This window comes from Asticcacaulis excentricus CB 48 (assembly GCF_000175215.2).
In the GTDB taxonomy this organism is placed as follows: Bacteria; Pseudomonadota; Alphaproteobacteria; order Caulobacterales; family Caulobacteraceae; genus Asticcacaulis; species Asticcacaulis excentricus.
Map to the genome: position 1 here is coordinate 669,057 of NC_014816.1, position 115,343 is coordinate 784,399.

Annotated in this window: 98 protein-coding genes, 1 tRNA gene and 1 riboswitch (2 of these 100 cut by a window edge); of the genes, 38 read left to right on the forward strand and 61 right to left on the reverse strand. The window is 59.7% G+C overall.

Annotated elements, in window-relative coordinates; genetic code table 11:
* Positions 1-590, forward strand: partial view of a peptide chain release factor 3 gene (locus ASTEX_RS03120; protein WP_013478152.1) — the 3' portion only. 1,015 nt of this gene lie to the left of the window's left edge; only the last 590 of its 1,605 coding nucleotides appear in the window; its start codon lies beyond the left edge, outside the window; the stop codon is at positions 588-590.
* A 42-nt stretch (positions 591-632) separates the two neighbouring features.
* Here the strand turns inward: ASTEX_RS03120 and ASTEX_RS03125 are convergent, their stop codons facing one another.
* Positions 633-1,019 (reverse strand): Tat pathway signal protein, encoded by a 387-nt coding sequence (locus tag ASTEX_RS03125; protein WP_245532524.1) that lies wholly within the window; start codon positions 1,017-1,019, stop codon positions 633-635.
* 173 nt (positions 1,020-1,192) lie between these two features.
* Here ASTEX_RS03125 and ASTEX_RS03130 point away from each other — a divergent pair, with 173 nt between their 5' ends.
* The 5 genes from ASTEX_RS03130 to ASTEX_RS03150 all read left to right on the forward strand — a co-directional run bounded on the left by ASTEX_RS03130 (position 1,193) and on the right by ASTEX_RS03150 (position 7,041).
* Entirely contained in the window at positions 1,193-2,098 is a 906-nt protein-coding gene (locus tag ASTEX_RS03130; RefSeq protein ID WP_013478154.1) for a response regulator, read from the forward strand.
* Entirely contained in the window at positions 2,095-3,276 is a 1,182-nt protein-coding gene (locus ASTEX_RS03135) for a hypothetical protein (protein ID WP_013478155.1), read from the forward strand. The genes ASTEX_RS03130 and ASTEX_RS03135 overlap by 4 nt, the downstream gene beginning before the upstream one ends.
* 110 nt (positions 3,277-3,386) lie before the next feature.
* The gene (locus ASTEX_RS03140) at positions 3,387-4,577 is read left to right on the forward strand and encodes a hypothetical protein (protein WP_049781678.1); all 1,191 of its coding nucleotides are present in this window, start codon (positions 3,387-3,389) and stop codon (positions 4,575-4,577) included.
* 120 nt (positions 4,578-4,697) lie between these two features.
* Positions 4,698-4,889: riboswitch (cobalamin riboswitch) on the forward strand.
* A gap of 101 nt (positions 4,890-4,990) precedes the next feature.
* Positions 4,991-5,995 carry a DUF1852 domain-containing protein gene (locus ASTEX_RS03145; RefSeq protein ID WP_013478157.1) on the forward strand — a complete coding sequence of 335 codons (1,005 nt, stop codon included), beginning with the start codon at positions 4,991-4,993 and terminating at the stop codon, positions 5,993-5,995.
* 17 nt (positions 5,996-6,012) lie between these two features.
* On the forward strand, positions 6,013-7,041 hold the full coding sequence (locus tag ASTEX_RS03150; RefSeq protein WP_013478158.1) for a methionine synthase: 1,029 nt from the start codon (positions 6,013-6,015) through the stop codon (positions 7,039-7,041).
* Here ASTEX_RS03150 and ASTEX_RS03155 read toward each other — a convergent pair.
* The 3 genes from ASTEX_RS03155 to ASTEX_RS03165 form a co-directional block, all read right to left on the reverse strand.
* On the reverse strand, positions 7,038-8,783 hold the full coding sequence (locus tag ASTEX_RS03155; RefSeq protein ID WP_013478159.1) for an SLC13 family permease: 1,746 nt from the start codon (positions 8,781-8,783) through the stop codon (positions 7,038-7,040). The two genes, ASTEX_RS03150 and ASTEX_RS03155, sit on opposite strands and share 4 nt — an antisense overlap.
* A gap of 74 nt (positions 8,784-8,857) precedes the next feature.
* A complete protein-coding gene (gene mobA / locus ASTEX_RS03160) occupies positions 8,858-9,403 on the reverse strand; it encodes a molybdenum cofactor guanylyltransferase (RefSeq protein ID WP_013478160.1) in 546 nt (181 codons plus the stop codon).
* 28 nt (positions 9,404-9,431) lie between these two features.
* Positions 9,432-11,576 (reverse strand): glycoside hydrolase family 43 protein, encoded by a 2,145-nt coding sequence (locus tag ASTEX_RS03165; protein WP_013478161.1) that lies wholly within the window; start codon positions 11,574-11,576, stop codon positions 9,432-9,434.
* A gap of 199 nt (positions 11,577-11,775) precedes the next feature.
* On the opposite strand from ASTEX_RS03165, the gene ASTEX_RS03170 reads away from it, so the two are divergent.
* Genes ASTEX_RS03170 through ASTEX_RS03185 form a run of 4 tightly spaced genes read left to right on the forward strand, consistent with a single transcriptional unit; the run spans position 11,776 to position 17,443 of the window.
* Positions 11,776-12,885, forward strand: a complete 1,110-nt coding sequence (locus ASTEX_RS03170) for an endo-1,4-beta-xylanase (RefSeq protein ID WP_013478162.1) — start codon at positions 11,776-11,778, stop codon at positions 12,883-12,885.
* A 12-nt stretch (positions 12,886-12,897) separates the two neighbouring features.
* Positions 12,898-14,559: a glycoside hydrolase family 43 protein gene (locus ASTEX_RS03175; protein WP_013478163.1), complete on the forward strand. Its 1,662-nt coding sequence runs from the start codon at positions 12,898-12,900 to the stop codon at positions 14,557-14,559.
* Positions 14,556-15,824: an MFS transporter gene (locus ASTEX_RS03180; RefSeq protein WP_013478164.1), complete on the forward strand. Its 1,269-nt coding sequence runs from the start codon at positions 14,556-14,558 to the stop codon at positions 15,822-15,824. The genes ASTEX_RS03175 and ASTEX_RS03180 overlap by 4 nt, the downstream gene beginning before the upstream one ends.
* Positions 15,821-17,443: a glycoside hydrolase family 43 protein gene (locus ASTEX_RS03185; RefSeq protein WP_013478165.1), complete on the forward strand. Its 1,623-nt coding sequence runs from the start codon at positions 15,821-15,823 to the stop codon at positions 17,441-17,443. The genes ASTEX_RS03180 and ASTEX_RS03185 overlap by 4 nt, the downstream gene beginning before the upstream one ends.
* On the opposite strand, the gene ASTEX_RS03190 is transcribed toward ASTEX_RS03185, so the two are convergent.
* The gene (locus ASTEX_RS03190) at positions 17,424-18,401 is read right to left on the reverse strand and encodes an alpha/beta hydrolase family protein (protein WP_013478166.1); all 978 of its coding nucleotides are present in this window, start codon (positions 18,399-18,401) and stop codon (positions 17,424-17,426) included. The genes ASTEX_RS03185 and ASTEX_RS03190 overlap by 20 nt on opposite strands.
* A gap of 161 nt (positions 18,402-18,562) precedes the next feature.
* Here ASTEX_RS03190 and ASTEX_RS03195 point away from each other — a divergent pair, with 161 nt between their 5' ends.
* The gene (locus ASTEX_RS03195) at positions 18,563-19,312 is read left to right on the forward strand and encodes a LytTR family DNA-binding domain-containing protein (protein WP_013478167.1); all 750 of its coding nucleotides are present in this window, start codon (positions 18,563-18,565) and stop codon (positions 19,310-19,312) included.
* Positions 19,313-19,318: 6 nt separating this feature from the next.
* On the opposite strand, the gene ASTEX_RS03200 is transcribed toward ASTEX_RS03195, so the two are convergent.
* The 4 genes from ASTEX_RS03200 to ASTEX_RS03215 are packed head-to-tail and all read right to left on the reverse strand — an operon-like array spanning position 19,319 to position 24,214.
* Positions 19,319-19,627 carry an ArsR/SmtB family transcription factor gene (locus tag ASTEX_RS03200; RefSeq protein WP_013478168.1) on the reverse strand — a complete coding sequence of 103 codons (309 nt, stop codon included), beginning with the start codon at positions 19,625-19,627 and terminating at the stop codon, positions 19,319-19,321.
* Entirely contained in the window at positions 19,624-22,851 is a 3,228-nt protein-coding gene (locus tag ASTEX_RS03205) for an efflux RND transporter permease subunit (RefSeq protein WP_013478169.1), read from the reverse strand. Before ASTEX_RS03205 ends, ASTEX_RS03200 begins: the two co-directional genes overlap by 4 nt.
* Positions 22,848-23,849: an efflux RND transporter periplasmic adaptor subunit gene (locus ASTEX_RS03210; protein WP_041658812.1), complete on the reverse strand. Its 1,002-nt coding sequence runs from the start codon at positions 23,847-23,849 to the stop codon at positions 22,848-22,850. The genes ASTEX_RS03205 and ASTEX_RS03210 overlap by 4 nt, the downstream gene beginning before the upstream one ends.
* A gap of 14 nt (positions 23,850-23,863) precedes the next feature.
* Positions 23,864-24,214, reverse strand: a complete 351-nt coding sequence (locus tag ASTEX_RS03215) for a rhodanese-like domain-containing protein (protein ID WP_013478171.1) — start codon at positions 24,212-24,214, stop codon at positions 23,864-23,866.
* A gap of 139 nt (positions 24,215-24,353) precedes the next feature.
* On the opposite strand from ASTEX_RS03215, the gene ASTEX_RS03220 reads away from it, so the two are divergent.
* The 3 genes from ASTEX_RS03220 to ASTEX_RS03230 are packed head-to-tail and all read left to right on the forward strand — an operon-like array spanning position 24,354 to position 26,208.
* Positions 24,354-25,643, forward strand: coding sequence for an NAD(P)/FAD-dependent oxidoreductase (locus ASTEX_RS03220; protein ID WP_013478172.1), 1,290 nt, complete (start codon positions 24,354-24,356; stop codon positions 25,641-25,643).
* 11 nt (positions 25,644-25,654) lie between these two features.
* Positions 25,655-25,858, forward strand: coding sequence for a YgaP family membrane protein (locus ASTEX_RS03225; protein ID WP_013478173.1), 204 nt, complete (start codon positions 25,655-25,657; stop codon positions 25,856-25,858).
* Entirely contained in the window at positions 25,855-26,208 is a 354-nt protein-coding gene (locus ASTEX_RS03230; RefSeq protein ID WP_013478174.1) for a carboxymuconolactone decarboxylase family protein, read from the forward strand. The genes ASTEX_RS03225 and ASTEX_RS03230 overlap by 4 nt, the downstream gene beginning before the upstream one ends.
* A gap of 73 nt (positions 26,209-26,281) precedes the next feature.
* Here the strand turns inward: ASTEX_RS03230 and ASTEX_RS03235 are convergent, their stop codons facing one another.
* From ASTEX_RS03235 to ASTEX_RS20630, 9 genes are all read right to left on the reverse strand, one after another.
* Positions 26,282-26,959 carry a response regulator gene (locus ASTEX_RS03235; RefSeq protein WP_013478175.1) on the reverse strand — a complete coding sequence of 226 codons (678 nt, stop codon included), beginning with the start codon at positions 26,957-26,959 and terminating at the stop codon, positions 26,282-26,284.
* Positions 26,956-29,616 (reverse strand): sensor histidine kinase, encoded by a 2,661-nt coding sequence (locus ASTEX_RS03240; protein WP_013478176.1) that lies wholly within the window; start codon positions 29,614-29,616, stop codon positions 26,956-26,958. Before ASTEX_RS03240 ends, ASTEX_RS03235 begins: the two co-directional genes overlap by 4 nt.
* A complete protein-coding gene (gene kdpC / locus ASTEX_RS03245) occupies positions 29,613-30,173 on the reverse strand; it encodes a potassium-transporting ATPase subunit KdpC (RefSeq protein ID WP_218918609.1) in 561 nt (186 codons plus the stop codon). Before kdpC ends, ASTEX_RS03240 begins: the two co-directional genes overlap by 4 nt.
* Positions 30,174-30,314: 141 nt before the next feature.
* Complete coding sequence (gene kdpB / locus ASTEX_RS03250) at positions 30,315-32,381, reverse strand: potassium-transporting ATPase subunit KdpB (protein ID WP_013478178.1); 2,067 nt, start codon at positions 32,379-32,381, stop codon at positions 30,315-30,317.
* A gap of 4 nt (positions 32,382-32,385) precedes the next feature.
* Positions 32,386-34,095, reverse strand: coding sequence for a potassium-transporting ATPase subunit KdpA (gene kdpA / locus ASTEX_RS03255; protein ID WP_013478179.1), 1,710 nt, complete (start codon positions 34,093-34,095; stop codon positions 32,386-32,388).
* 15 nt (positions 34,096-34,110) lie between these two features.
* Positions 34,111-34,203 (reverse strand): K(+)-transporting ATPase subunit F, encoded by a 93-nt coding sequence (gene kdpF / locus ASTEX_RS03260; protein ID WP_013478180.1) that lies wholly within the window; start codon positions 34,201-34,203, stop codon positions 34,111-34,113.
* Positions 34,204-34,843: 640 nt separating this feature from the next.
* On the reverse strand, positions 34,844-35,719 hold the full coding sequence (locus ASTEX_RS03275; protein WP_013478182.1) for a nucleotidyl transferase AbiEii/AbiGii toxin family protein: 876 nt from the start codon (positions 35,717-35,719) through the stop codon (positions 34,844-34,846).
* The gene (locus ASTEX_RS03280) at positions 35,712-36,359 is read right to left on the reverse strand and encodes a type IV toxin-antitoxin system AbiEi family antitoxin domain-containing protein (protein WP_049781592.1); all 648 of its coding nucleotides are present in this window, start codon (positions 36,357-36,359) and stop codon (positions 35,712-35,714) included. Before ASTEX_RS03280 ends, ASTEX_RS03275 begins: the two co-directional genes overlap by 8 nt.
* Complete coding sequence (locus tag ASTEX_RS20630; protein WP_041658487.1) at positions 36,349-36,642, reverse strand: hypothetical protein; 294 nt, start codon at positions 36,640-36,642, stop codon at positions 36,349-36,351. The genes ASTEX_RS03280 and ASTEX_RS20630 overlap by 11 nt, the downstream gene beginning before the upstream one ends.
* Positions 36,643-36,830: 188 nt before the next feature.
* On the opposite strand from ASTEX_RS20630, the gene dusA reads away from it, so the two are divergent.
* The gene (gene dusA, locus ASTEX_RS03290; RefSeq protein ID WP_013478184.1) at positions 36,831-37,862 is read left to right on the forward strand and encodes a tRNA dihydrouridine(20/20a) synthase DusA; all 1,032 of its coding nucleotides are present in this window, start codon (positions 36,831-36,833) and stop codon (positions 37,860-37,862) included.
* On the opposite strand, the gene ASTEX_RS03295 is transcribed toward dusA, so the two are convergent.
* The 5 genes from ASTEX_RS03295 to ASTEX_RS20795 form a co-directional block, all read right to left on the reverse strand.
* Positions 37,846-38,373: a TIGR02281 family clan AA aspartic protease gene (locus tag ASTEX_RS03295; protein ID WP_041658825.1), complete on the reverse strand. Its 528-nt coding sequence runs from the start codon at positions 38,371-38,373 to the stop codon at positions 37,846-37,848. The two genes, dusA and ASTEX_RS03295, sit on opposite strands and share 17 nt — an antisense overlap.
* A gap of 576 nt (positions 38,374-38,949) precedes the next feature.
* Positions 38,950-39,324, reverse strand: coding sequence for a hypothetical protein (locus tag ASTEX_RS03300; RefSeq protein ID WP_013478187.1), 375 nt, complete (start codon positions 39,322-39,324; stop codon positions 38,950-38,952).
* Positions 39,325-39,550: 226 nt separating this feature from the next.
* Positions 39,551-39,913, reverse strand: a complete 363-nt coding sequence (locus ASTEX_RS03305) for a hypothetical protein (RefSeq protein ID WP_013478188.1) — start codon at positions 39,911-39,913, stop codon at positions 39,551-39,553.
* Positions 39,914-40,142: 229 nt separating this feature from the next.
* Positions 40,143-41,861, reverse strand: coding sequence for a methyl-accepting chemotaxis protein (locus tag ASTEX_RS03310; protein ID WP_013478189.1), 1,719 nt, complete (start codon positions 41,859-41,861; stop codon positions 40,143-40,145).
* Positions 41,862-42,149: 288 nt separating this feature from the next.
* Complete coding sequence (locus ASTEX_RS20795) at positions 42,150-43,247, reverse strand: cell wall hydrolase (protein WP_065757487.1); 1,098 nt, start codon at positions 43,245-43,247, stop codon at positions 42,150-42,152.
* Positions 43,248-43,898: 651 nt separating this feature from the next.
* Between ASTEX_RS20795 and uvrB the strand changes: the two genes are divergently transcribed.
* The 3 genes from uvrB (at position 43,899) to ASTEX_RS03330 (ending at position 47,431) form a co-directional block, all read left to right on the forward strand.
* Positions 43,899-46,070: an excinuclease ABC subunit UvrB gene (uvrB, locus tag ASTEX_RS03320; RefSeq protein WP_013478191.1), complete on the forward strand. Its 2,172-nt coding sequence runs from the start codon at positions 43,899-43,901 to the stop codon at positions 46,068-46,070.
* A gap of 229 nt (positions 46,071-46,299) precedes the next feature.
* A complete protein-coding gene (locus tag ASTEX_RS20800) occupies positions 46,300-46,704 on the forward strand; it encodes a hypothetical protein (RefSeq protein WP_013478192.1) in 405 nt (134 codons plus the stop codon).
* 109 nt (positions 46,705-46,813) lie between these two features.
* Positions 46,814-47,431, forward strand: a complete 618-nt coding sequence (locus ASTEX_RS03330) for a DUF3617 domain-containing protein (protein ID WP_013478193.1) — start codon at positions 46,814-46,816, stop codon at positions 47,429-47,431.
* Between the two features lies 1 nt (position 47,432).
* Here the strand turns inward: ASTEX_RS03330 and ASTEX_RS03335 are convergent, their stop codons facing one another.
* The 11 genes from ASTEX_RS03335 to ASTEX_RS03390 form a co-directional block, all read right to left on the reverse strand.
* Positions 47,433-47,816 carry a DUF4870 family protein gene (locus ASTEX_RS03335; protein WP_013478194.1) on the reverse strand — a complete coding sequence of 128 codons (384 nt, stop codon included), beginning with the start codon at positions 47,814-47,816 and terminating at the stop codon, positions 47,433-47,435.
* Positions 47,813-48,358, reverse strand: coding sequence for a DinB family protein (locus tag ASTEX_RS03340; RefSeq protein ID WP_013478195.1), 546 nt, complete (start codon positions 48,356-48,358; stop codon positions 47,813-47,815). Before ASTEX_RS03340 ends, ASTEX_RS03335 begins: the two co-directional genes overlap by 4 nt.
* On the reverse strand, positions 48,355-48,708 hold the full coding sequence (gene folB, locus ASTEX_RS03345; protein WP_013478196.1) for a dihydroneopterin aldolase: 354 nt from the start codon (positions 48,706-48,708) through the stop codon (positions 48,355-48,357). Before folB ends, ASTEX_RS03340 begins: the two co-directional genes overlap by 4 nt.
* Entirely contained in the window at positions 48,699-49,256 is a 558-nt protein-coding gene (locus ASTEX_RS03350; RefSeq protein WP_013478197.1) for a 6-pyruvoyl trahydropterin synthase family protein, read from the reverse strand. The genes folB and ASTEX_RS03350 overlap by 10 nt, the downstream gene beginning before the upstream one ends.
* Positions 49,257-49,517: 261 nt before the next feature.
* Entirely contained in the window at positions 49,518-50,504 is a 987-nt protein-coding gene (gene trxB, locus ASTEX_RS03355; protein ID WP_013478198.1) for a thioredoxin-disulfide reductase, read from the reverse strand.
* 83 nt (positions 50,505-50,587) lie between these two features.
* Positions 50,588-51,628 carry a mitochondrial fission ELM1 family protein gene (locus tag ASTEX_RS03360; protein WP_013478199.1) on the reverse strand — a complete coding sequence of 347 codons (1,041 nt, stop codon included), beginning with the start codon at positions 51,626-51,628 and terminating at the stop codon, positions 50,588-50,590.
* A gap of 201 nt (positions 51,629-51,829) precedes the next feature.
* The gene (greA, locus tag ASTEX_RS03365) at positions 51,830-52,303 is read right to left on the reverse strand and encodes a transcription elongation factor GreA (RefSeq protein WP_041658489.1); all 474 of its coding nucleotides are present in this window, start codon (positions 52,301-52,303) and stop codon (positions 51,830-51,832) included.
* Between the two features lie 195 nt (positions 52,304-52,498).
* Positions 52,499-54,673: a DUF6311 domain-containing protein gene (locus tag ASTEX_RS03370; protein WP_013478201.1), complete on the reverse strand. Its 2,175-nt coding sequence runs from the start codon at positions 54,671-54,673 to the stop codon at positions 52,499-52,501.
* A gap of 100 nt (positions 54,674-54,773) precedes the next feature.
* Complete coding sequence (locus tag ASTEX_RS03375) at positions 54,774-56,984, reverse strand: DUF6311 domain-containing protein (RefSeq protein ID WP_013478202.1); 2,211 nt, start codon at positions 56,982-56,984, stop codon at positions 54,774-54,776.
* 210 nt (positions 56,985-57,194) lie between these two features.
* Complete coding sequence (locus ASTEX_RS19760) at positions 57,195-58,205, reverse strand: SRPBCC domain-containing protein (protein WP_013478203.1); 1,011 nt, start codon at positions 58,203-58,205, stop codon at positions 57,195-57,197.
* Positions 58,192-58,509, reverse strand: a complete 318-nt coding sequence (locus ASTEX_RS03390; protein WP_013478204.1) for a metalloregulator ArsR/SmtB family transcription factor — start codon at positions 58,507-58,509, stop codon at positions 58,192-58,194. Before ASTEX_RS03390 ends, ASTEX_RS19760 begins: the two co-directional genes overlap by 14 nt.
* Before the next feature lie 103 nt (positions 58,510-58,612).
* Between ASTEX_RS03390 and ASTEX_RS03395 the strand changes: the two genes are divergently transcribed.
* The 3 genes from ASTEX_RS03395 to phhA all read left to right on the forward strand — a co-directional run bounded on the left by ASTEX_RS03395 (position 58,613) and on the right by phhA (position 60,218).
* Positions 58,613-58,906: a hypothetical protein gene (locus tag ASTEX_RS03395; RefSeq protein WP_013478205.1), complete on the forward strand. Its 294-nt coding sequence runs from the start codon at positions 58,613-58,615 to the stop codon at positions 58,904-58,906.
* 109 nt (positions 58,907-59,015) lie between these two features.
* On the forward strand, positions 59,016-59,348 hold the full coding sequence (locus ASTEX_RS03400; RefSeq protein WP_013478206.1) for a 4a-hydroxytetrahydrobiopterin dehydratase: 333 nt from the start codon (positions 59,016-59,018) through the stop codon (positions 59,346-59,348).
* Positions 59,349-59,351: 3 nt separating this feature from the next.
* The gene (gene phhA, locus ASTEX_RS03405) at positions 59,352-60,218 is read left to right on the forward strand and encodes a phenylalanine 4-monooxygenase (RefSeq protein WP_013478207.1); all 867 of its coding nucleotides are present in this window, start codon (positions 59,352-59,354) and stop codon (positions 60,216-60,218) included.
* A gap of 47 nt (positions 60,219-60,265) precedes the next feature.
* Here phhA and ASTEX_RS03410 read toward each other — a convergent pair whose 3' ends face one another.
* On the reverse strand, positions 60,266-61,912 hold the full coding sequence (locus ASTEX_RS03410) for a M28 family metallopeptidase (RefSeq protein WP_013478208.1): 1,647 nt from the start codon (positions 61,910-61,912) through the stop codon (positions 60,266-60,268).
* Between the two features lie 348 nt (positions 61,913-62,260).
* Between ASTEX_RS03410 and ASTEX_RS03415 the strand changes: the two genes are divergently transcribed.
* Genes ASTEX_RS03415 through ASTEX_RS03425 form a run of 3 tightly spaced genes read left to right on the forward strand, consistent with a single transcriptional unit; the run spans position 62,261 to position 66,954 of the window.
* Complete coding sequence (locus tag ASTEX_RS03415) at positions 62,261-64,561, forward strand: glycosyltransferase family 4 protein (RefSeq protein ID WP_013478209.1); 2,301 nt, start codon at positions 62,261-62,263, stop codon at positions 64,559-64,561.
* 21 nt (positions 64,562-64,582) lie between these two features.
* Positions 64,583-65,881, forward strand: a complete 1,299-nt coding sequence (locus ASTEX_RS03420; RefSeq protein WP_013478210.1) for a glycoside hydrolase family 130 protein — start codon at positions 64,583-64,585, stop codon at positions 65,879-65,881.
* On the forward strand, positions 65,881-66,954 hold the full coding sequence (locus tag ASTEX_RS03425) for a DNA topoisomerase IB (protein WP_013478211.1): 1,074 nt from the start codon (positions 65,881-65,883) through the stop codon (positions 66,952-66,954). The genes ASTEX_RS03420 and ASTEX_RS03425 overlap by 1 nt, the downstream gene beginning before the upstream one ends.
* On the opposite strand, the gene ASTEX_RS03430 is transcribed toward ASTEX_RS03425, so the two are convergent.
* The 6 genes from ASTEX_RS03430 to ASTEX_RS20455 form a co-directional block, all read right to left on the reverse strand.
* The gene (locus ASTEX_RS03430; protein ID WP_013478212.1) at positions 66,951-68,510 is read right to left on the reverse strand and encodes a response regulator; all 1,560 of its coding nucleotides are present in this window, start codon (positions 68,508-68,510) and stop codon (positions 66,951-66,953) included. The two genes, ASTEX_RS03425 and ASTEX_RS03430, sit on opposite strands and share 4 nt — an antisense overlap.
* Positions 68,510-69,079: a chemotaxis protein CheB gene (locus ASTEX_RS03435; protein WP_013478213.1), complete on the reverse strand. Its 570-nt coding sequence runs from the start codon at positions 69,077-69,079 to the stop codon at positions 68,510-68,512. The genes ASTEX_RS03430 and ASTEX_RS03435 overlap by 1 nt, the downstream gene beginning before the upstream one ends.
* Positions 69,076-69,903, reverse strand: coding sequence for a CheR family methyltransferase (locus ASTEX_RS03440; RefSeq protein ID WP_013478214.1), 828 nt, complete (start codon positions 69,901-69,903; stop codon positions 69,076-69,078). Before ASTEX_RS03440 ends, ASTEX_RS03435 begins: the two co-directional genes overlap by 4 nt.
* A 202-nt stretch (positions 69,904-70,105) precedes the next feature.
* Positions 70,106-73,564 (reverse strand): response regulator, encoded by a 3,459-nt coding sequence (locus ASTEX_RS03445; protein WP_013478215.1) that lies wholly within the window; start codon positions 73,562-73,564, stop codon positions 70,106-70,108.
* Between the two features lie 29 nt (positions 73,565-73,593).
* On the reverse strand, positions 73,594-73,965 hold the full coding sequence (locus tag ASTEX_RS03450) for a response regulator (RefSeq protein ID WP_013478216.1): 372 nt from the start codon (positions 73,963-73,965) through the stop codon (positions 73,594-73,596).
* 398 nt (positions 73,966-74,363) lie between these two features.
* The gene (locus tag ASTEX_RS20455) at positions 74,364-74,540 is read right to left on the reverse strand and encodes a hypothetical protein (RefSeq protein ID WP_013478217.1); all 177 of its coding nucleotides are present in this window, start codon (positions 74,538-74,540) and stop codon (positions 74,364-74,366) included.
* A 280-nt stretch (positions 74,541-74,820) separates the two neighbouring features.
* On the opposite strand from ASTEX_RS20455, the gene argS reads away from it, so the two are divergent.
* Positions 74,821-76,860 carry an arginine--tRNA ligase domain-containing protein gene (gene argS, locus ASTEX_RS03455; RefSeq protein WP_013478218.1) on the forward strand — a complete coding sequence of 680 codons (2,040 nt, stop codon included), beginning with the start codon at positions 74,821-74,823 and terminating at the stop codon, positions 76,858-76,860.
* A 53-nt stretch (positions 76,861-76,913) separates the two neighbouring features.
* Here argS and ahpF read toward each other — a convergent pair whose 3' ends face one another.
* Both ahpF and ahpC read right to left on the reverse strand, forming a co-directional pair.
* A complete protein-coding gene (ahpF, locus tag ASTEX_RS03460) occupies positions 76,914-78,503 on the reverse strand; it encodes an alkyl hydroperoxide reductase subunit F (RefSeq protein WP_013478219.1) in 1,590 nt (529 codons plus the stop codon).
* A gap of 188 nt (positions 78,504-78,691) precedes the next feature.
* Complete coding sequence (gene ahpC, locus ASTEX_RS03465) at positions 78,692-79,255, reverse strand: alkyl hydroperoxide reductase subunit C (protein ID WP_013478220.1); 564 nt, start codon at positions 79,253-79,255, stop codon at positions 78,692-78,694.
* Positions 79,256-79,699: 444 nt separating this feature from the next.
* On the opposite strand from ahpC, the gene ASTEX_RS03470 reads away from it, so the two are divergent.
* The 4 genes from ASTEX_RS03470 (at position 79,700) to ASTEX_RS03485 (ending at position 86,152) form a co-directional block, all read left to right on the forward strand.
* Positions 79,700-82,807 carry a TonB-dependent receptor gene (locus ASTEX_RS03470; RefSeq protein ID WP_013478221.1) on the forward strand — a complete coding sequence of 1,036 codons (3,108 nt, stop codon included), beginning with the start codon at positions 79,700-79,702 and terminating at the stop codon, positions 82,805-82,807.
* Between the two features lie 120 nt (positions 82,808-82,927).
* A complete protein-coding gene (locus ASTEX_RS03475; RefSeq protein WP_013478222.1) occupies positions 82,928-83,632 on the forward strand; it encodes a SapC family protein in 705 nt (234 codons plus the stop codon).
* Complete coding sequence (locus tag ASTEX_RS03480; protein ID WP_013478223.1) at positions 83,632-84,666, forward strand: cupin-like domain-containing protein; 1,035 nt, start codon at positions 83,632-83,634, stop codon at positions 84,664-84,666. The genes ASTEX_RS03475 and ASTEX_RS03480 overlap by 1 nt, the downstream gene beginning before the upstream one ends.
* A gap of 10 nt (positions 84,667-84,676) precedes the next feature.
* Complete coding sequence (locus tag ASTEX_RS03485) at positions 84,677-86,152, forward strand: tryptophan halogenase family protein (protein WP_013478224.1); 1,476 nt, start codon at positions 84,677-84,679, stop codon at positions 86,150-86,152.
* Positions 86,153-86,222: 70 nt separating this feature from the next.
* On the opposite strand, the gene ASTEX_RS03490 is transcribed toward ASTEX_RS03485, so the two are convergent.
* Positions 86,223-86,298 (reverse strand) — tRNA-Ala (locus tag ASTEX_RS03490).
* A 124-nt stretch (positions 86,299-86,422) separates the two neighbouring features.
* Here ASTEX_RS03490 and ASTEX_RS03495 point away from each other — a divergent pair.
* Positions 86,423-86,731 (forward strand): YggT family protein, encoded by a 309-nt coding sequence (locus ASTEX_RS03495; RefSeq protein WP_013478225.1) that lies wholly within the window; start codon positions 86,423-86,425, stop codon positions 86,729-86,731.
* Complete coding sequence (locus tag ASTEX_RS03500) at positions 86,732-87,001, forward strand: DUF167 domain-containing protein (RefSeq protein WP_013478226.1); 270 nt, start codon at positions 86,732-86,734, stop codon at positions 86,999-87,001.
* Between the two features lie 75 nt (positions 87,002-87,076).
* Here the strand turns inward: ASTEX_RS03500 and leuB are convergent, their stop codons facing one another.
* The 9 genes from leuB to ASTEX_RS03545 all read right to left on the reverse strand — a co-directional run bounded on the left by leuB (position 87,077) and on the right by ASTEX_RS03545 (position 96,561).
* Positions 87,077-88,138 carry a 3-isopropylmalate dehydrogenase gene (gene leuB, locus ASTEX_RS03505; RefSeq protein ID WP_013478227.1) on the reverse strand — a complete coding sequence of 354 codons (1,062 nt, stop codon included), beginning with the start codon at positions 88,136-88,138 and terminating at the stop codon, positions 87,077-87,079.
* 2 nt (positions 88,139-88,140) lie between these two features.
* Positions 88,141-88,731: a 3-isopropylmalate dehydratase small subunit gene (leuD, locus tag ASTEX_RS03510; RefSeq protein ID WP_013478228.1), complete on the reverse strand. Its 591-nt coding sequence runs from the start codon at positions 88,729-88,731 to the stop codon at positions 88,141-88,143.
* A gap of 50 nt (positions 88,732-88,781) precedes the next feature.
* Positions 88,782-90,197 (reverse strand): 3-isopropylmalate dehydratase large subunit, encoded by a 1,416-nt coding sequence (gene leuC / locus ASTEX_RS03515; RefSeq protein ID WP_013478229.1) that lies wholly within the window; start codon positions 90,195-90,197, stop codon positions 88,782-88,784.
* 118 nt (positions 90,198-90,315) lie between these two features.
* Positions 90,316-91,242 carry a branched-chain amino acid transaminase gene (locus ASTEX_RS03520; protein WP_013478230.1) on the reverse strand — a complete coding sequence of 309 codons (927 nt, stop codon included), beginning with the start codon at positions 91,240-91,242 and terminating at the stop codon, positions 90,316-90,318.
* Positions 91,226-92,809 (reverse strand): 2-isopropylmalate synthase, encoded by a 1,584-nt coding sequence (locus ASTEX_RS03525; RefSeq protein ID WP_013478231.1) that lies wholly within the window; start codon positions 92,807-92,809, stop codon positions 91,226-91,228. Before ASTEX_RS03525 ends, ASTEX_RS03520 begins: the two co-directional genes overlap by 17 nt.
* Positions 92,810-92,817: 8 nt before the next feature.
* Positions 92,818-93,099 (reverse strand): ACT domain-containing protein, encoded by a 282-nt coding sequence (locus ASTEX_RS03530; protein WP_013478232.1) that lies wholly within the window; start codon positions 93,097-93,099, stop codon positions 92,818-92,820.
* Positions 93,077-94,765 carry an acetolactate synthase 2 catalytic subunit gene (gene ilvG, locus ASTEX_RS03535; protein WP_013478233.1) on the reverse strand — a complete coding sequence of 563 codons (1,689 nt, stop codon included), beginning with the start codon at positions 94,763-94,765 and terminating at the stop codon, positions 93,077-93,079. The genes ASTEX_RS03530 and ilvG overlap by 23 nt, the downstream gene beginning before the upstream one ends.
* Positions 94,766-94,960: 195 nt before the next feature.
* On the reverse strand, positions 94,961-95,962 hold the full coding sequence (ilvC, locus tag ASTEX_RS03540) for a ketol-acid reductoisomerase (protein WP_013478234.1): 1,002 nt from the start codon (positions 95,960-95,962) through the stop codon (positions 94,961-94,963).
* 62 nt (positions 95,963-96,024) lie between these two features.
* Positions 96,025-96,561 (reverse strand): IlvD/Edd family dehydratase, encoded by a 537-nt coding sequence (locus ASTEX_RS03545; protein WP_041658494.1) that lies wholly within the window; start codon positions 96,559-96,561, stop codon positions 96,025-96,027.
* A 654-nt stretch (positions 96,562-97,215) separates the two neighbouring features.
* Between ASTEX_RS03545 and ilvD the strand changes: the two genes are divergently transcribed.
* From ilvD to ASTEX_RS03570, 5 genes are all read left to right on the forward strand, one after another.
* The gene (ilvD, locus tag ASTEX_RS03550) at positions 97,216-99,081 is read left to right on the forward strand and encodes a dihydroxy-acid dehydratase (RefSeq protein WP_013478236.1); all 1,866 of its coding nucleotides are present in this window, start codon (positions 97,216-97,218) and stop codon (positions 99,079-99,081) included.
* A gap of 63 nt (positions 99,082-99,144) precedes the next feature.
* On the forward strand, positions 99,145-99,861 hold the full coding sequence (locus tag ASTEX_RS03555; protein ID WP_013478237.1) for a DUF4197 domain-containing protein: 717 nt from the start codon (positions 99,145-99,147) through the stop codon (positions 99,859-99,861).
* 154 nt (positions 99,862-100,015) lie between these two features.
* Positions 100,016-101,509, forward strand: a complete 1,494-nt coding sequence (locus ASTEX_RS03560) for an SEL1-like repeat protein (RefSeq protein ID WP_013478238.1) — start codon at positions 100,016-100,018, stop codon at positions 101,507-101,509.
* A gap of 42 nt (positions 101,510-101,551) precedes the next feature.
* Positions 101,552-101,944 (forward strand): protein-disulfide reductase DsbD N-terminal domain-containing protein, encoded by a 393-nt coding sequence (locus ASTEX_RS03565; protein WP_168148057.1) that lies wholly within the window; start codon positions 101,552-101,554, stop codon positions 101,942-101,944.
* Positions 101,941-102,567, forward strand: coding sequence for a DsbA family protein (locus ASTEX_RS03570; RefSeq protein ID WP_013478240.1), 627 nt, complete (start codon positions 101,941-101,943; stop codon positions 102,565-102,567). The genes ASTEX_RS03565 and ASTEX_RS03570 overlap by 4 nt, the downstream gene beginning before the upstream one ends.
* A 63-nt stretch (positions 102,568-102,630) precedes the next feature.
* On the opposite strand, the gene ASTEX_RS03575 is transcribed toward ASTEX_RS03570, so the two are convergent.
* Both ASTEX_RS03575 and ASTEX_RS03580 read right to left on the reverse strand, forming a co-directional pair.
* The gene (locus ASTEX_RS03575) at positions 102,631-104,304 is read right to left on the reverse strand and encodes a cation acetate symporter (RefSeq protein WP_013478241.1); all 1,674 of its coding nucleotides are present in this window, start codon (positions 104,302-104,304) and stop codon (positions 102,631-102,633) included.
* Entirely contained in the window at positions 104,301-104,615 is a 315-nt protein-coding gene (locus ASTEX_RS03580) for a DUF485 domain-containing protein (protein WP_013478242.1), read from the reverse strand. The genes ASTEX_RS03575 and ASTEX_RS03580 overlap by 4 nt, the downstream gene beginning before the upstream one ends.
* A 230-nt stretch (positions 104,616-104,845) precedes the next feature.
* Here ASTEX_RS03580 and ASTEX_RS03585 point away from each other — a divergent pair, with 230 nt between their 5' ends.
* Together ASTEX_RS03585 and ASTEX_RS03590 are read left to right on the forward strand one after the other, a co-directional pair.
* Positions 104,846-105,733, forward strand: coding sequence for a peptidylprolyl isomerase (locus ASTEX_RS03585; protein ID WP_013478243.1), 888 nt, complete (start codon positions 104,846-104,848; stop codon positions 105,731-105,733).
* Positions 105,734-105,792: 59 nt separating this feature from the next.
* Positions 105,793-106,611: a hypothetical protein gene (locus tag ASTEX_RS03590; RefSeq protein ID WP_013478244.1), complete on the forward strand. Its 819-nt coding sequence runs from the start codon at positions 105,793-105,795 to the stop codon at positions 106,609-106,611.
* Between the two features lie 495 nt (positions 106,612-107,106).
* On the opposite strand, the gene ASTEX_RS03595 is transcribed toward ASTEX_RS03590, so the two are convergent.
* From ASTEX_RS03595 to ASTEX_RS19190, 6 genes are all read right to left on the reverse strand, one after another.
* Entirely contained in the window at positions 107,107-108,507 is a 1,401-nt protein-coding gene (locus ASTEX_RS03595; protein WP_013478245.1) for a radical SAM protein, read from the reverse strand.
* A complete protein-coding gene (locus tag ASTEX_RS03600; protein WP_013478246.1) occupies positions 108,494-109,315 on the reverse strand; it encodes a prolipoprotein diacylglyceryl transferase family protein in 822 nt (273 codons plus the stop codon). The genes ASTEX_RS03595 and ASTEX_RS03600 overlap by 14 nt, the downstream gene beginning before the upstream one ends.
* Before the next feature lie 224 nt (positions 109,316-109,539).
* Complete coding sequence (locus ASTEX_RS03605) at positions 109,540-110,688, reverse strand: VWA domain-containing protein (RefSeq protein ID WP_013478247.1); 1,149 nt, start codon at positions 110,686-110,688, stop codon at positions 109,540-109,542.
* Positions 110,685-112,970 (reverse strand): DUF5682 family protein, encoded by a 2,286-nt coding sequence (locus tag ASTEX_RS03610; RefSeq protein ID WP_041658498.1) that lies wholly within the window; start codon positions 112,968-112,970, stop codon positions 110,685-110,687. The genes ASTEX_RS03605 and ASTEX_RS03610 overlap by 4 nt, the downstream gene beginning before the upstream one ends.
* Position 112,971: 1 nt before the next feature.
* Positions 112,972-114,054, reverse strand: coding sequence for an ATP-binding protein (locus ASTEX_RS03615; protein ID WP_013478249.1), 1,083 nt, complete (start codon positions 114,052-114,054; stop codon positions 112,972-112,974).
* Positions 114,047-115,343: the 3' portion of a DUF5691 domain-containing protein gene (locus ASTEX_RS19190; RefSeq protein ID WP_013478250.1), read on the reverse strand. It continues 116 nt past the right edge of the window; the window shows 1,297 of its 1,413 coding nt (coding positions 117-1,413); the start codon falls outside the window, past its right edge; the stop codon is at positions 114,047-114,049. Before ASTEX_RS19190 ends, ASTEX_RS03615 begins: the two co-directional genes overlap by 8 nt.

Here is a 115,343-nt window from a genome sequence, read left to right on the forward strand (position 1 = left end):
AGAACACGGGCAAGCAACTGAGCGTCAACGCGCCGATCATGTTCTTTGCCTCGGACCGCGAGCTGGCCGAAGATGCCTTTGGCGGTGATGTCATCGGCATCCCCAATCACGGCGTGCTGCGCGTGGGTGACTCTTTGTCGGAAAGTGGCACAGTGCGTTTTCAGGGTCTGCCCAACTTCGCGCCGGAAATCCTTCAGCGCGTGCGCGTCAAGGACCCCCTGAAGGCCAAGCATCTTAAAAAAGCTCTGGAATCGCTGGCCGAAGAGGGGGTGACGCAGTTGTTCCGCCCCTCCATCGGTTCGGACTTTATCGTCGGCGCGGTGGGTCAGCTTCAGTTCGAGGTCATGGCCGACCGGCTGGCCAACGAATACGGGCTGGATGTGATCTTTGAACCCTCGCCCTATGCCGAAGCGCGCTGGTTGGGCGGGGATGCGGCCAAAATTGAGGACTTTGCTGGCAAGCACCGCTCAGCCATGGGCACCGATATTGACGAGTTTCCGGTGTTTCTCGGCAAGTCGGCCTGGGAGATCGGCTATGTCGCCGAACGCTATCCGGACGTGAAGTTCCTGCGCACCAAGGAGCGGGGGTAAACGGCCTATACCTGCCCTGTTTACGGGAAGGAGTAATAGAGTTTACGCCAGAACCACGCTCCCCAGTAGCACCTTGACGCCTTTTTGCTTGATGATGGCGTCGGTGGCCGTTTGGAGCTCACGCGTAAGATAGTCAAGATCGACAACAGACGAGGCCGTCAGCCCCATGGCATAGGCTTGCAGGCGCGCCACATAGGCATCGCGCAGGCGCGGGACTGACTTGCTCAGGGTTTCGGCCAGCTTCTCATTCTTGTTGGTGTCGAGCCCGACCTCAACCGTTAGCGTGCCGTGCTTGCCGCCGCGCGCCTTTGTAAAGACGGTCAGCAGCGGCATTTGCACAAAGTCGGCCCCGCCGCCCTTCTTCTTGGGCGCACTGGCCAGCGTGTGTGAAGCCGAGCCGCCGGCTGCCAGAAGCGTAAAGGCGGACAATTGCCATCTTAAAAGGTCGCGTCTATTCATGAGATGGAGGCTAGCACAACAGGGTTTACAGGCGGTTTCTATTTACGCTTAATTTCAATTAACCAAGTATTTTCAAATGGTTAAATATGGAATTAAGAATTAGGAGCTAGGGTGCCTCCGCGAAGAATTGCGGTACCTCTCTGATGTCTGAAACCTCTGCGCTGTTGCGCCATGTCAATCTGCCGGCCACGACGGTCCTGATTGTCGAAGATAATGACGGGCTGAGGCGGATGATCGTCGAGGTGCTGCGCGCCTCGGGTTTTCAGCAACTGATTCAGGCCCGTGACGCGGAAGAGGCGATCGAGCTTCTGGGGGCCTATAATCCCGAACTAATGATCCTTGACTGGAATATGCCGGGCCTGTCGGGCATTGATCTGACGCTGTTACTACGGCAGGCGGCGGTGAATGAGGACACACGCTTTCCAAATCCGCGTATCCCCGTACTCATGCTGACCGGGCGTCAGCGTTCGCGCGATGTGACCGAAGCGCGTAATGCCGGGGTCGATGAATTTGTCATCAAGCCGTTTTCGACGCGCAGCCTCATGCGTGGGGTCGCGTCCGCCCTGTCCCGTCAGCGCCCATTTATCGTGTCGGCGGGCTATGTCGGCCCATGTCGACGTCGGCGAAAGGATGAGGACTATCGGGGCCTGATGCGCCGCGTCGATGATATAGAGGCCGCTGCTGACCGCCACTCACGCGCCTTGTTTCAGCAGACCCTGTCGGTCGAGCTCGAGGCCCTTCACGCCCTGATGTCAGCGCGGGGCGGGCTGCACAAGGAGACGCTGGATTACCTGATCGAGCGTACCAGCGAAGCCGAAACCCAGGCGGTAAGATATCGCCAGAGGCTGCTGGCCGAAGCTACACGTTCTTTAAAGGAATATGTGTCATATTTCGGAAAGGCGGCCGAACCGGATGTGCTGGACGTGCATCTGGATTCTATCCGCCGGCTGAACGCGCTGCGCAATGAGGATACGGCCGAAGGCCAGACCATCATTCGTCAGCTTGAAGCGCTGGTGAAGAATCGAAAGAGGAAGAAACTGTCGGCATGAGTGCGGTGGCAACCTACCAGCAGACCAAGGGCGCATTTCAGGCGCGTTCGGACAAGGGTAAGCCCGCTTCACGCGATGTGCGCAATCTGGCCAATTTGGGCGATACAGCCTCGACCAGCCGCGTCCTCAATCTGGCAGCGATTGCCCTCGTCATGTCCAGCGAAAAAGACTATGTCGCCAAGCCGTTCTTCCGCGACCGCCAGCTTAATCGCGCCATACTGATCAAGCACACCCTGCGTTCCAACGAACGCGATCTGTTCAGCCGCACACGGCGCACGGCGACCAAGATCGTCATGCCGTTCGACGCCACAGACCTGCGTCTGGGCGGGCGTTCGGTTATGGTCAATCAGGTGGGCTTCGAAGCCTTTTGCCGCACGCAGTTCGGCATTGGGGATGTCAATTCGCATTTGGATGTGCAGGTTCTGCGCCTGCTGGACAACCTCCCGTCGCTCGACCCGTTTCTGGTTCGCGAGCACTTGTCGCGCAATGGTTTCAAGCCCGGCGCCTGTTATCTCAATATCTCCGCCCATGATATTCAGCGCATGATCGGCTTTGCCAATGGCGAGATCGAGCAACTGGTGCGCACCGCGTTCGGTAACATGATGGTCGGCGGAGCCAGCATCAAGCTGGCGGGCAAGATCCTGTCGAATGAGCTTGATCAGGAGTTGTCGCCCCTGCGCCAGACCCTGCGCATGTCGGAAGAAGAGTTCTCCGAAGGGATCTTCTCCTGGCGCGGCTTCCTCTATTTCAAATGGCGTCACGAAGAACTGCAAAACGAGATGCGTCGCGTCATTCAGGGTCTGGGTTCTTATCAGCCCGTCGGCGCGATTGACGATCAGGTGCGTGACTATCTGCGCGAAGTACGTCCGCGGCTGGGCCGCCGTATCGCTAAGGCGGTCAATGAGGTGGCGCGCACCATCGCCATCTATGATCGCGCCTATCACGCGCTGACTCAGGGGCAAAACCCCGGCCCCTTCCGTCAGTTTCTGCTTCAGGGGCCGAAGCTGTTTTTCGAACTGGGCGAAACCATCGGGATACTGGGGCACATCTCGTCCTTCTGGACCTATCGCATGATGTCGAGCTTGGCCGCCCAACGGCTGACCGCGCTGGAATATGCCGACGTGCTGATGGATTTTGACGACAGCCTGATGATTTTAGGACCTGACGACGAGGATTAACCGTCTTCGTTCACACCCTATTGGAACCTGTCTTTTAGGCTCCGGGTTCATTCCCGTCCCCAGGTGTCTAACGGATAGTCATGGTTTCAACGGCCCGCCGAAATTACAAGATGACCCGCGGCCCGGATCAGGCGAACCGCGTCATCCGCGAATACCGCAATCTGGCCAATCTGGGTCAAACGGCCGCCTCAACGCGCGTACTTAACCTGTCGCGGGTCTACCGCCTGCATCACAAAGATGAGGACTATGGGGACAATCCCTTCTTTCAGTCCTCACTTCTCAACCGATGCATCATCCTCAAACACACCCTGCGTCTCAACGAGCGGCACTTTTATCACGGCACCCGTCGCACCGTGACCAAGATCATCTTGCCGTATGATCATTTTGATCTGCGTCTGGGGGCGTCCAGCATCTTCATCAACCAGATTGGTTTCGAGCAACTGGCGCGGGATTATCTGTCGATCAGCGATTTCGACAAGAATCCCGACATAAAAATCCTGCGCCGTCTGGATCAGTTGCCGTCGCTCGACCCGTTTCTCGTGCGTGAAACTCTGGCGCGCAACGGCCATCGTCCGGCGGGTATCTATCTGCGCCTGTCGCCCGCCGATCTGTCGCGAATGATGCAGTTTACTTCCAGCGAAATTGAGCGGCTGGTCAATACGGCGCTGGGCGATCACTATGTCGGGGCCTCGATGAAGCTCGGCAACAAAATCCTCTCCGATCAGCTTGATCGCGAACTGTGGCCGCTGAAAGAGACGTTCCGCATGTCCGATACGGAATTCGCCGAAGGTGTCTTCGCCTGGCGCGGTTTCCTCTATTACAAGTGGCGTTACCTTGAGCTTCAGGACCGCCTGCGCGAGGTCCTCGCCGGGATCGGCACCTATCAGCCCTTCGGCGTCAGCGACGAACGCGTAACGGACTACATCCTCAGCGCCCGGCTGCGTCTGGCACGCGGCATGGCGCGTGCGCTCAATCAGGCCTATGACGTGCTGAAAATCTACGATATGGCCTATGCCGATCTGGTCAGCCACAACAAGCCAGGGCCGTTCAAGCGCTTCCTGCTCAATGGCTCCGGCCTCTTCACCGAACTGGGTGAGATTATCGGTACGCTGGACCATATCGCGGCCTTCTGGAGCTTCCGTATGAACCGCGCCATTCAGTCGGGCAAGCCGATGAAGCCGGTTGAATATGCTGATGTGCTGATGGACTTTGAAAGCGGGCTTAACTACCTGTTCGAGGATCGCCCCAGCTTCAGCGTGACGACCTCGGGGTTTCTGCGCGCCAGTATCCCAGCGGGGTAAACGAGGCTCTGTAAAGGGGCACAAAAGGCGATGGCGAGAGCTTACGCCTTTTAATTTGAGAAGAATATAAGCATATAAAGATATGTTTATATGATTATTGACTCCGTCGCTTTGCCCGTCTAATGTCCGGCTGTCAGCGGTCCGCGCCTCTCATGAGGCGTGGCTAAGAGGGAAGCCGGTCCAAACCCGGTGCTGCCCCCGCAACTGTAGGCGGTGAGTGTCGATCCGAAAGACCATTAGGGTGCGCCCTGAGAAGGTGGCTCGAAACCGTGACCCGCAAGCCAGGAGACCTGCCACTGACCGCATCTGTCATCCCGGGCGGAGGGCCACGGGCATGAGTCCTTTGCCCTGCGGCCTGACGCGGGATCGCGGACCTGTGCCCAAAGCGCTCCCCCACAGTAACGGGGAATACCGTGTCACACTCTTCGCCAGTCGCGCCGCTCTCAGACTTCGATTTTACCCTGCGGCGCCTTCGCTTCAATGAGCACTACACGCCGTCGCAAACCACGCGCCTAACCACCAATTTCGCCAATCTGGCCAGAGGCGATACCCGCCAGCAAAACCTGCGCAACGCTTTGCGCATGATCGATAATCGCTTCAACGCGCTGGCCCATTGGGATAACCCGAACGCTGACCGTTACGCCATCGAACTCGATATCATTTCGGTCGAGATAGACCTGCCGGATCGGGCGACCAATGACCGTTTTCCGTTGCTCGAAATCCTAAACACGACCATTCTTGATCGTCACACCTCCTCAAGCATCGCAGGCATGACGGGCAACAACCTGTCGTCCTTTGTGCGCGACTACGATTTCAGCGTCGTGCTGCCCGCGCACAACCGGGACCGCCCTGACTTCAGCCTGCCGCCCAACTTCGGAGACCTGCACGGCCACCTGTTTCTCAGCTTCGTTCGGTCGCCAACTTATAAGGCGCAGTTTCACAAGCCGCCCGTCATCTGCCTGAGCGTCGCCAACAGTAAGACCTATAGGCGGACGAACACGTACCACCCGATACTGGGCGTTGAATACGAGCAAAACGACGAGTCGCTGACGGATATATATTTCCGGAAAATGGGATTAACGGTGCGCTTCTTCATGCCGCCGGGCAGCGTCGCGCCGCTGGCCTTCTATTTCTTCGGCGACCTGCTCTCTGACTACACGTCTCTGGAACTGATCAGCACGATCAGCACCATGGAGAGCTTTCAGAAGATCTATCGCCCGGAAATCTACAACGCGAATGCGGCCGCCGGTGCGGTCTATCAGCCTAGCCTGCAACACCCCGACTATTCGCTGACCCAGGTGGTCTATGACCGCGAAGAACGCAGCCGTCTGGCCGTCGAACAGGGGCGCTTTGCCGAGGCGCACTTCATCACCCCGTACCGCACCCTGCTTGAGCAGTGGTCCGCACATTACGCTTGACTCGTGAGGTAATTCTGATGGCTTTACTCCTTCCCCCGTCCACCGCCGGCAGTCTGCCGAAACCGTCTTGGCTGGCCGAGCCGCAAACCCTTTGGTCGCCATGGAAACTGCAAGCTGAGGCCCTGAGCGAGGGCAAGCGAGACGCCCTGCGTCTGGCGCTGGATGATCAGATTCAGGCGGGTATTGAAATCGTCAGCGACGGCGAACAGACGCGTCAGCACTTTGTCACTACCTTCATCGAACACCTCGACGGCGTCGATTTCTCAAAGCGCGAAACCGTCCGTATCCGTGACCGTTACGAAGCCAGCGTGCCGACGGTGTTGGGGGCGGTCTCACGCCCCCGACCGGTCTTTGTCGAAGACGCCCGATTCCTGCGTCAGCAGACGAAACAGCCCATCAAATGGGCGTTGCCGGGGCCGATGACCATGGTCGATACCCTGTTTGACGCCCACTACAAGAGCCGCGAAAAACTGGCCTGGGCGTTTGCTGAAATACTCAATCAGGAGGCCAGAGAGCTGGAGGCTGCGGGTGTTGATATTATCCAGTTCGATGAGCCCGCTTTCAATGTCTTCTTCAATGAGGTCAATGACTGGGGCGTGGCGGCGCTCGAAAAGGCTGCCGAGGGCCTAAGGTGTGAGACGGCCGTGCACATCTGCTACGGCTACGGCATCAAAGCCAATGCCGAATGGAAAAAGACGCTGGGGTCGCAGTGGCGGCAGTATGAAGAGGCCTTTCCCAAACTGCAAACCTCCAGCCTCGATATCATTTCGCTGGAATGTCACAATTCGCGCGTGCCGATGGAGCTTATCGAGTTGATACGCGGCAAGAAGGTGATGGTCGGGGCCATTGATGTGGCCAGTTCTGTCATCGAGACGCCTGAAGAGGTGGCCGACACCTTGCGCAAGGCCTTGCAATTTGTCGATGCCGACAAGCTCTATCCCTGCACCAATTGCGGTATGGCCCCTCTGCCGCGCGACGTCGCTACGGGTAAGCTGCGGGCGCTGGGGGCCGGGGCGGCAATCGTGCGCAGGGAGCTTATGGCCTAACCAAAACTCGCGCTGAGGACAAAGGCGGTGGTGGCCACGACCAGCACCGCCAGAAGCGCGCCTGCCCGTGCATAGTCGGTGAAGCGATAGCCGCCCGGTGCCATGACCAGCAAATTGTTCTGATGCCCGATGGGAGTCAGGAAGTCTGACGAGGTGCCGACCAGAACGGCCAGCAGTAGGGCGTCGGGTGACACATGGAGTATTTGCGCCAGCTGAATGGCCAGCGGGCCCATGATCAGCGCCGTGGCGACATTGTTGAGCAGGATGGTCAGGAACAGGGTGAGGCCGCAAACCGCCGCGATGCAGGCGATCAGGGGCGCGCCCTTAAGCCCGCCCGCCAATGCATCAGCGACCATTTTCGCCGCACCTGAGGTTTCAAAGCTCTGCCCCACCGGGATCATGGCCGCCAGCAGGACGATCACGCTCCAGTCGATGGACTTATAGATTTCCGGGGCGGGGATTAGCCGCAGGGCCGCCATGGCCGCCGCCGCTGCGAGAAAGGTCAGAGCGGGGGAGACGTCGAACAGCACGGTCACCGCGATGGCCAGAACGAAGATGCCGACCGTCTGGATCGCCGCGCGGATATTAACGGGGGCGGTGTCGGCACGATCGATTTCCAGCAGGCGTTGTTGCGTGCCAAATCGCGCAATATCAGCGGCCTGACCGCGGATAAATAACTGATCGCCGCCTTGCAGGATGATGCCCCCGAGCGGCTGTTTCAGGCGCGCGGCGCGTGGTCCGCCGGCCGTGACATTCAGCGCGCCGCCGCTGCGGTGAGTGATGGCATCGTAGCGTTCACCGATAATGGGGGAACCGTGCGCCACGACCATGTGTGCTGTCACCTCGTGCTCGGCCGGCAGGGGCGCGGCGGTCTTGACGTCCAGACTGTCAGCCACGTCTCCGGGCATATAACGCGACAGAAGGAGCAGCTTGTCGCCGCGTTTCAGGCGATCCTCTTCCGGCCAGTCAATGATCTTGTCGCGGCGGATGAGGCGCAGTAGGCGCGTGCGGCTGGCGTGCAACTGTTTCGACAGGGCGTGGCGGCTGAGTTCAACGGCATGGGTGAGGGTGAGTTCAAACACCTTCCATGGGGCGGCGTGGCCTTCCATCGTGCCGCGGCGCGGCGGCAGCAGACGCCAGCCGATGACGGCCAGATAGACGATACCGACCACGGCCACAGCGATGCCCACCGGTGCCATGGAGAAGAACCCGAAGCCCTGACCCAGCCGCTCCTCGCGCACCGAGGACAAAATCATATTGGCCGGGGTACCGATCAGGGTGATCATGCCGCCCATGATTGTAGCAAAGGCCAGCGGCATCAGGATGGTTCCGACAGCCTTCTTGTTTTGACGCGCGATCTCCGCCCCCAGCGGCATGACGATGACCAGAGCGGCGATATTGTTCATGAAGGCCGACAACAACGCGCCGACGGACATCAGCATGGCCATTTGCAGGCTGTAGGTCGCCTTGCCGAACATGATGTAGCGCGCCAGTTTACCCGCCACGCCACTCAGTTCCAGCGTGCGACCAACGATCAGAACGGCGGCGACCGCCACCACGGCAGGGTCGCCGAAGCCGCTCAAGGCGTCCTCAGGCTTGACGACGCCAGCGATCAGTCCGGCCAGCAGGGCCAAAACGGCGATCAGGTCGTGGCGCACCCGTTCGGTGACAAACAGCACTAGGGCCCCGGCCAGGATCAGTGCACTGATGAGGGCGGGCGAAACAAAGGGGCTTAAGTCCATTCAGCGGTGGTCCGGTCGAAGGCAGGGTCTCTCTACTGCCCGCAACACTGGTAAAGGCGCGATAGGGAATGTCCTCAGGCGCGGGGCTTAAGGGCCGCGACGTCCTGCGGCGTGTTCAGGTTGCGCAAGTTCAGACCCGGCGGGACCGGGATTTCGACGCAGCCCACCTGCCGTAAGAGGGCGCGCAACGACGGCGCGCGCGCGGCGGTGGTCACACACTGGCGGGCGGCCGTAAGGACCGCCGGGCTCAGGCGCAGGGCAAAGGGCAGGGGCTCCCCTTCAAAATAGGCGCCTACGCCCTTGTGCGCGGCCAGCAGACGCAGGGTATCGGGCGACAGTTCGGGCATATCGACGGGTACACACAAGACCTGCTCCACATCCACGCCGACCTGCATCAGGGCGGCCAACACGCCACCTGCCGGGCCGCTGTCCGCGACCGGATCACCCAGACCGCCGGGCAGGTCGGGACGTCCGCTATAGAGGATATGCGCCGCCCCCGCCGCTGTTAGGGTGTTGGCAGCGACCTCCAGCCACGTCTGGCCGTTGAAAATCAGGCCCGCCTTGTCCACGCCCATGCGCCGTGATTTACCCCCACAAAGCACAATACCGGCAAGGGACATGGGGTCTGACCTCCAAAAGGGTTTCGCGTTACTTTACCTCTTCCCACACCAGCACCGTACCGTCTTTGCGGTCGGGATCAGCACCGGGCCAGTCGGCGGCGTAGGGCTCGCCGGTGCGCACGTCAAGGCCGAGATAACGGTGCGTGCGCAGCGACATTAGCATGAACTGTTTGCGAAGCATGTCCTGCCACTGGAACAGGCTGTCCGGCGTCTCCGTCTTCATCAGCCGCACATCTGACGACAGGCCCAGCCCGACAACGGTCAGAAAGCCACTGCCATCCATGGCCTCCAACGCCACGCGTCCCTGCCCGCGATCGTGGACTCGGAAGCGCACGCCGGGGCTGGCGGCCTCCTTCGAGCCATTGGCGGCGAAGTGCAGCATACCATGCGGATTGGCCCACATCGGCTGATCATTGGCGAAGTTTCGGATGGTCACGATCTTGCCGACCGGGAGGTTCTGCGAGCGGTCTGCCAATGGCTCATCGACGCGGAAATCGTCAAAATCCGCCTGCCCGCCGTTCATCCCTTTTTCGTTGAAGGCAAACAGTGCGAAGCGTACCCCTTGAAAGGTGCGCAACTGGTAGGCGGTGCGCACTTCACCGCCAATCGGCGTGAAGGTCTGGCCATCGGTGGAGTAGCTGAACTGCGACAGTTCGCTGTCGTAATTGCCGCTGACGCGCAACTGCACGCGCGGTCCCGGCAGGGCCGCCTCAATGGTTTTGTGGGTCAGCTGATCATAAAAGCGCAGGCGATAGGCCTTACCGTCGCGCACGACGCCCAGCCAGTAATAGGGAATGTTGAGCAGGCCCAGACCGGCCACGTCGCCGTCTTTCAGCCCTTTGGCATCCAGCGTCGTCGTCGCCGTCGATTCCGGCCCGATCACACGCTGGGTCAGGCTGTTGCGTGCCAGCAGGAAGTGCGGGGCGGGTAGGCTATGTAGGCGCAGATAGCCAAGTCGTTCCGACAACGACCATTTCGTGTCATCCGGCACGTGGTTCCATTGCCAGATCGCTTGGGGCTTCGGCCCGGAGAAGTCGTCATTGCGTGTGTAAGTTGGCGTCGGGGCGACGGTGGCTCCCGTAGCGGGCTTCAGCCATGTGCGCGGGCTGCGCCCCAAGTTGCCGGGCAACCCGAAATAGGGCCAGCCGTCCTGCCACGTGACGGGAGACAGGAAGGTGGTGCGTCCCATCGACTTCACATCCATCATCGAAAAGCCCCACCAGTCGCCATTGGGCAGTTCGACCAGCCCGCCCTGATGCAAAGGGTCGGCCCCGAAGGCATTGCCGCCGGGCGGTGGCGGCGAAACACTTATTTTGTCGCCGGGGGCGGGCAGGCTGCGCCCTATGCCCTGCGTGCGCCATCCGAACTGCGTGCCCATGGTCTCCCGCGCGCTGATCGTTACCGTCTCATAGGGGCCGAAAGGACTGTCAGAGCGTGCCGCTTGCATCCGCCCGACCGGGGCGTAGTTGGCGCTGATGATGTAGTATTTGCCCTTGATCTTATAAATATGGTGGCCTTCGCCCATGGCATTGCCGGCCGGGATAATCACCCGCTCGCTGCCCTCGATCACGCCGCTGAGGTCGGGTTTCAGTTCGACGAGCCGCACCTCGTCATAGCTATAGACGGCGTAAATCTTGCCATCGTCGTCGAACAGCACCGACAGGTCGTGAATTTTGCTGTCTAGTGATTTGTGGGTCCATGGCCCGGCGGGGTTGGTGGCCGTGAACACCTGTATCCCGTAACCGTTGATATTGGAGAAGATGTAGAAGGTGCCGTTGTGATAGCGCAGTGCCGGGGCCCAGATGCCAGCCCCATAGGCGTCCTTACCGCCTTCAAGGCGGTATTCCGGCCCCATTTCGAGACGGTCAAGCGCGTAGCCCAGCAGCCGCCAGTTCACCAAATCTTTCGAATGCAGCACCGGCAGGGCGGGCATGGTGTGCATGGTGGTGCCGGTCATATAGTAGTCGTCACCGACGCGGATAATATCGGGGTCAGAAAACTCATCATTAAACAAAGGGTTGGTGAAGGTTCCATTGCCATTGTCCGGCGTCCAGGTCGTCGCTGGTGTGGCTTTGGGCAGGACCTGAGCGGGCGGGGTCTGCGCCCAGGCAGACAGGCTGAAAAGAGTGAACAGCGCCGTCAGCGCAAGGCCGGGCAGGGGGCGGGCGGGCATGAGCGTTTCCTGTTATATGTGTTTGGGCGCAGTATAATAGTCTGAGTTATCCGGTCAATCGCTCTTAACCGCTCCATTGCGCGGCCTTTTTAAGGGGATGGCAAAAACCCGGACATGACCCAATCCGCCGATTGACAGAGGCGATAAAACCGTGATTTGTTAGCGTTAACATAAAAACAAGCTTCGTGCAGGGATACCAATGCCTACTTCTCTTCCGACACGCCGCCACGTGCTGGCGGGCCTGAGCGCTGCCGCCCTTTCTGCGATGGGTTCCGCCCCTGTTTTCGCCGCCAGCGGAGCTTCGCTGCGGGCACTGGCAGCCGAAAAGGGCATCCTGTTCGGTTCTGCGCTCAGTGCGGGCTCACTGGAGCCAGCCTATCTGGACATATTGAAGGCCGAATGCGGCGTAATCGTTCCGGAGAACGAATTCAAGGTCTATGTCATCGCCTCCCAGCCGGATCGGTATAACTTCGCGCCCGGTGATAAGATTGCCGCCTTTGCGCGCGACAACAGTATGAAGCTGCGCGGGCACACCCTGTTGTGGAACAAGGTCGAGTTCATGCCGAAATGGCTGCTGAATATCGATTTTGGCGCAAACCCGGCGCGCGAGGCCGAACGCTATCTGCGCGACTACATCAAACGCGTTTGCACACAGTATGGCGATCAGGTGTTTTCGTGGGACGTGGTCAACGAAACTATCGACCCTCAAACTGGCGACATCCGCGACACGCCGTTTACAAAGGCGCTGGGATTCGACTGTATCCGCATCGCCTTCGAGGCGGCGCGCGAATATGCCCCCAAGGCGCAGCTGGTCTATAACGACTACATGTCGTGGGAGCGTGGCAACGAGACACATCGCAAGGGGGTGCTCAAGCTGCTGGAAACCCTGAGGGCGAAAAACGTTCCGATCGATGGATTCGGCATCCAGAGCCATATCGGCAATGACGGCCACATCAAGGAAGCGCAGCACGATCAGTGGCGCGCCTTTATCGACGCGGCTGTGGGCATGGATTACAAACTGTTGATTACCGAATTTGATGTCAACGACAAGGACTTGCCAACAGATCCCGCTGTGCGCGACGCCGGCGTGGCTGCGGCAGCGAAGGACTATCTCGACCTGATGTTCTCCTACAAAGAACTGGATCAGTTCCTGTGCTGGGGCATGAGCGATAACCATAGCTGGCTACAGGGCTGGACGCCGCGCACCGACAAGATGCCCCAGCGCCCGACCCCCTATGACGCCAACTACCGCCCCAAGCCCTTGCGTGAGGCCATTGCCGACGCCTTGAAGGCCGCCCCGAAAAGATAGGAGACAGACGATATGCGATATCTGGCTGCTCTCTCCGCCGCCCTGTCAGTGGGCTTGTCCCAGGGTCTGTTCTCACCGGCTGTGGCTGAGCCGGCGCGCTTTGAGCGCTTCACCTATGAGGGCCGCTCTCAGGAGCAGGTCAGGGCGGGGCCGGGCGAATATGTCAACCCCATTTTGTCGGGCTATTATCCCGACCCATCGGTGACGCGCGTTGGCGACAACTATTATCTGGTCAATTCGTCCTTTGCGCACTTTCCGGGCCTGCCCATCTTTCAGTCAAAAGATCTGGTGAACTGGACGCAGATCGCCAATGCGATCAGCCGTCCGGAACAACTCAATTTCGATGGCCTGAAGGTGTCGCGCGGGGTCTTCGCGCCAGATATCTCCTATCATGATGGTCTGTTCTACATCGTCAACACCTGCGTGGATTGCAAAGGCAATTTCGTCATCACGGCCAAGGACCCGAAGGGGCCGTGGTCTGACCCGGTGTGGTTCGATTTCGAAGGCATTGATCCGTCGATCTTCTGGGACACGGACGGCAAGGCCTATATCGTTAACAACGGCGCGCCAAACGAGACGCCACGCTATGACGGCCACCGCGCCATCTGGGTGCAGGAGTTCGATTACAAGGCGCTGAAACTGGTCGGTGAGCGCACGCAGATCGTCAATGGCGGCGTCGATATTTCCAAAAAGCCCATCTGGATCGAAGGGCCGCATATCCTGCGCAAGGACGGTTTTTACTACCTGACAGCGGCCGAAGGCGGCACGGGCGATCAGCATTCGCAGGTGGTGCTGCGTGCCAAAAGCGTGCGAGGGCCGTTTGTCCCCTACGACAAGAACCCGATCCTCAGCCAGCGCACGCTCGACCCGACGCGCAAAAACCCAGTGACCTCCGCCGGTCATGCCAAGCTGGTGCAAACTCAGACGGGTGAATGGTGGGCGACCTTCCTTGCCACGCGGCCCTATGGCCCGGACCTCTATAACATCGGGCGCGAAACCTTCCTTTTGCCCGTGACATGGAAGGACGGATGGCCGGTCATTCTCGAAGACGGAAAGCCCATTCCCTTCACGGGGAAAAAGCCCAATCTGCCGACGCAGCCCGCCCCAACTCAACCGGTCAACGGCGATTTTGGCTTTAGCGAAGAGTTTGACGGCAAGAGCCTGCCTCTGTCGTGGATCGGGGTGCGCACGCCGCGAACACCCGTTTATCGACTGGACAATGGGGCATTGGTGCTCAATTCAGGCGCGGCGCTTGGTGACCTCCAAGGGACGCCCGCCTTTATCGCCCACCGTCAGCAGCATCACGTAGCCACCGTCTCCACCGCGCTGCGCTACCGGCCTGAAAGAGACGGCGCGCGTGCCGGACTCGCGGCTTTGCAAAACGATGACGCCTGGCTGTTTTTCGGTCTGACACGCCTCGACGGCAAGCCGCAGATCGCGCTCTATAGCCGCGAAAATACCAGCGGGGACAAGCTGATCGCCTCGGCCCCGCTGACGGCCGGGGATGTCACCCTGACCCTGCGCTTTGACGGCGGACGCCTGACGGCCGATTATACGGCAGACGGTCAGACCCGCACCTTGATCCGCGACGTCGATATCACCTTCCTTTCGACTCGCAAGGCGGGGGGCTTTGTCGGCACCCTCATCGGGCCCTATGCCTATGAGCCGAAATGATGCTGAAACGGATCGGGCATCTGCGCTGGTGGATCATCGCTTTGGTGATGCTTGGTACCATCATCAACTACCTAACGCGCAGCACGCTGAGCGTCGCCGCCCCCACCCTGACGCAGGAACTGAGCCTGACGCCGCAGCAATACAGCTACATCACCAGTGCCTTCCAGTTGGGCATTATGATGCAGCCGATCGCAGGTTACATACTCGACCTCATCCGTCTGCGTATCGGCTTTGCATTGTTTGCCACGGCGTGGGGAATTATTACCATCGCCCACAGCCTTGCCGGCAACTGGCAGGGTCTGGCTATGCTGCGGGGGCTTCTGGGCTTTGCCGAAGGGGTGGCGCATCCGGGCGGCCTCAAGGTCGTCGCCGAATGGTTTCCTGCCAAGGAACGCGGGCTGGCGGGCGGCATCTACAATATCGGCGCGTCTTTGGGCTCGATGCTGGCCCCGCCGTTGGTGGTGTGGGCCATCCTCTATTACGACTGGCGCGCGGCCTTTGTGATTACCGGCGTTATCGCACTGGTCTGGGTGGTGTTATGGCTGCTCTTTTATCAGTCGCCGGAGAAGCATAAGTCGATTTCCGACGGCGAGCGTAGCTATATCCGCGACGGTCAGGAGCGTCATCTGGAGGCCACGGCGGCTCGCCCGTCACCGCTGAAAATTCTGGTGCAGCGCAATTTTTGGGGCATTGCGCTGCCGCGGTTTCTGGCCGACCCGACTTGGGGGACGCTGACCTTCTGGATGCCGCTTTATCTTTCGACGGCACGTGGTTTTGACCTGAAAGAGATTGCCCTGTTTGCATGGCTGCCCTTTGTCTTTGCCGATATCGGCTGCCTGTTCGGCCCGGCGGTGGTTTTGTGGCTGCAAAAGCGCGGCATTGGCCTGATTGACGCGCGCCGGTGGGTGTTTACGCTCGGCGCGGTCTTGATGACCGGCATCATGTTTGTCGGTTGGGTCAAAAGCCCCTTCGTTGCCATCGGCTTGCTATGTCTGGGGGCCTTCGCGCACCAGACCCTGTCGGTGACGGTGATCACCCTTTCGTCGGACCTGTTCCGCAAGAACGAGGTGGGGACAGTAACCGGCATGGCCGGGACCTTTGCCAATCTCGGGGTGCTGTTGTTCTCGCTGGCCATCGGTGCACTGGTCAGCACAATCGGTTATGAGCCCTTCTTTGTAATGCTGGGTCTGCTTGACCTAATCGCTGCCGTGGTGCTGTGGACGCTGGTCCGCGCACCGAAGGCTGAGCCGGAGCCTGCAACGTGATCCGTAATCCTATCCTGCCGGGCTTCAATCCCGACCCGTCCATCGTGCGCGTAGGTGAGGACTACTACATCGCCACCTCGACATTTGAATGGTATCCGGGCGTTCAGATTCACCATTCGCGCGACCTGATTCACTGGCGGCTGATCACGCGGCCTCTGCGGCGTCCGGCACAACTCGACTTGCGCGGCGTACCCGATAGCTGCGGCGTCTGGGCCCCGTGCCTGACTTACGATAACGGCCTGTTCTACCTCATCTATACCGATGTGAAACGCTATGGCCGCACCACAGTCGGCGGCGCTAGCGGCGCCTCCTTGCGCGACTTCCATAACTACCTGGTGACCTGTCCCACCATCGACGGCGAGTGGTCAGACCCCGTCTATCTCAACAGCAGCGGCTTTGATCCGTCGCTCTTCCACGATGATGACGGGCGCAAATATCTGGTCAACATGCTGTGGGACCACAGGCCGGGCCGCGTGCGATTTGCGGGTATCGTGCTGCAGGAGTATGACCCCTCTGCGCTGCGCCTGATCGGTGAGCGTCAGGTGATTTTCGAAAGCACGTCACTCGGTATGGCCGAAGGCCCGCACCTCTATAAACGCGATGGCTGGTACTACCTGATCACGGCCGAAGGCGGTACGGGCTGGAACCACGCGGTGACGATGGCGCGGTCGCGGGCCCTGACCGGGCCGTATGAGTTGCACCCCGAAACGCATATTCTCTCCAGCCGCTTGCGCCCCGACAGCCCGCTTCAGCGCGCTGGTCATGGCGATCTGGTCGAAGCGCGCGACGGCACGCCGATGCTGGTCTACCTCTGCGGTCGGCCCCTGCCCAATCGCGGGCGCTGCGTGCTGGGACGCGAGACGGCCATACAGCCGATGCGATGGGACGCAGACGGCTGGTTGCGCACGCTGGATGGGCAGGGACTGCCCCTGCTGTTCGCCGAAAGCCCGGAGCCGGTCGGTGCGGGTTTTGAGGCTATCCCGGTGGATTTTAACGGCCCGGCCCTGCCCATAGACTTCCAGTGGCTGCGCTCACCCTATCCCGAAAAATTGTTCAGCCTCAGCGACCGACCCGGTCATCTGCGGCTATTTGGGCGTGAGACCCTGGGCAGCCTGTTCGAGCAGGCGCTGGTGGCGCGCCGTCAGCAGGCGTTCTGCTATTCGGTGGAAACCGTCCTCGATTATCAGCCGCGCCATTATCAGCAGGCGGCCGGGTTGGTCTGCTACTATAACGGCAGCAAGTACCACTATCTGCACGTTACCCACGACGAACAGGTGGGGCGGCACGTGCGGGTGATGTCAGCCCTGCCGGACTCGACGACCAGTGACGCTTTCAGCGCCCTCTATCCCGTCGCCGATGGTCCGATCCATCTGCGCGCCGAGGTCGATAATGAGCGTCTGCGCTTTGCCTTCCGGCGGGCGGCGGACGCCGACTGGACATGGATCGACGGGCATTTCGACGCCAGTATCCTGTCGGATGAAGCCACGGTGCCGGGGGCCCCGAACTTTACCGGGGCCTTTGTCGGCATGGCCTGTCAGGATACATCGGGCGAAGGGCTGCCCGCCGATTTCGCAACGTTCGATTATCGCGAGCGCGACTTTATCGCAGAGATTGGCTGAAAAATCGCACCACCTCGGCATTAAAGGCGTCGTGAAAGGCGGCGCGGTCAAAGCCCGCCCGGCTGCTACAGATTTGTGGGGCCAGATTGACGTCTACGCACGGGGCCAGGAAATCGAAGTGCCCGGCATTGGGGACCGCGTGAAACTCGGGCGTTTGCGGTAGGGCCTGACGCACGGCATCGGCATAGTCGGGTGCGGGCAAAATCTCATCGGCATCAGCGCGCCACAATTGCACGGGGAGGCGCAGGCCCTTCAGGCCTTCAGCAAAGGTGAAACCGAGTGCCGGGGCCGCCACAACCAATGCCTTGATGCGCGTATCTGCGGGCATTGACGGTGCCGCAACGGCGGTTGCCGGGCGCGGATGGCGGGCGATCATCTGACAATCGAAGTAGGCCGGGTGCGCCTGACAATGTGGGATCAGGCGGGCAAAGTTCGGACGCCCACCGGCGGCAGCCAGAACCGTAAAGCCGCCTGCCGAAAAGCCGAAGGCCCCGACGCGCTGGGGGTCGATGACGTCACGCTCCGGCGCTTCGGTCAGCATATAGGTGATAAGCTGGTTCAGCGCCTTCGGGCGGTCTTCGATCTGCGTGGCGCGGCTGGTGTCCTGCCAGTTGTCGCCCGGATGGGTAAGGGCCGCCACGACAAAGCCCGCTTTCGCCAAAGCCACCGCCGTATCGACATGGCCAGAAAAGATGCCGCCGGTGCCGTGCGACATGACGATCAGCGGATGCGTGCCGGGCAGGGGCGCAGCATTGGGCACGACCACGTGGCTGTACAGCCCCAGGCTTTGGCGGGCGGGCGTGCCGGCGGCCGGAAACCACACCCCGACCTCAACCCCCTGAGCGGTGACGGTCTTGCGGAAGCCGACCTGAGGGCTGGCGCTCGGGGCCTCGGCATGAGCGATCGCACCAAAGGCGGCGAACAGACTGAAGAGAGCGAAGAATAGGTGACAGCGCATGAGAAACCTCCGTTTGATCCGTCCGCTCTAACCGATGCGCTAGGCGCGTAAAGCCGTCATTCGCCAGTGGGCAAACGGGTTCGCAGTCCGGCGATTGGGCGCTCTGGCGGTGCATGGCGCAGGCGGCTATAGTGCGCCAAACCACTGTTTACTGAGCCTCTATGCCAACATCGCTTTCCACCCGTTTGATCCGCCTGAGCCGTAATCCCGTCGCGCAGTGGGCCGCCGTGGCCGGTGTCTGCGGGCTGATACTGGGGGTGCTCGGGCCATTCGGCAGCTACCTGAATACGGGTCTGGAAAAACGTATCACTTATTGGGTCGTGTCGATGCTGGTGGGCGCGGCGCTGTTCGGGGGCACCCTGCGGGCGGTCAAGCGTGTCGCCCCCGGTGGCGGAGCAAAAACTCTCAGTCTGCTGGCTGTTGCTCTTGGGCTCGTCAGTGTTTTGCAGGCGTTTCTGACGCGCACCGCGGCCTTCTGGCTTTGGCCGGAGCTGCATCGCTTCGACCTGTCGCCGGTCCAGTGGTATGGTCAGACCCTACTGATCGGCGGGCTAATGTTCCTGACGGTATGGGCGCTTCAGCGTCGCGCGGCCTCGCGCCCCGTTCTCTCTGAGACGGCACCGCCCGCGGCCCTACCCACGGACGTGCTGGCCCTTCAGATGGAAGACCACTATGTGCGCGTTCACACGCCCGCGGGGGCGCAACTGATGCTAATGCCGCTGCATCAGGCGATTGCCCAACTGGAAACCGAAGGGCTGCGGACGCACCGGTCGTGGTGGGTGGCGCGCCACGCTGTCAAAACCATCGAAGGCACGCCGCGCGCCATGCGTTTGCACTTGACCAATGGCCTCACCGCGCCGGTCGCCCGCTCGGCGGTGGTGCACCTGCGTCAGGCCGGTTGGTTGTCATGAAAACCGTTATCGCCTGTATATCTCACACAGAGTGCTGACGATGTTTTGCGCCGCTGGATCGCCTATTGAATAGTAGATGGTCTGTCCATCGCGACGCGTGATCACCAGATTTTCCGCCCGCATCTTAGCCAGATGCTGTGAGGTGCCCGCGATGGGCTGCCCCAGATAGTCGGCCAGATCCGAAACGCTGGCTTCGCCTTCAAACAGCCGGCACAGGATCATCAAGCGATGTTCGCTGGCCAGCAGTTTCAGCATCCGCGTCGCCCGCTGAACGTTCGGCTTCAGGTTTTGCAGGTCGTGCGCGGTGACGGTCATGATTCAGCTCGTTCCGTAAGGTCGTCCTTAAAGACAACATAGATGGCGGGAATAACCAATACGGTCAGAAGCGTCGAGGACAAAAGCCCGAACAGCAGCGAGATGGCCAGCCCCTGAAAGATGGGGTCGAACAGGATAACGCTGGCTCCGATCATAGCCGCCAGCGCGGTCAGCAGGATTGGCTTAAAGCGGGTGGCGCCGGCCTCCAGGAGTACCTCGCGCAAGGGGCGCTTGCGACCGTCAGTGTCGTATTCTGCATGGCGGATGAAATCGACCAGCAGGATTGAGTTACGCACGATAATCCCGGCCAATGCGATAAACCCGATCATCGAGGTGGCAGAAAATGGAGCGCCAAACAGCAGGTGCCCGATGACAATGCCGATCAGCGTCAGGGGCACCGGCGTCAGTATGACCAGCGGCAGGCGGAAGTTTTTGAACTGCGCCACCACAAGAATATAAATGCCCAAAAGTGCCACGCCAAAGGCTGCCCCCATGTCGCGGAACGTCACCCAGGTGATCTCCCACTCGCCGTCCCACAACACGGTTGGGCGGGTTTCGTCTTCGGGTTGACCATTGAGGCGGATCACCGGCTTGGGCAGGTTCCCCCAATCGGCGGCGTTGATGGCGTCATCGACGGCGCCCAGGCCATAGATGGGCGCCTCATACCGCCCGGCCAGTTCGGCCATGATCATGTCGGCATCGCGTCCATCTCGGCGGAAATAGGCGCTCGAGCCCTGTGCGCGTTCAAAGGTCGCGATCTCGTTCAACGCTATCAGTCGTCCGCCAGAGGTGGCGACGGGCATGGACGCAAGGGTTTCGCTGACATAGCGTGCGTGCTGCGGCAAGCGCAGGGCGATCTCCAGCGGTTGGCGGCCTTCGCCGCTGCGTCCGGCCTGCTGCGCATAGCCCAGAACCTGCCCGTTCATCAGCGTATTGACTGACCCGTAGAGTTCACCTTCGGACACACTAAGGCTTTCCAGACGGGCACGATCAGGCACGACATTCAGTGTCGGGCGCGGCAGACCATAGGAATCGTCCACATCGACGATGAAGTCGATCTCTTTAAAGATGGCCTTGACCTTTTCGGCCACGGCGCGACGTGTGGCAGCATCCGGTCCATAGATTTCGGCCAAGAGGGTGGCCATGACCGGCGGTCCCGGCGGCGCTTCGACCACCTTCAATACACCTCCTGCCGGCAGAGCCACTGTTTTCAGCCTTTGGCGCAGGTCGAGCGCAATGGCATGGCTGGCGCGCGAGCGTTCGCCCTTGGGGGCCAGCAACACATTGAGGTCGCCCTGTTCTGGTCGGTTGCGCAGGTAATAGTGGCGCACAAGCCCGTTGAAGTTGAACGGAGTGGCGGTTCCGGCATAGGCGTCGATGGCCTCAACCTCTTTCAAGCCGGCGGCCACCCGCGCGGCCTCGGTCAGCACGCGCTGCGTCATCTCCAGCGACGTGCCTTCGGGCAGGTCTGCAATAACCTGGAGCTCCGATTTATTGTCGAACGGCAGCAGTTTGACCGTCACCACCTTGAAGCCGAACAGGCTCATTGAAATGAGCGTGGCCGCGCCGATGACCAGCAGAAACGCCCAGGCGGTCTTTTGGGTGGCGATGACCTTCGACGCCACACGGCGATAGAGGAGGCCGATAAAGCCTTCGTGGTCGTGTGAATGGCCGTCACTCAGCGTCTTGCGCGCAAAGCGGATCATCAGCCACGGCGCGAGGACCACAGCGACAAAGAACGAAAAGACCATGGCCGCTGAGGCATTGACCGGGATGGGGGCCATGTAGGGACCCATTAGGCCGGAGACAAACAGCATGGGCAGCAGTGCCGCCACCACGGTCAGGGTAGCGACAATGGTCGGGTTACCGACTTCGGCCACCGCTTCGATGGTAGCCTGTGCGCGGCTTCGCCCATCTTTCATACCCCAGTGCCGCGCGATGTTTTCGATCATCACAATCGCATCATCGACCAGAATGCCGATGGAGAAGATCAGGGCGAACAGGCTGACGCGGTTGATGGTGAAGCCCATCAGGTTTGAGGCGAACAGCGTCAAAAGGATGGTGGTCGGGATCACGACGGCGGTGACCGCAGCTTCTCGCCAACCGATGGCAAAGCCAATCAGCACCACGATCGAAGCGGTGGCGAGCCCTAGATGGAACAACAGCTCATTGGCCTTTTCATTGGCCGTTTCGCCGTAGTCGCGCGTAATCGACACCTCAACACCGGACGGGATCAACGAGCCTTTGAGCGCCTCGAGCCGTTTGTGAATGGCCTCAGAGACGATAACCGCATTGGCCCCCTGCCGCTTGGCGATAGCCAATGAGACGGCGGGCGCGGCCTCAATACCCTGAGCCGTCTGGCGATAGCGGGTCACACGCGCTTGATCTTCGCGCGGGGCCTGTACGAGGGTAGTGACGTCACGCACCAGCACCGGCTGGCCGCTGACCGAGGTCACGGTGATCTGACCCACATCGAAGACGCTGTTGAGCGAGCGCCCAGCCTTAAGGTCAAGCGTCTGGCCTTGGTCGCGCACCACGCCGGCTGGCAGGGTCTGGTTGGCCGCCGAAATCGCCTGGGTGAGCGCCGTCAAAGATACCCCGTGCACGCTCATGCGCGCCGGATCCGGCTCGACGCGAATTTCTTCCGGGCGGCCGCCGGTGATGAAGGTCAGGCCGACATTGTCCACCTTGGCCAGTTCGCTGCGCAGTTTGAGTGCCAGTCCGTAGAGCGCCACATCGTCGATGCGCGCTCCGGCGCTGGCGGTGGGCGACAGGGTAATGATCATCGACGGCACGTCATTGATGCCGCGCGTCGAAATGAGCGGTTCGGGAATGCCTTTCGGCATCTTGTCGGCATTGGCGCGCAGCTTTTCATGGATGCGTACCGCGGCGGAGTCGGGGTCGGTTCCTACCTTGAAACGCGCCGTAACCATCACGGCATCATCTTCGATAAAGCTATAGACATGATCGACGCCGTTGATGCTTTTAACGATCGTTTCCAGAGGTCTTGCGATTAGTTCCTTGGCGTCATTGACTTTAAGCCCGGCCGCCGCGACCTGAATATCGACCATGGGAACCGAAATCTGCGGCTCCTCTTCGCGCGGGATGGACATAACCGCCATCAGGCCGACAAACACGGCCACCAGCAGGGCCAGAGGCGTGAGGGGTGAGTTGAGCGTTGCCTGCGTCAGGCGGCCCGACAGTCCTAACTTGGCGTCGTTCATTTCACCGCTCCATAGGGGGCCAGTCTGTCTCCGTCTTTAAGACCGCTGAGGATTTCGACCTGTCCCGCCGACAGGGGCGCGGTCTGCACCGGGATTTCACTGAAGGTGCGGTCGGGCGCGACCAGGCGTACATAGTCGAGACCGTAGCGCGTGGCGACATAGCCAGCCGGCACTTGAATGCCCCGACGTTTACCGAGGCTGAGCGAGGTGATGACGCGCTCACCTACCAGCACCTGATCCAGTCCCGCCGGAGTGACATCGGCAATGACCTGCCCCTTATCGACCGCCGGATAGATCTGGCTGAGCGTGCCCGATGCCGTCAGGCCATTGGCCTCTAGCTCCACGATTTGTCCCACGCTGAGGGCGCGCGCCTGCGGTTCGGGCAGTTGCAGTCGCACGACGCGTGGCCCGGCGGTCACCGTTGCCACCGACTGTCCGGCCATAACCACGGCTCCGGCGGGGACATCGGCCTTCACCACCACGCCAGTGGCCGGGGCGCGAATGACGCCCTGTCCAGCCAGTTCCCCCGCCGCCGCGCGCTGTGCCTGCGCCGCCTTCCAGGCGGATTCCGCCTGCTCCAGCCGGGCCTTTGCATAGATGCCCTTGTCATAGAGCGTCTTGATGCGTTTGTAGTCGGCCTCCGCCTGAAGCGCGGTCGCCGTATAGGCGCTGGCTTCGAAATTCAGCCTCTGGTCCTTGACCACGCCGATGACCTGTCCCTTGCTGACGGTGTCGCCCTCGCGCACATTCAGGGTCATTAGAACTCCGGGAATCCGCGCTACGGCCTCGCCTATATCGCGCGTGGTCAGCGTAGCCGACAGGCGCTTGATATCGTCGATGTCGGCCGTCGTGACGGTCAGCAGGTCGCCGGCGGCCGTTTGCGGTGCGGGGCGCTCGACCGGCTTTTTATCGTGCCCGTCGGAACAGGCGCTCAGGCTGGCAAAGGCGAGCACGGTTAGTGCCGAAGCGGCGAACAGGCGAAGGAGGTGGCGGGGCATGGCCATAGCCTTTCTCAGCGAACCGTGGGCAGGCCCGCGGCCTTCCATGCATTGAGGCCACCCTGAAGGTGATGATCAACCTGAGCGCCAAAGCTGCGGCAGGCCTTGACGCCCTGCGCCGAACGTCCGCCGGCCAGGCACTGCATGACCACGGTTCGTTCACCGGCTCCGGCGGTGACGGTCGCAAGCGCCTCAGACGACAGGCTCGACAGGGGCAGGTTGATGGCGCCCTTGATGTGCTCAGCGCTGAACTCCGAAGGTTCGCGCACATCAATCAGTAAGAGGGTTTTCGTCTGAAGCCCTCGGTGCACCTCTGCCGGGGTCAGATTGGTGATGGAGGGTAGTGGTTGGAACAGTCCGAACATGGGGGCCTCAAAAAAGGACTTGAAGTTTCTATATTGCGTATTTAAGATAATATGCAATTAAAAGCAAGTCCACTGTTTTTAATGCGCCTCCGCCGGAGCAGGCGGTCGTGAAACCGGGTGGACGCCAGGGAGGTCAGTCATGGCCAATGCAGGACAAAAGCCGCGTATCGTGGTTCTTGGCGCGGGATTAGGCGGTACGATTGCTGCCTTTGAGATCAAGGAAGCCGTCGGCAATAAGGCCGATGTCACCGTCGTCAATAAGGGTGACACTTTCCATTTTGTGCCGTCAAACCCATGGGTCGCCGTCAAATGGCGCACCCGTGAAGCTATTGAAGTCAATCTGACCAAGATCTTTCAGCGCAAAGGAATCGAGTTCTTTACCTGCGGGGCGAAGGCCATCCATCCCAAAGACAACAAGATCACCCTCTCGACGGATATGGAGTTGATCTACGACTATCTGGTCATTGCGACAGGACCTGAACTGGCCTTTGACGAAATCGAAGGCTTTGGTCCGGAGCATTTCACCCAATCGGTTTGCCATGTCGATCATGCTTTAGCGGCGTCAGATGTGTTTGAGGCCTTTGCCAAGGACCCGAAGCCCATCGTGGTGGGAGCGGTGCAGGGAGCCTCGTGCTTTGGTCCGGCCTATGAATTTGCCCTCATCCTCGATACGGAACTGCGCAAACGCAAGGTGCGCGACAAGGTGCCAATGACCTTTGTAACCTCCGAGCCTTATGTCGGGCATCTGGGGCTGGATGGCGTGGGGGACACCAAGGGGTTGCTGGAAAGTGAACTGCGTCAGCGCCACATCAAATGGATCACCAATGCCCGGGTCGAAAAGGTCGAGGCCGGTCTGATGTACGTCGAAGAAGTCAATGAAGACGGCTCGACAAAGGGGCATCATCAGTTGCCGTTCGGTTTTTCGATGATGTTGCCGGCCTTCCGGGGCGTTGAGGCCGTGCGTGGGCACGAAGGCCTGACCAACCCGCGCGGGTTTATTCTCGTGGACAAGCATCAGCGCAATCCAACCTATCCCAATATCTTCGCACTAGGCGTCTGCGTCGCTATCGCGCCGACGGGTAAGACCCCGGTGCCTGTGGGCGTGCCCAAGACCGGCTTCATGATCGAGTCCATGGTCACGGCCATCGCGCACAATTTCAAACTGATACTGGCGGGCAAGGCACCGACGCACGAAGCGACGTGGAACGCCATCTGTCTGGCCGATTTTGGTGATGGGGGCGTGGCCTTCTTCGCTCAGCCGCAGATTCCACCGCGCAACATTAACTGGTCGGCATCCGGCAAATGGGTGCACCTCGCCAAAGTCGGATTCGAAAAATACTTCATCGGCAAGGTGAAGTCCGGCCAGTCTGAACCCTTCTATGAAAAGCTCGCGCTCGATTTGATCGGCGCCCATAAGATCAAACCTTAAGGAGAAATCATATGTCTCTGGATCGTCTCGTTCTGGCCTTTGCCGGAACCGTCGTGCTCGCGTCTGTCGCGCTGGCGCATTTCGTTCACCCGAATTGGGTGTGGCTGACCGTCTTTGCCGGGGCCAATATGATACAGGCCAGTTTCACGGGCTTCTGTCCGGCGGCGATGGTGTTCAAGGCGCTGGGCGCCAAGCCGGGGGTGTGCTTCAAATGAGCAAGTCCTATCCCGAAATCACCGCGCGTCTGTCGGCCAATATCAAGACTTTGCGCAAAGACATTCCGGAAACCATGGCCGGGTTTTCGGCGTTGGCCAAGGCGGCCACGGCTGACGGCGCACTGGACAAGAAGATGAAGGAATTCATTGCTCTGGCCATTGGCGTCGCCACGCGCTGTGACGGCTGCATAGGCTATCATACCGAAGCCCTGGTGCGGCTGGGGGCGACGAAACAGGAGGTCGAAGAGGTGCTTGGCATGGCCATCTACATGGGTGGCGGGCCTTCGCTGATGTATGCGGCTGACGCCCTCATGGCGTTTGAGCAGTATTCGGGACAAGTCGGCGGATAGGCCAAAGCCCTCGGAGCGCTGGGCTGTTGTCGATAAGCGCAGGCAAACCGCAGACACGAACTGTCGTCACGCCCTAATCCTGAAAGCGATAGCCAATGCCTGGTTCGGTCAGGATAAAGCGGGGCTTTAGAGGATCATCTTTCAGCTTTTCGCGCAGGTGCTGGGTGTGAATGCGCAAATAATGGGTCTGATCCGAGGTGTGGCGGTTCCACACTGCCTTGAGAAGCTGCGCGTGGGTGAGGACCTTGCCCGGGTGGGCAATAAAGACCGAGAGCAGCCTGTATTCGATGGGCGTCAGGTGGACGCTTTCCCCCTCAAGCCATACGCGCCGGGCGGCGGTGTCCACCTTAAGCCCGTTACGCTCAAAGATCTGCGGCACATCGCTCTGCTTTTGGGCGTGGCGCAGCGCCACCTTGATACGGGCCAGCAATTCCCCGGGGGCAAACGGCTTGGTCAGGTAATCGTCGGCACCGTTTTCAAGGGCCCTGATCTTGTCCGCCTCCTGCTCTCGCGCCGACAACACGATGATGGGGATTTGCGACCATTCGCGCAGGGACAAGATGACGTCCTGCCCGTCCTGATCCGGCAGGCCGAGGTCAAGAATGAGCAGATCGGGACCATTGAGCGTCAGCGCTTTAAGGCCATCTTTCGCATTGCCGGCTTCAAGGACGTCATGACCCTGCGCGGACAAGATGGCGCGCAGATGTCGGCGGATGTCACCTTCGTCTTCAATGATCAGAACCTTGGTCATACCGGGTGTGTATAGGCTGGCAGGGTAAAGATAAAGCTGGCACCGCCAGTGGGGTTGGTCTTGGCATAGATCAGGCCGCCGTGCGCTTCGATTATGCCTTTACAGATCGCCAAACCCAGACCGTTGCTTTGACCTGAGCGATCTGTGCTTAACCGATCAGAAGATAGCCCGCCCGCCCGATGAAACTTTTCGAAAATCTGGGCTTCTTCACCGGCGGGCAGACCTGGCCCATTGTCACTGACCCTGACGCGCACACGATCCGCGTCGCCCTCAAAACTGAGGGTGATGATGCCGTCATCCGACGTATGGGCGATAGCGTTTTCCAGCAGGTTGATCAGCACCTGTTCGATTAGTGCCCCGTCGATATTGACCATGGGTATCTGGCCGGCCGTGAGCGTGCGAAGCTGACGGTCTCCCTTTTGCGGATCAATGCGCTGCAAGGCCGCCCCGGCGATTTCCTGAATGAGGTAGGGCCCAAAATTGAGCTTGAGCTGGCCCGATGTGATGGCTGCCATCCGCAGCAGGTTGGCCACAAATTTTTGCAGGCCGGTCAGATGCCCCCACAGGGAGGTCAGCTCATCAACCGCTTCACGCGGCAGCTTTTTGCGCATCTTCAGCAGTGACGCGACCGCGCCATTCATCACGGTCAACGGCGTTTTAAGATCGTGCGAGACGGAGGCTAAAAGGACGTTGCGCAGCTTTTCATTCTCGGTTTCGACACGGGCGCTTTCGGCTTCCAGACTTTGGCGGGCGCGCTGCAAAGCGCTGGCGATCAGGCTGGCGACGGTTTCAAAAACCAGCCACTCGGCTCCGGTGAACTGACGGTCGCGGTCGCGCGGCGTCAGCCCCAAGACACCCGGTTCGCTGGGCAGAGGCACGTAAAGGGCGCGGGCGGACGGAAGGGTGTCGGTATGCCGTCCGGCGATCTGACGGTTCTGGGCCACCCACTGCATCGCCCCCAACTCGCGGGGGTCGATTTCAGGGACGCCGGTGATCTGAGCGCCGTTGTTCCACAAGGCGACCTCGACATCAAAGGCTGCCGTCAGACCTCGCTGGACCGCGTCGCCTATATCTTCGAGGCCTCGCGCTGCCGAAAGGGCGCGGGAGAGATCATAAAGTAAGCGGCTTTCGGCCTCGCCCCGCCGCGCCAGCCGGACATGCAGCGACAGGCGGGCCGTCAGTGAGCCTACGATTAATGATGTTGCCAGCATGACCGCGAAGGTCAGAACATAGCTGATGTTATCAAAGGTGAAGCTGTAATAGGGCTTGATAAAGAACCAGTTGAAGGCCGCGACCGACAGGACCGACGCCAGAACTGATGGCCCGATGCCGTAGCGCGCCGCCACGATGACCACGCCGGTCAGGTACAGCATCACCAGACTGTCCGGGTCAATCATCTCACGGAAGGGTAGGCCCAAAAGGGTCGAGACCCCGACGGCCACACCCGCCATCAGGTAGGTGCGGGGGGGCGTGGCCAAAAGAGTGTGCCCGATAGGGTCGCGGGACCCCACCTCGATCTGATCCGCCGTCAGCGTGGTAATCTCCAGTCCAGCTCCTTGTGCCATCAGTTTCTGCGACAGGGAGGGCAGGCCAAAGCGCCACCATACGGGCCGGCTGTGGCCCAGCACCAGACGCGTAAAGCCATTATGGCGCGCGTAGCCAAGGATGGTCGCTGCGGCACCGCCGGCGATCAGACGCACGACGCGCCCGCCCAGCTTTTCGGCTAACCGCAGATGGTGCTCGACCCTCAGGCGGGCCTTGTCAGACAGGGTTTCGTGCCGGTCCGTTTGCAGGTAGAGGGCAGACCACGGTGCGCGTGAGCGGTCGGCCATGCGCTTGGTATGACGGATCAGGCGCTCCGACAGGGCATCCGGCCCCACCAGCACCAGAATCTTGTCGCCCGTGGCCGCTTCGGATTGCCCCATGGCGGCGCTGAAGGCATCATTATCCGCGTCCACCCGCTCGGCGGCCCGACGCAGCGCCAGTTCCCGCAGACGGCCGAGATTGCCTTTTTTGAAGAAGTTGTCGGCGGCCCGCTGCGGCGCGCCTTCGGCGACATAGACCTTGCCCTCCGAAAGGCGCTGCAACAGGTCTTCGGGCGGAATGTCGATCAGCGCGATTTCATCGGCTTCGTCAAACGCCACATCTGGCACCGTCTCCTTGACCCAGACGCCGGTCAGGCGCGCCACCACGTCATTGAGGCTTTCGAGATGCTGGACATTGAGCGTGGTGAAAACGTCGATGCCGTTTTCCAGCAACTCCTCAATGTCCTGCCAGCGCTTGGGGTGGCGTGAGCCGGGCGCATTGGTGTGGGCGTACTCATCGACTAGGATCAGATCGGGTTTCAGTTGCAGGGCCGCGTCGAGATCGAACTCCCGCACGCTGACACCCCGATGGTCGATCGTTTTTTGCGGTAGGACGGGCAGGCCGTCGAACAGGGCCAGGGTTTCGGGGCGATTGTGGTGTTCCGCCACGCCGATAATGACGTTTCGGCCCTCGGCGAGCAGCCGTCGCGCTTCGCTGAGCATGGCGAACGTCTTGCCCACCCCGGCGGAGGCACCGAAGAAAATCTTCAGCCTCCCACGCGACAAGCCGCCCGTGTCATGGCTGAAGAGGGCGAGCAGTTTGTCAGGGTCGGGTCGGGTTTCTGCCTTCACTTCAGCCTTCCGTCGAGTCGCAGATTCACCTCTAGCACATTGACGCGGGCTTCGCCGAGGACTCCGAAATCGGGCGTTTGTGTCGCCGCGGCGATGGCGTCACTCACCCGCTGTTCCGGGATGTGGCGGGCGGCGGCGATACGCGGCACCTGAACCGCCGCCGCAGCCGGGCTAATGTGGGGATCGAGGCCGGAGCCCGACGCCGTGAGCAGATCGACGGGCACCGGGCCGGGCAGGTTCAGCGCGTGGCGGCGGGCCTTAGCCGCTTCGATCAGGGCCGGATTATTCACGCCATAGTTGGAGCCTGAGGAGGCGGCGGCGTTGTAGGGAGCCGGCCCCGTGGCGGAGAGGCGACCCCACAGATACTGAGGCTGGGTGAAGTTTTGCCCGATCAGGCGCGAACCGATGACGGTCTGACCGTCGCGGATCAGCGAGCCCTGCGCCTTGTCGGGAAAAGCGGTCTGGACGATGGCCGTGGTCGCCAGTGGATACACGCCGCCAAACAGGACGGTAAAGACGGCCAGAGAGACGAGGGCGGGTTGGATGTGTTTGATCAGTGTCACGAGTGTTGTCCGTTGTGTGGGGTTAACCCCTCCGACCCCTGCGGGCCACCTCCCCCTGAAATCAGGGGGAGAGCTTTGTGTTTCTACCCTGATGTCAGGAGAGGGGGCAGACGATCCGAATGTTGGGAGGTCGGGTTAAACCAGACCGACGACGCTCAGTCCCATATCGATCAGCTTGATGCCGATAAACGGGGCCACAATCCCGCCCAGTCCGTAGATCAGCGCGTGGCGGGTCAGCATGTGCGATGCGGACTCGGCCCGGTACTTCACCCCCTTCAGCGCCAGCGGGATCAGGGCAATGATGATCAGCGCATTGAAGATGACCGCCGACAGGATGGCGCTTTGCGGTGACGACAGGCCCATGACATTCAGCACCCCCAGTGCCGGATAGGTCGTCGCAAAGGCCGCCGGAATGATGGCAAAATATTTTGCCAGGTCGTTCGAGATGCTGAACGTCGTCAGCGCCCCGCGCGTCATCAGCAGTTGCTTGCCGATCTCTACAATCTCGATCAGCTTGGTCGGGTCAGAGTCGAGATCGACCATGTTCCCGGCCTCCTTGGCGGCCTGCGTGCCAGAGTTCATGGCCACAGCCACGTCCGATTGCGCCAGTGCCGGAGCGTCATTGGTGCCGTCGCCGACCATGGCGACCATCTCGCCGCCTTCCTGCATCTTTCGGATATATCTGAGCTTCGTCTCCGGCGTAGCTTCGGCCACAAAGTCATCGACACCGGCCTCTGAGGCAATCGCCGCCGCCGTCAGCGGGTTGTCCCCGGTAATCATCACGCTCTTGATGCCCATCTTGCGCAGTTCGGCCAGGCGCACCTTGATGTCCGGTTTCACGATGTCCTTAAGATAAACCACGCCCAGAACCTTCGGCCCTTCGGCCACCATCAGAGGTGTGCCACCCTTTTTGGCAATGTCCTCGACGACAGTGGTGATCTCGGCCGGGACCAGCCCGCCCTTCAGGTTGATCAGGCCCGCAATGGCATCGCCCGCCCCTTTCAGAATATGGCGCTCGTTGATGATAATGCCCGACACGCGCTGTTCGGCCGAAAACGGGATGAACTCGGCCTTGAGGTCGGCGGCTGAGCGTTCCGGCAAGCCGTATTGCCCGCGCGCCAGGGCAACGATCGAGCGGCCTTCAGGCGTCTCGTCGGCCAGCGACGACAGTTCGGCGGCTTCGGCGAGTTGCTGGAGGCTGACATTCGGGGCGGGCAAGAACTCAACCGCCTGGCGGTTGCCGAAGGTGATGGTGCCGGTCTTGTCCAGCAGCAGCACATTGACATCGCCCGCGGCTTCAACGGCCCGGCCTGAGGTGGCGATAACATTGGCCCGGATCAGGCGCTGCATACCCGAAATACCTATAGCCGACAAAAGCCCGCCTATGGTCGTCGGTATCAGGCAGACGAGCAGGGCGATGAGGACGGCGATGGAGATGACCGTGCCCGATCCGGCTTTTTCCACGCTGAACAGCGAGAACGGCAAAAGCGTCGCGCAGGCCATCAGGAAGACCAGAGTCAGGGCCGCCAGCAGGATGGACAAGGCGATTTCATTGGGGGTCTTTTGCCGTTTGGCGGACTCCACCAGCCCGATCATCTTGTCGAGAAAGCTCTCGCCCGGATCAGCGGTGACACGCACGAGGACCCAGTCGCTGAGGACGCGCGTGCCTCCGGTCACCGCGTCGCGGTCGCCGCCGGATTCACGGATGACCGGGGCGGACTCGCCGGTGATGGCGCTTTCATCGACGCTGGCAATGCCTTCGATGACCTGCCCGTCGGCGGGGACGATGTCCCCGGCCTCGACGCGGACCGTATCCCCCTTGCGCAGGGTGCTGGCGGCGACCGTGGTCAGCTTGCCCAACTTGTCGAGCTTGCGGGCTTCGACATCGCGGCGCGCCATCTTCAGACTGTCGGCCTGCGCCTTGCCACGTCCTTCGGCGAGGGACTCAGCGAAGTTGGCGAACAGAACCGTGAACCACAGCCAGAAGGCGATCAGGCCGACGAACCAGACAGGCTGACCGCCACCGATGACCGTGCCGGGAACGACCAGCATGACGCCTAGGATGAGGGTGGTGATAATAGACCCGACCCAGACAAGGAACATCACCGGGTTGCGCGCCTGATAGCGCGGATCGAGCCGCTGGATGGCCTGAAGCACGGCCAGCCTGAAGTCGGTTTTGTGGGTTTGCAGAGTTGCGGACATGGGATTAGCCCTTGATCAGGTTCAGGTGTTCGATGACCGGGCCGAGCGCCAGCGCCGGGGCATAGGTCAGGACGCCGACGATGATGATGACTCCCATCAGGAAGACCACGAACAGCGGCGTATGGGTCGCAAGGGTTCCGGCAGAGGTGGGAACGGTACGCTTGGCGGCGAGTGACCCTGCAATGGCCAGTACCGGCAGAAGCACGAAGAAGCGGCCAAACAACATGCACAGGCCAAGCAGTGAGTTATAAAAAGGGCTGTTGGCGCTCAGACCGGCAAACGCGGATCCGTTGTTATTGGCCGCTGAGGTGAAGGCGTAAAGCACCTCCGAGAAGCCCTGCGCCCCCGGGTTGTAGATACCGGCCTGCCCCCATGGCGTGAGCACCGCCACCGCCGTGCAGATCAGAACGAGGGCACAGGGCAGGAGCACTGCTATAGACGCCATCTTGATTTCAAACGCGCCGATCTTCTTGCCGAGATACTCCGGCGTGCGCCCGACCATCAGGCCCGCGATGAAGACCGTCAGTATGACAAAGACCAGCATACCGTAAAGCCCGGAGCCGGCGCCGCCATAAATGACCTCACCGAACTGCATCAGGATCATCGGGATCAGCCCGCCCAAAGGCGTGAAGCTGTCATGCATGGCATTGACTGAGCCGTTCGAGGCGGCTGTGGTCGCCGTCGCCCATATGGCCGAATTGGCGATGCCGAAGCGCGTGTCTTTACCTTCCATATTGCCACCGGCTTGGGCCCCGGCTGCCACTAGATGCGGATTGCCAGCCTGTTCCAACCCGATGCAGGTGGCGGTCAGTGGCACAAAAATGAGGGTCATGGCCACGAAGATCGCGATGCCCTGTCTGCGGTCGCCGATCATTTTGCCAAAGGTGAAGCACAAGGCCGCCGGGATGAGCAGGATCGACAGCATCTCAATCAGGTTCGACAGGGGCGTCGGGTTTTCAAACGGGTGCGCGGAATTGGTGTTGAAAAAGCCGCCCCCGTTGGTGCCCAGCATCTTGATGGCTTCCTGTGACGCAACGGGACCCATCGCAATGGTTTGGCTTGCGCCTTCGAGTGTGTGGGCGGTGACATAGCTGGCGAAGGTCTGGATGACGCCCTGACTGCTGAGCGCGATAGCCACGATCAGTGCCAGAGGCAGAAGGATGTAGAGCTGGATGCGGACCAAATCGACCCAGAAGTTACCGAGCTTGTCCGTCGTCTGACCCGTCAGGCCCCGAATGACCGCGGCCAGAACGGCGATGCCGACAGCGGCTGACACGAAGTTTTGAACGGTCAGGCCGACCATCTGGCTGAAATAGCTCAAGGTCGTTTCGCCGGCATAGGACTGCCAGTTGGTATTGGTGACGAAGCTGACCGCTGTATTGAACGCCAGGTCCGGCGTGAGATTGGGCAGGTGCTGCGGGTTAAACGGCAGAACACCTTGCGTGAGCAACAGCCCGAACAGCAGGGCAAACCCGCCGAACGAAAACAGGATGACTGCGGTGGCGTAATCGGTCCACCTCATGTCCTGATCCGGCCGGACATCGCCCATCGAATAGATGAGGCCTTCAACGGGTGTGAAAACCGGACTGAGCCAAGTGCGCTGGCCCGACAAGACGCGCGCCACATAGTCGCCAAGCGGCACGGCCAGCGCCGTGAGCGCAGCCATGAATAACACAAGCTGAAGCCAGCCTGCGGAGGGAATACCGAGGAACATATTAGTCTTCCGGATTTAAGGGAAAAGTTCGGGCTTGATCAGGGCGATGATCAGATAGCCCGCCAGAGCCACGACTACGATGGCCGAAGCGATGTAAAGCGCGGTCATTGGCCGCCCTCACGCAGACGGTCAGCAAAGCGGGCAAAGGCCAGACACAGGGCAAAAAAGCCCATGCCGGCAACAAGATAGACGATGGCCATGACGCCCTCCGTTATCAATAGGATCAACGGATAAGGCTTACGCCTCAGCGCATATAGCGGGTGTATAGATGCAAACAGTCCGCATATAGATTTTGTATAGGCCTGAGAACGGCTGATTTGGCATTGACGGCTATGGCTTTATCGTCTGGCGCATTCTCAAAAGAAAAATTTTCGAGTATCGGAGAGACAAGTGGCCCATTTTTTTTGAAAATGCCCCGATTGAGCCAATGGATATAGCGCCAAAATTCTCCGTTGCCCAATGATGGATTGGGTAGCATCCTGAGTTCAAATATTTATCAGGATTCGTGTGCAATTTGAGTTTAATGAGAAATAGCAAGTCCCTGATATCAGAGCGTATTTGAGCGCACATATGGCTCTGCGGAGGTGAATAATTTGGTATTATAATGCCATATTGCGCGATGGCTGTGCGGCAACGCCAGTCCGTCCAATCGTTATCGAGGTAAACAGGCCTTGCCGGCGCCGTGCCTGATCTAAGGCGGTGTAAGTGGACTTGGCGCTTGCCCTGCCTATAGACGTCTTCGGTAGCCTTAGTTGCGAATGGCGTTGGCATTGATGCGTGAGCAAGCGGAGCCCACCAGTTCCCAAATCGTCTGGACGATCTCCCGGAAAGGCGGGCCATCAAACGCAATGGAACGTGCATAGGCATCCCATTGGCGAAGCTTATCGGGAGATGTGTACATTGCGTCTGAAAGGCCAGGAGGCGTCTCAGTTGGTACGGCTGTGCCGCGGCGGCTGAACGTAGCTTCAATTGCTGCGTCCAGTGCATTCTGATCGATGCTCAGGCTCTGCGGAATGGCCCAAAGATCGTAATAGTCCTTCATTCGGCCGTTGATTAGGCCGAGGTTGACCATGGCCTGGAATTTTTCGGCGATAACCGTTGTGGGAGGATAAGCTCTGACGTTTGATACTTCGTTATCCAGCAGGTTGGGGAAGTCGATATCCATGGGCGCTGGCGTAACCGCATCTCCAAAACCAATGTCGATAGTGATCGAAATGCGTGTCCTCTCAAGGAACGCTAAGGTCTTAAGGCGGGTGCCACCGTATTTAATATCCTCGCGGATCGCCTCGGCGATTAAGTTCGCAGAGTCAAATATCAGGCCGTCGTCAACTTCAATCGACAATATCTCAGAGAATGTTCCCTTTAAGAGGTCTTGATTATCCTCGCCCTGGCCAAGCAGATCCACGTCTCTGGTGACGCGCATAGCGTCATCCACCCAAAGAGTTACAAGCAGGCCGCCCTTCAGGATGAATCGGTTCCGATATCTTGAGATCGAAAGGCGATAAAGAAGTCGCTCCAGGCCGTATCTGACCAGCATCACGTCGAATGGCTGCCCCTGGGCTTTTGCGAGCCTTAGGAGCTTGTCTTTTACTGAGGCCGCCCTGTTCGCTTTGAGCTTATCCATTGGATGTCAGTGCTTCCAGATAGGGCGCTATCGTCTTGCTCGTGCCACCATGCCTGGCAGCCTCGTAAATTTCCGATGGGGTTGCCTTACGTTGGCTCAGGGCAGATTTCAGACTTTCTATCGCGACGGAGCGATCAACCAGACGGGGGTTGCGAAATACGTCAGCCAGTGTTCTGGCAACGGAGTAGATTGGAACTTCAACACCTGAAATAAGATGGTATTCTATGCCATCTCTGATTGAGGCGGCTTTAAAGCGGACCAGGCGCATCGGGGGGTAACTTACGGTCGGTGCCCATGTGTCCTTAGCAATGGCGACCCATATTCTGCGTGGCATCTGGTCTGTAAGGCCATGGTACGCCAGTGCGGATGTCATACAGATAATGCCATTGGGAATTTGCTTGGAAATTTCGGCAAGGGGCTGGTTGGTATCTATATCGCTGTCCAGACTTTGGTACAGGCCGCGCGAAACCCGCCTTATCAGACCACTTGCCTCCGCGCGTGAGATAGTTGCAGCCGTGATGCCTTGGGCCCTTAGCTCGTGAGCGCGCACAAGCGGACGGGCCTTGACGATAGCATTCAGGCGTTGCTGCTGTGTAAGGGCAGGGGGCTCCACGATACAAAACCTACCACTAATCCTCATTTGGGTGGAGGTTTTGTATCATGTGATAAGTTAAGCGTCCACTAAAACTAAGGTCCCTTGGCGAGAGGGGGCTATCCTTGGGAGGGTAGGGTGAGTGTTGATTTCCGCCGAGAATTAACATCTCTACCTCCTTCATATCTGCGAGATGAAGGTCTATAAGGCCGCGAAATGTGTTGATGCCGATGATGTTCTTCGGTGTTGGTGTTTTGCCGGCGTCGATCTCGCATTCTACTCGCCTTGCCCATGCCTCTGCATCCTGACGCAGAAGGAAGGTTTCGCTCAACTCATGGTCCTTCTTTCGGACCTGAGCCAGCCAGCGGCCTGAATTCTGCTTTGTGTGGTAGCCATTTGCAGTTACGAATGAGTGCAAAATGCGTGCAGTGAGAGAACTTAAGTGGTATTAATTAGCCGTTTTAAAGCGATTTTCCGAGTGTAATCGCTCTCCTTTTGATCTTTGATAACGTTAAGAAAATGATTGAAAATCAAGCACATATTTTTAGCGTTGCACCCATGATGGACTGGACGGACCGTCATTGTCGGGCCTTTCACCGGACTCTGACGAAGGGGGCGCTGCTCTATACCGAGATGGTCACTTCGCGGGCGATCATCAATGGCGACCGTCAGAAGTTGCTGGGCTTTTCGGAGGTCGAGCATCCGGTGGCGCTGCAACTGGGGGGCTCAGAACCGGACGAACTGGCGGCCTGCGCCAAGATCGCCGAAGACTGGGGCTATGACGAGGTCAATCTCAACTGTGGCTGTCCGTCCGATCGCGTGCAGTCGGGATCGTTTGGGGCCTGTCTGATGCGTGAGCCGCAGCTTGTCGCCGACTGCATGCAAGCCATGGGCGAGGCGACGCGTCTGCCCGTCACCGTCAAATGCCGCATCGGCGTCGATGATCAGGACGAAGAAACGGCCCTGTTTGCGCTGGTTGAGGCCTGCCGGCAGGCGGGGGTGCGCACCTTTATTGTCCATGCGCGCAAGGCCTGGCTTAAGGGCCTCTCGCCCAAGGAGAACCGCGACATCCCGCCGCTCAATTACGAACTGGTCTATGCCTTAAAGCGCGCACATCCGGATTTGACGATCTCAATCAATGGCGGAATTGGTACGCTGCAGGAAGCCGAAACCCATCTGAAACACGTCGATGGCGTCATGCTGGGGCGCGCCGCCTATCATGAGCCCGCCTTGCTGGGGCAGGTGGACAGGCGCATATTTAGCGGGGAGGCCGATGTCGGGCCGTTCGAGGCGCTGGAGGCTTATAGCCCCTACGTGCAGGCGCAACTTGCGGCCGGCGTGCATCTGCCGGCCATAACACGGCATATGCTGGGGCTGATGCACGGCCTGCCTGGTGCGCGGGCCTTCCGCCGCATCCTGACCGTGGGGTCGATTCAACCAGGCGCGGGTATAGAGGTGCTGGATCAAGCCATTGAAGCGGTGCGCGACGCTATGGCTGCGTCGCAGGCGCGGCGTGAGGCCTATGAGGCCAGCCTTACGGACGCAGGATAAGGCCGCCTTGCGTGGCCTCAAAGCGGCTGAGGCGGCCGAGATAGCTCATCCCCAATAGAGAAGTGGACAGCCCTTCGCGGATGACCAGGGCCTCGACATCGTCCATCTGGCTCTGGCCGATCTGCACGCGATCAATGACGACACGGGCGGCCTGCGTCTTGCCGCTGGCGGTGGTGACATCCTGATCATAGGTGAGGGCGTTCAGGTTGATGCCCAGACGGCGGGCATCCTGCGGCGTCAGGGCGACCACAGAGGCCCCTGTATCAACGAGAAATTTCACCGTGGTGCTATTTACCCTTGCCTCAGCCCAGTAGTGGCCGTCAGCCGCCTTGGGGATGGCCGTAACGCCGCCGATGGTGCTTGGGGCAGAGACACTGTGCGTCTGGGACGTCTGCACCACAGTCGCGGTTTCATCACCGCGTGACGCAAAGCCTTCGTGCCGTACCACCAGCAGGCCTGTGGCAACGGCGCTGGTGATAGCGCATCCCAGAATAAACGCAGATCTCAGCATAACGAAACCACCACCACCGCTTTCGGGCTGCCCGGGCCGGGCCACCGGTTTTTTTCCGGTTGGTCACAGTCTATGCGGATAAGGTTTTTTTATCGTGAATCGGAGAAATGTGGCGTGTTCGGACGAAATGATCAAAGAAGTTGGAATCTATAAATTAGAAATAACATATAAAAACAATTAATTATATAATTTGCAATTCAAAAAATACTCCGGTTACGGAATGTTTGTTGCCTGTTTTTTGGCTTTGTGGCACAGTGATGCCCGACGCGGCGACGGCTGAGAGAGGTGAGAGTCCCCTGAGAGTTTGCGACGCGTCTTCTTGTTCATCTTGTCATGAAAAAGGAGGCGCATTGTGATGAATGACAATGAAAAGAAACAACACGCTATGACTTCGTTCGCCCTGTTTGGCGGGGTTTTTCTGGGGCAAAAGCCAAAATCCGGGCCGGTCCAAAGCCGCCCGCAGGATTTCAGGCCCTTTGGCCGCAAGTAGTACCGGCGTGACGCAAACCCAAAACGCAAAACGCAAAACCCTCCGCGATCACTCGCGGAGGGTTTTTTCAGAAGTCGAGAGACGACTTAGTTCGAGGCGAGCTTCACGCCAGCCTTGGCTTCCGCAGCGGCCATGTTCGGCGACGCCTTGGTGATCTTGACCGACGGGTTCGAACCGCCAGCGCCAAAGCGCGCGGTGCCTTCTACCCAGTACAGGCCGTCAGCGCCCAGGAAGTTGTACTTGAATTCGATGGAGTAGGTGCCGGCGCGCACGTCGCAGGCGTTGACGTTGACCATCTGCTTGCCGGTGACGGGAACGACCTTCGACACAGCGGCCTTGGCCAGACCGGCGAGGGAGGAGCCGGCTTCGGCCTGCTGGGCGTCATCGCACTCGGTTGCTTGGGCGGCGCCCGTCATACCCAGAACGGCGACGGCGGCAATCATAAGGCTTTTCTTGATCATCTCTTTGTAGCTCCTTGAGTTTCTTCAGGATGACTACACTCTATCTGATAATGAATAATCTTAAGTTAAACAGCGTATTAGGAAATTTTTACAGAGATTAACTCCGTTATTTCAAACACTTGAAATACAAGGGGGTAAAACTTAACGACGTCCGGGGACGAGAAAAAATAAGTAGAAAAAAATGGAAAAGGCCGCCGGACAGGTCGTGTCCGGCGGCAGTTATGTCTTAGTTCGAGGCGAGTTTGATGCCCGCCTTGGCCTCAGCGGCAGCCAGGTTGGGGCTCAGGCGCTTCAGTTTCAGGTCGGTCACGGCTGCGCCATTGAACTTGGCCAAGCCTTCAACCCAGTACAGGCCACCCGCGCCGAGGAAGTTATACTTGAATTCGGCGGTAGCGGACTTGCCGGCGGCGTCGCAGGTGTTGATGCTCACCATCTGCTTGCCTTCGACGGCGACCGCCTTGGACACGGCGGCCGCGGTGGCAGCCGCTATCGCCTTACCGGCGGCGGCTTCCTGGGCTTCGTCACACTCGGCAAAGGCCGGAGCGGCAAGGGCGGTCAGGGCAAGGGCGGAAATGATAACGGCTTTCACGGCGTAAAACTCTTTCTGAATCGGTACTGGGCATTCGGCCCACGGGGAGGAGGACGGGATGCGTTGTTTAGCGCGAGTTCAATATACCTATGAGTGTTTAATTGCCGGTGAATCTATTGTGCGACGCGATAAATATTTTCACCTCTAAAGTGAATTTCATAAAATCAGGCAAAAAAAAACCCTCCGGAGGGCCTCCGGAGGGGTGTCAGGCTGGATTGCGGCGTTGGATTTACGCGGCGGTCAACTCGGCCAGGAAGCGGCGGATATTCTCGCTCATGGCTTCCGTGCGTTGTGTCAGCTGACGCGCGGCACCCAGCATCTCGGTCGAAGCTTTTTCCGTATCCGCGGCCGAGGCCGACAGTTGCGATACGGAGGTGGAAGCGGTGGTGGTACCGTCCGAAGCTTCGTTGACGTTGCGGGCAATTTCGTTGGTCGCGTCGCCTTGCTGGTGCACCGAGTCGGCGATGGACGAAGCGATTTCGTTCATGTGCTTGATGGTGGCACCGATTCCGCGGATAGCCGAGACGCCGTTCTGGGCAGCCGTCTGGATGTCCTTGATGCGTTCGCGGATTTCGTCGGTGGCCTTGGCTGTTTGCTGAGCCAGCGACTTCACTTCCGAGGCGACAACCGCGAAGCCCTTACCGGCTTCACCAGCGCGCGCCGATTCGATGGTGGCGTTCAGCGCCAGCAGGTTGGTTTGCTGGGCGATGGCGTTGATGAGGTCAACCACTTCGCCGATCTGATCGGCAGCGCGGCTCAGTTCGACCATCGAGTCGTTGGTCTTGTCGGCTTCCGACACGGCTTCAGCCGCGATCTCCACCGAGCGGACGGCCTGATCACCGATCACGCCGATCGACGCTGAAAGTTCGGTGGTCGCCGAGGCGACGTTTTGCACGTTGTCTGCCGAGTTGCGGATCGAGGAGACCGCTGATTGCGAACGGCGCTCGTTTTCCTGCGCGATGGTTAGCAGCGTACGGCCGTTGGCGTCGAGGTCCGAGGCGGCGGCTGACAAGGCGTCCAGCATGTCCTGAGCCTCGTGGCGGAAGCGTTCGGCCAGTTCCGACATCTGACGGGCGCGTTCTTCGCGGGTCTTCATGGTGGCGGCTTCGATTTCGGCGAGACGCAGCTTTTCTTCGGCATTGGCCTTGAAGACATTGAGGCTGTCTACGACCGACTTCAGTTCATCGCCACGCGCCAGCGATTGAATGTCCACATTCAGGTTGCCGCGTGCCAGTTCTTCGGTGGTCTTGGCGATGCGGTTGATGCCGGTCACCGTAGCGCGCGAGAAGACGAACGCGATACCGCAGGACAGGGCAGCCATGATGGCGGCGAAGACGGTCAGCATGGAGATGCCAGCGGTCTGTGCCGTACGGGCGGCTTCGGCGTCTGCCTTAGCCTGGGCGACCTGACCGGCGATGATTTTGTCCGAGATTTGCGACATCTTGGCGTAGCCTTCGTCGAACTGCGACATCAGCGGCGCGACAGAGGGGAAATCGACGGTCATGACCGAGCCGGCGAATTCCACGGCTTCCTTATAGGTCTTGACCTCCTTGCCAAGGTCTTCGAGGTCTTTCTTCTTGGTGGCGTCGCTGGTGGCACCGGCCATTGCCTTAATGCTGGTTTCGATCTTACCAAGGTCCTGCACGACCAGGGCGACCTTCTGATCGGCATTGGTGCCAGCGCCCGACGCCTGATCGGTCATGGCGCGGAACAGCTGGCCATTGGCTTCCTTAATGGCCGACTTGATGTCGCCCATGGCCTGAACGGCCGGGAGGCTCTGGGTATTGATGTTTTCGATCGCCTTGCCTTGCGTGTTCATCACGGTTACGGCCCCGAAGGCCAGCGCGACGATCAGCGCAGTAGCGACGGCGGCCGGAGTCATGAACTTCAGCGTGAAGGACAGGTTGGAGATGCTCAGCTTGCCGCCGGCAGATTTCGACTTAGTCATTATGGCCCCTGACAATCTAGTGTCTGCTTTTCCGTTGCGGTGTTTTGAGGGCCGCACGGAGAAATGGTTTTTCTGGGGTCTCGGTGCGTGATCCAACTACAGGCACGACTCACCACGCTTCCGCAAATCCCGGATTGGCAGGTAGGGTGTCAGAACATAGTTGTTGAAACCCTAACATCCGTGATTTTTTTCGTCTTACAATAAAACGGCGGTAACCTTAATGAAAACAGCGCCTAAGGTTGAACCTCGGCGCTGTGATGTCGTTTTTTCGTTCAGAAAATCGCCCGGTTAAGGCTTCGCCGGCGCTGCCGTTTTCACGGCCTGGGTGAGCGTCTGAGCGTCCTCGCCCTTAACTTGTGACGACAGCGCGACGGCCTTTACAGCGCTATCCTTGCTGGCGTCCCGCAGATGGGTGAGGGCGTCAGAGGCCTTGGTCTCCACCGGGGCCGCGGGTAGGGCAGAGGGTTCCGTCGTCTCGTTCACCTGCTCCAGAGTTGGCGCCGCCGAAGGGCGGACCTGATCCGCCGCGGCCAGCATCTGCGCGCCACGGCTGGAGAACTGATAGAAGGCGTGATTACCGATGGTGGCGGTGCGCTGCATCCGCACGGACCAATCGGGCGAGATACCCAGAACGTGGAAATGGGTCGAAGCGCCGACCGACTTCATCACATAACCATCAAGCGCATCTTCGGCGATGGTGCGGGCGCGCTTCCACGCCCAGCTTTCGACGCGGTTGGACATGATGCCGTTGCAGGTGAAGCTGAACTGACAGCCGGTGCGCTTCACCGCGCCCTGATAGACCACATTACAGATGGTCTTGGGGTAGGCGGGGTGACGCACGCGGTTCAGGATGACCTGAGCCACGGCGCGTTGACCGGAATCGGTTTCGCCGCGCGCTTCGTAATAGACGGCCTGAGTCAGGCAATCGAGGTCGGAGGCGGAGCGGTTCTTGAGATCAAAGGGCGAGGCCGGGGCCGTGCGCGACGGCGCGCGCATCAGGCCCAGATCGAGGCTGGCTTTCAGCACCGGTGCGGAGGCGGCTTCGGCCTTGTGCGCGCGGGCCGGGCCGACCAGAGACGCAAACAGGTCGGTGCGCTGACGGTCTTGACGCAGACGCATCGTGGCCACAGGCGAGGTATAGGATTCATGACGCATAACAAGCGCGATGGCGCGGCGGTCCAGATCGTCCTGAAGCGCGGCGACGCTCTTCTGGCCGTCCATGTGGCGCAGACGATCCGCACCATAGGAGTGATCATTCAGGCTCATCAGGCTTTCGGCCTGTTCGCGGATTTGCGCGTCGCGCGTCAGCTTACCGCCTAACCAGGCGGAGCCGAATGCAGCTGTCAGCATGAGGCTGGAGCCGCCCGCGGCGGTCAACAGGCGCATCTGACGGCGCGTAAGAGACAGGTTCAGACCCAAAGGTGTCTTGTCCTCAGTAACGAGAGCGCACCGCGCTCCCTGACAGAGGGCAACCCCACCATACATTCTATAGAATGCATCAGGCCGTTTCACGAGACGAAAACGCAGCCTTCCGGGGGCGCCGGAGCCGACGAAGCACCTAAGCTGGTGTCCGTCGACGGCCCGTCTTATAGCCAGAAATGTGGCAAAAATGTGTTTACGCGCCAATCGCCTAAAAAGAGCATCAGTTCAGAGGGGGAGCATGTGAGAAAATTTCTCACGCAATGCCTATTTTTTATCAAGATGTGCCCCGCAATGACTTTTTATTTTATGAAGTATTGAAGAGATAAGCTTGACCGCTATTTTCTTACGATATTCATGAATGTGCCTTTCGGTTTTGCGATAATTACAATTTAACGAAGGTTACTGACGTTACGCAAAAGTGAAACTGAAATGCTGACATGTATAGAACGGCGTTATCTTAAATTGGTGGTTTCAAGGCACTGGAATCCCGAATGAATCCGCCTCAGGTAGGGTGTCACGAAAACTTGAAGCGCGCCAAACAGCCAATCCGGCCGTGGCGCGCAAAAGCCGCGGGTCGCCCCTTTTCATTTTTTCGCAGGACGCTATGCTGTGTTCATGAACCGTTCTCATCTCGCTCGCCTCATTTTCGAAGATGTTCGCTGTCACGCCGCCGATGTCGGCGCGCAGGACTTCCCGCCCGCTCTGTGGTCGCCGCACCGCCCCGACCGGCCGCAAAAGTCGGAGGGCGGGCGGCGTTTCGTGCTGCATTCGGCCTATGAACCGGCTGGGGACCAGCCAGCGGCCATTGCGGAGCTGGTCGAAGGGGCAAATGCAGCAGAGCGTGACCAGGTGCTTCTCGGCGTCACCGGGTCGGGCAAGACCTTCACCATGGCCAAGGTGATCGAGCAGACGCAGCGACCGGCGTTGATTCTGGCGCATAACAAGACGCTGGCGGCGCAGCTTTATAGTGAGTTCAAGGCCTTCTTTCCGGAAAACGCGGTTGAGTATTTTGTCTCCTACTACGACTACTACCAACCCGAAGCCTACGTGCCGCGTACGGATACTTATATAGAGAAGGACTCGTCGATCAACGAACAGATCGACCGTATGCGCCACGCAGCGACGCGCGCCATCCTTGAGCGCGATGACGTAATCGTGGTGGCGTCGGTGTCGTGCATCTACGGTATCGGTTCGGTCGAAACCTATACGGCGATGACCTTTGAACTGAAAGTGGGGCAGACCATCGACGAGGCGCAGTTACGCGCAGATCTGGTGGCGCTGCAATACAAACGCAATGACGCGGCCTTTGAGCGAGGGACTTTCCGCCGCCGCGGTGACGTCATCGAAATCTTCCCGGCCCACTACGAAGACCGCGCTTGGCGGGTGTCCTTGTTTGGGGATGAGATAGAGGCCTTGACGGAGTTCGACCCGCTGACCGGCAAGAAGACAGCGGACCTAAAAGACCTCAAAGTCTATGCCGCCAGCCACTATGTGACGCCGCGCCCGACGCTACGTCAGGCGATCGACCGCATCAAGGCGGAACTGAAACTGCGGCTGGATCAGCTTCATGCCGAGGGTAAACTGCTAGAGGCGCAACGCCTTGAGCAGCGGACCACTTTTGACCTTGAGATGATGGAAGCCACAGGGGCCTGTGCGGGTATCGAAAACTATTCGCGCTATCTGACCGGACGGGCACCGGGTGAGCCGCCGCCAACCTTCTTTGAATACCTGCCGGAAAATGCTTTGCTGTTTGTCGATGAAAGCCACGTCACCGTGCCGCAGATCGGCGGCATGTATCGCGGAGACTTTGCACGAAAGTCTGTTCTGGCTGAATATGGCTTCCGCCTGCCGTCTTGTATGGATAACCGCCCGCTCAAGTTTGAGGAGTGGGAGGCAATGCGGCCTCAGACCGTCCACGTTTCGGCCACGCCGGGCAATTGGGAGATGGAACAAACGGGCGGCGTGTTTACCGAACAGGTAATCCGCCCGACCGGCCTGATCGACCCGCCGGTCGAAATCCGCCCTGTTTCGACCGGTGGTGCCAATCAGGTCGATGACGTGATTGCTGAGGTGCGCGAAGTCGCGAAGAACGGTTATCGCTCTTTGGTCACGGTGCTGACCAAGAAGATGGCGGAAAACCTGACCGAATATATGCACGAACAGGGTATCCGCGTGCGTTACATGCACTCTGATATCGACACGCTTGAGCGTATCGAAATTATCCGCGACCTGCGCCTTGGCGCGTTTGATGTCCTAGTTGGGATCAACCTGCTGCGCGAAGGCCTCGACATCCCCGAATGTGGCTTTGTGGCCATACTCGATGCCGACAAAGAGGGCTTCCTGCGCTCGGAGACCTCGCTCATTCAGACCATCGGGCGGGCGGCGCGTAACGTCGAAGGCCGTGTCATTCTTTATGCTGACAAGATGACGGGGTCGATGGAACGGGCGCTGGCCGAAACCAGCCGCCGCCGTGAAAAGCAGATGGCCTACAATGCCGAACACGGCATCACGCCGGAAAGCGTTAAGCGCGGTATTTCCGATATTCTGGATAGTCCTTACGAAAAGGCTGACAGGGTACAGGTGCCAGTGGGCGTGGCGGCAAAGGACTCCAAACCCTTCCTGGGTTCCAATTTTCAGGCGACGCTCAAGGACCTGGAGACGCGCATGCGCGAGGCGGCGGGCAATCTGGAGTTCGAAGAAGCGGCTCGCATGCGCGACGAAATCAAGCGTCTTAAGCTGCTCGATCTGGAGTTCGCCAAGGACATGATTGGGGACCCTGCGACATAAGTTTATTGCCAGATCGCTTCTGAAGCGTCTCAATCCTGTACTGAGGATTGTGTGTCACGCCCCTGTTACGAAAATGTGCCAGTTTGAAACGAAACCGGCTGGATTTTCGCGACGAAATGCCTCACTCTGTGGTCCGGCCTGTGCATAACTCTTGGTTGGGTCCCCGTCACGTTTCAATTTGGCTGTGTAACGACATCCGGGGCGCATAGAGAAGAGGTTGGGGTGTGATATGCGTAGAACCAGATTGAATGTGGTGCCACCCTCGGCGAAGGGGGGCGTGATCGAAGCCGAGATGATGGGGGGCATGGGCGAGCCCGCTCATGAGGTCATTAATGTCGTGCCTGTACCGCTAAACAATACGAACAGCCTGCAATCGCTGGTCGATGCGACGATTTCGGCGCGCGAAAGCCGCACCCAGCGCGTGCGTCGCCTTCAGGAAGAGGCCAAGTCGCTGGCACGTGAACAGATTTCCGAGCTGGAAATCCTGATCGATGCGACGGCCAAGATGGCGCATGAAATCGCCGAAGGTGGCGAGGCCTATCCGGTGGGTGCACGTGAACTTAGCCGCCGTTTGGCTGACGAACTGCCGCGCACGCTGCAAACGCTACGCATCGTCGCCAAAAAGAGCCTTTGAACCTGTATTTTGCAGGTCCTGCGGCAATAAGGTTCATAATTCGACTCGCCTGTCTGGGGTTTTACGCTTACATCTGTGACTTCCATTTCGGGACAGGGATGCACAGGACATGGCGGCGTATGTAAAGTCAGGTGTGGTTCTCTCTTGGCTTGCCGTTGTCGGGCTGATGTCTGGCTGTGGCAAAAAAGAACAGCCCCCCGCGCCTGAGCCCACACCAGCCTCGGCTTCTGTGGCCGCACCCCCGGCCAAACCGCAGGAGCCGCTGCCGACGCGTCAGCCCGGCCTGTGGGAAACGACGCTCAGCGAAGAGGGCTCGGAAAGTCAGGCCCAGACCATGCGCATCTGCCTCGACGCGGCCACCGAGAAGGAGTTGGGCATTACCGGCACTGATCTTAATGGCAATCGCTGCCGCAATACGGCGGTTAGCCATCTGGACGACGGTTCGTGGGGCATCCTCGCTGAATGCAACATGGGGTCGGGCGGTAAGATGGAGGTTTCGGGTAGCATCACCGGCGACTATACGCGCGACTACACAATGACGCTGCGGTCTCAGACAACGGGAGCCTCGCTGGCGCATATGAACCGCGTGGTCAACATGACGATTAGATCCAAACGTCTCGGCGCTTGCAAGGCCGATCAGAAGCCCGGCGATGTGACCCTGCCCGGCGGTGACGTCAGCTTCAACCTGTTCGATATGGCTGGCCGTGAGCCGGGCCCGCCCAAATAGGTTAAACCAGCCAGCTCTTGGGATTGGGGATCGGGCGTTTGTGGAAGACGTGGTTGAAGCCCAAAGTGCAACGGCCTACGATCCACAGGAATAGGGCGAAGACGAGGATCAGCACGACACCGCCCAGCACCATGCTCGACATAATCGGTGAAGTCAGCAGCACAACCAGTGGCACGAAGGCCCCGATACCCACCCAGAAGGTCTTTTTCTGAAAGGCATAGTGGGTCTTCAGCCAGTCGGGCGCATCGTCCTGAAACAGGTATATCAGGGTGATGGCTATGACGCCCGAAATCCCGCCGACGATCAGGAAAAACAACAGCAGATAGTTGACGATGGGGATGATCGTCGTGTCGCTGAGTTTGGTGCGGGTGGCGGGCACAGTCATTTTAAATCCGGATCCAGTTCGGGTACCAGAACAAGCACGTCCGTCACGCCTATATCAAGCCCCATCTGCGACAAAAGCGTCGTAATCTGCCCCCGGTGGTGCGTTTGGTGATTGAACACGTGACTCAGCACCAGCCCCAGCGGCTTGGTATGGGCATCGCCATTCACACGTCGATAGGTGACGGGCGTGTCGAGATGGGCCTCGTTTAGGCTCTCGATATAGCTGAGCCAGAGATCATCCATTTCTCTACGCACCGGTGCAAAGGCGCTCAGTTCACTATACAGCGTATCATTCAGGCCCCTGGGCTGCGGCAGGGCCTTGGCGGCCGACAGCGCAGAGCCGGTCGCATGGCCACTCAAACGTCCCATCCAAAGCAAGTCCGCCACGATCAGGTGGTTGAGCGTTCCCCATACCGAGCCGAAAAAGGCTTTCGTATTGGTGTGAAAATCGGCTTCGGGATGCGCCGCCATCAGCTCCAGCAGCTTGGCGTTCATCCACTGGTTATAGTGGGCCATCAGGCTCAGATGCGCCAGATGGTTCATTTGCGCATCACCACCGTGCAGCCTGAACGTTCGGCATCGGCCAGAGCTTCGGGTTTGGAGATGCGGATGCGCACCTCCTCGGCCTGCGGCAGGGCCAGCACAGCCTCTGCCAGGTCCTCAGCCAGGGTTTCGACGAGCTTGATATGACCGCGCGCAATAAGGTCACGTGCCAGATTGCCGACCATTTCGTAGTTCAGCGTGTCTTTCAGGCCCTTGATCAAGTGCAGGCCGATACGGATATCGGCATCGATGATCAGGGGTTGGGTGCGACCGTGCTCGTAGTCGTAGACGCCGATGGCGGCTTCGACCTTCAGGCCTTCGACAAAGACATGGCGGCTGATCAAAGGCATGGGTCGCTCTTTTTCTGCCAGTCTTCGGGTGGCAAGAGGTCGTTGATCGACAAATCGGCTCGATGACACCAGTCGGCCAGACGCGGGCCGTGGATGAGGTCTTCGGGCGTCAGGATGACCGTATTGGTCGGGGTTTCTTCGATTTCAAAGCGCACGCACTCAAAGTCCGGCACTTGAGCGGACAAGATGGCGTTCAGCTTGTGATAGAGGGCTAATGCTACGGCTTCGGTCGTAGGGTCGCCCGGAATGATCAGCAGACGCGGCAGAAGATCGGGCTCATGCGCCTGAAAGAAGCCGATCAGCGGGTCATCGGCGCCAAGTTGAAAGGCGTGATCGAGCGCTTCATCGACGAAGCGATGCCAGTCGCGCTTAAGCGCATCAAAGCTCTGGGCGTAGTTGGATTGGCCCCACTTTACCGTATCCGGCGATTTGGCCTTCAGTGACACGCGCACGAATTCATTATGGCCATGCGGGGTCGCGCACTTCGACGAACGGTCGGCGCGCAACCGGTGAGCCATGGAAAAACGACGGGTGAACTGAATTTGCACAGACAGGGGCCTTCTTTTAAGCCGCAGCTAAAAGCGCAAAAGCCTGCGTGAGTCAAATCACGCGCAGTGTCTGGACGTGATGGCCACAAAAAACACGAAAAGAGTAGAGTCGGAGCGTGCTCACCTGAAGGGCTGTTAGCCTCGTTCTGGGGCGAATTTCAAAGCGCTTCGCCCGAGGCTTTCATACAACGCATTTGGCAACGCATTTGGCAACGCATTTGGCTTTTCGTGTTCTTCGTGGTGAAGACATGCTGCCAAATCTTACCACGCACCGATCTTGGCGTCCTGACGATGGTGGTCCTCTTCGGCCAGCAGGCGGATGGCTTCCAGCGCTGCCATACACCCCATACCGGCCGCCGTGACCGCCTGACGGTAGACGTCGTCCGTTACATCGCCGGCGGCGAAGACGCCCTTGATGGCGGTTTTCGGGGTTCCGGGTTCGACCTTCAGATACCCGCCGGCATTTGTTTCAAGTTGCCCCTGGAACAGTTGTGAAGAGGGCGCGTGGCCGATGGCGACGAAGACACCATCCAGCGGCAGTTCGTGCGTATCGCCCGTATGGACGTTTTTCAGGCGCACACCGGTGACGCTGGCCCCTCCGAATTCATTGGTTTCGCCCAGAATTTCGTCAATGGCGGAGTTCCAAACCGGCTGGATTTTCGGTTCAGCATACATGCGCTCTGCCAGGATCTTTTCCGAGCGCACAGAGTCGCGGCGGTGAATCAGATAGACCTTGGAGGCAAATTTGGTGAGGAACAGGGCCTCTTCGACCGCCGTATTGCCGCCGCCGACCACAGCCACCGTTTTGTTGCGGTAAAAGAACCCATCGCAGGTGGCGCAGGCCGACACGCCGAAGCCCTGATAGGTCTTTTCGGATTCAAGACCCAGCCACTTGGCCTGAGCGCCGGTCGAAATGATGACGGTTTCGGCCAGATAGACATTCCCGGCGTCTGTTTCGAGGCGGAAGGGACGCTGGCTGAGGTCGGCCTTGACAACAATATCGGTGATGACCTCAGTGCCCATATGCTCGGCCTGTGCCTTCATCTGATCCATCAGCCACGGGCCTTGTATGACCTCGGCAAAGCCCGGATAGTTTTCGACGTCGGTGGTGATGGTAAGCTGTCCGCCGGTCTGCGGTCCGGTAAACACCACCGGATGCAAGAGGCCCCGCGCGGCATAGATGGCCGCTGTCCAGCCCGCCGGGCCGGAACCGATGATGGCACAACGAACAGTACGGGGCGTGGTCATGGCAGATTCGATTCTATCTTGGGGTAAACTGGCCACTTAGATAATGACCGGCTGTCGCCTTGTCATCCCTCCGTTAAGGGCTGTTAACGATTTTCGTCGGGATGCGTTTGATTATATAGCGCCAGTACGGCTTTGGCAGCGCGGTTTGTCTCGTTCAGCGGCGGGTATTTCCAGAAGCGCAGTTCCCCGGACCACGGACGGGCAGCGCCATACTCCTGAAGTCCCTGATGGAAGCGACCGAACTTCGCGCCCGTGCCGCGCGCATCCATGGGCAGGATGTGCACCGGCTTGCCCGTCGCGGCGGCTTCGGTGGCCATGTTCACCGAATCCTCGGTGACGAGGATGTGGTCGGCGGCGTTGAGGAAGGCGAAATAGGGGTTGTCGCCTTTGCCCTCATAGATGATGCCGTCGAGGTCTTTAAGCCCCTCCGTCAGAATAGCGCGGGCCGCATCCGGGGTGCGACGCGACACGCTGAGCAGCAGAGTGGTCTTTTTACCTTTGACGGCCGCTCGAATCTGCTGGACGAGGGTTTCGGCGCGCGCCGGTGATATGTCGTGGCTTTTGGAGCGACCGCCGATCAGGACCGCGATAAACGGGGCCCTGAATTTCGACAGGCTTTCGGCCCAGTGTGCTGCCTCACGGCTAAGGCGTTCCGGCGTGACACGATGAGTCGATCCCAGAAGGGGCAGCACATTTTCGCCCTTCACCTCGTCATGCTTCGGTGCAATGACCATATCAAACCGTCCGGAAGGTAGGCGCGGGTCCTGAAGCTGTACCACCAGAGTCTTGCCCTGAGAGCGGCGGCGCATGCGCAGCGAATGGGGTAAAGTGGCGCGCCCGGCGGCAATCCAGATGTCGGGGTAGGGCGGGCCGATGAGGTCGGAATCGCGCTTCAGCATCACATCGGGCCATAGTCGCAGTGCCGTAGGCCAGCGATCAAACAAGCGGCGATAGCGGATATGGCGCACAACAATCTGGGTCGGAGTGAGGGCGGCTATGGCTTCGGCCAGACCCAGCACCTGATTATGGATACCGGCACGACCGTCCGACACCGCCCAGACGATCAGCGGGCGGTCCGAGGGAATCTTAAGCGACTCTTCGGTTGTGACGGGAGGAGTTAACACGCTTCAATCCAAAGAACTGGAGACAGAAAAAGCCCCCGCCACCGCATCTCACCTGCCTTATGGCAGGCTGGCGCGACCCGCCTCCACATCAAAGATGGGAAGGTATGAAATATGCCAAACTCCGGCGACGGGCCGCCCCGAGCCGGAGTTTGTCGATTCCAATCCCCACGTCCTGACCGTCAGATCAGGACGTGAAAGTCGTTAGATCCACTCGACCTTGAGGATTTCGTAGGCCTTGACGCCGGCAGGGGTGTTAACCTCCACAACGTCGCCCACTTCCTTGCCGATCATGGCACGCGATAAGGGCGAGCTAAGCGAGATACGCCCTGCCTTGACGTCGGCTTCGTGCTCGCCGACGACCTGATAGCGGCCTTCTTCCTCGGTGTCCTCATCGACCACGGTGACGGTCGCGCCGAACTTGATCTGGTTCCCCGACAGCTTCGAAACGTCGATCACCTGAGCGCGGCTGATCTTGTCCTCGATCTCCGCGATCTGACCTTCGATCCAGCCCTGACGTTCCTTCGCCGCGTGATATTCCGCGTTTTCCGACAGGTCGCCGTGCGAACGCGCTTCGGCAATCGCCGCTATAACGGCGGGACGTTCCACCGACTTCAAACGCTTGAGTTCGTCGTCAAGGCTTTGGTAGCCCGCGACGGTCATCGGCACTTTTTCCATGTGCGATTGTTTCTGAAACGCCCTGAGTGAAAGACAATAGAGCCGACGACGGTCGAGGGCGCCTGCGACCGGCCGGAAAACCTGTGTTGGAACTTAAGCCGCGCGCCGGACGCTATTTCGGAGCACCCTTGCAGGACGGGGCACGCTTCATAGCGCAAAACGCACGAAAAAACAAATCTTGTTTCAGATAGGCATTCAAGGGCCGGTATAAAGCCCCCATTGCGATATTTTCAGGCGTTTAAGGTCCTCTCGCACGGTTCTGCCGGGGGAGGGAGGATCGCTGACGACGAACGACACCCGCACCTGTCCGGACACGCCCGCCGGCACAGCCAGACTATGCGTCGTAGGTTTTTTGTTTAGGAGCAGTGACGCCACTTTTACATCGTTGATGAAGACCGTCACCTGCGACGGGCGGCGCGTATTGAGCGTCAGGCGCACCTGTTTTGCGGCGCTGGCATCTATCTCAGTGGGCACGGGGAAGACGGCGCGGCTGCCGCGTGACCAGATACCAGCCTCTTCCGGCAGGGCCCAGTCTGCGCCGAAACCACAGGCCGTCGGCTTGTCGCGTGCGACGGTCTGCATCACATTCAGAGGCATCCTCGGATAGACCGGTGTACGACCGACTGAGGTGGCGGAGAGCGGCGGCAGAATCCAGTAGCCGTCAAGCTCACGCAGACGCGCCCGCAGGGCCGGCGGCGGCGGACAGGGATTGAGATAGACATAGAGCTGATCGGGGGCGGCTTCGCCTGCCAGGAAGCGGGCGTAACTCGCCATTTCCACAGCCTGCTGGCGGACGTCCGGACGAGCTGCGTACATGGTGGTGACAGGCACCTTTGCCGAAACCGCGCGGTACGCTACGTTATAAAAACGCTGCGTATCGATGTGCGGATCGGGTGGGACGAAATTGACCCGCGAACTGGCGGCGATCAGTGGGCTCCATTGCGGACTTTGCGCGACGCTAAAGATGGTTCGGTCAGACGCACGCGCTGTCAATCCTTTGACATGCGAGGCAAACGCGCCAAGTTCGACGAGCTGCAGACCGACAACGAGCCCCAGCAGCAGGTTCCGTTTCGGAGCGCGATAGATGACCAGAAGACTTAAGAAAACCAGTGCGTAGGCGACAGGCCAGAATAGGCGGCCTGAGGCGCGAATAACGCCGAGTGCGGGGACGGCGGCGTCTGGTAAGGGAATATCGATCAGGGTTTTGCCGAAAATCTGGATCTTGGTCGAGATGGCCAGCACGGTCAGAACGATCAGCACCCACTTCAGGGTGCGGACGCGTTCAAAGGCCTGAGTGGTGACTTCGCCGGTGTCTCGGTTGTCGGTCTCGGTCGGTAAGGATGTGTTCACCCCCAGCTTGCGGGTGCGCCGGGTCAGCCACCAGGCCACCCCGATCAGCACCAAAACCCCCACGCCCAGATACTGAAAACCCTCAAAAGCCTGACGGGGCTCCTGCTTCGGCAGGAAGGACAGAAAGCCGGGCAGTCCAGACGGATTGAATGGCCCATCAAGCCCCATCGAATATGTGCCAAAACCGTCGCCTCCCGGGCTGGTGCCGGAAAACGCCCCACCCGCCCACAGCGCGATCAGACACAAGGTGGCGCTCATACCTGCGGCGGCGGCCTGCCTGATCAAGGCCTTCGGGTCGCGCGTGCGGCGTATAATCTGCAAGGCCTGCCATTGATCGGCGGCCCAGATAAATAGACACATGATCAAAAGATACGGATGGATTAGAGAGGCCAGGGTCAGATTTGCAGCCCAGCCGATCGCCTTGCCGCGAGGGGTTTCGACAGCGAAGAAGATGTAAAGCGACCACAGGATCAGCCAGTGCGCAAACAGGGTGTCATGCCCGATGCGATTGTAGAAGGTTGGCAGCAGGCACAAGAGCAGCGCGCCCGCCAGGGCACTCCAGGCGCCCGGCGCGTAGCGTTCCATAAGGCGCAGGGCAAAGACGTACTGCAAACATAGGCATAGGAGGAACCAGGGTCCGATGAACTGAAAATCATCGGGCAGCCATGGACTGATCAGTTTCAGAGGCAGGGAAAAAAGCGGATTGGAGTCCGTATAGAGAATACTCAGGCCGGTGGGATGCGCCAGAAGGTCCTGATGATTGAAGCCATCGGCCCCGTTGCGGTATGCGTGCCAGCCCAGAAAATGCTGCCCCCAGTCGCCCTGCATCGCCCATCCGACATTGGTCGGGTCGAGAATCGCCGGGTTAAAGAACAGCAGAAACAGCAGGACGGGCGTGCCAAACAGCGCCAGACGATAGTAGGAGGGGTTCGGGCTATCGGGCATTTCATTCTCGGGTCTGTCAAACGGAAGCGCCCGCGCAATTTGAGATTTGCGCAACGTCTTGTCTTTTCCGGACATGACCGCCCCCTTCGGCACCGCACACCTTAAAGAGGGGTTTTGGTGAAGACAAGCGCGGCAGTGCAAAAAAGCCCGACCGAAGCCGGGCTCACAGCAGGTATCACGGCTTCTGAGGGGCCTGCTGCCCGGCGGCAGTACCGACCTGTTGCGCTTTGATTGCGGCCTCTCTTACGCTTTCCTGGGCCGCCGCGATTTTGGCCTTCTTTTCGGCCTCTTCCTTCTCACGCACGGCGGCGTCTTCGATGGTCAGGCGGAACAGCTTCATGCCCCACTGGCGTTCATCGTCTCCCTGACCCAGCTCCTTCAGCGACAGCGGGTCGCGCACGATGAAGGATACCTTCATGTCGGGGCGGTTGAACACCGACGGCGGCAGAGGGATATCCTGATAGGAGCGGATTTTTTCCAGCTCCATCGTGGCGCGTTTGCGGCCATTGATCAGCACGTCGACCGTCATCGGGCGGAAGAAGCTCTTGGCCACCAGCCGGATCGACGGCTTGACCGGGCGTTCGCCGCTTTCGAACTGCACCTCCTGAATAGGGATGACGAGCTCAGCGCGTTTACCCAGCGTCCAAGCCCCGTCGGCTTCTGGCGCGGCCCAGTTCTTGTCGAGCAGGCACGAGCCCTGATTGAGATAACCGAAGCCCATGCGCGCCTTGATTGGCTTCCATTCGGGCTGGCTAAGAGGCAGGTTGCGCATCGACTGCGGCGGAATGATCCACACGCCGTCCACCTCACGCATCAGCGGCTGAAGATTGGCCGGGGCGATGCACTGGTTGAGAAAGACGTAGAGGTTGTCGTTGTTGATATTGCCGTTAAGGTAGGCTTCGCGGCCTTTCAGCTCGATGGCACGCTGCTCATAATTTTCTCGCGCCATATACATGGTGTTGACATAGCGCTGCTTCGAAACGGCGCGCCAGGCGATTTCATAGAACAACTTGTCGTTCAGGTGGACCTGCGCCGGATAGAAATCCACGCCTTTGGCCCCGGAAATTAACTTGTCCCAGATAGGGTCGGGTGCCTGATCGAAGATAACCGGGCTGGTGGCCAGTTCGGTCTGCTTGCGCATGGCGGCGATAAAGCCCTGAAGGTCGATCAGCTGCACGATGATGACGAGCGGCAGAGCCACCTTCATCACCTTGGGCCGCGACTTATAGACAATCACCAGCGCGATCAGGATCAGGGTATAGGCGATGGGCCAGAAGAAGCGGCCGGAGGCACGAAGCACCGCAAGCTTGTCTAAGAGGTATTTCGGCAGCGGCAGTTTGAACAACACAATGTCGTAGAACTGCACGTGGTGAGAAACGGCGATGACGAGCAGGCAGATAAAGGGGATAATCAGCGGCTTGGCGCTGTCGATAAAGGGGCGCGCCTGACGGGCCGAGAAGGTGATCTGATAGAGCAGAAGCGCCCCCAGCAGAAGGCCCAGAATGCCTAGGCCCATATACTGATAGCCTTCGAAATACTGCCCCATATCTTGCGGGTGGGCCTTGATGAAGAAGGAGAAGTCGGGCTGTACAGGGTTAAACGGCGCATCGAGCCCCATCGAGTAGAATCCGAACCCGCGCGCCTGCGCCGATGAGCCTGAATAGGCCCCTGAGATGCCAAGCGTGATAAACGGGCAGATAAAGACCAACGCCGCGTCGCGCAGGATCTGCAGTACCCGGGTGCGGTCTATGGCCTTCGCCGCGGGCACGAAGATGCGCAACACGTCTGCGCCCCACACCGCGGCCATCATGAACAGCATGTAGGGGTGCAGGAAGCCGGTCAGACCCAGCGCCGTCGCGTACCAGATGTTCTTTTTGCGCTCATCTTTGACGTTAAAGAAGATCCATAGCGTCCACAGGATGAGAAAGTGCGCGACCAGCGTGTCATGGCGCATCCGGTAATAGAGGGCAGGAAGAAGCGACATGATGATCGCCCCGGCCAGAGCTGACCACGGCCCCGGTGCGTGCGGTCGAACCAGCTTCCATGCAAAGAAGAACTGCATCACCACGCACAGCAGGAACCACGGCCCGATAAACTGGAAGTTATCGGGTAGAAGCGGGCTGAGCGCCTTGAAGATAAAGGAAAAGAACGGATTGGAGTCCGTATAGATAATGCTGACCCCCGTCGGCCACGCCAGCAGGTTCTGATAATTGAACGGCCACGCCCATGGCACATTGCGAAAGGCGTGCCAGCCCAGGACGTGCTGCCCCCAGTCCTCGTCCAGCAGCCAGCCGATGCGGGTCGGGTCTAGGATCTCGATATGGAAAAACAGGCTGAACAGCAGGAGCGGCATCGCTACGATCAGCAGACGACGGGCCCAGGTCACAACATGCGGCAGGTACGACGGGATACGAATGGGAGGGCTCTATCGAAAAAGACGAGGAGAGGGTCAGTTCTGATGCGGCGCATCATAGCGAAAACGCCGCACATCACAAGTTGCGTGATCAATCCTTAAAACAGGGCAAAATTCAGGCGCGATTTTTTCGGAAATCGCGCCTGAAATCGGTTTTTATCAAATAGTAGTGGTCGGTCCGACTTAGGTCACTACGGCCACCAGCTTCTCCAGCATAAAGGCCCAGCCGTCACGGGTGCGCCCGGCATAGTCTGCCCATTCGACGCTCATCGTATGGGTAAGGCTCAGGTGGCAGCCGTGCGGGGTGTCAGTCAGGCGCAAGGTGACCCGACTGTCGCGCGGGTCGCTTTCTCCGGCGATACCCCAGCTAAAGCTCATGAGGTAAGGGGCTTCGATCTCGTAATAGTGCCCCACATGATCGATGAGCGCGCCTGCACGCGCAACCTTGAAGGAAAAAGCGCCGCCCGGAACGGGATCAAGGTCGATATTCAGCACCTGTTCCTCACGCACCTGCGGTCCCATCAGGAAGCGCTGTATCAGGGCCGGGTCGAGCCATGCCGCAAAGACCCGCGCCGCCGGCGCGGCAAAGGCCTTTTCGACGTTAACCGCGATAGCATTATGGTCACGTTTGCCTAAGGCCCGCTGATACGCGGCTTCGACATGGGCAAAATGGCTCCAGAAAGGGCGGGGGCGCAGACCGGACAACACAGATTCCAGTGTGTCGAGGTGGGTGTGCCAGCCGCCCGTGTGGTTCAGCATCAGATGACGAACGGCGTCGGGATGGCGGTGGCTGAGACGTAAGAGGACACGATCGCCTATGGCCTTCAACTCTATGGTCACAATGCCGGTCTTTTCCGGCGGGGCATCGTCATGAGCGGGCCAGGTGAAGACAAGGCGATGCGGGGGAGAAACCTCAAGCACTTCAACATCAAAATGCACCGGTTCGCGCATCATGGCGAAGCGTTCCGGGGCGATCTCGCCCGACAAAGCCGTGTGGTTGAACGTCATTGTCTGGCGACCGGTGCAGCTCATGTCGCCGGCCATGATCCACCGTGCGCGCTTGTCGCTGTCGGCGACGTAGGACCAGACGCGCGTCAGCGGGCCAGGCAACAGACGTTCAAATATCAGGGTGCCGTCCTCAAACAGCTTGCCCTCACATGGGGGTGTTGGATCGGTTTTTTCACTCAGGTTCATCCGGATTCTCCGTCATCAGCAAGGTTTCAAGGGTATCGAGCGCCTGCGTCCAATGGCGACGGGTGCGGGCGATCCAGTCATCCATCTCGTCCAGCCCGGCCTTGTTGAGGCGGTAGATCCGCTGCTGCCCGCGGACCTCGACCGTAACGAGGTGCGCGGCTTTCAGGGCATTCAGGTGTTGCGAGATGGCCGGCTTGGACAGGGTAAAGCGAGCGGCGATGTCTCCGGCGGCCAGAGGTGCGGACGCCAGATGTTCGACGATCTTTCGGCGGGTAGGGTCGGCAAGGGCGGTGAAACTGTCCATGTTTTTATAATTAAGTACAGGCTTAATTAAGTCAATGCAGAAATGATGAACCGTTGACAGAACTGCGTTCTGGTCGTTTTCTGACACGCGGGAGGAAGTGATTTTGAACCGGAGCTGGCGTTTGCCGCTAATGGCGGCGGGGATTGTGTTGTTGCTGACGGCCTGTGCGACGCAGGGGGCGGCCCCCGAACCGTCCGTGCCGGGCTTCTGGACGGGGCTGATCCACGGCGCCATCGCGCCCTTTGCCCTGATCGGCCATATTTTCGATCACAGCATCCGCATCTATGCCGTTCCCAATACAGGCGGCTGGTACGATTTTGGCTTCCTGCTGGGCCTGTCCTTTATCTGGGGCGGCGGCTGTGCCGGGGCCGGCAGTCGCCGAAGCAAGGTCGACTAAAGATCGGAGGTTTTGCGGAAAACCATTTTGCGAAACCGGCAGCAGGACGGAAAAAAAGAAAGATTTTCTCGACCTTCGAGGGGATCATGTGTGTTGAAGAGGACCCGTCATGCCCCCTGACCTGCCCCCGACCACGCTGTTATTGCCCGCTGAGATCGACGCCCTGTCGCAGCGTCTGCCGCTGTGGACGCGCGAAGCGGGGGATAAGGCCATAAAGCGCCATTTGCACTTCGTAGATTTCGCAGCGGCGTTTGGCTTTATGAGCGCCGTGGCTCAGACGGCGGAGGCGATAGACCATCATCCGGAATGGTCCAATGTCTATAATCACGTGTCGATCCGTCTAACCACCCACGATAAGGGCGGGCTCAGTGATCGCGATGTGGCGCTCGCCGAAGCGATAGATGCAGCGGCAACCCGGTTTAACGCTGTTTATGGAGGGTAAGGGATGGACACGCACGCTCAGCCCACGCGTCACGGTATAGTCGGTGGGTATGTGCCTGACCGTCCTGACTGGACCATCCCACAGAACTGGGAGGCCTATACGGCGAGCGAGCACGGCATCTGGCGTACGCTGTTCGAACGCCAGATGCAGATTATTCGCGGCCGGGCTTGCAACGAATATATGGACGGCCTGAGCCAGTTGCCGATCACAGCCGAAGCCATCCCCGATTTCGACGCCCTGACCGAAGTTCTCTACCGCCGCACCGGCTGGACAGTGGTGGCCGTGCCCGGCATGGTGCCTAATGAGGTTTTTTTCGACCATCTGGCCAACCGGCGCTTCCCGGCGGGGCAGTTTATCCGCGACGGGCGCGAACTTGACTATCTGGTCGAGCCGGATGTGTTCCACGACCTGTTCGGCCACGTGCCGATGATGATGAACCCCGTCATGGCCGACTTCATGCAGGCCTATGGCGAAGGCGGTTTGCGCGCCGAAAAGCTGGGTGTGCTCGACCGGCTGGCGCGGCTCTACTGGTACACGGTCGAGTTCGGCCTGGTCGAAGAGGCCGGTGGCGTGCGCATCTTTGGCGCCGGCATATTGTCGTCCTTTACCGAGACGCGGTTTGCGCTGGAAAGCCCTTCGCCCAATCGCATCGGCTTCGATCTGGAGCGCGTCATGCGCACCGTCTATCGCATCGACGATTTTCAGGAGGGCTATTTCGTCCTGCCGTCAATAGACACCCTGCTGAGCTTGGCGCAAAAGGACTTCGGGCCTCTCTATGAGGCGCTGGCCGGGCTGCCTGACCTGACGCCGGGCTGCCTCGAAGCCACCGACCGCGTATTTCACCGTGGCACGGGGGACTATCATCGGTAAGGCCTCCCCTGAGGATCAGGGGAGGCCTCTCTTCGTTGGTAAGCGCTCTATTTCCGCTGATCGGCCGACTTATCGCGGGCGGTTTTGAACTCGGAGGTGGCGCGCCATTGCGGCCATTCGCGCGAATGGGCCAGCTTCGCCCCGATCTGGTAATAAAGCGTGACGTCCTCGACCATGCCCGCCATGTCCCAATCCGCCGACCATTCGTCATCGGCCTGATGGTAGCGCTTGTCGCGGTAGTCGGCTTCCTTGGCCGTACCCGCGTCTATGCCGCCCTTGATCAGGTCCTTGCCACCCTTGGCATAGAGCATCGGCACGCCGCGCTTGACGAAGGGGAAGTGGTCCGAGCGGAAGAAGTAACCCGCTTCGGGTTTTTCATCGGGCGACAGGATACGGTTCTGTGCCCTGGCGAAGGTGCCGAGATCGTCCTCCAGTGACGACTGACCATTGCCGACGACCACGATGTTTTTCGTCGCGCCAAACACATTGAGCGCATCCATATTGATACCCGCCACTGTCTTTTCCAGCGGATAGACGGGGTTTGAGGCGTAGTATTCCGAGCCCAGAAGACCACTTTCTTCGCCGGTAAAGGCGATCATCACCACGCTGCGGTCGGGTTTGGGGGCTTTGCCAAAGGCCCGCGCCAGCTCCAGCAAAGCCGCAATCCCGGTGCCGTTATCGACCGCGCCATTGAAGATCTTATCGCCATTGGCGTCGGGTGCGCCGATGCCGATATGGTCCCAGTGCCCGCCATAGACGACGGTCTCATCCGCGTGTTTGGAGCCGGGCAGGCGTGCGATGACATTGTGCGAGACGATCTCCTTCGCCGTTACCTGATAGCCGCCGCTGAGCGTGGTCTTCAAGTCCACCGGTTGGAAGTCTTTGGCGCGCGCCGCGACCTTCAGCACGTCAAGATCGAGGCCCGCCTGAGCAAACAGGCTTTGTGCGGTTTCGGCTGACAGCCAGCCTTCGAGGCCGGTAAACGACTTTGACGGGTCAGGACGCACAATATCGAACTGCGGTCCGGTCCACGAATTTTTCACCGTCCCCCAGCCATAGGAGGCCGCCGCCGTGTCGTGGATGATCAGCACACCCGCCGCGCCGTGCCGGGCAGCCTCTTCGTACTTGTAGGTCCAGCGCCCGTAATAGGTCATGGCCTTGCCACCGAAGGTGTTGGCCTCAGGTGCATAGAAGTCCGGATCGTTGATCAGCACGACCACGATCTTGCCCTTCACATCGACGCCCTTGAAATCGTCCCAGCCGCGTTCCGGGGCCGTCACGCCATAGCCGACAAAGACCAGCGGCGTGTCCTTGAAGCTGACATCACCGAGCGCGCCGCGTGTCGAAACCACTATGTCCGTACCCGACGTCAGCGCCGTCGCCTTGCCGCCACTGCTCAGCGAGAGGGCGGGGTTTTGCACCGTGAACTGGCGCAGCTTAACGGCCTGCGTCCACTGACCTTCGGGGCCGCCCGGCTGAAAGCCCGCCGCGGCAAAACCCTTCGACAGATAGTCGATTACCTTGGGTTCGGCGGGCGTGTTGATGCCACGGCCTTCGAAGCTGTCGTCAGACAACGCCTTCACATCGGCGGACATGCGCGCACCGGAAATGTCTGGCGTCTTGAGGGCGGCAGTGGCCGGAACGGACAAGGTGAGGGCCAGCAGGCTGGCAGCCATAACGGGTCGGAAAGACATGCAGCGCTCCATCGGGATCAGTTTCAAATGAAGCTAGAGCGGAATGATTTCTGATGCAATCATTGCGCATAAACCGATCTTGACGCGGCGACCAAGGTGGCTGAGCCCAAACCCTGAGCGGGGCAAAGCAAAAAATGCCTCTGAGCAGGTGTCAAGATCATGTCCGGCTTATGGCGGCTTTCGCTTTCCTCACTGCATCTTTATCCCTTAGCGGCCCATTGTGAGGTTCTGCGGACGGATCGTCCCACGCCTTTTTCTTCTTCCGACTTGTGATTTTCAGCAGCTTTCTGGCGGTATTTTGCGCCGGAGCCGGTCCGTCGACGCTGTTTTTTTCGCGAAGGGTTCGCCATGCTTCAGGATAAGCATTTTGCCGTCGAAACCGAGGCCCACAGCCTTGATGATATTCTCAGCCGTGCGCGTCTCAAACCCGAAGCGGGCCTGTCGCGCGTCGCCGTGATCGGGAACTTCCCGCCGCGTCAATGCGGCCTGGCCACCTTTACCCGCGATATCTTCAACTGCCTGCACGAAGCCCTGCCGTCGGCGCGTTTTGAGGTGATCGCGATGGACGATCACGCCGGGCCCTATGCTTATCCGCCTGAGGTGACGCGCCACCTGGGCCAGGACGATGTCGCGGCCTATCGGCAACTGGCCGCCGATCTCAATGCCGCCCGGATGCAGGTACTGTTCGTGCAGCACGAGTACGGCATTTTTGGTGGCCCGTCGGGCGCACACCTGCTGGAATGCCTTGAGCGGGTCGATATGCCGGTCATCACCACCCTACACACGGTGCTCGAAACCCCCAATGCAGACCAGCGCCGCGTAATGGAGGGGCTGATCCGCCTGTCTACGACTCTGATCACCATGGCGCAAAAAGGCGAGGACATCCTCAAACGGGTCTATGGCGTGCCGGCCTCGCAAATACTGGTGGTGCCGCACGGCGCCCCGGCACGGTCCTTGCGCCCTACGGCCGAATTCAAGGCTCGGTTGGACGCCGAAGGGCGGCGGGTATTGTCCACCTTCGGGCTGTTGTCGCCGAACAAGGGGATAGAAACGATCATCGAAGCCCTGCCGGCGATCTCTGAAGCCTGCCCCGATGTGCTTTATTTCGTTGTCGGCGCCACCCATCCCAATCTGATCTTGCATGAGGGCGAGGCCTATCGTGAACGCCTGATGGCGCGCGCTGAGGCGCTGGGCGTCGAAGACCATATCCGCTTCACCAACCGCTTCATGTCCGATGATGATCTGATCGACGTACTTCAGGCAACCGACGTCTATGTAACGCCCTATCTGACCGAGACGCAGATCACGTCGGGCACACTGAGTTATGCATTGGCCGTGGGCAAACCGGTGGTGTCGGCGCCTTACTGGCATGCGGTTGAGGCGCTGGCCGACGGGGTCGGCGTCATCTGCCCCTTCCGCGACAGTCCCGCCTTTGCGGAGGCCATTATCGACCTGCTGAGGGATGAGGTCAAACGGGAAGCCATGAGCGAGCGTGCCTATGAGGCGGCCCTTCCGTCGCGATGGAGTGCGGTGGCATCCGCCTATACGAGGCGCGCTCGCGCTGACATTTCGGCAAAGGGAAAGGCAGTGTCAGCGGTCCCGTCGATTGGTTCGGCCCCGGCCTGGCGCGCCATTCTGCGGCTGTCGGATGATTGCGGCATGGCCCAGCACAGCCGCTACCGCCTGCCCGACCGCGCGCATGGTTACTGCACCGACGACAATGCCCGCGCCCTGATGCTGATGGCCCGGCGGGCCAGGTTCGAGCGTTTTGACGAACAGCGTATAGACCTCGCCTACCGCTATGCGGGCTTTGTCAACCACGCCTGGAACCCGCAGACGGGCCGCTTCCGCAATTTTATGAGCTTTGCCCGGCAGTGGCTGGACGAGGGCGGATCGGACGATTGCTGCGCCCGGGCTTTTGAAGCCCTGATCGAGGTGCTGCGCTCACCCCTGCCGGACGATCTGCGTCAGTGGGCGCGCGAACTCAGCCAGCGCGTGTTGCCGCACGTCGCAGACTGGACGTCGCAGCGTGCCCGCGCTGTTAGCCTGCGCGCTTTGGATGCCGCGGTCGATGAGGTGTGTGAGGCGGCGGAGGTCCTGCGGTTGATGCGGGTGCTGGCCGAACCGCTTCACGCCGGCTATTGCCAAAACACCCCGGTAAATGGCTGGTTCGAGCCCGCCCTGTCCTACGACAATGCCCGCCTGCCCGAAGGTCTGTTGCTGGCGGGAAAGCGCCTCGGCAATGCCCGCATGGTTCAGAATGCTCTGAGTGCCAGCGTGCGCATCATGGCCCTCCAAACCGCCGAGGCCGGTCATTTCCGACCCATCCCGACCCGCAGCTTCGCCGCTGGGCAATCGCATATGGGCGGGCATGAGGCCCTGTTCGATCAGCAGCCGCTGGAGGCGCAGGCCTCCATCGAAGCCTGCCTGACGGCGTGGCGTGTGACCGGTGAAGCGAGTTGGAGGGCGCAAGCCTTGCGCGTTTGGCAATGGTTCCGCGGTCATAACGATCACGGCCTGAGCCTGATGAGCGAGGACGGTGGCTGTTGCGACGGCCTGACCGTTAACGGAGTTAATGAAAATCAGGGGGCGGAGTCGGTGCTGGCCCTGCACCTGAGCTGGTGCGCCCTGAAGGATTCCGGATTGTAAGCTTCCAGAAACAGAGTGCCTATGAAAGAGATCAAGTACAGCGACATCGTGCTGCGCGCCGACCCTGAGCGCGTCGTTCTGCGTCCCTTCACTATTTCGGTGGAGCCCTACAATACGGCGCTGGGGACCATGTCGCGGGCTGAGCGCATTTGTCGCTCGCTGCTCAAACTGACGCGCGAGGAATGTTGTGCCGAACTGGACAGCGTCAGCCGCGATTTCAGCGGTCGCCACCTTCAGGCCCGCGCGATTTTCCTTGATCGTTTCAGGGCGATAAAGGCTATGATCGGGCGTGGCATCGAAGGCATGGACGAAATCGACGAAGACCACGCGGCGCTGATTGGAGCTTATTTCTGTCAGGAGTATTCCTTCGAAGCGGCCGCGATCATGAACCCGTCTGTCGTCGTCCACCCGGAACAGACGGATGTGCCGCAAGGCGCGGTGCGTTTTCTGATGTCGGTACGCACGGTGGGGGAGGGACACATCTCGACCATTTCCTTCCGCGAAGGCGTGTTCCATGCCGACGGTACGCTCGATCTAGAACCTGATTCCGATTTTATCGTCGCCGCCAAACCGGCGCAGGGGGCGACTGATGGCCCTGTGACGCTAATGCGTCACAAGGCCTGCTCCGTTTCGGGCACGGTCATCTTTCCGGTAACACGCGCTCAGTCGAACGGCCTAGAAGACCTGCGTCTGGTCCAGTTTACCGAAGACGACGGCGACACCACCTATCTGGGCACCTACACGGCCTATTCAGGGCGTGAAATCGGCTGCGAACTGTTTGAGACCGAGGATTTTGACACCGTCTATTTGGCCCCTTTGCGCGGGCTGGCAGCGACGCATAAGGGGCTGGCCCTGTTCCCGCGCCGCATCAACGGACGCTATGCGGCCATCGGGCGGTTGGACCACGAGAGCTTGTTCTACCTCGAGAGCGAAGACCGCATGGTGTGGAACTATGGCGACCGCATCGTATCGCCCAAACACCCTTGGGAAATGGTGCAAATGGGCAATTGCGGCTCGCCTATCGAGCTGGACGCCGGGTGGCTAGTCTTTACCCACGGCGTCGGCGCCATGCGGCGCTACTGTCTGGGGGCGGTGCTGCTCGACAAGGCCGATCCGCGTCAGGTCATTGGCCGGTCGCGTACACCCATTCTGGCTCCCGGCGAAGACACGCGCGAAGGCTATGTGCCCAATGTCGTTTATAGCTGCGGCGCGCTAAAACACGGCGACTGGATCCTGCTGCCCTATGGCGTGGCGGATTCCTCGATCCGTTTCGCCTCGCTGCACGTCGATGACATTCTTCAGCACCTGCGTCCCTTCTGATGGGCGACACCCCGCCCGTCATAGAAGCGGTGGCGGACGCCGCGGAACAGGCGAAGGCCTATGGCCTGCGCCACGTCAATGACCGGCGGCCCGGCTTTAAGCGGCGCCACTTTGGTCGCCGCTTCGTCTATTTCGACACTAAGGGTGTCAGGATCGAAGACGAAAAGGTGCGTGCCCGCATCGACCGGCTGGCCATTCCGCCGGCGTGGAAAGACGTATGGATTTGCCCGTTCGCCAATGGCCATATTCAGGCGACGGGCACGGATGCCAAAGGGCGCAAGCAGTACCGCTATCACGCCGACTGGCGCAGCGTGCGCGATGCCACCAAGTTCAGCCATATCCTGCGCTTCGGTGAGGTGCTGCCGCGCATCCGGGCCGCCGTGCGCGCCGATATGGCCAGACGCAACCTAAGCCGTGAAAAGGTACTGGCCAGCGTCGTTTATCTATTAGAAAAGACGCTGATCCGCGTCGGTAATGATGAATACGCCCGCACCAACAAGTCCTATGGCCTGACGACGCTAAAGGACGAACACGTCTGCGTCGAAGGCCATAGCGTGCGCTTTCACTTTACGGGCAAGTCGGGCAGGGCGTGGAACCTGAAACTAAGCGACCGGCGTGCCGCAGCCGTCATCCGCCGCCTTCAGGACCTGGGCGAGCAGGAATTGTTCGCCTGGGTCGATGAAGGGGGGCGGGTGCACGACGTCACTTCGTCAGACGTCAATGCCTATTTGAAAGAGATCAGCGGCGAAACCGTCACCGCTAAAGACTTCCGCACATTTACGGGGACGGTGCTGGCGGCGCTGGCGCTTCAGGCCTTCGATGCCTTTGAGACCCAGACCGAGGCCAAGCGGAATCTCAAGGCAGCGATCGAAGACGTGGCACGCCGGCTCGGCAATACACCCGCCGTATGCCGCAAGGGCTATGTGCACCCAGAGGTGATCAATGCTTACCTGGATGGTGCCCTGAGCCAGCAGATTGTCGACGAGATCGACGCCGAACTGAGCGATGCGGTGGAACTGGACCCTGATGAGGTAATGGTTTTGGGCTTCCTGAAAAAGCGCCTGTCTGCTTAAGCCCGAATTTGGGCCAGGAGGCGGTTGAGGCAGTCGAGATTAACCGGCTTGGTCAGGTGGTGGTTGAAGCCCGCTTCAAACGCCGCCTGACGGTCGCTGTCCTGCCCCCAGCCGGTCTGGGCGATCACCACCGTGTCCTGTAATTGCGGCCGTTTGCGCAGTTCGCGGCAAACTTCGTAGCCATTCATACCGGGCATACCGATATCGAGCAGGATGACGTCGGGCGTCTCGCTGTCGGCAGCGGCCAGAGCGGCGGCCCCATCGTGCACGGTGCGCGTATGGTGGCCGATCAGGTCGAGCATCCAACTGGTCGTTTCAGCCGACTCGCGGTTGTCATCGACCACCAACACGTGCAACGCGCGCGCCGCCTGCGCTTCGCTCAGACCGTCGGCTGTGGCATTCGGAGCTTCGGCCAGAGGCAGACGCAGTTCAAAGGTCGAGCCCTTGTTGGCCCCCGCGCTTTCGGCGTGGATCGAGCCGCCGTGCAGGGCAACCAGCTTCTGCGCCAACGCCAGACCAATCCCTAACCCGCCCTGCGCACGGTGAATATTACGGTCCACCTGCGTGAATAACTCAAACACTCTTGGTAGCATGTCGGCGTCGATTCCGAGCCCGGTATCGCTGACGCGGATGATGGCCTGCGCGCCATCGCGGCGCAGACTGAGGCCGATGCGGCCGCGTTCGGGCGTATACTTGGCGGCATTGTTAAGCAGGTTGGCGACGATCTGCGCTAACCGCGTCAGGTCGCCATCGACCCACAGTTCCTCAGCCGGGAGGTCCAGCGTAAAGGTGTGCCCGGCGAGGTCAATGACGGGACGCGCGGTTTCCACCGCTGCCTCAACCACCGAACGGAGGGTAAGGTGATCGCGCTTAAGCTCGATCTTGCCCTGACTGACGCGCGACACGTCCAGAAGATCGTCGACAAGGCGCACCAGATGCGTCATCTGACGGTCCATCATGTCGCGTACTTGCGCCGCCATCGGGCTGTCCGGGGCCATGCGCAGAATCTGCAGCCCGTTACGGATAGGCGCCATCGGGTTGCGCAGTTCGTGCGCCAGCGTGGCTAGGAAGACGTCCTTGCGGTGATCGGCCTCGCGCAGGGCCTCGGCTGCGCGCTGGATCTCGTCACGCTGCGCCTGAAGAGCGTCGCGCTGATGCGCGATCTGGCGGCGCTGGGCGTACAGTTCGACGAAGACCTCGACCTTGGATTTGAGGATATCGCCGTCGATAGGCTTTTGCAGGAAATCGACCGCCCCGGCCTCATAACCGCGGAAACGGCGCTCGCGGTCGGTGGTGCCGGCGGTCAGGAAGATGATGGGGATGCGTCGCGTGCGTTCGGCCCCACGTAGAGTCTCGGCCAGCTCAAACCCGTCCATCTCCGGCATCTGCACGTCGAGCAGAGCCAGCGCTACCTCCTGCCGCAGCAGAATTTCCAGCGCCTCGACGCCTGAGCGCGCCTTGAGTATGGTCAGGCCGTCACGACGCAAAAGGGCTTCGAGCGCCAGCAGATTTTCTTCGAGATCATCGACCAGCAGAATAGGGGCGGGGGTGTTCATCAGGCGGCCTCTGCCAGCAGTTCGTCAGCCAGTTGATCGAGAGGGCGTACGAGCGCCTTCGGGCACAGAGACTGGGCGGTTTCAGGCATTAGCCGCGCATAGGCCGTCTCCGGCGACTGGATCAGGCCGCGCCCTCCCTGCGCCATAACAGCGCGCAGGCCACCTGCGCCATCCTCGTTGGCGCCGGTCAGGATCACCCCGGTCAGACCCGGCCCATAAGCATCCGCCGCCGTTTCAAACAGCACGTCGATAGAGGGGCGCGAAAACCACACCGGCGCTTCGTTCGAGAGTGCAATGGTAAAGTCGGGTTCAACCATCAGGTGATAATCGGGGGGGGCGAAATAGATGGTGCCGGCATCGATAGGGGCCTTATCTTCGGCTTCCACGACCTTCATACGGCATTTGTCGCTGAACAGATCGGCCAGAACGCTGTGCCGGTTTGACGGCAAGTGGATGACCACCAAAACCGCGCAGTGGTCCGCCGGCAGGTGCGGCAGGACGGCCGACAGGGCTTCTACGCCTCCGGCCGAGGCCCCAATGACCACGGCCTTGCGGGGGAGCATGCTCATGCGGCCTCCCGCTTCTGATAGAGGCGCTCATCGCGGGCAAATTCGTCGAATTTGTAGTGATGATCGGTGAAGCGCAGCGTCTCCTTGGCCCCTAGCCCCAGAAAACCCTTGCGCGACAAAGAGTCGGCAAACAGGGCCACGGCACGGTTCTGAAGGTCGCGGTTGAAATAGATGAGCACATTGCGGCATGACACAAACTGCGTTTCGGCAAATACCGCGTCCGTGACCAGCGAATGGTCGGAAAACACCACGTGCTTGCGCAAAGACTTATCGAAGGTGGCTGCCCCATAAGCGGCGGTGTAGTAGTCCGCCAAAGACGTCTTGCCGCCCGACAAGCGGTGGTTTTCAGTAAACAGACGCATCCGATCAAGATCATAGACCCCGGCCTCGGCCTTGCGCAGCGAATCCTGATTGATGTCGGTGGCGTAGAAAAGGGTGCGTTCTTCGAGGCCTTCTTCGCGGAACAGAATGGCGAAGGAATAGAGCTCTTCGCCGGTCGAACAGCCGGCGATCCACACCTTCAATGAAGGATAGGTTTTAAGGTGGGGCACCACCTTTTCGCGGATCGCGCGGAAATAGGCCGGATCTCGAAACAGCTCCGACACCTGTACGGTCAGATAGCTCATAAGGGCCCCCAGCATGGCTTCTTCGTGCAGGACCATGTCCTGAAGCATCGAAATCGAGCGGCAGCCGAAATGGTCGCGCGCCTGAAACAGACGGCGTTTGATCGAGGCCATGGCATAGCCCCGGAAATCATAGTGATATTTGAGATATATCGCCTCAAGGAAGAGGCGGACTTCTATATCCTCGATCTTGTTATGCACAACACGTCACGCACGCCAGCCGCTAAAAGGAAAGCCACTGTAGGGTTATCGTGTATAAAAATAAAATCAGTAACTGCATTGATTATAAATTAGGCTGTTGTGGGTGTTTCGCTTTCCCGACTTTCTCCTCCCATGTATGGGGAGGAGAAAAATAGTGGCCTTAAAACTTGCATTGTCACCACTGGCTTGAGCGAAGTCGGAATTACCTGGGCACCCAGACCCGCACCAGCGACACCAGCTTTTCGACATCCAGAGGCTTGGCCATATAGTCATTGGCCCCGGCTTCCAGACAGCGTTCCTGATCGTCCTTCATCGCCTTAGCGGTCAGCATGATGACGGGCAGCTTCTTCCATTCCGGCCGCTTGCGGATTTCGCGCGTGGCGGTCAGGCCGTCCATTTCCGGCATCATGACGTCCATCAGCACCAGGTCGATGGCGGTTTCCGCTGACGCCTGTGCGACCTCCAGCGCGTCAAGCGCTTCGCGGCCATTGCGGGCGATCTGCACTACGGCCCCCAGAGGCTCGAAGATGTTGGTGACGGCATAGACGTTGCGCACATCGTCTTCGACAACCAGAAGACGCCGCCCTTCCAGCATGTTGTCGCGCCCTTTGGCCCGGTGCAGCATCTTTTGCTGTTCCGGCGACAGATCCGATACCATCTGATGCAAAAACAGGGTGACTTCGTCGAGCAGGCGCTCCGGCGACTTGGCCCCCTTGATGATGATGGACTTGGAATAGCGGCGCAGCTTCTGTTCATCCGCCGCCGAGATGTCGCGGCCCGTATAGACAATGACCGGAGGGAAGGCGTAGTCCTGTTCGGTGGATAGCGTTTCCAGTAGCGAATAGCCGCTGGCGTCGGGCAGGCTTAAGTCCAGCACCATGCAGTCATAAGTCTGCGCCTTCAGTTCCGCCAGGCACTCTGCCGCCGTGCCGACGGCTACGGTTTCAACGTCCTGCGTCTTCAACAGCGCCATCACCGAGTCGCGCTGCACAGCATCGTCTTCGACGATGAGTACACGGCGCATCCGCTTTTCGAGACGCGTCTCAAGCTGGGTGAAGGCTTCGACCAGCTCGTCGCGCTTAACGGGTTTCAGCATGTAGCCGATGGCCCCCATCGACAAGGCGGCGTGCATGTAATCATTGGCGGACACGACGTGCACGGGGATATGTCGTGTCTTGGGGTCGCGTTTAAGGCGGTCTAGCACCGACAGGCCGGAATGATCGGGCAGGCCGAGATCAAGCACCACAGCGGAGGGAACGTACTGACGCACCATCAGCATAGCGTCTTCGGCCGTGCTGGCGATCAGGCACTGAAAGCCCAGATCCTGCGCCAGTTCGTAGAGTATACGCGCAAAGGACGGGTCATCCTCGACGGCCAGTAGCAGGCGCTTGTCGCCGCTCAGGCGGTCGCGGTCGTCAGGGACGTGCGTGCGGGGCGGCAGGATGGGGGCCGCCGGTGCCTCAGCAAAGGTTTCGATGATCTGCGGCTCAGGCGCGCTGCGCGGCACTTCGCGCGGCGCCACCTGCTGCGGGTCGTAGATCAGGGGCAGGATAAGGGTAAAGATTGAGCCTTCGTCGGGTTCACTTTTCAGCTCGATATGACCACCCAGCAGGCGCGACAGTTCGCGCGAAATCGAAAGGCCCAGACCCGTCCCGCCGTATTTGCGCGAAATGGTCGAATCTGCCTGCCGGAAGGCTTCGAAAATGCTCTGCTGCTGCTCGGCGGAAATGCCTATGCCGGTATCGCTGACGGCAAAATGCACTTTGTTGTTGGCAGCCGACATGCGCAGCACCACCGATCCGCGTTCAGTGAATTTTAGAGCGTTGGACAAAAGGTTTTTCAGCACCTGCTCCAGACGCTGACGGTCAGAATCGAACAGGTCGGGCAGGGTGTCATGGGCCTCGACGCGGAAGGTCAGGCCCTTTTCGCCGGCCAGAGGCTCAAACATCCGCGTCAGGTCACTGGCCAGGCGGCGGAAGGAGACGGGCTCGGCATTGATATCCATCTGACCAGCTTCGATCTTCGACAGGTCGAGAATATCATTTATCAGAGCCAGGAGGTCGTTGCCTGAAGACTGGATGGTGCGGGCGAATTTCACCTGCTCCTCAGTGAGGTTGCCGTCGCGGTTGTCGGCCAGCAGCTTGGCCAGAATTAGCGACGAATTGAGCGGCGTGCGCAGTTCATGGCTCATATTGGCCAGAAAATCCGACTTGTAACGGCTGGCCTGCTCCAGCTCCTGTGCTTTGAGCGCGATGTCGGCGGCGCTTCGGTTCAGGTCGTCCTTCTGTTGCTCCAATATGCGCGCCTGTTCGGACAGCTGCACATTGGTCTGCTCCAGCTCAGCCTGCTGCTGCTCCAGACGCAGATGCGATTCCTTGAGTGCGCGGCTCTGTTCCTCAAGCTCTTCGTTATTGACCCTTAGCTCCTCGGCCTGGGTCTGAAGCTCCTCGGATTGCCGCTGGGTTTCTTCCAGCAGGTTCTGTTGCGTGGCCCGGTAATTGGCCGAACGCACAGCGACGCTGATGATGTCGGAAGACCGCTCAAGCAAGGTCAGCGTCGCCGGATCAATCTTGGCCATAAAGCCCACTTCAACCACAGCATCCACCTGAGTATCGGTGGCGGCAGGGGCCACGACCACGTGGCGCGGCTGCCATTGTCCCAATGAAGTCCCGACACTCAGCAGCGCATCGGGTAGGTCAGACAGGACGGCAATCTTGCCTTCGGCCGCCACCTGACCCACCACGCCTTCATGGAGTTTGAGTGTCAGGGGCAGCGCCGTCTCGGCGGGCACACCGTGGGTGGCGGCCTGTTTTAATATACCGCCGTCGCGCGCATAGAAGGCTGCACTTTGGGCGCCCAGATAGTCGCACAGGAAGGACAGGGCGCGCTTGCCCACCTCATCGAGCGCCGGATCGCCCGATAAGGCGGCGCCCAGCCCCACCTCGCCATTGGACAGCCAGTTTTGCAGGGCTTGCCTTTCGGTTGATCGTCGCACGATCAGCGCAATGGTCAGGGTCAGAATAACGCCCAGAATGGCAGTCGCCGTGGTGGACAGGATGGCCGTATTGAAGGCTTCGGCGCGCTGGCGGATACCCGCCTGACGCCGCGCGTTTTCCGCGGCTTCGATCTCTTTGATCTCGCGGCGGATTATATCCATATGGTTTTTGCCGAGGTGTCGGCCGACCTCGGCCGCGGCAGCTTCCATCCCCTGTGTGCGGCGGATGTCCATGGTACGTTGCAGTTCCGCCATCTTGAGATTGATGCGTTCTTCAATGGCATCGACTTGTGGCTTCAGTTCCGGTGATTGGGCCAGAAGTGCCGGTAATACACGCTGACGTTCCTTGAGAACAAAGGTGGCGTTCTCATAGGGCACCAGATAGGCCTCGTCCCCGGTGATGATATAACCGCGTTGCCCCGTTTCAGCATCGGTCAGAGTGGCGATCAGCTCACTCAGGCCCAGTATGGTCTTGTGCGTCTCGGTCACCTCTTCGCTGTTTTTCCGCAGCGTGCTGATATTGGTATAAGAGATGAAGCCGCTGATTAGGAAAAAGGCAGCGACGAAGATCAGAGACAGCAGCGCGCCCAGACTGCTGCCGGCGGCATGGCTTTTTCCCGGAAACAAAAAGGCCTTCAAAGCGTTAAGCGGAGCAGTCGTTGTCATTCAGGCGGCCTTGGGGTAATCGTGGACAATCAGACGCGCATGTCCGCCGCAATGGCGTTCAGCACGGATTCGAGGGTCTGAAGGTCGACCGGCTTGGTCAAGTGGTGGACAAAGCCGGCTTCTGCTGACTGTTCGCGGTGCTCACGCTCGTCCCAGCCGGTCTGCGCCACGAAGACGGCATTGGCGTGGGCGGGCTTTTGGCGCATTTGGCGGCACAGATCATAGCCGCTCATGCCCGGCAGGCCGATATCCATCATCACTACGTCGGGGTCATAGGCTTCACCCTCGGTCAGCGCCGCCTGCGGCGTCAAGCTGATGCGATAGTCATAGCCCAGCATCTCGATGATCCAGCCCGTGGTCTGGGCCAGAGCTTCGTTATCCTCGACGATCAAAATCTTCATATGTGTCTCTGAGGCTTACGGGGAGCATCGTCTGAGGTCCGCCCGAACGCCGGGCGGCCTGTGCCAAAGTGTGCAGGGTACGCTGAAAACGACCGACGCTGACTGCGTCGTCCGGGAAAAACAATAGGGCCTTTTTTATGGCAAAGCAACCGAAAGGCGTTGTTTTTTGAAATATAGAAATTATTCCAGTGGGAAAAAACACTTTAGATTTGAACTTATGGATTATTTATATTCCAAATATAGATTATTATTAGAATAAACATAAAAAATATCGAAACATCATTATTGTTTCGTGGCGAAAAGGGGTCGAGAATATCAACTAATAGAAAATATTTATATTATTTCGGGCGTTTTCTGACATTTTATATTTCAATTTTTTAGAAACCCTTTTTACGCGCTTAATATGTGCTGGGCGGATCGGACGCCGGAAAGGTGTCTTCGACCATGGTATCCACCTGATCTTCGCCCAGATTATCGCGCACGGCGCGGTCTTCACGCTGACAGTGTTTCAATGAGCGTGTCGGGTGCAGGAAACCGTCACAGAAAGCCCTGACGATGCGAATGGTTTGGATCATGGGTTACCTCCATTGAAGCCCGACCCTAACCGCGCAAAGGTAAGGAGGAGAGAGGCAAGGGTGGGCGTCACACAAAGAGGCTGTAAGGGTGATCCTTGATATTGGGGCGCGTTTGCCATAGATGCAGGCCTTTATGCCAAGGGTCATTGAAAATGAGTCTTGGTATGCCATTCGAGAATGTCTCATGTCGCTGATACATATGAGACATTCTCGTATCTTCAACGCCCGGATGCGGTCAGCATCTTCGGACGTTCGCAGTATCAAGTACAAGGGATACCCCATGAACGCGCTTGCTGAGGTCAATTCGTCACGCCTGTCGGAGGTCAACGCCTTTGTCGCGCGTTACCGTCGTGAGCGCGCGGCCGCGGCTTCGGTGGCTTTTGACACCTATCCCCTGCCGCAACTGGAAAAGCGTATTTCTGACGCCCTGTCAGCGAAGGTGGGGTATGAACTCGATATCAAGTTCGACCTTATCGATCGCGCCAAGATGGGCGGCGATATTGCTCTGCGTTTTCCGCAACTTCTGAAAGACGGCGGGCCGAAGGGCTTTATGGCCAACCACCTGCCGTGGATTGTAGATATCCTCAACGGATCGTGTTTTGCCGACGCCATTGCGAAGCTCGAAACCAAGGGTATGTATATCAACCTGACCCTGTCCGATGGCTGGATGCTCAACGGGGCGCAGGCGGTGACCGAGATCGGCGCGCGTTTCGGCGATTCCGACGCGCTTATGGGGCGCTCGGCGGTGGTCGATTACTCCTCACCCAATGTCGCCAAGACGCTCCACGCTGGGCATATCCGTTCGACCATCGTCGGGCATGTGTTGTCGAACCTGTGGGAGCGGTCTGGAGCCGATACATTCCGCGTCAACCACATTAATGATTTTGGTGGCTTCGGCTTCATGCTGGAAGGCTATCGTCGGTTTGGCACTCTCTTCCCGGCGGATTTCGTCGATAATGATAAGCTGCTGGAAATCTACAAGATCCGTCGCTCGGTCGAACGTATCCTCGAAAGCGGTAAGGCGTCCGATGAATGGGACGCTGAAGACGCCGCCATCGCCGCAAGATATTTCCACAGTGCGACAAGTCTAGAACTGTTGAAATCGTCTTTTGCTGAGTATGTGGCGGCGTCGGATGCCCGATTCCGCGCGCTGGAGCAGGGCGATGCCGAAGAGGTGGCCCTGTGGATCGACATGGTCAAATGGAGTCTTCAGTCGTTCGAAGGCTTTTATGACGCGCTGAACATCCATTTCGACCTCGTTCTCGGCGAGAGCTTTTACTATCAGGCGGGCGACGCTGTGGTCCAAGCGGCGCTGGCCTCTGGCAAGGCTGTGGTGTTCACTGTGGCCGATGCCGAAGCCGCCATCGCCATCGAAGAGGCGCGTTTTGCCTCCGGTGAGATTGGCGAAATCGAACGCGACACTCTGATCAGGTCGATCCGCAAGGACATTGGCGCGGCGGTCGTCCTGCTCGATAGTAACGAGCGCTTTGTGGTGCGCCGTGCGGACGGACAGAGTATTTATTCGACGCGCGATATGGGCGCGATCCAACTGCGCTCGCAGATGTTCGACCCGACCGATGTCTTTTACGTCGTGGGTCAGGAGCAGCAGGTGCACTTCAACCGCCTGTTTCGCTCGGCCTATGCGACAGGGATTGCCGATGCCGCGAAGACCGCGTTTCAGCACGTCTATTTCGGCTTCTACGTTGATGCTAAAACGGGCAAGAAGCTGTCGTCGCGTCAGTCGGTGTCGAACGTCATCGGCCTGTTGTCGGCGGCGCAGGTCTATTTCCGCAACCGCCTGTCCGACCGGGTGGATTCTGATGAGGCCGAACTGAGCCGCGCGGCGCAGGAACTGGCCATCGGTTCTATCGTGTTTAATGACCTAAAGCAGGACCTGAAAGGCGCGGTGGAAATCGACGCCTCGGACATGGATGCCACCATCGCCGGGTTCGAGCGCTCAGGCGGGGCCTATGTCGTTTATGCGGCGTGTCGGGCACGCAGTATTTTGCGCAAAAACGACGGCGGCACGGCGAATATAGACGGGGTGAGCTATGAGATCGATGCACAAGAAGCCGACCTGCTTCTGAAGGTGCAGCAGATCCCGCAAAAGGTGGTGGCGGCGGCCAAAGCCGCCAATCCATCGGTGCTGGTGCGTCATCTGATGGACGTCGCGGCGATCTATAATTCCTACTACACCCGCGTGCCGGTGATCAGCGATGGGGTGGCCAACCCGGCGCGCCTGATGATCACGCAAGCTGTGCAGGTCGCCCTGACCCGCGCCCTTTCGATCTGCCATATCGAGTGTCCTGAGGCGATCTGATAAAAAAGCCGCCGAAGGAGACCTCGGCGGCTTTTCTTGAGAACCCGTCTGACTCAGGCGGCAATGACGTCCGCTGGGGCCGTGCTTCGGATTAGGTGATCAAAGGCTGACAGGGAGGCCTTGGAGCCTTCGCCCATAGCGATGATGATCTGTTTGTACGGCACGGTGGTGCAGTCGCCCGCTGCGAAAACGCCCGGCAGTGAGGTCTCCCCCTTGGCATTCACCTCGACCTCGCCGTGCTTCGACAGGGCAAGTGTGCCTTTCAGCCATTCGGTGTTGGGCACCAGACCAATCTGCACAAAGATGCCTTCCAGTTCGATGTCGTGCGCTACGTCGTGCAGGCGGTCCTTATACCTCAGACCCGTTACCTTGCTGCCGTCGCCCGTGACCTCGGTCGTCTGGGCATTGGTCAGCACCTTGACGTTCGGCAGGCTATAGAGCTTGCGTTGCAGGACCGCGTCGGCGCGCAGTTCGGCCGCGAACTCCAGCAGGGTTACTTCGGCGACGATGCCGGCCAGATCAATGGCCGCCTCGACGCCTGAATTGCCGCCACCTATGACGGCCACGCGCTTGCCCTTGAACAACGGGCCGTCGCAATGTGGGCAGTACGCCACGCCCTTGTTTTTGTACTCGGTTTCACCGGGCACGTTCATATTGCGCCAGCGGGCACCGGTCGAAAGGATGACGGTGCGCGACTTTACCGAAGCGCCGCTTTGCAGCTTCACCTCGATCAGGCCGCCGGGCGTGGCCGCCGGTATCAGTTGTGTCGCAGTCTGGAGATTCATGATATCGACCTCATAGTCCTTGACATGCTGCTCCAGCGCGGTGGCGAGCTTCGGGCCTTCGGTGTGGGGCACAGAGATGAAGTTCTCGATATCCATGGTGTCGAGCACCTGACCGCCAAAGCGCTCGGCCACGACACCGGTGCGGATGCCTTTGCGCGCGGCGTAGATGGCGGCCGAGGCGCCGGCGGGGCCGCCGCCGACGACCAGGACGTCGAATTCCGACTTGGCGCTGATCTTTTCGGCTTCACGCGATTGCGCCCCGGTGTCGAGCTTAGCCAGAATTTGCTCCAGCCCCATTCGGCCCTGACCAAAGGGCTGACCGTTCAGCAGAATGGTCGGCACAGCCATGACCTGACGCTTTTCGACCTCGTCCTTAAAGAGTGCGCCGTCGATGGCGACGTGCTTTATCTTCGGGTTCAGGACGCTCATCAGGCTCAGCGCCTGCACCACGTCGGGGCAGTTCTGGCACGATAACGAGAAATAGGTTTCAAAGTGCAGTTCGCCTTCGATATCGAGCGCCTTGACCTGCTCAATTACCTCGGCTTCGACTTTGGGCGGGTGGCCGCCGACCCACAGGAGCGCCAGCACGAGAGAGGTGAACTCATGGCCCATGGGCAGGCCGGCAAAGGTCACGGCGACCTCAGGGCTGCCGCTGCGAACGATATCGAAGGAAGGCACGCGTTCGCCTCCGGACGAGACGGTCAGGGTTACCTTGGTTGAGGCGGCCACTATGTCTTCAAGCAGATCGACCAACTCGCGAGACTTTGGCTGATCATCGGTGTGGGCCACCAGTTCGATCGGTGTGCGCAGGTTTTCGAGATAGGCCTTCAGTTGGGCCTTCATGCCGTCGTCAAGCATGGCGTACTCCGTATATTGTCGTGAAAATCATTGTCTATATGCGGGCTCCGCAGAGCCTGGATATGGAGAATAATGCTGGCAAAGCCAGCTCACTTGGAATGCGAAAAGTCTCGAACGGTGGCCCTTGAGAGACTTTCCTTCAAACTGTAGGGGAAATGAGGGGAGGCGGGCCTCCCCTCATGACCAGACTAGATCTTCCCAACAAGGTCCAGCGACGGAGCCAGGGTCTTTTCACCCTCTTCCCACTTGGCCGGGCACACTTCGCCGGGGTGCGAAGCGACGTACTGAGCGGCCTTCACCTTGCGGAACAGCTCGGTGGCGTTGCGGCCCACGCCTTCCGAGGTGATTTCCATGAACTGGATGATGCCTTCGGGATCGACGAGGAAGGTGGCGCGGTCGGCCAAGCCGACGCCCGGACGCATCACGTCGAAATTGTTAGTGATGGTGCCCGACTGGTCACCGACCATGTAGTAGTTGATCTTGCCGATGGCGGGCGAGGTGTCATGCCAGGCCTTGTGCGAGAAGTGCGTGTCGGTCGATACCGAATAGACTTCGACGTTCAGCTTTTGCAGGTCCGGATAAATGCCGGCCAGGTCCTCCAGCTCGGTCGGGCAGACAAAGGTAAAGTCGGCCGGGTAGAAGAAGAAGATCGACCACTTGCCCTTGGTGTCGGCATCCGAAATATCGACGAACTTGCCTTCCTTGTACGCGGTGGCTTTGAAGGGCTTGATCGGGGTATTGATGAGGGCCATTGGGGAAATCCTTTCATGAAATGGACGATGCTGTATTCCCCATTTTGGTTCAGAAAACAAATCTATAATTTTTATACTTTGGATAAATTTAACTTATTGGCGGCTATGATCCCGGTGTCACGCCCGACATCCATGTGGCCCTTTTGTCGCAATAAGGCCATTAGCTTGTCATCACTGTAAAAATCTGTAAAAGATCGGTAGCGTGGACAGCGCTGTCATGTTAGCGCTATCCAACAATAAGCGACTCAAGTCGCAAACAGGGAAGAACGTGTAGGGCTTCAAACCTTGCCGATAACTGAGCCCGTACTCCTGCCCTCGGCGGAGTCGTGCCGCTATGTGTCCTTAGTACCGTGTTTCGTCCGGATGAGGGAAGCCCGACGGCGAATTCGCGCACTCAAAGAGCGTTTTTATTAGTAAAAAAGATCCAACTTCTGGGAGGAAATCATGACTTCACCGACTAACGGTGTGTCTTCGCGTGGCGCTCGCCGCGTAATCCGTAACATGGTCCTGTGCAGCGCGTCGGGTATGGCGATGCTGGCGGGTGCCGCCTACGCGCAGGACGCTGCGCCCGCGTCGGGCGACAATGTCGAAACCGTGATCATCACGGGTGTGCGCGGCTCGCTGCAACGCTCAATGAACATCAAGCGCAACGCGACCGGCGTTGTGGATGCCATCACGTCGGAAGACATCGGTAAGTATCCGGATACCAACCTTGCCGAATCGGTTCAGCGCATTCCGGGTGTGTCGATTGACCGCACCAACGGCGAGGGTTCGACCGTGACTGTGCGCGGCTTTGGTCCGGGCTTCAACCTCGTCACCCTGAACGGCCGCGTGATGCCTTCGGCGCAGATCGGTGCCGTGGGTACGGGCAACATCACCGCAGGCGGTGGTTCGCGTAACTTCGACTTCTCCAGCATCGCTTCGGATGGCGTGTCGGGCTTTGAAGTCTATAAGACCGGTAAGGCCAATATCGCTTCGGGCGGCATCGGCGCTACGCTGAATATCAAGACCCTGCGCCCGATCGGCAAGGCCGGCTCGGCGGGTTCTATTTCGGCCAAGGCGGTGCACGGTGAAAACCTGATCGACGGCAAGGACTGGACCCCGGAAATCGCCGGTACCTACAAGTGGACGAACGATGACAACACCTTCGGTGTGGCCCTGTTCGGTCAGTTCGCCGAAAAGGATGTCGCGACCCGTCAGGCGACCCAGAACAGCTGGAACCTTGATCCGCGCGACCAATTCTACAGCGCCTCTAGCGGCCGTCTGCGCTACGCCTCGAATCAGACCACGCTGCTGACCCAGATCACCAATGCGCCGCCGGCTGGTTCGCTGGTTGCCTATCCGAACGACAGCCGCTACGCCCTGTCTGAAACGCACAACGAGCGCACTAACCTCGTGGCCACGGCGCAATGGCGCCCAGCAGAAAACTGGCTGTTCACGGCGGATGCGGTTTACGTCAAGAACGAAGCCACTGAAAAGCGCGCTGAACAGACCAACTGGTTCAACCGTCCGTTCGATCAGATCGTCTTCGAAAAGGGCGCTTCGGGCATCTATAACGCTGTCTTCCTGCAGGAAAACCTGTCGGGCGTGAAGGACATCGGCTTCGAACAGCAACTCGTCGGCCTTAAGAGCACCCTGAAGTCGCTGGGCTTTAATGCCAAGTGGGACATCAATGACAAGATGAGCCTGACCTTCGACGCGCACTCGTCGGAAGGCGAGGTTCTGCCGAACAACCCCGATGGTTCGACGGCTGTCGCTATCTCGATCGGTGCGCCGGTCGTGGCATCGCACTCGGTGGACTTCCGCGGGGAGATCCCGGTTCAGAAGTACACCATCAATGATGCGCTGCGCGGCAACAACAATGGCCGTCTCGATGCAGGCGATCTGGGGTCTCAGGTCGGCCGTACCTGGACTAACAGCCAGACCAATAAGATCGACGAATTCAAGGTCGATTTCGCCTACGACTTCGACGGCGAAAGCCGCTTCGACGGTGGTATCGACCTGCTGAAGTCGAAAATGACGACGACGACGGGTTCGACCTATCAGGCACTGGGTGACTGGGGTATCTCGCGTCCGGGTGATGTGGCGCAATACGCGCCGGGTCTGGTTACGACCTATGATCTGGGCGGCCTGTTCCAGGACTTCACGCCTGGTCAGTCGAACGTCGCCTTCCGTGGCAATGCGCTCGACATCTACCGTGGGCTGGCCAAGGGCTATAACCAGTCGCTGCCGACCACTTCTTTGACGGCCAACACCATCGAAGAAGACATCAAGGCGATCTATGGCCAGTTGACCCTGAAGGGTGACTTCCTCGGTAAGCCCGTCGGCGTCGTCGCCGGTCTGCGCTATGAAAAGACCAATGTGACGGCCTCGGCCCTGCAAAGCGTTCCGACCGCCATCCGCTGGACCGCTGACAACGACTTTGCGGTCGATTTCGGCACCGGCGTGGCCACGCTTAGCAGCCAAGCCGATTATGACAACTGGCTGCCGAACCTCGACATCTCGTGGAATGTGCGTGATGACGTGACGCTGCGCGCTTCGTACTCGAAGACGATCGCGCGTGCGGCCTATGGCAACATGTATGCCACGACGACGGTCAACACGCCGCCGCGTCCGACCGCCAACGGGACCAACCCAACGGCTTCTTCGGGCAACCCGGCCCTGCTGCCGCTCGAATCGTCGAACATCGACTTCTCGGCGGAATGGTACTATGGCCCGGCCAACTACGTGTCGCTTGGCTTCTACAACAAGGACGTGGCCAACTTCATCGGCACCGGCCGCGTGACTCAGAACCTGTTCAGCCTGCGTGACCCGACCGCCGCTACGGCAGGCTCACGCTCCGGTACGGCCAAGACCGCACTGGGTGAACTGGGTCAATCGGCGACCGACGTCAACCTGTTCACCATGACCGCTCTGGTCATCAAGAACAACGGTAACACGACGGCGGCTAAGAACGAGTACACGGCCAATTCGACCAACGGTAACCTCAATCAGGCCTTCGTGGATCAAATCCTCGCCGCCTATGATATTACCGCTAACTCGGCCGATCCGCTGTTCAACTTCGACACCTCGATCCCGGTCAACAACAAGACCGCGAACATCCATGGTTTCGAAGCGGCCTTCCAGCACTTCTTCGGTAGCACCGGTTGGGGTGTGTCGGGCAGCTTGACGACGGTTGATGGCGACATCGGCTTCGACAACTCGGCCGCACCGGGCACGCTTCAGTTCCCGCTGCTGGGTCTGTCGGATACCTACAACGTTACCCTGATCTACGATAAGGGTCCGCTGTCGGGTCGTCTGGCCTACAACTGGCGTGACAAGTATATCGCCAACACCAATGTCGGCTCTCAGGGTGACCCGCAGTACTTCGAAGCCTTTGGGGTTTTGGATGCTTCGGTCAACTACACGGTGACGTCGAACATTCAGGTCACATTCGAAGCTCTGAATCTGACCAAGGAGCACATCCGTCAGTATGGACGTGATACCTCCAACCTCTACTTCGCTCAGGAACTGGATACCCGTTATCAGATCGGTGTCCGCTACAAGTTCTAATGCTGTTGTAAAGTGTAAACGGGAAGGGCCGCGGGCAACCGCGGCCCTTCCTGCCTTCTGCCCGTCTTGTCGTTTGAGACAGGTGGGATAAGTTCTCTATATTCGTTGCGAGAGTGTTTCATGCCTAACGCCGTCCTCCTTGATAATGTTCAGCATCACGACCTTAGGGTCATCGGCGGTCACGGCCCGGCATTTGGCGACGCTGTAAATGAAATCCCCGTCTTTGCCCCCGAGTTTGCCGAGCTTCAGCGCGACTATCCGCTCTATTTCCGCCAGACGGAAAACGGCGGCTTTCAGACCTATGCTCTGCTGGGCCTAGATAAGGACGAAAACCTGTTTCTGGTGGACGATCAGTGGCAGGCGCGCCACGTCCCGGCCATGAGCAACCGGGGGCCGTTCCTGATTGGGATGAACGACGATCAACCCATGCTCATGGTCGATCTCGATCATCCGCGCCTGAGCCGCAGTGAGGGTGAGCCGGTTTTCCTGCCGCACGGAGGCAACGCGCCCGCTCTGGAGCGGCACATGCGCGCGCTGCGCACCATCCATCAGGGCGTGGAACTCAATGCGCCTATGTTTGCGGCGTTTCAGGCCGAGGGTCTGATCGCGCCCGTCGAAATCGCCATCCGCCTCGATGACACCATCGAATACAAGATCCCGGACCTGTTCTCGATCAGTCAGGAGGCCCTGTCGCAACTCAGCGGGGAGGGGCTGGAGCGCTTGAACCGTGCCGGTTTCCTGGCGCTGGCGTTTCAGGTTGCGGGCTCGATGGGCAACATGACCCGTATCATTGAACTGAAGAACCGCAAGCGGGTCGCGCTCTGATGGCTGAGATTGACCGCCGTACCGAGGTCGTGACCGGCATTGCGCCGGACGCCATTCCGTTTGATGAGCTGATGGCCTCACAAAAGCCCGTCATCCTTAAAGGCGTGGCGCGTGACTGGCCTTTGGTGCGCGACGGCTTGCACAGCGCCGCCGCGGCGATGGAGCATCTGCGCCGCTTCTATCAGGGGCGGCCAGTGACCGCCTATACGGGCGCGCCGGAGATTGGCGGACGCTTCTTCTACCGCGACGATTTGGCCGGGTTGAATTTCACCGCCGCGCGCACTGACCTCAGCGCGTTTCTCGAGGAGGTCGCGGCGCATCTCGACGACCCCGCACCGCCGTCCTTCTATATCGGTTCGACCGATCTGGGGCTGTACCTGCCGGGCCTGCGTGAGGCGGGCAATGATCTGAGCCTTACCCATCCCATGTTTGTGGACAATCCGCCTTTGGCCAGTATCTGGATCGGCAACCGCACCACGGCGACCTGCCATTTCGACATGTCGCACAATATCGCCGTCTGCGTGGCCGGCCAGCGGCGCTTTACCCTCTTTCCGCCGGATCAGGTCGCAAACCTCTATCCCGGCCCGCTGGAGCCGACACCGGGCGGGCAGGTGGTCAGTCTGGTTGATTTCCGGGCCCCCGACTATGAGCGCTTCCCGCGCTTCCGCGACGCCGAAGCCGCGGGTCAGGTGGCCGATATGGAACCGGGCGATGTCCTCTTCTACCCGGCTTTGTGGTGGCACCATGTTGAGGCTTTTGCACCGTTCAACATTCTAGTGAACTATTGGTGGAACACCTCACCGGCCTTTATGGACACGCCTATGAACACCCTGCTGCACGGTCTGTTGAGCTTGCGCGATCGGCCCCAGACGGAAAAGGACGCCTGGAAGGCGCTGTTCGACTATTACATCTTTGGCCCGGCCGAGCAGGCGGGCGCGCACATCCCCGAGGCGGCGCGCGGCGCGCTGGGGACGCTGAACGACATGACAGCCAGACGCCTGCGGGCACAACTGCTGCAAAAACTGAATCGCTGAGGGAAGAGACATGCAACCGGTCAAAAAGGTAGTTATTGCCGGCGGTGGCACCGCCGGATGGTGCGCGGCGGCGGCCCTGTCGAAGCTGCTGGGGACGCTGATCGACATCACCCTGATCGAGTCGGAAGAGATCGGCATTGTCGGGGTGGGCGAAGCAACCATCCCCACGGCGCGCACCTTCCATCACTTTCTGGGCATAGATGAACGCGCCTTTCTTAAGGCGACCAATGCCACCTATAAGCTGGGCATCGCCTTTGAAAACTGGGCGCGCGACGGCGACCGCTATATCCACTCCTTCGGTGAGATCGGCAAATCCAACTGGATGGCCCCGTTCCACCACGTGTGGATGGCGGCGCGTGACAAAGGGTTCGGCGGCGATCTGGGCGACTATTGTTTTGAGCTGCGGGCAGCGGAAGAGGGCAAGTTCTTCACTTCGGACACGGCGCGCATCAACTATGCCTATCATTTCGACGCCGTGCTTTACGGCCGGTTCTTAAGGCAGCTCAGCGAATCATGCGGGGCTAAGCGCATCGAAGGTCGCATCCGTCAGGTGCGTCAGGACGCTGACACCGGCTTTATCACGGCGCTGGAACTGGAGTCCGGTGAGGTCATCGACGGCGACCTGTTTATCGACTGCACGGGCTTCAAGGGGCTTCTGATCGAAGAGACGCTGAAGACCGGTTTTGAGGACTGGAGCCACTGGCTGCCCACCGATCGGGCGCTGGCTGTACAGACCGCGCCGTCCGGGCGGCTCGATCCCTATACGCGCGCCATTGCGCACGGCGAAGGCTGGCGCTGGCGCATCCCGCTACAGAACCGCGTGGGCAACGGGCTGGTCTATGCCAGTGGGCACCTGACCGATGAGGCGGCGCGCGAACGCCTGTTGTCGCTGGTCGATGGGGAGCCCCTGACCGAGCCGAGACTGATCCGGTATCGCACCGGGCGGCGCAGGAAGATCTGGAACAAGAACTGCCTGACGGTCGGCCTGTCGAGCGGCTTTATCGAACCGTTGGAATCGACCAGCATCCATCTGTTTCAGATCGCCGTGACGCGCCTGATCCAGATGTTCCCCTTCGGCGGCATCACCGAGGCGGTGAGCGACCACTACAATGAGATTGCGCGGCGTGAAATCGAGAAGGTGCGTGACTTCGTCATTCTGCACTACAAGCTGACCCAGCGCGACGACACGGGCTTCTGGCGCGAACGGCGCGAGATGAGCGTGCCCGACAGCCTGACCGAGCGGCTTGAGATGTTCCGTGAACACGGCCACGCCTGGCAGGCGGCCGATGACCTGTTCCGCGTCGATTCGTGGGTGCAGGTGCTGCTGGGCCAAAGGCTTGAGCCCCAATCGCACCACGCCATCGGCCAACTGATGAGTGAAGCGCAACTGCGTCAGGCGCTGGACGGCCTGAAGACGAATATCGCCCGCACAGTTGAAGCCATGCCGACGCACGAGGCCTTCCTCAAAAGCTATCTGGCGGCGTGAGTTTGTGAGGAGGCGGATAAACCAACGCCCGCCGGCGATAAGCGCGGCGGGCGTGAGGTCGAGCAAGAAATGGTGGAGCTAAGCGGATTCGAACCGCTGGCCTCCTCATTGCGAACGAGGCGCTCTACCAACTGAGCTATAGCCCCATTCCTTGTGGAAGGCGTCTTTTAATCGAACGCCGGAGACTGTCAAGTCGGGTTTGACTTGTTATAGCTGTCGGCACCGCTATATTCACAAAAAGCCGGACATGCCGGGTGCCAAGGGTTTTCCATGATCGATTTCGTCTTTTTCGTCCTCAACGGTATTTTGTCTTTCGCGGTGTGGGTCATCATCATCAGCGCGATCCTGAGCTGGCTGGTGGCGTTTAACGTCATCAATACGCGCAATCCCGGCGTGTACCGCATCCTCGATATGCTGGATCGCCTGACCTATCCGATCCTTGAGCCCTTCCGCCGTGTCATTCCCAATCTGGGCGGTATCGACATCAGTCCGATCATCGCCATCCTGATCATTCAGGGGATGCAGCGCTATCTGCTGCCCATGGCGCGCGGTGGCCTCTATGGCCTGACGGGTATGTGATTGGCCCGGCTGGTCGTGCGCCTGACGCCCAAGGCCGCAGCGGATCGCGTCGATGGCTGGGACATGGATGAGCAGGGGCGGCCCTACCTCAAGGTTCGTGTCACCGCGCCGCCAATAGAGGGGCGCGCGAATGAGGCGCTAATCGCCTTTCTCGCCAAGCGACTGAAGTTGCCTAAATCGCGCTTGTCGCTGCTGGCCGGAGATTCGTCACGCCTCAAACAGATCGAGGTTGAAGGATTTGACGAGGCGGCGTTGAAAGCGGCCTTTTAGTCCTGTCTCCCGAAAAACAAAGAACCCCGCCGGAGCGCTCCGGCGGGGTTTTGTCATTGCAAATTTGCGTGGCGCTTACGCCGCGACCTTGGCCGCATGGATTTGCGCTACGATCGCCTTGGTGACTTCCGAACCGGCCAGCGTGCCGCCCAGATCGCGGGTCAGTTGCCCGGCCTTGATTACCGCTTCGATGGCGGCGTCCAGCGCGTCGGCTTCGGCGCTCAGATTGAGCGAGAAGCGCAGCATCATGGCCACGGACTTCAGCGTGCCGATGGGGTTGGCAAGGTCCTTGCCCGCAATGTCCGGGGCGGAGCCGTGGATGGGCTCATAGAGGCCTTTACCGGAGCCCAGCGAGGCCGAACCCAGCAAACCAATCGAGCCCGGCAGCACCGAGGCGAGGTCGGACAAGATGTCGCCGAACATGTTTTCGGTGACAATCACGTCAAACGACTTCGGACGTGTGACCAAGTGCATGGCCATCGAATCGACCAGAGCGTGCTCCAGCTCAACATCCGAATATTCCGCCTTATGCAGCTTGATAACCGTTTCGCGCCAAAGACGCGAGGTCTCGATGACATTGGCCTTATCTACCGAGGTGACCTTGTTGCGGCGCTTGCGGGCGGCTTCAAAAGCCACGCGGGCGACGCGCTCGATCTCTTCGACCGTGTAGACGCATTCATCGACGGCGCGGTCATCGGTCCGGGTCTGCTTGCCGAAATAGAGGCCGCCGGTCAGTTCGCGAACGATCAGCATGTCGGCCCCCGACACGATCTCTTCTTTCAACGGCGAACGGAAAGCCTGCGAGGCCGGGACGTCCATCGGGCGCAGATTGGCGAACAGGCCCATCGACTTACGCACGGCCAGAAGGCCCTGTTCCGGGCGCTTGGGTTGCAGGTCCCACTTCGGGCCACCGACGGCCCCGAGCAGCACCGCATCGGCGGCCAGACAGGCGGCGTCGGTATCGGCGGGGTAGGGGTCGTTGCGCTCATCAATAGCGATGCCGCCGATCAGCTTTTCTTCGAAGTTGAAGGTGTGGCCATAGACCTCACCGATGGCCTTCAGCGCGGAGACGCCCGCGGCGGCGACTTCGGGACCGATGCCGTCACCCGGCAGCACGACGATGTTGAAATTTGGCATTATCAAGCGGCCTTTCCGTTGGTTTGCTCGTAGGCTTCGATTTCCGGCAGGCGCTTCAACAGCCAGCCCATGGCATCGACGCCTTCCAGCAGGCATTGGCGCGCGAAGGCTTCAACCTGGAAGGTGACAGTGGTGCCGTCTTCCAGAGTCAAGGTGCAGGATTCGAGGTCGATGGTGACGCGCTGCTGCGGGTTTTGCGTCAGCTTGTCGTGAATTTCGGGCGACACCACGACCGGCAGTAGGCCGTTTTTCAGGCTGTTCGACTTGAAGATGTCGGCGATCTCGGTGGAGATGACCGCCTTGAAGCCATAATCCATCAGCGCCCATGGGGCGTGTTCGCGCGACGAGCCGCAGCCGAGATTGTTACCGGCGACCAACACGCGGTGCTCGGTCGGGTCGATCTCATTGAGGATGTGCGGCTTGTTCGAGCCGTCGGCATTGTAGCGCCAGTCGTTGAACGCGACCTTGCCCAGACCCGCCTTTGTGGTCGTGGTCAGGAAGCGCGCGGGGATGATCTGATCGGTGTCGATATTAGCTTCCGGCAGGACGACGATGCGTGAGGAGAAGCTGTTGACGGGTTCTTGGTTAGACATTGGGTTCTCTTTTTTCCCGTCCTCCCCGCTGTGCAGGGGGAGGCGAAAAGTTAGGCGCTTTCAAGCTGCATGAATTGGCGGGGATCGGCCACATGACCGGCGATGGCCGAGGCCGCGGCGGTCGCCGGCGAGGCCAGAACCGTGCGCGAACCGGGTCCCTGGCGGCCTTCGAAATTGCGGTTCGAGGTCGAAACGGCCAGTTGCCCCGGCAACACGAAGTCGCCGTTCATGGCAATGCACATCGAGCAGCCCGGCAGACGCCATTCGGCACCGGCTTCGAGAAAGATCTGGTGCAGACCTTCTTTTTCGGCTTCGACGCGCACCCATTCCGAACCCGGCACGATGAGGGCGCGTACGCCCGGCGCGACCTTGCGGCCCTTCATGATGGCAGCGGCGGCGCGCAGATCGGCCATGCGGCCATTGGTGCACGAACCGATAAATACCACATCGACCTTTTCCACCTCGCGGGCCTCGCCGCCGGTGAAGCCCATATACTTCAGAGCGCGTTCTTCGTCTTCGTTGGCGGCCACGGGCACGCCCTTGACGATCGGCGCACCCTGATCGGGCGAGGTGCCCCAAGTCGCCATGGGTTCGATGGCCGAACCGTCGATGGTGATTTCCTTGTCGAAGACTGCGCCGTCGTCGGACTTCAGCGTCAGCCACTGGGTGGCGGCTTCGTCAAAGGCCGCGCCTTGCGGCACGTATTCGCGGCCGCGCAGCCATTCGACCGTTTTCTGGTCAGGGGCGATCATGCCGCAGCGCGCGCCAGCTTCGATCGACAGGTTACAGACCGTCATGCGGCCTTCCATGTCGAGCGCTTCGATGACCGGACCGGCATATTCGAGGGCATAGCCCGTGCCGCCGGAAAAGCCCAGCGTGTTGATGACGGTGAGCGCCACGTCCTTACCCGTCACGCCCGGTTGCAGCGCGCCGGTGATGTTGATGCGCATAGTCTTTGGCTTACGTTGGGCGAGGCACTGGGTGGCCAGAACATGGCCAACTTCCGAGGTACCTATGCCAAAGGCGATGCAGCCGAAAGCGCCATGGGTCGAGGTGTGCGAGTCGCCGCAAACGACCGTGAAGCCCGGCTGGGTGAGGCCCATTTCCGGCCCTATGACGTGGACGACGCCACGGTTTTCGGCGTCGTAACCGAACAGGCGAAGACCGTTTTTTGCGGCATTGGCCTCAAGCGTTTCGACCTGCTTCTTGGCCTGCGCCGTCACGTAGGGTCGGTTGCCATCGGCGTCCGGGGCCAGCGTCGGGATCGAGTGATCGAGGGTGGCAAAGGTGCGGTCGGGACGACGTACCTTTAGGCCGCGCGCATCCAGTTCGGAAAACGCCTGAGGGCTGGTCACCTCATGAACCAGATGCAGGTCGATGTAGAGGACGGCGGGCTTGTCCGCGCCTTCTTCCTCAACGATGTGGCGTTCCCACACCTTCTCGAACAATGATTTGGGTTTTGACATGATGGTCGTCCGTGCACTTCATAAAAGAGCCTCCCCTGATCTCAGGGGAGGGGTGCCGCGCGGCCAAAAAACCGCGCGGTGGTTGGAATGGCACCATCGGGGTCACCCCCGTGGCGGTTTAATTCACGTAATCGAGCCAGCCCCACTTATCTTCGGTCTGGCCGTTGAACAGGCCGTGGAAACGCGCCTGCAGCAGCTTGGTGATCGGGCCGGGGCCGTTTTCACGGGTCGGAATGTCGTCGATCGTGCGGATCGGCGTGATTTCCGCCGCCGTACCAGTCATGAACACTTCGTCGGCGAGGTAGAGCATTTCGCGCGGCAGGTCTTGCTCGATGATCTCGATGCCCTCTTCGCGGGCCAGAGTTAGCACAGTGTTGCGCGTGATACCGCCCAGGATAGAGGCCGAGACCGGCGGGGTGTAGATCTTGCCGCCCATCATCAGGAACAGGTTCTCACCTGCCCCTTCCGAAAGACGCCCATCGACGCCGAGGCCCAGACCTTCGACATAGCCCTTCGAGCGCGCTTCGCGGCCGATCAGGTAGGACGACAGATAGTTGCCGCCGGCCTTGGCCATGACGGGGATGGTGTTCGGCGCGGCTCGGTTCCACGAGGAGACGATGACGTCGACGCCCTTGGTCAGGCCTTCGTCGCCCAGATAAGCCCCCCACGGGAAAGCGGCGATGGCGACATCGACGCGAACGTTTTCCGGCTTCGGCGTCACGCCCATACCGCATTCGCCCAGGAAGGCGATTGGGCGCAGATAGGCCGACTTCAGGCCGTTGACGCGCAGGGTTTCCTTACAGGCGTCGTTGATCTGTTGCAGCGTGTAGGGCACCGGCATGTGATAGATGCGGGCCGAATCGAGCAGGCGCTGGGTGTGTTCGGTGAGGCGGAAGACTGCCGGGCCCTTCGGCGTGTCGTAGGCGCGCACGCCCTCAAACACCGAGGTGCCATAGTGCAGGGCGTGGGTCATGACGTGGACCTTGGTGTCCTCCCACGCCTTGAGTTCACCGTTGAACCAGATTTTTTCAGCGAGCGGTTTCATGTTGTTTCTCAGAATTCAGGTTTGAGGCATGAGTCTTCCGGTCGTGCAGGAAGACGTATTTTTCAAAAGCGTCGCACATGGCGCGAAGCCCGGCCCATACAGGGTCGGGGCCGCGACCACGGCCCCGGTATGCCTCACCCTTAATCTGTAAACTGATTTCTGCAAAGGCCCCCCCGTCGAAGGTGAACCCCGACTGGATGATTTCGCAGTCATTGACGCGCGCCTCGATCTGATAGGCGTCCACCAGAGCGCGGAACCCGGCCTCAAAGGCATTAAGCCCCGTGGCCGTCACCTTCAACGGTTCGCCGTTGTCGCGGAACAGGTCGAGCGTGATGGTGACGAAGTCCTTGGTGACTTCGCTCGACACCTTGAACAGGCGCGCATCATCCTTGTCGGCGTTGTCGCGCGTGAGCAGCGACATCAGCTCAAACTCGTCGATTTCACCGATCTCATCAGCCCGACGCTTAAAGGCGGCGAACAGGTCGCCCAGCGACAGTTCGTCGAGGTCAAAGCCCAGTGCCGCCGCCTGCTTGGCGATAGCGTGGCGGCCCGAATGCTTGCCCAGAACCAGATTCGACTTTTCCGCCCCGACGTCTTCCGGGCGCATGATCTCATAGGTGCGCGCATCGGTCAGCATACCGTGCTGATGGATGCCTGATTCGTGGGCGAAGGCATTGCGGCCGACGACTGCCTTGTTGCGCATGACGATGGTGCCGGTGGCTCGCGACAGGAGGTGGCTCGCCTTGCTTAACAGCGGCGTGTTGATGCCGGTGTGGAGCTTAAACAGCTCAGGCCGCGTGCGCAGTGCCATGACGACCTCTTCCAGCGCTGCATTGCCTGCACGCTCACCGATGCCGTTGATGGTCACCTCGATCTGACGTGCGCCGGCTTCGAGCGCGGCCAGTGTGTTGGCGACGCCCAGCCCCAGATCGTCATGATTGTGCGCCGAAAGTATAACCTGCGGATGGTCCTTCAGGGCGGCCTTCAGGTCACTGAAAATCTGGTAGATTTCTTTCGGCGTGGTGTAGCCGACCGTATCCGGAATATTCAGCGTGCGCGCCCCGGCCTCGGCTGCAGCGATACAGACCTCATGCAGGAAGTCCTGCTCGGTGCGGATAGCGTCTTCAGGCGAGAACTCGACCTCGTCAAAAATGGTCGAGGCGTAGCTTACGGCCTTATGGGCAATTTCAACCACTTGCTCGCGCGTCTTCTTCAGCTTGGCCGCGCGGTGGATGGGCGAGGTGGCGAGGAAGATGTGGCAGCGCTTGCGCTTGGCGGGCAACAGCGCGCGGGCGGCGGCGTCGATGTCGGATTCCAGCGCGCGCGACAGTGAACAGAAGGTCGGGCCGACCACTTCGCGGGCAATAGTTCGGATGGCTTCCTCATCGCCGGGCGATGAGGCGGCAAAACCGGCTTCGATGACGTCCACGCCCAGATCCTTGAGCGTATGGGCCAGCATCAGCTTATCCTTGACGCCTAACGAAAAGCCGGGGGCTTGTTCGCCGTCACGCAGGGTGGTGTCAAAGACGATGACGCGGTTGGGGTCGTTGGGGACGATGGCATTCATGATGGAACTCAGGCGCTCAGTTTTTCGGCGTTAGGGCGGACAGTTTGCGCCCGATCCGGCGCCTGCTCAAGCCGCTTGATGCCATAGAGGCGGTCGATTTGCAGCCCCAGAATGTCGACATTGCGGCCCGCATCGCGCGGACGCACGGTGACGCTTAGGCCGCGCGTGTCGGGACCCAGATCGTACAGGTCGATCTCATCAATGTGGAAGCCTCGACGCTCGATCAGACCCAGCACTCTCAGGAGCGTGCCTTCCAGACGGTCGATCTCAATATGAATCGATTGGCTCATCCCAGCGCTCCTCCATCATTTCCGCGTTCGACGCGCCCGGCGGCACCAGCGGCCAGACATTTTCGCGCGGGTCGATCAACACATGCAACAAGGTCGGGGCGTCGGCGGCCAGAAGCCGGTCGATGGCACCTTCGACCTCATGGCGCTGAGTGATGCGGAACGCACTCAGGCCAAACGCCTTCGCGACCTCGACAAAGTCCGGATTGTCGGACAGGTCGATTTCGCTGTAATTTTCTTCGTAAAACAGTTCCTGCCACTGACGCACCAGCCCCAGCGACGAATTGTCGAGCAGGACGATCTTCAGGTTGATGCCGTAACGACGCAGCGTCGCCATCTCCTGAATATTCATCATGAAGCTGCCGTCGCCGGAGACGGTAACGACGTGGTGGTCGGGCAGGCCCAGTTTGGCCCCCATGCCGGCGGGCAGGCCATAGCCCATCGCGCCAGACCCACCGGAGGTCAGGTGGGCGCGGTTCTGCTCGAACTCGCAATGCTGCGCCACCCACATCTGATGCTGACCCACGTCGCAGGCAACAATGAATTTCTTCCCCGCCTTTTCCGACAGCGACTTGAGCAAGGCCGGGGCATACACCCCTTTGCCCGGCGCGTCATATTTGAAGCGGTGCTGCCACTTGTTGGCTTTGTTGAGCTTCACCCAGTCTGAAATGTCGGGCATGCTCGGGCGCAGAGCAGGCAGGGCCAGTTTCAGGTCACCCAGAATGGCCACATCGGCGCGGCGATTCTTGTGAAACTCGGCCGGGTCGATGTCGAAATGGATGACCCTGGCATGCGGGGCGAAGGCCGACAGCTTGCCCGTGGCGCGGTCGTCGAAACGCGCCCCCACGGCGATCAGCAGGTCGGTTTCCTGCACGGCCATGTTCCCGGCGCGGGTGCCGTGCATCCCCAGCATCCCCAGATGCAGGTCGTGATAGGTTGAGACCGTCCCCAGTCCTTTCAGGGTAGAAACGAACGGTATGCCAGTGCGCTCGACAAAGTCGCGCATTTCGGCATCGGCATCGGCCATGTGCACGCCACCGCCGATGTAGAGCAACGGCTTTTTGGCCTGTTCGATCAGAGTCTTGGCCGCCTCAATGGCGTCGGCCTTCGGCGCGGCGGGCGTCCAGGCGGGCAGTTCACCCATTTCGGAGGCTTCGACAAAGCTGGCGGCGACGTCCTTCGGGATATCGACCAGCACCGGGCCGGGGCGGCCTTCCTTGGCGATGGCAAAGGCGCGGGCGAGGATGGCCGGAATTTGTGCGGCGTCGCGCACCAGCCACGAGTGTTTGACGACCGGCAGGGTCAGGCCCAGAAAGTCCACTTCCTGAAAGCCATCGGTGCCCATCAGGTGCGTGGCGACCTGACCGGTGATAAAGACGACGGGGACCGAGTCCATATAGGCGTTGGCGATGCCGGTGATCAGATTGGTCGCGCCGGGACCGGAGGTGGCCATGCACACGCCGACGCGGCCTGTGGCGCGGGCATAGGAATCAGCGGCGAACGACGCCCCCTGTTCGTGGCGCACCAGAATGTGACGCAGGCCCGACCCGGCCAGCGCGTCATAGATCGGCATGATGGCACCGCCCGGATAACCGAACAGCACGTCTACGCCCAGCGCCTTCAGCGTTGAGATGACGAGTTGCGCGCCGGTCGGTTTATTGGTGGGCATTGTAAATTACTCGGTGTTGGGGTGCGGATTGACCGCTTGGTCTTGTTTGGTAGCGAGAAATCCCCCTCCGTCAGCCCTTCGGGCTGTCGCCTCCCCACCACTTACGCGCTGGGGAGGAAGACGTTTGCGCTCTCTCCTCCCTGCGAAGTGGGGAGGTGTCGCTCCGCAACAGCGGCGTGACGGAGGGGTACTTTTTTAGCCGTTACCCTTTTGGTTCAGCCACGACATGCGCGAACGCAGGTCACGACCGACGGTTTCGATGGGATGCTCAAGGTCCTGACGCATCAGGGCGTTGTAGCGCGGACGACCGGCCATGTTTTCGAGGATCCAGTCGCGCGCGAAGTCACCCGACTGGATGTCGTTGAGCACTTCTTCCATGCGCTCACGGGTTTCTTCGTTGATGATGCGCGGACCCGACACGAGGTCGCCGTACTTGCAGGTTTCCGACACGAAGGAGTGCATCTTTTCGAGGCCGCCTTCATACAGCAGATCGACGATCAGCTTCAGTTCGTGCAGCACTTCGAAATAGGCGATTTCCGGACGGTAACCGGCATTGGTCAGCGTCTCAAAACCCATCAGAATCAGTTCCGACGTACCGCCGCACAGAACGGCCTGTTCGCCGAACAGGTCGGTTTCGGTTTCCTCGCGGAACGAGGTTTCGATCACGCCGCCGACGGTGCCACCGATGCCGCGGGCATAGCCCAGCGCCTTGCGCGCCGCCTGACCGGTGACGTCACGATCCACGGCGAACAGCGATGGCACGCCGCGGCCGCGTTGATATTCACGACGCACGAGGTCACCCGGACCCTTCGGGGCGACGAGGATGACGTCGAGGTCTTCACGGGCGGTAACGCGGCCATAGAGAACCGAGAAGCCATGGGCGAACAGGAGCGCCGCACCCTTGGGGGCATAGGGCTCGATGTCGTTCTTGTAGATGTCGGCGTGCGACATGTCCGGCGTCAGAAGCGCGATGATGGTGGCGTCCTTCACGGCGTCTTTGATTTCCGCCGTGGCGAGACCGTCGGCCGTCGCCTTGGTGTGACCCGCACCGCCAGCGCGCACGCCGACGATCACGTCCGCGCCTGACTCTTTCAGGTTCTGGGCGTGGGCGCGGCCTTGCGACCCGTAGCCGATAATGGCGATGCGTTCGCCCTTCAGGCTGTCCGGCGAAACGTCGTCATTGGTATAGATTTTCACTTGGGAGGCTCCATTGAGTGCCGGCTTTGCCGGTCGCTTTGAAAGAAAAAAGGAAAGAGAGATCAGGCCTGAGCGGCGTCGGCTTCTGCCATGAGGGCCGCGTACTTGCCCATCGGGGCAAAGCCGTTCTTGACCTTTACATCGCGCGGCCCATCCGCCCGGCGCGCCACCATGTCGGCGTCGATGTCGAGGCGGCGGTTCTTGATGTCGATGGTGATGGTGTCGAAATTCTGGACGTAGCGGATCGCCTTGCCGACATGGCCAACGACAATCCCTTCCGATGCGGCGGCAAAACGCCCGTTGGAGATGAGGCTGATGTCGCGCAGACCAACCTCTATGATCGCCCCGAAGATAGCCGTCATTTCCGCCTCGTCCGCCGCCGCGATGACGATGGCCTCACCGTGCGCGACGCGGCCTTGCTGAATAGCGGCAATGGCGTCGGATTCCATGGCGAAGACACGGGCGCGGGCTTCGTGTGGGTCGCGCTCAAAACCCCCACCCGTCATCACGCAGCCTTCCGGCGACAGCGAGCCGTGCAAAATCACGAAATTCGAGGAGGGTAAAGCGGCCGGGTCGATGATGCGAGCGTGAGCGTTCATGGCGAAATCTCGGTTTTTAGGGTTTTACGCGGATACTGGGTGGGGTTTGGAAGCAGGCATGTACAAAAAAGCCCGCTCTGGTCAGGGAGCGGGAGGATGGTTATTCCTCGTTAGGCGGGTTTCAGACCTGCGCTACCACTCCGTGATCATAGGGCGTAGAAGTACGCCTACGATGAGTAGGTTAATCAGGACTACGATAATGGCGGACGCAGCAGCGGATAGGTTCAGGGCAGCGCCTTGAACATCCATGCGGGCAGCGATGGCAACAGCCTTGCGCACCTTGAGCGTCTCCATTCGGCGGGCCACCGTGGCCGCGTCGTGGGGTCATATAGACTGAAACCTCTGCCAATTGCAAAGGCAAAATTGAAAAAAAATTTCTTTAGCAGGCGAATGGTGGAATTTATCAGGTGAAACGTAGTGAAAAAGCGCCATATTTTGAAAATATTTTTTGGGTATGCGGTTTCTCTGAAAAAATTCCCCCTCAACCGGCGGGCTTTGCGCAACAGTTTCGCAGGAGCAAAAAAATGTCGGCTGCGCCTGCGAAGGTTTGCGGGCCCCTGAGGTGCTGTTGCAATTCGTCTTGTTCGTTTTATATGGCCACACGTCACACGACCATCCGTGCCTATTTCCCCCAGCACTGCTTCTGAGGTTCCCATGCCCGCCTATCGCTCACGCACCACGACTTTCGGCCGCAACATGGCGGGCGCACGGGCGCTTTGGCGGGCGACCGGGATGACCGATGCCGACTTCTCGAAACCCATCATCGCGGTGGTCAATTCCTTCACACAGTTCGTGCCCGGCCACGTCCACCTGAAAGAACTGGGCCAGATGGTGGCGCGCGAAATCGAAAAGGCCGGCGGCGTCGCCAAGGAGTTCAACACCATCGCCGTCGATGACGGTATCGCCATGGGCCACGGCGGTATGCTCTATTCGCTGCCCTCGCGCGACCTGATCGCTGACAGCGTGGAATATATGGTCAATGCTCACTGCGCCGACGCCATGGTCTGCATTAGTAACTGCGACAAGATCACGCCGGGGATGCTGATGGCCGCTATGCGCCTCAACATCCCGTGCATTTTCGTGTCTGGCGGGCCGATGGAGGCTGGCAAGGTGGTGTGGCCGGACAAGGACGGCGTGCAGCGTACCCACGCGCTCGATCTGGTCGATGCCATGGTGCAGGCCGCCGACGACTCGATATCGGATGAGCAAGTCAAGGCGGTCGAAGAGGCCGCCTGCCCGACCTGCGGTTCCTGCTCGGGCATGTTTACCGCCAATTCAATGAACTGCCTGACTGAGGCTTTGGGTCTGTCTTTACCGGGTAACGGCACAACTCTGGCTACCCATGCCGACCGAAAGGCCCTGTTCTGTGAAGCCGGGCGTCTGATCGTCGAGATCACGCGTCGTTATTATGACACGGACGACGCTTCGGTACTGCCGCGCTCGATCGCCACCTTTGAGGCTTTTGAAAACGCGATCCGCCTCGACATCGCCATGGGCGGTTCGACCAACACCGTGCTGCACCTGCTGGCGGCGGCACAGGAGGCGGGGGTCAACTTCACCATGAAGGACATCGACCGCTTGTCGCGCACCACCCCATGCCTGTGCAAGGTGGCCCCGGCCACGTCGAGCGTGCATATCGAAGACGTGCACCGCGCCGGGGGCATTGTCGGTATTCTCGGTGAACTTCATCGCGGCGGCATGTTGCACGGGGAAGTGCCGACCGTGCACGCGCCAACGCTCGCTTCAGCCATTGCCCACTGGGACATCAAACAATCAAACGATGAGCGCGTGGCCACCTTCTTCAAGGCGGCGCCGGGCGGGGTGCGCACGACAGTCGCATTTTCTCAGGAACGCCGCTGGGACGAGCTGGACTCAAACCGTCAGACAGGTGTCATCCGCTCGGTCGAGCACGCCTTCACCAAAGACGGCGGTCTGGCCGTATTGTACGGCAACATCGCCGAAAATGGCTGCATCGTGAAAACGGCGGGTGTTGATGAAGAGATCTGGCGCTTTACAGGCAAGGCGCGCGTGTTTGAGTCACAGGAAGACGCCACACAAGGCATCCTCAATAATCAGGTGCAGCCGGGAGAAGTGGTGATCATCCGCTACGAAGGGCCGCGCGGCGGGCCGGGGATGCAGGAAATGCTCTACCCCACCTCCTACCTGAAATCGAAGGGGCTGGGCAAGAAATGCGCGCTCCTGACCGACGGGCGTTTCTCCGGCGGCACGTCGGGCCTGTCGATCGGTCACGCTTCACCCGAAGCGGCGCAGGGCGGTCTGATCGCTTTGGTCGAAGACGGCGACACCATCGAAATCAACATCCCGGAACGGACGATTAAGCTGGCGGTTTCCGATGCCGTTATTGCTGAGCGTCGCGAGAGGGAAGAGGCGCGCGGCACCGACGCCTATACGCCGAAAAACCGCGAACGTTACGTTTCGGCGGCGCTTCAGGCTTATGCGGCCATGGTCACCAGCGCTGACACCGGCGCGGTGCGCGATGTGAGTTTGCTGCGGAAGTAGCTTTTTCATTCCCAAGTCACCTGCGCCATCGTATCGTTAACCAAAGCCATGGGGAGCACGACGATGGACCGGCGTTTTGTGATAGCGGCACTGATTTCGGCAGGGTGGACCACGCAGGCGGCCGCCGAGAGCGATCTGTCGAAGGTGATCAAGGCCGTAACGGCTTCCAAAGGCGGGCTGACCTCATCGCAGGCCGACAGCGGCTTGCGAGAAGCCCTGTCGCTGGGGGCCGCCGCCGCGGTGACGCGAGTGGCAAAGACGGATGGCTATTGGGGTGACAGCCTGATTCGTATTCCGCTGCCTGACACCCTGTCGAAGGTACAGCGGACGTTGAAGCCGCTGGGCCTGTCCGGGGCGCTCGATGACGTGCACCTGAAGATGAACCGTGCCGCCGAAGCCGCCGCGCCCGTGGCGAAAGGCTTGTTAATCGACGCCATCAAGGCCCTGACCATTAAGGATGCCATCGGGATCGTCAAAGGCGGCCCGAACTCCGGCACGCAGTATTTGCAAAAGGCGACGACGCCGCGCCTAACCACCCTGTTCACGCCGCCGATTGAAACCGCTTTGCAGGATACGGGAGCGGTGCAGGCGCTGGATCGCGCCATCAAGCGCAACGGGCTGAATGGCTATATTAAGAAAGAGCCCAAGGTCTATTTGAGCGAATTTGCTGTGGGCAAGGCGCTGGGGGGCTTGTTCCACTATGTCGGCACCGAAGAGACGGCCATCCGCACCGACCCGGCCAAGCGCACCAGCGCGATCCTAAAGGCCGTGTTCGGATAGCCGCGTTCGCGCAAATAAGATCGTACAATTGACGATTGAACTTGACGCAAATTGCGCGAAGTTCATTATTCGGCGCAGGATATGCGGCCTTTGCGCCGTATCAACATAATCATTGGCTACATAAGGCCTATTACAGGGAAAGAGGGGGGAGACGATGCGTCAGGGCATTGCGAAGTTCCACGCCAGTATGTGTGCGCTCGTTTTGGTGGCCACGCCATTGAGCGTCTGGGCGCAGTCGACGGCGAAGCCGGCGGAAACGAAGCCCTCGACCTCCGCTTCAGCTGCCCCGGCGGAAGAGGTGACCGACGTCACGGTCTTCCTCAAAAGAAAGAGCAGTATCCCTGAGCAGAATATGCGCATCGATACCCGCAGCGCCTCATCGTGCGGGTTTATCGGCAGTGACGGCAGCTCGGACTACATTGCCGACTACATTCGCGAAACGACCGGCACTTACGATATCAACGACCCCAATAATTTCAGCGAAAACAGCCCCTTGGGCGACGCATCGCGGGAGAGCGGCACAACGGGCTTCTTTGACCGTCAGGACCGCAGCACAGATGAGTCGGGGTCAGAGACGGGCACAGGAGGCTGTACCGATACCGATCGCCGTTTTGCCGCCGGACGCGCGACCATCCTGCGAAATGACAAGTCCATTTATCAGGCCTTCGACTTCTTCGATCAAAAGAAGTACCCCGAAGCGCTGGCCATGTTCAAAACAGCCTATAACAAGATCGGTTATGAGGACGCGGCCTTCTATATCGCCCGGATGTATCTCGAAGGGCTCGGCACGCCCAAAAGCCCCAAGGACGCCATTTTTTGGTTCCGCAAGGTGGCCGAACAGCCGGTAAACATGCGCCGTCCGCATCCGTTTGATCCCAAAAATCCGGACTATATGGAAACGCGGGCCGAAGCGACCATGACGCTGGCCAAGATATATCTGACCGGTTTCGGCGTACCGCGCGATCCGAAAGAGGCGCTGAAATGGTTTGAAAAGGCCGCCTCCATTGGCTTCATTCCGGCCTCAAAGATCGTTGGCGACATCTACTACTACGGCAATGGCGTGCCGAAGGACCTGAACAAGGCCTATAAAAACTATAGCGAAGCCGCCAAGTACGGCTATGCCCCGGCGCAGTATGCCGTGGGGCAGATCCTTGAATATGGCGAAGGCAGCGTCAAGGCCGATCCCAATACGGCGCTGGGCTGGTTTCGTGAAGCGGCCAAGGCCAAACATCCGGGCGCCATGTACAAGATCGCCGTCGCCTACGACAGCGGCGAAGGCGTCGCGGCCGACCCGCAAAAGGCGCTGGTTTTCTATAAAGAGGCGGCGGTCGGCGGCAATCCGGACGCTCAGAACGCCATCGGCACCTACTTCTATCAAGGTGGCCTCTTGCCCAAGGACGATGTGGCGGCGCGTCAATGGTTTGAGGTGGCCGCCCGCAATGGGCAGGCGGACGCGGCCTTTAACCTGGCCGTGATGCACACCAAGGGGGAGGGCGGCCCGAAGGATCTCGTCAAGGCCTATGTGTGGTTTATGGCCGCGCGTGTGCACGGGCATGAAAACGCCACAGCCGCGCTCAAGTCGATCCAGTCTCAGTTGACAGACGCTGAGAAGGCCGAGGTGGCAAAGCTGTTTGCGCCCAAGAGCTAGTCAGGCAACAACCGGGCTGATAGAGACAGGGACATGCGCGTCATGTCCCTTTTTCTATGCCTGCCGCTGGTGCTGACCTCCGCGTCGGCGCGGGAAGCGCCCTTACCGCCGGACAAGGCCTTTGCGCTCAGTTGGGAACGGCGCGGCGATCAGGTGTGGTTGAACTGGCGGATGCCGAAGGGCTATTATCTCTACCGCGTCCACATCGAAGCCAAGGACACCAGTGGGCGTTCGTTGCCCGTCAAAACGTCTGCCGGGCGGATAAGACCCGACCCGACCTTCGGGCCGACCGAGGTCTATTACGGCACGGCGAGGGCTTCGCTGAACCATGCCGGGCCGGTTCGGCTCACCTACCGCGGCTGTCAGGAAGACGGCCTGTGCTATATCCCAGTTACCGTTGTTATTCCCGCCGTGCAGGAGCGTCCGCGTCCATGATTTCCCGTCGTCATCTGCTTGCCGCCGCCCCGGCCATTCTGGCGAAACCCGCTCTGGCGCAAGAGCCGGCACCTGTGCCGAAGCTCCCTGAAGTGCACTATGATCCGCTGGTGCCGGTGTTGGGCAATCCGCAGGGCGATGTGACCATCGTTGAGTATTTCGATTATCAGTGCGGCGTCTGTAAGCGGATGCACCCGCTGCTGCTCGATGTGGTCGCGAAGGACGGTCAGATTCGGTTGGTCATGCGCGACTGGATCATCTTCGGCGAAGGCTCGCACTATGCGGCGCAGGTGGCCCTGGGCGCGCAGGCGCTGGGGCGGTATCTCGAGGTGCATCTGGCCCTGATGGCGACGGGCAGTCAGTTGAGTAAGGGTGATGTGTTTGCCGCCCTGTCTGCGATCGGTCTAACGCCGGCGTCGGCACTGGCGGCCTATCGCGAAAAGGCCGGGGCCTATGAGGCGCTTTTGCTTCGCAACGACGCGCAGGCCATGGGCTTTGGTTTCCGCGGCACGCCGTCTTTTGTTATTGGCAATGCTGTCTATCCGGGCGCATTCCAGAGCCGCGAGGATATGGTTCAAGCGGTGGCTGAAGCCCGCGCCCGTCAGAACCCCAGCGCGGTATAAAGAAAAGGCCGCTCCGGGGTGGGAGCGGCCAGGCTGTGCGCAAACGCTTACTCGAACACCGATTTAGTGATCCACGGCTCCCGAAGCCCCAAGCCCCGTCTGCGAGCGGACGAACTGGGCGAAGAACTTCTCGCGCTCGGCCTTGGCCTTGGCGGAGGTGTCAGTCACCGAGAACAGCCAGATCCCCACAAAGGCGGCGATCATGGCGAACAGGGCAGGATATTTGTAAGGGAAGATGGCGGTTTGATGGTGCAGCACATCGACCCATACAGTCGGGCTCAGAACGGTGAGCGTCAGGGCCGTGATCAGACCCATGGCCCCTCCGATGACGGCCCCGCGCGTCGTTAGCTTCGACCAGTACATGCTGAGGAACAGGATGGGGAAGTTGGTCGCCGCCGCCACCGAGAAGGCCAGTCCCACCATGAAGGCGATGTTCTGCTTTTCAAACACGATACCGAGGACGATGGCCACGAGACCGAGCACTATGACCGCACCCTTGGAAACCGCCATCTGGGCCTTTTCATTGACGTTACCGCCGCGCAGGACGTGTGTATAGAGGTCGAGCGCCACTGCGGAGGCCCCGGCCAGAGCCAGACCGGCCACGACGGCCAGAATGGTGGCAAAGGCGACGGCTGAGATGAAGCCTAGGAAGAAGTCGCCGCCCACGGCCTTGGCAAGGTGTACCGCCGCCATGTTCGACCCGCCCAGAAGCTCACCCGCCGCGTCCTTAAAGGCAGGGTTCGTGCCGACCAGCAGAATGGCCCCGAAGCCAATGACGAAGGTCAGGATGTAGAAATAGCCGATGAAACCCGTGGCGTAGAAGACCGATTTGCGCGCTTCTTTGGCGTCACTGACGGTGAAGAAGCGCATTAGGATATGCGGCAGACCGGCGGTGCCGAACATCAGGGCCAGACCCAGCGAAATGGCCGAGATCGGATCACTAATCAACACACCGGGGGCCATGATGGCATCGCCCTTGGGGTGCACTTCGACGGCCTTTTCAAAAAGCGCAGAAAAGTCGAAATTGACCGATTTCAGCACCATCACCGCCATGAAGGTGGCACCGGACAAAAGCAGGACGGCCTTGATGATCTGCACCCAGGTGGTGGCCAGCATCCCGCCGAACAGCACATAGAGCACCATCAGCACGCCCACCAGCACCACAGCGATCAGGTAGTCGAGCCCGAACAGAAGCTGGATCAGCTTGCCCGCGCCGACCATCTGCGCAATCAAGTAGAAGGCCACGACCGTTAGTGAGGACAGGGCTGACAAGAAGCGGATCGGCTTTTGCCCCAGACGGTAGGAGGCCACGTCCGAGAAGGTGAACTTGCCTAGATTGCGCAACCGTTCTGCCATTAGGAACAGGATGATGGGCCAGCCGACGAGGAAGCCGATGGAATAGATCAGGCCGTCAAAGCCAGAGGTAAAGACTTGGGCCGAAATGCCCAGAAACGAGGCGGCCGACATGTAGTCACCCGCGATGGCCAGACCGTTTTGAAAGCCGGTTATCTTGCCGCCAGCGGTATAATAGTCTTTGGTCGAGGCCGAGCGCGCCGACGCCCATTTGGTGATGCCCAGCGTCAGGAGGATAAAGGCGAGGAACATGGCTATGGCGATGTAGTTGGTGGGTTGCTTGTGCACCTCGCCATTGACGGAATCGGCCAGCACCATGGCCGGGACCGCGCTGATCAGGGCCGCCGCGAACAGGGCGCGCCAGCTAAATGAGAACTCCTTCATTGCCCGGCCTCCTCAAGGATCTGGCGCACTTCGCGGTCAAATTCTCCATTGGCGCGCTGCACATAGATGCCGGTGAGGATGAAGCACAGCAGGATCAGGCCGATGCCGCCCGGAATGCCCCAGGTGAGGACCGCGTCTGGCTGGATGCGCGTCCCCAAAAGCTTCGGGTCGAAGGCGATAAGGCAGACAAAGCCGTAATAGGCCAGCAGCATGAGGGCCGACAGCGTCCAGGCAAAACGCCCCCGCTTTTTGACCAATGCCTGAAATTTGGGATTGTCGTAAATACGACGATAGACCTCGTCGGAACTCATTTCGCGTCGTCCTTCCTGTTATCTTTTCGGCCTGCCGTTTTTTGTCCTTCAGCCGCTTGCTTGTCTTCCTTCTGGTGCGGAAGATCAGAGGAGGAGCGTAAAACAGCCCTGCCCCGGCGGCTATTCGACTTTAGTCGTCGCAAAATGCAACAGCAAATCCCATGATTTTTCCACTTGCGGTCAACCGGGAGCGGGATAAGGTTTCTGCCGTTATCAAAGGGGACGCACGCATGACCATGCGAAGACTGAGCTTTGCCGTTTTTCTAGCTGTCGTCGCCACGCAGGCGTCAGCGCAAGACAAGCCTGTTACCCCTTCATCCGTGCTTGAGAGCGCGCCTTCGACCGCATGGAAGGATATCCCGGACGAAGACCTGATGGTCATGATGCTGGCCGACGGGTCGAAGGTGGTGGTGCAACTGGCCTCGACTTTTTCGCCGCAGCACGTGGCGAATGTCCGCGCCTTCGCCCGCGCTAGGTGGTGGGACGGATCGGCCATTATTCGCTCGCAGGACAATTATGTCAGCCAATGGGGCTGGCCCGACGAGCCGGAACCCAAATACCCGGTGGCCGTAAAGTCCGAGCCCCCTGCGGAGTATGAACAGCCCCTGTCCGAAGCTTTCCGGCCCCTACCGTATCGTGACGCCTATGCAGCTCAGGTCGGGCACCTGGATGGGTGGCCGGTGGCGACGGACGGTCATGTGCAGTGGTTGCCGCATTGTTACGGCATGGTCGGTGTGGCGCGCGGCCTCAACCCGGATACGGGCTCCTCATCGCAGCTTTACGCCATTATCGGACACGCGCCGCGCCATCTTGATCGTAATCTTGCCATGGCCGGGCGCGTCGTGTCGGGCATGGACGCCCTGAGTGCCCGTCCACGTGGCACAGAGGCCCTAGGTTTCTATAAGGCTGAAGCAGAGCGTACAAAGATCGTGTCCGTGCGCATCGCTGCTGATCTTCCGTCCACGGAGCGTCCGTCTTTTCAGTATCTCGATACGCTAAGCCCGACCTTTACGGCCTGGGTAAAGGCCCGCGCCAACCGCAAGGACGATTTCTTCGCGGTGTCGGCCGGAGCGGTGGATATTTGCAACGCTTTGCCGCCCATCCGCCAAAAACCGTAAAAAGGGCTTTTGCGAAGCCCCCGCTCGTGCCAACACTAAAAAGGTTAACGGGTGGGTAGATGGGTCTGTTCCGGAAAATTATTGGTGCGATTCTGAGCCTGATGCTGCTGGTCAGCCAGCTCTATGTGCTGGGCGGCACGCTGGATCAGCGTCAGCGCGCTGAGCGCCTGTCGCGGGAATTGGCGCGGCTGGAGCCGGAGGTGGGGCAGTCGAAGGATTTTGTCGCCCTAATGCAGACGCGTGACACGCCGGCTGTGCGTGCTCATATCAACAACGACTATATCGACGCCAATTTCGATCTTATCATGGAGCGCGTCTATCTCTATCTGCCGCAGGAAGCTCCTCGCAATATCCAGCCTGTGGGCTATATGGTGCGCGATCTGAGCGGCAAGCGTTTCGTGTTTGTGGCGCTAGAGTACGAATTTTCCGACCGCTGGATCATTGCCACCGTGACGGTCGAACCGGGCTCCGCGACGCAGGCGGTGGCGGGTTTCAACGTAAATACCTACCGCGCCTCTTTGTTTGAACGCACGGCCTTCCGCCTTAGCGGGCAGAGCATCGAACACTATGCCCTTTTGGGGCTGGCGGTCATCAACCTGATCTTCTGTGCGGTGACCTTGTTTATCTGCATCGCCGCCCCGCGCGTGCGCTGGCGTTTTGTGTGGATCGGCCTGATCCTGTTGGGGGTAGGGCTGATGAGTTTCAACTGGCTGGAAGGGCGCATGGCACTAAACCTGTTCAGCGCCAACCTGCCGCCGTCACGTTTCAGTCTAAGCCTCTATCAGCCGTTGATTATCCTTCTGTCCATCCCTCTGGGGGCCATCCTGTTCTGGATGAATTTCCGTAGGCTTACTCAGCCCGACGCCAACCGCATCTGAGCATTAGATTGGAATGTGTTCCAAGGAAATCATTCCAATCAAGCCGCCACTGAGGCAGCGGCCGAGGTGGCGTCACGACCGCCCGGTGGGACACGACCGGCGCTTGGCGGTAGTTTCTTCGGATTTTCGGAGATCAAGTGGTGGGTTTTTGTAATTTAAGACTGAATGACGTGGCTTAAAGTTGCGGTTGCCATGCAAACAGGGAACGAGACCAGCAAGACAATCCCGAAAGCCAGCCACCACCATTTCGCTTGACCACGTGTTGAGGGGATAAGAGATAAAACTACCGCTAGGCAGAAATCGACGATTATGAGGCCTATATTGTAAATCCCTGGGACAATTATCTCTATTCCTAAACTGCTCTTGAATATGTAAGGTAAATAAATGAACGCCAATAAGATGGCATTTCCGCCTAATATTAATAACAGTTCTCTATTCGGCTTCATTGCGAATATTTCCCATTTCTGCCATGCATGAACTAAACCTATTTTGGATCTAGCGTGCCGCGGACATCAATTTTGACTCAGTCTCTTTGTCACGGTAAAACAGATTCATTGTGTCGAACGGAATGATGCGTCCGTCTTTATGAACGATGTGAACGCAGGACTTTTTAACCCCCCTGACATCGAAATCGTGGGCGTCGTAAAACTTCATCACGATGACACGAAACAGGTTTGAGTAGGTCAGTGCTCCGTAAGCCGTTTCCCTTTTGATTTGCGGCAAACAGCAAAGAATGTCCGCGATCGTGTCTGTGCAGTCCGAAGGGGAGTTGCCTGTTGAAAAAAGCTTGATCAGCTTGGCATGCACCTCCGGCATAGTCTCAAAGTTCACTGTGTTGCGCGAGGTCGATAGAAGCTCTTCCGGACTGAAATGGCGGGTCAGTGGTACCAGCTCATCGCCCAACTTCAACGCATAGCCCATCATAATTGCATCTGGGTGGCAGGGCACTGGTACCAGATCGTCGGAGGTAAAGATGTGGCTTTGGTCAAGAATGGCCTGGCGAACTTCTGAAAGCGTTATACGGTCCGTTTCCGGTCTGAAATGCTCTGTCCTGCCAGCTGCCTGTGTTGGCTGAAAAGTTACGCCTCGAACGCAAGGTTGTTGCCGAGCATAGCCAAGTATGTTGCCAACCTCATGATCGTTCAGGCCCTTTTGCAAGGTGACGACGAGGGTGGTTGAGATGTTGAACGCATTAAGGTGGTCAATGGCCTGCCGACGCGTCGCCCGCAGATCTTCGCCCCGAAGCGACGTCAAGGCTTCAGCCTCAAGCGAGTCAAATTGGAGGTAGACTTCAATGCCGGGCATATAAGTAGCGAGGCGCTCGACAAAGGCGTGGTCCTTGGCAATACGAATGCCATTGGTATTGATCATCAGGTGCTTGATCGGACGAGCCTTGGCCATATCCATAACAGCAAAGAAATCTGGATGAAGCGTTGGTTCGCCCCCTGAAAGCTGAACCACGTCAGGCTCACCTTCGCTCGCCACAACGATGTCGAGCATAGTCTCTATTTCTTCAAGGCTGCGATGTCGCCCATGGCTTGGACTTGAAGACGCATAACAGGTCGGACACGTCAAATTGCAGCGATCTGTCAGCTCCACTATCGAAACACAGCTATGCTGCTCGTGATCGCTACAAAGCCCACAGTCATAGGGGCAACCCCGTTCAACCTTCATTCCAAATTTCCGAGGCATGTCCCCCGGTTTGTTAAAGTCTCGCGTTTTCTTGTAATAAGGAATGTCCGTCGAGATCAGAACCTTCTCCTTCCCGTGGTCAGGGCAGGTTTTGAGCATATACACCCGATCATTCTGGAAGATGATCTTGGCTTCCAGTTTGCGGAAACACTGCGAGCAGATGGAATTTGTTAGTTCAAAGAAAATATAGTCACGCGCGGCCATTTTCCCCCCTTTGTAAACGGCGCTGCAGAAAGAAGGCGGCATAGAACGTGACGCCGGCTAAGGCGGACAATTGGAGAATCGAAAGTCCAAGAAATGCCGGTAGTGCGCCAGTTGTAGCCACGTTTTGAACTATGTTCAAGTCGCTTGCGACATTGTAGGTTGTGACGGGTTTAAGAAACTCGATGCCAAAGCGCCAGACACAGTACCCGATAATGAAGATTTTGAAAAAATCACCTTCCTCCAACTGCAAATGTCGCTGCGCATGCCACAAACCCAAGCCAAAGCTTGTTAGAAAGGCGATCTCATAGAGTGGTGTCGGGTGACGAATAACGCCATCACCCGCATCAAACCCGAGGATGAAATGCGTGGCATTCCCCCACGTGCCATCGCTTACCCCTGTTAGCAGACACCCCATCCGACCAATAGCGATGGCTGTTAGAAGTGGAAACACATAGATGTCGCCTGTCGATCGCGTAATGCCCGCAAAGGCCTTCGTGATCTCAACGCCGATGATACCACCCAACAAGCCGCCAAGGATTGATTTTGATGCAATGAAGTAGACCGGATCAGCTTGAGCCATTGGCCAGAGCTCTGGGTGCTCAGCAAAGGCAAGAACCTTCGACCCGATAGCGGCACCAACTATCGCAGCTACGAGAACGGTCAGGCGCGATTTGTTATCTACCGGATCTTTCGTTTTTTGTCGGAGCCACAAATAAAGTCTGAAGCCAACGGCATAAGCCAGGCTTTCGAACACCAGGTGCGCCGGTATCCTTACACCAAATATATCGAAAACAACGGGGAAATCCATAACGTCCCATAACACACTCCAGTGCGCCACCAAACGATGTACTCGGGTCTTCGGCAAGCGATCGGAGATCTGCGCGTGTCGATTGGCGCGGATGCATCACAGAGAGTGGCTCAAGTGAAAGGTTGGAAACGCGAGCTTTCGTTATCCGCTGTATGTCCGGTAACGGGATCTTCTGTCACCCCCCGAATGTCCGCCTAGGGCGATTGACTTATGTCAGCGAGCAACTAAACGGCCCGAATCAGAGCGATATCATTGGCTGATGCCCACTGACCGATGTCCTGACGGGTGAGGGCAGTCGCCATCAGCTCGGGGAACTGGTCCGGCGTGCAGGCGAAGACCGGGCAGTCCATAGAGGCAATCACGCCGGCATGATGCGGATCGTAGCCTGGTCGGCCATCGTCGCTGAGCGCCAGTAGCACGATGACATTTACTCCGGAGGCTTTTAGCGCTGCCACCCGCGCCAGCATCGCTTTGGCATTGCCGCCTTCGTAGAGGTCGCTGATCAGCACCAGATGCGTCTTTGCGGGATAATCGATTTTCTGCTCGCAATAGGCCAGGGCCGCATTTATGTCGGTGCCGCCGCCCAGCTGGACGCCGAACAGGACCTCGACGGGGTCGGCCAGTTTATCGGTCAGATCGACAATCACGGTGTCGAAACAGATCAGCTGTGTCGACAGCACCGGCAGAGACGCCATGACGGCGGCGAAGATCGAAGCATAGACGACCGAAGTTGCCATCGAGCCCGACTGATCGACGCATAGCATGACGTGATCCAGATCGGCGCGCGTTTTAGTGCGGCGGGCACAGCCGATCAGGGTTTCCGGTACGACGGTGTGGTAATCGGCCTGATAGTGACGCAGATTGGCGCCGATGGTTCGGCCCCAGTCGATGTCGCCATGTCTTGGCCTGCGGGTACGCTGGCTGCGGTTCAAGGCGCCGCGCAAGGTCTCAACCGTTTTGGCTTCCAGGCGTTTCAGCATCTCGTCAACGACCTTGCGCACCACCAGGCGCGCTGTCTCCTTGCTTTTTTCCGGGATCGCGCCGCGCAAGGAGATCAGGTCAGCGACCAGATGGACGTCAGCCTCCAACGTTGCCAGAAATTCGGGTTCCAGCATCAGGGCTTTGAGGTTCAGGCGCTCGAACGCGTCCTTCTGGATTACCTGAACGACCGGGGTCGGGAAGAATTCGCGGATATCGCCCAGCCAACGCGACACCTTGGGTGATGATGCGCCAAGTCCGCCGCGACTCTTTTTTTCCTGCGGTTGATATAGTGCCGTCAAGGACTGGCTCAGCCTCCGGTCGCGCTCGGACAGGTCTTGTTCGTCCTCACCCAGCGCCAGTTGCCAGCGACGTAGCCTTTCGCTCTCGCTCATGCCTCAATCCCCGCAGACTCAAGACCTAAAATCTGCCTCAGCAGCGGCAGGGCGCGCTCAAACGCCGGATTCTCCTTGGCGGCTTCATCCAGTGTCGCCACGGTCTGACGCCCGCCGCGCAGACGGTCCATGACGCGTTTGCGTCCGCCGGTATCGAAGCCCGACAGGGCTCGACGGAGCAGCGGCAGGCTTTCTATGAAGCTATTCTCGTCAAGCCCGGACAGCCACTCGTCGAGTAGGAAGAGGAGGACCGGATCCTGGATGAGCACCTCTGCTGAGCCCGACAAAAAACTTTCGACAAAGGCGCCGGCGCGCGCGGGCGTTTCGCCGACAATGTGACGTGAGAAGGCGGCCGCGACAGCGGGTTCCCCCCACTGCCGGCTGTCGTGGAGACGCCGCAAGGCCAGGCCGGCGACCGGGGCGGCGATCTGTTCGTCATCGACCATGCGCGCCAGTTGCCGATGCCATTCCTCTGTCAGGCCGGTGTCGCCGAACAATCCAAGCGCTTCGTCATAGGCGCGCATGGCGTCGATGCGAGCCGAGGCTTCGTCTGCGTCCAGTTGATGCGAGCCCGTCCGGACCCCGGCATTGATTTCGGCGGCCAGCGTGGCAATAAGTCCACGCAGTTCGGCTTCAGGCAATTTGCGCGCTGTGCCATATCGAACAATGCGGACCAGAGGTGCTACTGCGGTCATCAGGTCGGTGATGTCGCTCAAGTGAACGGCGGCGGCCTGAAGACGGTCGATGCAGGCTTTAGCGGCTTCGGGCAGATCCGCAACCAGTGCCGCGCGGACAAGGTCGGCAAGCTCTGAGATCGAGGTTGTCTTGCTGGAGCGATCGACCGTTGCGCCCACGGCCGCCCGTTCCAGCGTAACGCCCCAGACCAGCGCTTCAGCCAGGGCGATGGTGAGGTCGGGGTTCCAGGTCAGCGACCAGATTTCGCGGAAGGTGCCGCGCCCGGCCTCGGCATCGAGCAGGCGTCCCCAGTGAACACCAATCAAATTCAGGCGGTGCAGGAAGGTCGATTTCAGCAGACCAGCATCCGAGCGCAGGTCGAGTCGCATCTCCTCGGTCAGTTCCGACGGCTTCAGGCGCGTTTTGCGGCACCACAGGTCGAAGTCGCGCTTGAGCGGCATCTGCGGCACGGCATCATCAATTTCACCGATCCGTTCACCGATATAAAGCTGGCGCTCGATCAGCCTGAGCGCGGTCTCGTCGCCGTGGCACAGGGCCGACAATGTGGCGTCGCGCATCTCGGTCAGGCCCGGTATGGCCATGCCACGCAGAGCGGATAAACTGAGCGCCAACCGGGCGGCTTCGATGGCGGAAGCCGTCGAGGCAGCATAGCCTTCCTCCCGCAGAAGCGCCGCCGTCCGCGCCTGCCACAGGGCGGCAAAAGGCTCCGCCCCTTCATGTTGATCGCGGCTGTAGAGGTCCCACAGGTGGCGATACCAGCCGGGCGAAATGACGCCCGCGGCATAGCCCGAAGCAAAGCTTAGCCGGCTATCACTCCAGGGCGCCCAGGTCGCCTCGACCTTGATCCGCGGCAGCTCCTTGATGAGCGCCTTGTCCTCGATAGCGGTCGCGGATTTTCGCAAACCGCCGATATGCCAAGCGCCGACGACTGCGGCTACAAGGCCCTCATGTCGTTTGAGTGCCTCGCGGATATGGGTGCGCATAAAGGCTTCGCGACGGTTTTCGCGCAGGGTTTCCACTGCACTCATGCCGGCGACGTCGGCCTGGTGCTGGCGGGCCTCAGTCATGGCGGTCTCAATGGCTGCAAACACTTCCAGCGGTGTCTGACCAGTTCCGCCATACTGTTCGATTAGCGCGTTCCAGAAGGCTTCGCCATCGCCATAACCGGCAGCTTCGGCGAGGATATCAAGTGGATCGGCGCGGACTCTTTCAGGGGGCTGGGTCTGAGTTAGGATGGCCTCTTCGTCCTTCGCATCGACCGGTGCACGCGCCAGGGACACCGCCGCCGGCCAGTCGATGAACTTCACCTCGCGGCCACGGTCCAGCGCCCACCGCAGGGCCACCCATTCAGGTGAAAACTCTGCGAACGGCGCGAACATGGCATTGGACGCTTCATCCGAAGCATAGAAGAGCATGGCGAGAGGGGGTTTCATGCCGGGTAGGGCGGCGTACTCAATCAGCGCATCGCCTTCTGTAGGTCCCTCGATCAGCACACACGCTGGGTCAAGCGCCTCCAGCGCGCCTTTTAGCAGCGCGGCGGAGCCTGGTCCGTGGTGGCGGATGCCGAGCAGGTGTACCCTGGTCAATTTACATGACCTCGCGGATAGCGCCGTAGAGATCGCCCCAGCCATCGCGGGTCCGCACGACGGTTTCCAGATATTCCGACAGGGCGACGCCGTCCTGCACCGGATCCTTGACGATGGCGCCGACGATGTTGGCGGCTAGGGCATGGGCGTCGATGCGGCCATTGCCGAAGTGCGCTGCCTCCGCCCAAGCCGACACGCCGACCGAAATGGCTTCGGCGGTCGACAGGCTGCCCGTCGACGTCTTGAGCTTGATCTTGCCGTTCAGCGTCTTTCCGTCGCGCAATTCGCGGAAGACGGTGACGATGCGGGCCAGTTCCTTGTCCGCCGGCTGGATGGCGGGCAGGGTGAGATTTGTACCGATCTCGCCGACGCGCTTGACGACGATGGCGGTCTCTTCCTCAAGCGTGGCCGGCGATGGCAGGACGACTACGTTGAAACGGCGCTTCAGGGCCGATGACAGGTCATTGACGCCCTTGTCGCGGTTATTGGCGGTGGCAATGACGTTGAAGCCGCGCCGGGCGGAAATGGCCATGTCGAGTTCCGGCACAGGCAGGGTCTTTTCCGACAGGATGGTGATCAGCGTGTCCTGCACGTCCGATCCCATGCGGGTCAGTTCTTCGAGGCGCAGCAGCGTGCCGTCCTCCATCGCTCGAACCATCGGCGTCTTGACCAAGGCTTCGGGCGAAGGGCCCTTAGCCAACAGAAATGCATAGTTCCAGCTATAGCGGATCTGGTTTTCATCGGTGCCGGCGGTGCACTGGATCAGGCGCTGTGACGAGCCGGAAATGGCGGCGGCCAGGTGCTCCGACACCCAAGACTTGGCCGTGCCAGGCAGACCCAGAAGCAGAAGCGCCCGGTCTGTGGCCAGAGTTGCAACGGCGGTCTCGATTAGGCGGCGGTTGCCGACATATTTTTCCGAGATCACCGTGCCGTCCTTGGCCTTGCCACCAAGGAGGTAGGTGACAACGGCCTGTGGGGACAGCTTCCAGTTCTCCGGACGGGGGCGGTCGTCGCCCTTGGCAAGGGCAAAAAGTTCACTCGCATAGATATCTTCGGCGCTACGCCGTAATTGGGTGTCAGACATTTGGGGCCTCCAGGGCATCCATGATATCAAGGAAAGTAAGGGCGTCGGCGGTCTTGGCCGGATCGAGCGGGGCGATCTGAGCGCGGAGGGCTGCGCGGTGCGAAGGCGGGGAAAGGCTGGCCATGACGTTGATCAGGTCGACCGAAAGCTTGCTGTTGTCCTTGAGTTGCTCCAGCCATGGACGGGCTTTCAATAGGTCTGCCATCAGGGCGTCCGACGCCGGACCGTCGAGTACGGCGGGCAGTTTGACGAGGCTCCACAGGGGGGCGTCCTGCGTCCAGGTCATGGGGCGGATCACCACCTGCGCCCAGCGCGCCCGTTCATCAGGTGTATAGTCGTCAAGATAGGTGAAGTTCGCCCGTAGCAATTGCTCCCAGACGTCCGGCAGATGATCGACCACTCCTTTCAGAACGTCGAATCGTTTGTCGCGAGTCGCCATAACCGCCAGAGCCAGCAGCAGGTTGTCATCCTTTTCCGCTGCTGCCGGTAAGGCGGCCGCCGTCAGTGCAACGGCGCGGGCCAGTTCGTCTAGGCCGATGACGCTAAAAGTCTCGACCAGCCAGGTCGGGGCGGAATGGACAGTCACATTGGCCGGCAGTTCCAGTGACAGGGTTGTCCGTTTGGTAAGAAAGCCCGTCTGCTTGCTCTTGAGGCGGCCGGTGACGGCATTGAGCGCCGGATTGTCGCCTTCGTGACCAGGCAAGCGGGCAAGGAGGCGCATAGCCATTTCCCGCACACGCGGAGCGCGGTCCTTGTTCAACGAGGTCAGGAAAGGCGCGTCCTCTGATCCAAGACCTTCTTGCAAAGACGCCAACAGACGCACGCGCGTATCGGCTGGTTCGGACGCCCAGACGCCCTCTACCAGTACGCGTCCCGCCGCAGCGTCCTCACGGCGACGGGTGACGATATAGGCTTGACGTGCCGCCGGTGTGGCCAGCATCCACGTCGTTTCGTCAAGAGCATCGGTTTCGAAATAACCCCGTCTTTCCTCCGGCGGCGCATGACGCTGGGCAAAGGCGGCGGCTTCCGCGCCTAGCGCTTCGGCATAACCGCGAACAAAGCTCTCCAGCTTCGCCAAATCGAAGGGATGCAGACGTAGGCGCCGCGCTGCCATCAGACGGGCGATGGCATCCGGAAAAGCATTGGGGGCGATGCCGACAGCCTTGCGCGTTAAGAGGCGGATCAAAGGGCGGCGCACGGCATCCGGCACGATGGCCCGGGTGTCGGAAATGGTCTCTACGACCTGAAAAGAGGTCGGCATGGCTGGCCGGTCGAAGCGCAGAGTCTGA

Excerpts from the sequence above, each read along its gene's own strand:
- ASTEX_RS03525 (WP_013478231.1), bottom strand. The coding sequence starts at position 92,809 with ATGAATGCCATCGTCCCCAACGACCCCAACCGCGTCATCGTCTTTGAC.
- uvrB (WP_013478191.1), top strand. The coding sequence starts at position 43,899 with ATGAACCGTTCTCATCTCGCTCGCCTCATTTTCGAAGATGTTCGCTGT.
- ASTEX_RS03330 (WP_013478193.1), top strand. The coding sequence starts at position 46,814 with ATGGCGGCGTATGTAAAGTCAGGTGTGGTTCTCTCTTGGCTTGCCGTT.
- ASTEX_RS03470 (WP_013478221.1), top strand. The coding sequence starts at position 79,700 with ATGACTTCACCGACTAACGGTGTGTCTTCGCGTGGCGCTCGCCGCGTA.
- ASTEX_RS03530 (WP_013478232.1), bottom strand. The coding sequence starts at position 93,099 with ATGAGCCAATCGATTCATATTGAGATCGACCGTCTGGAAGGCACGCTC.
- ASTEX_RS03215 (WP_013478171.1), bottom strand. The coding sequence starts at position 24,214 with ATGTTCGGACTGTTCCAACCACTACCCTCCATCACCAATCTGACCCCG.
- ahpF (WP_013478219.1), bottom strand. The coding sequence starts at position 78,503 with ATGCTTGACGACGGCATGAAGGCCCAACTGAAGGCCTATCTCGAAAAC.
- ASTEX_RS03340 (WP_013478195.1), bottom strand. The coding sequence starts at position 48,358 with ATGAACCATCTGGCGCATCTGAGCCTGATGGCCCACTATAACCAGTGG.
- ASTEX_RS03595 (WP_013478245.1), bottom strand. The coding sequence starts at position 108,507 with ATGGCCGCGCGTGACTATATTTTCTTTGAACTAACAAATTCCATCTGC.
- ASTEX_RS03520 (WP_013478230.1), bottom strand. The coding sequence starts at position 91,242 with ATGAAACCGCTCGCTGAAAAAATCTGGTTCAACGGTGAACTCAAGGCG.
- ASTEX_RS03480 (WP_013478223.1), top strand. The coding sequence starts at position 83,632 with ATGGCTGAGATTGACCGCCGTACCGAGGTCGTGACCGGCATTGCGCCG.
- trxB (WP_013478198.1), bottom strand. The coding sequence starts at position 50,504 with ATGACCACGCCCCGTACTGTTCGTTGTGCCATCATCGGTTCCGGCCCG.
- ASTEX_RS03170 (WP_013478162.1), top strand. The coding sequence starts at position 11,776 with ATGCCTACTTCTCTTCCGACACGCCGCCACGTGCTGGCGGGCCTGAGC.
- ASTEX_RS03485 (WP_013478224.1), top strand. The coding sequence starts at position 84,677 with ATGCAACCGGTCAAAAAGGTAGTTATTGCCGGCGGTGGCACCGCCGGA.
- ASTEX_RS19760 (WP_013478203.1), bottom strand. The coding sequence starts at position 58,205 with ATGAACCTGAGTGAAAAAACCGATCCAACACCCCCATGTGAGGGCAAG.
- folB (WP_013478196.1), bottom strand. The coding sequence starts at position 48,708 with ATGCCTTTGATCAGCCGCCATGTCTTTGTCGAAGGCCTGAAGGTCGAA.
- ASTEX_RS03400 (WP_013478206.1), top strand. The coding sequence starts at position 59,016 with ATGCCCCCTGACCTGCCCCCGACCACGCTGTTATTGCCCGCTGAGATC.
- kdpA (WP_013478179.1), bottom strand. The coding sequence starts at position 34,095 with ATGTTCCTCGGTATTCCCTCCGCAGGCTGGCTTCAGCTTGTGTTATTC.
- ASTEX_RS03235 (WP_013478175.1), bottom strand. The coding sequence starts at position 26,959 with ATGACCAAGGTTCTGATCATTGAAGACGAAGGTGACATCCGCCGACAT.
- ASTEX_RS03130 (WP_013478154.1), top strand. The coding sequence starts at position 1,193 with ATGTCTGAAACCTCTGCGCTGTTGCGCCATGTCAATCTGCCGGCCACG.
- ASTEX_RS03155 (WP_013478159.1), bottom strand. The coding sequence starts at position 8,783 with ATGGACTTAAGCCCCTTTGTTTCGCCCGCCCTCATCAGTGCACTGATC.
- ASTEX_RS20455 (WP_013478217.1), bottom strand. The coding sequence starts at position 74,540 with ATGATCCAAACCATTCGCATCGTCAGGGCTTTCTGTGACGGTTTCCTG.
- ASTEX_RS03310 (WP_013478189.1), bottom strand. The coding sequence starts at position 41,861 with ATGACTAAGTCGAAATCTGCCGGCGGCAAGCTGAGCATCTCCAACCTG.
- ASTEX_RS03415 (WP_013478209.1), top strand. The coding sequence starts at position 62,261 with ATGCTTCAGGATAAGCATTTTGCCGTCGAAACCGAGGCCCACAGCCTT.
- ASTEX_RS03560 (WP_013478238.1), top strand. The coding sequence starts at position 100,016 with ATGCGTCAGGGCATTGCGAAGTTCCACGCCAGTATGTGTGCGCTCGTT.
- ASTEX_RS03200 (WP_013478168.1), bottom strand. The coding sequence starts at position 19,627 with ATGACCGTCACCGCGCACGACCTGCAAAACCTGAAGCCGAACGTTCAG.
- ASTEX_RS03390 (WP_013478204.1), bottom strand. The coding sequence starts at position 58,509 with ATGGACAGTTTCACCGCCCTTGCCGACCCTACCCGCCGAAAGATCGTC.
- ASTEX_RS03425 (WP_013478211.1), top strand. The coding sequence starts at position 65,881 with ATGGGCGACACCCCGCCCGTCATAGAAGCGGTGGCGGACGCCGCGGAA.
- ASTEX_RS03175 (WP_013478163.1), top strand. The coding sequence starts at position 12,898 with ATGCGATATCTGGCTGCTCTCTCCGCCGCCCTGTCAGTGGGCTTGTCC.
- ASTEX_RS03450 (WP_013478216.1), bottom strand. The coding sequence starts at position 73,965 with ATGAAGATTTTGATCGTCGAGGATAACGAAGCTCTGGCCCAGACCACG.
- ASTEX_RS03585 (WP_013478243.1), top strand. The coding sequence starts at position 104,846 with ATGACCATGCGAAGACTGAGCTTTGCCGTTTTTCTAGCTGTCGTCGCC.
- ASTEX_RS03295 (WP_041658825.1), bottom strand. The coding sequence starts at position 38,373 with ATGCTGAGATCTGCGTTTATTCTGGGATGCGCTATCACCAGCGCCGTT.
- ASTEX_RS20800 (WP_013478192.1), top strand. The coding sequence starts at position 46,300 with ATGCGTAGAACCAGATTGAATGTGGTGCCACCCTCGGCGAAGGGGGGC.
- mobA (WP_013478160.1), bottom strand. The coding sequence starts at position 9,403 with ATGTCCCTTGCCGGTATTGTGCTTTGTGGGGGTAAATCACGGCGCATG.
- ilvG (WP_013478233.1), bottom strand. The coding sequence starts at position 94,765 with ATGCCCACCAATAAACCGACCGGCGCGCAACTCGTCATCTCAACGCTG.
- ASTEX_RS03210 (WP_041658812.1), bottom strand. The coding sequence starts at position 23,849 with ATGCCCCGCCACCTCCTTCGCCTGTTCGCCGCTTCGGCACTAACCGTG.
- ASTEX_RS03280 (WP_049781592.1), bottom strand. The coding sequence starts at position 36,359 with ATGAGGATTAGTGGTAGGTTTTGTATCGTGGAGCCCCCTGCCCTTACA.
- ASTEX_RS03135 (WP_013478155.1), top strand. The coding sequence starts at position 2,095 with ATGAGTGCGGTGGCAACCTACCAGCAGACCAAGGGCGCATTTCAGGCG.
- ASTEX_RS03195 (WP_013478167.1), top strand. The coding sequence starts at position 18,563 with ATGCCAACATCGCTTTCCACCCGTTTGATCCGCCTGAGCCGTAATCCC.
- ASTEX_RS03220 (WP_013478172.1), top strand. The coding sequence starts at position 24,354 with ATGGCCAATGCAGGACAAAAGCCGCGTATCGTGGTTCTTGGCGCGGGA.
- ilvD (WP_013478236.1), top strand. The coding sequence starts at position 97,216 with ATGCCCGCCTATCGCTCACGCACCACGACTTTCGGCCGCAACATGGCG.
- ASTEX_RS03580 (WP_013478242.1), bottom strand. The coding sequence starts at position 104,615 with ATGAGTTCCGACGAGGTCTATCGTCGTATTTACGACAATCCCAAATTT.
- ASTEX_RS03605 (WP_013478247.1), bottom strand. The coding sequence starts at position 110,688 with ATGAGCGAGAGCGAAAGGCTACGTCGCTGGCAACTGGCGCTGGGTGAG.
- ASTEX_RS03420 (WP_013478210.1), top strand. The coding sequence starts at position 64,583 with ATGAAAGAGATCAAGTACAGCGACATCGTGCTGCGCGCCGACCCTGAG.
- ASTEX_RS03495 (WP_013478225.1), top strand. The coding sequence starts at position 86,423 with ATGATCGATTTCGTCTTTTTCGTCCTCAACGGTATTTTGTCTTTCGCG.
- ASTEX_RS03600 (WP_013478246.1), bottom strand. The coding sequence starts at position 109,315 with ATGGATTTCCCCGTTGTTTTCGATATATTTGGTGTAAGGATACCGGCG.
- argS (WP_013478218.1), top strand. The coding sequence starts at position 74,821 with ATGAACGCGCTTGCTGAGGTCAATTCGTCACGCCTGTCGGAGGTCAAC.
- kdpF (WP_013478180.1), bottom strand. The coding sequence starts at position 34,203 with ATGACCGCGCTTTACATCGCTTCGGCCATCGTAGTCGTGGCTCTGGCG.
- ASTEX_RS03275 (WP_013478182.1), bottom strand. The coding sequence starts at position 35,719 with ATGGATAAGCTCAAAGCGAACAGGGCGGCCTCAGTAAAAGACAAGCTC.
- kdpB (WP_013478178.1), bottom strand. The coding sequence starts at position 32,381 with ATGTCCGCAACTCTGCAAACCCACAAAACCGACTTCAGGCTGGCCGTG.
- ASTEX_RS03565 (WP_168148057.1), top strand. The coding sequence starts at position 101,552 with ATGTCCCTTTTTCTATGCCTGCCGCTGGTGCTGACCTCCGCGTCGGCG.
- ASTEX_RS03410 (WP_013478208.1), bottom strand. The coding sequence starts at position 61,912 with ATGTCTTTCCGACCCGTTATGGCTGCCAGCCTGCTGGCCCTCACCTTG.
- ASTEX_RS03180 (WP_013478164.1), top strand. The coding sequence starts at position 14,556 with ATGATGCTGAAACGGATCGGGCATCTGCGCTGGTGGATCATCGCTTTG.
- ASTEX_RS03165 (WP_013478161.1), bottom strand. The coding sequence starts at position 11,576 with ATGCCCGCCCGCCCCCTGCCCGGCCTTGCGCTGACGGCGCTGTTCACT.
- ASTEX_RS03190 (WP_013478166.1), bottom strand. The coding sequence starts at position 18,401 with ATGCGCTGTCACCTATTCTTCGCTCTCTTCAGTCTGTTCGCCGCCTTT.
- leuB (WP_013478227.1), bottom strand. The coding sequence starts at position 88,138 with ATGCCAAATTTCAACATCGTCGTGCTGCCGGGTGACGGCATCGGTCCC.
- ahpC (WP_013478220.1), bottom strand. The coding sequence starts at position 79,255 with ATGGCCCTCATCAATACCCCGATCAAGCCCTTCAAAGCCACCGCGTAC.
- ASTEX_RS03335 (WP_013478194.1), bottom strand. The coding sequence starts at position 47,816 with ATGACTGTGCCCGCCACCCGCACCAAACTCAGCGACACGACGATCATC.
- ASTEX_RS03435 (WP_013478213.1), bottom strand. The coding sequence starts at position 69,079 with ATGAGCATGCTCCCCCGCAAGGCCGTGGTCATTGGGGCCTCGGCCGGA.
- ASTEX_RS03230 (WP_013478174.1), top strand. The coding sequence starts at position 25,855 with ATGAGCAAGTCCTATCCCGAAATCACCGCGCGTCTGTCGGCCAATATC.
- ASTEX_RS03570 (WP_013478240.1), top strand. The coding sequence starts at position 101,941 with ATGATTTCCCGTCGTCATCTGCTTGCCGCCGCCCCGGCCATTCTGGCG.
- greA (WP_041658489.1), bottom strand. The coding sequence starts at position 52,303 with ATGGAAAAAGTGCCGATGACCGTCGCGGGCTACCAAAGCCTTGACGAC.
- ASTEX_RS03445 (WP_013478215.1), bottom strand. The coding sequence starts at position 73,564 with ATGACAACGACTGCTCCGCTTAACGCTTTGAAGGCCTTTTTGTTTCCG.
- dusA (WP_013478184.1), top strand. The coding sequence starts at position 36,831 with ATGATTGAAAATCAAGCACATATTTTTAGCGTTGCACCCATGATGGAC.
- leuC (WP_013478229.1), bottom strand. The coding sequence starts at position 90,197 with ATGTCAAAACCCAAATCATTGTTCGAGAAGGTGTGGGAACGCCACATC.
- ASTEX_RS03590 (WP_013478244.1), top strand. The coding sequence starts at position 105,793 with ATGGGTCTGTTCCGGAAAATTATTGGTGCGATTCTGAGCCTGATGCTG.
- ASTEX_RS03555 (WP_013478237.1), top strand. The coding sequence starts at position 99,145 with ATGGACCGGCGTTTTGTGATAGCGGCACTGATTTCGGCAGGGTGGACC.
- ASTEX_RS03475 (WP_013478222.1), top strand. The coding sequence starts at position 82,928 with ATGCCTAACGCCGTCCTCCTTGATAATGTTCAGCATCACGACCTTAGG.
- ASTEX_RS03140 (WP_049781678.1), top strand. The coding sequence starts at position 3,387 with ATGACCCGCGGCCCGGATCAGGCGAACCGCGTCATCCGCGAATACCGC.
- ASTEX_RS03150 (WP_013478158.1), top strand. The coding sequence starts at position 6,013 with ATGGCTTTACTCCTTCCCCCGTCCACCGCCGGCAGTCTGCCGAAACCG.
- ASTEX_RS03225 (WP_013478173.1), top strand. The coding sequence starts at position 25,655 with ATGTCTCTGGATCGTCTCGTTCTGGCCTTTGCCGGAACCGTCGTGCTC.
- ASTEX_RS03300 (WP_013478187.1), bottom strand. The coding sequence starts at position 39,324 with ATGATCAAGAAAAGCCTTATGATTGCCGCCGTCGCCGTTCTGGGTATG.
- leuD (WP_013478228.1), bottom strand. The coding sequence starts at position 88,731 with ATGTCTAACCAAGAACCCGTCAACAGCTTCTCCTCACGCATCGTCGTC.
- ASTEX_RS03430 (WP_013478212.1), bottom strand. The coding sequence starts at position 68,510 with ATGAACACCCCCGCCCCTATTCTGCTGGTCGATGATCTCGAAGAAAAT.
- ASTEX_RS20795 (WP_065757487.1), bottom strand. The coding sequence starts at position 43,247 with ATGCGCCTGTTGACCGCCGCGGGCGGCTCCAGCCTCATGCTGACAGCT.
- ASTEX_RS03615 (WP_013478249.1), bottom strand. The coding sequence starts at position 114,054 with ATGTCTGACACCCAATTACGGCGTAGCGCCGAAGATATCTATGCGAGT.
- ASTEX_RS03370 (WP_013478201.1), bottom strand. The coding sequence starts at position 54,673 with ATGTCCGGAAAAGACAAGACGTTGCGCAAATCTCAAATTGCGCGGGCG.
- ASTEX_RS03545 (WP_041658494.1), bottom strand. The coding sequence starts at position 96,561 with ATGAACGCTCACGCTCGCATCATCGACCCGGCCGCTTTACCCTCCTCG.
- ASTEX_RS03205 (WP_013478169.1), bottom strand. The coding sequence starts at position 22,851 with ATGAACGACGCCAAGTTAGGACTGTCGGGCCGCCTGACGCAGGCAACG.
- phhA (WP_013478207.1), top strand. The coding sequence starts at position 59,352 with ATGGACACGCACGCTCAGCCCACGCGTCACGGTATAGTCGGTGGGTAT.
- ASTEX_RS03575 (WP_013478241.1), bottom strand. The coding sequence starts at position 104,304 with ATGAAGGAGTTCTCATTTAGCTGGCGCGCCCTGTTCGCGGCGGCCCTG.